Annotated in this window: 89 protein-coding genes, 5 tRNA genes and 2 pseudogenes; 63 read left to right on the top strand and 33 right to left on the bottom strand. The window is 52.1% G+C overall.

What is annotated here, in order from left to right:
• Window positions 1-28 precede the first annotated feature (28 nt).
• Window positions 29-104, top strand: a tRNA-Trp gene (locus D9597_RS16255).
• A 95-nt stretch (window positions 105-199) separates the two neighbouring features.
• Here D9597_RS16255 and hdfR read toward each other — a convergent pair.
• Window positions 200-1,039, bottom strand: a complete 840-nt coding sequence (gene hdfR, locus D9597_RS16250; protein WP_130219563.1) for an HTH-type transcriptional regulator HdfR — start codon at window positions 1,037-1,039, stop codon at window positions 200-202.
• 118 nt (window positions 1,040-1,157) lie between these two features.
• On the opposite strand from hdfR, the gene maoP reads away from it, so the two are divergent.
• The gene (gene maoP / locus D9597_RS16245; protein WP_000841001.1) at window positions 1,158-1,496 is read left to right on the top strand and encodes a macrodomain Ori organization protein MaoP; all 339 of its coding nucleotides are present in this window, start codon (window positions 1,158-1,160) and stop codon (window positions 1,494-1,496) included.
• Between the two features lie 24 nt (window positions 1,497-1,520).
• Here the strand turns inward: maoP and D9597_RS16240 are convergent, their stop codons facing one another.
• Window positions 1,521-3,041 carry a YifB family Mg chelatase-like AAA ATPase gene (locus tag D9597_RS16240; protein WP_130223425.1) on the bottom strand — a complete coding sequence of 507 codons (1,521 nt, stop codon included), beginning with the start codon at window positions 3,039-3,041 and terminating at the stop codon, window positions 1,521-1,523.
• A gap of 350 nt (window positions 3,042-3,391) precedes the next feature.
• Here D9597_RS16240 and ilvL point away from each other — a divergent pair, with 350 nt between their 5' ends.
• The 9 genes from ilvL to D9597_RS16195 all read left to right on the top strand — a co-directional run bounded on the left by ilvL (window position 3,392) and on the right by D9597_RS16195 (window position 10,908).
• Window positions 3,392-3,490 (top strand): ilv operon leader peptide, encoded by a 99-nt coding sequence (ilvL, locus tag D9597_RS16235; RefSeq protein WP_040090233.1) that lies wholly within the window; start codon window positions 3,392-3,394, stop codon window positions 3,488-3,490.
• Between the two features lie 86 nt (window positions 3,491-3,576).
• On the top strand, window positions 3,577-3,627 hold the full coding sequence (gene ilvX, locus D9597_RS16230) for a peptide IlvX (protein WP_106378965.1): 51 nt from the start codon (window positions 3,577-3,579) through the stop codon (window positions 3,625-3,627).
• A 2-nt stretch (window positions 3,628-3,629) separates the two neighbouring features.
• Entirely contained in the window at window positions 3,630-5,276 is a 1,647-nt protein-coding gene (gene ilvG, locus D9597_RS16225) for an acetolactate synthase 2 catalytic subunit (protein WP_130223423.1), read from the top strand.
• Complete coding sequence (gene ilvM, locus D9597_RS16220) at window positions 5,273-5,536, top strand: acetolactate synthase 2 small subunit (RefSeq protein WP_000983255.1); 264 nt, start codon at window positions 5,273-5,275, stop codon at window positions 5,534-5,536. Before ilvG ends, ilvM begins: the two co-directional genes overlap by 4 nt.
• Window positions 5,537-5,555: 19 nt before the next feature.
• On the top strand, window positions 5,556-6,485 hold the full coding sequence (gene ilvE / locus D9597_RS16215) for a branched-chain-amino-acid transaminase (protein ID WP_000208520.1): 930 nt from the start codon (window positions 5,556-5,558) through the stop codon (window positions 6,483-6,485).
• Window positions 6,486-6,549: 64 nt separating this feature from the next.
• Entirely contained in the window at window positions 6,550-8,400 is a 1,851-nt protein-coding gene (gene ilvD, locus D9597_RS16210) for a dihydroxy-acid dehydratase (protein ID WP_130223421.1), read from the top strand.
• Between the two features lie 2 nt (window positions 8,401-8,402).
• Window positions 8,403-9,947 (top strand): threonine ammonia-lyase, biosynthetic, encoded by a 1,545-nt coding sequence (gene ilvA / locus D9597_RS16205; protein WP_000785507.1) that lies wholly within the window; start codon window positions 8,403-8,405, stop codon window positions 9,945-9,947.
• Between the two features lie 305 nt (window positions 9,948-10,252).
• Window positions 10,253-10,570, top strand: coding sequence for a type II toxin-antitoxin system RelE/ParE family toxin (locus D9597_RS16200; protein WP_165383549.1), 318 nt, complete (start codon window positions 10,253-10,255; stop codon window positions 10,568-10,570).
• Entirely contained in the window at window positions 10,567-10,908 is a 342-nt protein-coding gene (locus D9597_RS16195; RefSeq protein ID WP_130223417.1) for a helix-turn-helix domain-containing protein, read from the top strand. Before D9597_RS16200 ends, D9597_RS16195 begins: the two co-directional genes overlap by 4 nt.
• Before the next feature lie 2 nt (window positions 10,909-10,910).
• Here the strand turns inward: D9597_RS16195 and ilvY are convergent, their stop codons facing one another.
• Window positions 10,911-11,798 (bottom strand): HTH-type transcriptional activator IlvY, encoded by an 888-nt coding sequence (gene ilvY, locus D9597_RS16190; RefSeq protein WP_130223415.1) that lies wholly within the window; start codon window positions 11,796-11,798, stop codon window positions 10,911-10,913.
• Between the two features lie 149 nt (window positions 11,799-11,947).
• On the opposite strand from ilvY, the gene ilvC reads away from it, so the two are divergent.
• Window positions 11,948-13,423 (top strand): ketol-acid reductoisomerase, encoded by a 1,476-nt coding sequence (gene ilvC, locus D9597_RS16185; protein ID WP_130219555.1) that lies wholly within the window; start codon window positions 11,948-11,950, stop codon window positions 13,421-13,423.
• A 45-nt stretch (window positions 13,424-13,468) separates the two neighbouring features.
• On the opposite strand, the gene ppiC is transcribed toward ilvC, so the two are convergent.
• The gene (ppiC, locus tag D9597_RS16180; protein WP_001140251.1) at window positions 13,469-13,750 is read right to left on the bottom strand and encodes a peptidylprolyl isomerase PpiC; all 282 of its coding nucleotides are present in this window, start codon (window positions 13,748-13,750) and stop codon (window positions 13,469-13,471) included.
• A gap of 86 nt (window positions 13,751-13,836) precedes the next feature.
• Between ppiC and rep the strand changes: the two genes are divergently transcribed.
• Window positions 13,837-15,858: a DNA helicase Rep gene (gene rep, locus D9597_RS16175; protein ID WP_130223413.1), complete on the top strand. Its 2,022-nt coding sequence runs from the start codon at window positions 13,837-13,839 to the stop codon at window positions 15,856-15,858.
• Window positions 15,859-15,915: 57 nt separating this feature from the next.
• Here rep and gppA read toward each other — a convergent pair whose 3' ends face one another.
• A complete protein-coding gene (gppA, locus tag D9597_RS16170; protein ID WP_130223411.1) occupies window positions 15,916-17,400 on the bottom strand; it encodes a guanosine-5'-triphosphate,3'-diphosphate diphosphatase in 1,485 nt (494 codons plus the stop codon).
• Between the two features lie 135 nt (window positions 17,401-17,535).
• Complete coding sequence (rhlB, locus tag D9597_RS16165) at window positions 17,536-18,801, bottom strand: ATP-dependent RNA helicase RhlB (protein ID WP_130209386.1); 1,266 nt, start codon at window positions 18,799-18,801, stop codon at window positions 17,536-17,538.
• A 130-nt stretch (window positions 18,802-18,931) separates the two neighbouring features.
• Between rhlB and trxA the strand changes: the two genes are divergently transcribed.
• From trxA to D9597_RS16070, 19 genes are all read left to right on the top strand, one after another.
• A complete protein-coding gene (gene trxA, locus D9597_RS16160) occupies window positions 18,932-19,261 on the top strand; it encodes a thioredoxin TrxA (RefSeq protein ID WP_064530526.1) in 330 nt (109 codons plus the stop codon).
• 139 nt (window positions 19,262-19,400) lie between these two features.
• Window positions 19,401-19,499 (top strand): rho operon leader peptide RhoL, encoded by a 99-nt coding sequence (rhoL, locus tag D9597_RS16155; protein WP_032145636.1) that lies wholly within the window; start codon window positions 19,401-19,403, stop codon window positions 19,497-19,499.
• 87 nt (window positions 19,500-19,586) lie between these two features.
• Complete coding sequence (gene rho / locus D9597_RS16150) at window positions 19,587-20,846, top strand: transcription termination factor Rho (RefSeq protein ID WP_001054527.1); 1,260 nt, start codon at window positions 19,587-19,589, stop codon at window positions 20,844-20,846.
• 238 nt (window positions 20,847-21,084) lie between these two features.
• A complete protein-coding gene (gene wecA, locus D9597_RS16145; RefSeq protein ID WP_130219551.1) occupies window positions 21,085-22,188 on the top strand; it encodes a UDP-N-acetylglucosamine--undecaprenyl-phosphate N-acetylglucosaminephosphotransferase in 1,104 nt (367 codons plus the stop codon).
• 12 nt (window positions 22,189-22,200) lie between these two features.
• Window positions 22,201-23,247, top strand: a complete 1,047-nt coding sequence (gene wzzE, locus D9597_RS16140; RefSeq protein ID WP_130223409.1) for an ECA polysaccharide chain length modulation protein — start codon at window positions 22,201-22,203, stop codon at window positions 23,245-23,247.
• A 55-nt stretch (window positions 23,248-23,302) separates the two neighbouring features.
• Window positions 23,303-24,433 (top strand): UDP-N-acetylglucosamine 2-epimerase (non-hydrolyzing), encoded by a 1,131-nt coding sequence (gene wecB, locus D9597_RS16135; protein WP_064530529.1) that lies wholly within the window; start codon window positions 23,303-23,305, stop codon window positions 24,431-24,433.
• Window positions 24,430-25,692, top strand: a complete 1,263-nt coding sequence (gene wecC, locus D9597_RS16130; protein ID WP_130223407.1) for a UDP-N-acetyl-D-mannosamine dehydrogenase — start codon at window positions 24,430-24,432, stop codon at window positions 25,690-25,692. The genes wecB and wecC overlap by 4 nt, the downstream gene beginning before the upstream one ends.
• Before the next feature lie 40 nt (window positions 25,693-25,732).
• Window positions 25,733-26,407, top strand: coding sequence for a dTDP-4-amino-4,6-dideoxy-D-galactose acyltransferase (gene rffC, locus D9597_RS16125; RefSeq protein ID WP_130223405.1), 675 nt, complete (start codon window positions 25,733-25,735; stop codon window positions 26,405-26,407).
• Between the two features lie 4 nt (window positions 26,408-26,411).
• Window positions 26,412-27,542 carry a dTDP-4-amino-4,6-dideoxygalactose transaminase gene (gene rffA / locus D9597_RS16120; protein ID WP_130223403.1) on the top strand — a complete coding sequence of 377 codons (1,131 nt, stop codon included), beginning with the start codon at window positions 26,412-26,414 and terminating at the stop codon, window positions 27,540-27,542.
• A gap of 1 nt (window position 27,543) precedes the next feature.
• On the top strand, window positions 27,544-28,794 hold the full coding sequence (gene wzxE, locus D9597_RS16115) for a lipid III flippase WzxE (RefSeq protein ID WP_130223401.1): 1,251 nt from the start codon (window positions 27,544-27,546) through the stop codon (window positions 28,792-28,794).
• Window positions 28,791-29,870 (top strand): TDP-N-acetylfucosamine:lipid II N-acetylfucosaminyltransferase, encoded by a 1,080-nt coding sequence (gene rffT / locus D9597_RS16110; protein ID WP_130223399.1) that lies wholly within the window; start codon window positions 28,791-28,793, stop codon window positions 29,868-29,870. The genes wzxE and rffT overlap by 4 nt, the downstream gene beginning before the upstream one ends.
• Window positions 29,867-31,219, top strand: a complete 1,353-nt coding sequence (wzyE, locus tag D9597_RS16105; RefSeq protein WP_130219536.1) for an ECA oligosaccharide polymerase — start codon at window positions 29,867-29,869, stop codon at window positions 31,217-31,219. The genes rffT and wzyE overlap by 4 nt, the downstream gene beginning before the upstream one ends.
• Window positions 31,220-31,221: 2 nt before the next feature.
• Window positions 31,222-31,962: a lipopolysaccharide N-acetylmannosaminouronosyltransferase gene (gene wecG, locus D9597_RS16100; RefSeq protein ID WP_130223397.1), complete on the top strand. Its 741-nt coding sequence runs from the start codon at window positions 31,222-31,224 to the stop codon at window positions 31,960-31,962.
• A 190-nt stretch (window positions 31,963-32,152) separates the two neighbouring features.
• Window positions 32,153-33,538, top strand: coding sequence for an amino acid permease (locus tag D9597_RS16095; protein WP_130223395.1), 1,386 nt, complete (start codon window positions 32,153-32,155; stop codon window positions 33,536-33,538).
• A 102-nt stretch (window positions 33,539-33,640) separates the two neighbouring features.
• Window positions 33,641-33,717, top strand: a tRNA-Arg gene (locus tag D9597_RS16090).
• Between the two features lie 58 nt (window positions 33,718-33,775).
• Window positions 33,776-33,851 (top strand) — tRNA-His (locus D9597_RS16085).
• A 20-nt stretch (window positions 33,852-33,871) separates the two neighbouring features.
• A tRNA-Leu gene (locus D9597_RS16080) sits at window positions 33,872-33,958 on the top strand.
• A gap of 42 nt (window positions 33,959-34,000) precedes the next feature.
• A tRNA-Pro gene (locus tag D9597_RS16075) sits at window positions 34,001-34,077 on the top strand.
• 146 nt (window positions 34,078-34,223) lie between these two features.
• Window positions 34,224-35,459: an anaerobic sulfatase maturase gene (locus tag D9597_RS16070; protein WP_130223393.1), complete on the top strand. Its 1,236-nt coding sequence runs from the start codon at window positions 34,224-34,226 to the stop codon at window positions 35,457-35,459.
• 166 nt (window positions 35,460-35,625) lie between these two features.
• On the opposite strand, the pseudogene aslA reads toward D9597_RS16070, so the two are convergent.
• The 5 genes and pseudogenes from aslA to hemC all read right to left on the bottom strand — a co-directional run bounded on the left by aslA (window position 35,626) and on the right by hemC (window position 42,085).
• Window positions 35,626-37,270, bottom strand: a pseudogene (gene aslA, locus D9597_RS16065) (arylsulfatase AslA).
• A gap of 680 nt (window positions 37,271-37,950) precedes the next feature.
• Window positions 37,951-39,147, bottom strand: coding sequence for a protoheme IX biogenesis protein HemY (hemY, locus tag D9597_RS16060; RefSeq protein ID WP_130223391.1), 1,197 nt, complete (start codon window positions 39,145-39,147; stop codon window positions 37,951-37,953).
• A 2-nt stretch (window positions 39,148-39,149) separates the two neighbouring features.
• Window positions 39,150-40,385 carry a uroporphyrinogen-III C-methyltransferase gene (gene hemX / locus D9597_RS16055; protein WP_130223389.1) on the bottom strand — a complete coding sequence of 412 codons (1,236 nt, stop codon included), beginning with the start codon at window positions 40,383-40,385 and terminating at the stop codon, window positions 39,150-39,152.
• A gap of 21 nt (window positions 40,386-40,406) precedes the next feature.
• A complete protein-coding gene (hemD, locus tag D9597_RS16050; protein WP_130223387.1) occupies window positions 40,407-41,147 on the bottom strand; it encodes a uroporphyrinogen-III synthase in 741 nt (246 codons plus the stop codon).
• Window positions 41,144-42,085: a hydroxymethylbilane synthase gene (hemC, locus tag D9597_RS16045; protein WP_130209422.1), complete on the bottom strand. Its 942-nt coding sequence runs from the start codon at window positions 42,083-42,085 to the stop codon at window positions 41,144-41,146. The genes hemD and hemC overlap by 4 nt, the downstream gene beginning before the upstream one ends.
• A 373-nt stretch (window positions 42,086-42,458) precedes the next feature.
• Between hemC and cyaA the strand changes: the two genes are divergently transcribed.
• Window positions 42,459-45,005 (top strand): class I adenylate cyclase, encoded by a 2,547-nt coding sequence (gene cyaA, locus D9597_RS16040; RefSeq protein WP_130223385.1) that lies wholly within the window; start codon window positions 42,459-42,461, stop codon window positions 45,003-45,005.
• A 39-nt stretch (window positions 45,006-45,044) separates the two neighbouring features.
• Here the strand turns inward: cyaA and cyaY are convergent, their stop codons facing one another.
• Window positions 45,045-45,365, bottom strand: coding sequence for an iron donor protein CyaY (gene cyaY, locus D9597_RS16035; protein ID WP_130223383.1), 321 nt, complete (start codon window positions 45,363-45,365; stop codon window positions 45,045-45,047).
• Between the two features lie 125 nt (window positions 45,366-45,490).
• Window positions 45,491-45,669, bottom strand: a pseudogene (locus D9597_RS23195) (DKNYY family protein); the annotation flags it as partial.
• Between the two features lie 158 nt (window positions 45,670-45,827).
• Here D9597_RS23195 and D9597_RS16025 point away from each other — a divergent pair.
• From D9597_RS16025 to uvrD, 6 genes are all read left to right on the top strand, one after another.
• Window positions 45,828-46,031, top strand: a complete 204-nt coding sequence (locus D9597_RS16025) for a lipoprotein (RefSeq protein WP_000799889.1) — start codon at window positions 45,828-45,830, stop codon at window positions 46,029-46,031.
• A 36-nt stretch (window positions 46,032-46,067) separates the two neighbouring features.
• Entirely contained in the window at window positions 46,068-46,892 is an 825-nt protein-coding gene (gene dapF, locus D9597_RS16020) for a diaminopimelate epimerase (protein WP_001160654.1), read from the top strand.
• Entirely contained in the window at window positions 46,889-47,596 is a 708-nt protein-coding gene (locus tag D9597_RS16015; protein WP_130219517.1) for a DUF484 domain-containing protein, read from the top strand. Before dapF ends, D9597_RS16015 begins: the two co-directional genes overlap by 4 nt.
• Window positions 47,593-48,489: a tyrosine recombinase XerC gene (xerC, locus tag D9597_RS16010; protein ID WP_130209428.1), complete on the top strand. Its 897-nt coding sequence runs from the start codon at window positions 47,593-47,595 to the stop codon at window positions 48,487-48,489. Before D9597_RS16015 ends, xerC begins: the two co-directional genes overlap by 4 nt.
• Window positions 48,489-49,205, top strand: coding sequence for a 5-amino-6-(5-phospho-D-ribitylamino)uracil phosphatase YigB (gene yigB / locus D9597_RS16005; RefSeq protein WP_130223381.1), 717 nt, complete (start codon window positions 48,489-48,491; stop codon window positions 49,203-49,205). The genes xerC and yigB overlap by 1 nt, the downstream gene beginning before the upstream one ends.
• An 83-nt stretch (window positions 49,206-49,288) precedes the next feature.
• Window positions 49,289-51,451 (top strand): DNA helicase II, encoded by a 2,163-nt coding sequence (uvrD, locus tag D9597_RS16000; RefSeq protein WP_130219513.1) that lies wholly within the window; start codon window positions 49,289-49,291, stop codon window positions 51,449-51,451.
• A gap of 106 nt (window positions 51,452-51,557) precedes the next feature.
• Here uvrD and D9597_RS15995 read toward each other — a convergent pair whose 3' ends face one another.
• Complete coding sequence (locus D9597_RS15995; RefSeq protein ID WP_130223379.1) at window positions 51,558-52,460, bottom strand: S-adenosyl-l-methionine hydroxide adenosyltransferase family protein; 903 nt, start codon at window positions 52,458-52,460, stop codon at window positions 51,558-51,560.
• Window positions 52,461-52,542: 82 nt separating this feature from the next.
• Window positions 52,543-53,307 (bottom strand): phosphodiester glycosidase family protein, encoded by a 765-nt coding sequence (locus D9597_RS15990; protein WP_130223377.1) that lies wholly within the window; start codon window positions 53,305-53,307, stop codon window positions 52,543-52,545.
• Between the two features lie 161 nt (window positions 53,308-53,468).
• Between D9597_RS15990 and ysgD the strand changes: the two genes are divergently transcribed.
• Both ysgD and corA read left to right on the top strand, forming a co-directional pair.
• On the top strand, window positions 53,469-53,525 hold the full coding sequence (gene ysgD, locus D9597_RS23340) for a protein YsgD (RefSeq protein ID WP_211180520.1): 57 nt from the start codon (window positions 53,469-53,471) through the stop codon (window positions 53,523-53,525).
• 150 nt (window positions 53,526-53,675) lie between these two features.
• Complete coding sequence (gene corA / locus D9597_RS15985) at window positions 53,676-54,626, top strand: magnesium/cobalt transporter CorA (RefSeq protein WP_130209436.1); 951 nt, start codon at window positions 53,676-53,678, stop codon at window positions 54,624-54,626.
• Between the two features lie 40 nt (window positions 54,627-54,666).
• Here the strand turns inward: corA and D9597_RS15980 are convergent, their stop codons facing one another.
• From D9597_RS15980 to yigI, 4 genes are all read right to left on the bottom strand, one after another.
• A complete protein-coding gene (locus tag D9597_RS15980) occupies window positions 54,667-55,047 on the bottom strand; it encodes a DUF2628 domain-containing protein (protein ID WP_122224809.1) in 381 nt (126 codons plus the stop codon).
• 12 nt (window positions 55,048-55,059) lie between these two features.
• Window positions 55,060-55,440, bottom strand: coding sequence for a protein YigG (gene yigG, locus D9597_RS15975; protein WP_276320016.1), 381 nt, complete (start codon window positions 55,438-55,440; stop codon window positions 55,060-55,062).
• Window positions 55,441-55,534: 94 nt separating this feature from the next.
• Complete coding sequence (gene rarD, locus D9597_RS15970; RefSeq protein WP_000339104.1) at window positions 55,535-56,425, bottom strand: EamA family transporter RarD; 891 nt, start codon at window positions 56,423-56,425, stop codon at window positions 55,535-55,537.
• A gap of 217 nt (window positions 56,426-56,642) precedes the next feature.
• Window positions 56,643-57,110: an acyl-CoA thioesterase YigI gene (yigI, locus tag D9597_RS15965; RefSeq protein ID WP_001277142.1), complete on the bottom strand. Its 468-nt coding sequence runs from the start codon at window positions 57,108-57,110 to the stop codon at window positions 56,643-56,645.
• A 165-nt stretch (window positions 57,111-57,275) separates the two neighbouring features.
• On the opposite strand from yigI, the gene pldA reads away from it, so the two are divergent.
• From pldA to rhtC, 3 genes are all read left to right on the top strand, one after another.
• Window positions 57,276-58,145 carry a phospholipase A gene (gene pldA / locus D9597_RS15960; protein WP_130223375.1) on the top strand — a complete coding sequence of 290 codons (870 nt, stop codon included), beginning with the start codon at window positions 57,276-57,278 and terminating at the stop codon, window positions 58,143-58,145.
• Between the two features lie 131 nt (window positions 58,146-58,276).
• Window positions 58,277-60,106 carry an ATP-dependent DNA helicase RecQ gene (gene recQ / locus D9597_RS15955; protein WP_000035580.1) on the top strand — a complete coding sequence of 610 codons (1,830 nt, stop codon included), beginning with the start codon at window positions 58,277-58,279 and terminating at the stop codon, window positions 60,104-60,106.
• A gap of 63 nt (window positions 60,107-60,169) precedes the next feature.
• Window positions 60,170-60,790, top strand: a complete 621-nt coding sequence (gene rhtC / locus D9597_RS15950; protein WP_000928845.1) for a threonine export protein RhtC — start codon at window positions 60,170-60,172, stop codon at window positions 60,788-60,790.
• A 61-nt stretch (window positions 60,791-60,851) separates the two neighbouring features.
• Here rhtC and rhtB read toward each other — a convergent pair whose 3' ends face one another.
• Window positions 60,852-61,472, bottom strand: a complete 621-nt coding sequence (gene rhtB, locus D9597_RS15945; protein WP_130219502.1) for a homoserine/homoserine lactone efflux protein — start codon at window positions 61,470-61,472, stop codon at window positions 60,852-60,854.
• 110 nt (window positions 61,473-61,582) lie between these two features.
• On the opposite strand from rhtB, the gene pldB reads away from it, so the two are divergent.
• The 3 genes from pldB to bioP all read left to right on the top strand — a co-directional run bounded on the left by pldB (window position 61,583) and on the right by bioP (window position 64,388).
• Window positions 61,583-62,605, top strand: coding sequence for a lysophospholipase L2 (gene pldB, locus D9597_RS15940; protein WP_130223373.1), 1,023 nt, complete (start codon window positions 61,583-61,585; stop codon window positions 62,603-62,605).
• Between the two features lie 7 nt (window positions 62,606-62,612).
• On the top strand, window positions 62,613-63,413 hold the full coding sequence (gene yigL / locus D9597_RS15935; RefSeq protein WP_130223371.1) for a sugar/pyridoxal phosphate phosphatase YigL: 801 nt from the start codon (window positions 62,613-62,615) through the stop codon (window positions 63,411-63,413).
• 75 nt (window positions 63,414-63,488) lie between these two features.
• Complete coding sequence (bioP, locus tag D9597_RS15930; RefSeq protein ID WP_001196233.1) at window positions 63,489-64,388, top strand: biotin transporter; 900 nt, start codon at window positions 63,489-63,491, stop codon at window positions 64,386-64,388.
• Here bioP and metR read toward each other — a convergent pair.
• A complete protein-coding gene (metR, locus tag D9597_RS15925; protein WP_000573618.1) occupies window positions 64,276-65,229 on the bottom strand; it encodes an HTH-type transcriptional regulator MetR in 954 nt (317 codons plus the stop codon). The genes bioP and metR overlap by 113 nt on opposite strands.
• Before the next feature lie 117 nt (window positions 65,230-65,346).
• Between metR and metE the strand changes: the two genes are divergently transcribed.
• Window positions 65,347-67,608 carry a 5-methyltetrahydropteroyltriglutamate--homocysteine S-methyltransferase gene (gene metE, locus D9597_RS15920; RefSeq protein WP_130223369.1) on the top strand — a complete coding sequence of 754 codons (2,262 nt, stop codon included), beginning with the start codon at window positions 65,347-65,349 and terminating at the stop codon, window positions 67,606-67,608.
• A 167-nt stretch (window positions 67,609-67,775) separates the two neighbouring features.
• On the opposite strand, the gene D9597_RS15915 is transcribed toward metE, so the two are convergent.
• From D9597_RS15915 to D9597_RS15905, 3 genes are all read right to left on the bottom strand, one after another.
• The gene (locus D9597_RS15915; protein WP_130223367.1) at window positions 67,776-68,021 is read right to left on the bottom strand and encodes a MarR family transcriptional regulator; all 246 of its coding nucleotides are present in this window, start codon (window positions 68,019-68,021) and stop codon (window positions 67,776-67,778) included.
• Complete coding sequence (gene tssD, locus D9597_RS15910) at window positions 68,011-69,159, bottom strand: type VI secretion system tube protein TssD (protein WP_130223365.1); 1,149 nt, start codon at window positions 69,157-69,159, stop codon at window positions 68,011-68,013. Before tssD ends, D9597_RS15915 begins: the two co-directional genes overlap by 11 nt.
• A 366-nt stretch (window positions 69,160-69,525) precedes the next feature.
• Window positions 69,526-70,338: a dienelactone hydrolase family protein gene (locus tag D9597_RS15905; RefSeq protein ID WP_130223363.1), complete on the bottom strand. Its 813-nt coding sequence runs from the start codon at window positions 70,336-70,338 to the stop codon at window positions 69,526-69,528.
• A gap of 261 nt (window positions 70,339-70,599) precedes the next feature.
• On the opposite strand from D9597_RS15905, the gene udp reads away from it, so the two are divergent.
• Complete coding sequence (gene udp, locus D9597_RS15900; protein WP_130209452.1) at window positions 70,600-71,364, top strand: uridine phosphorylase; 765 nt, start codon at window positions 70,600-70,602, stop codon at window positions 71,362-71,364.
• 212 nt (window positions 71,365-71,576) lie between these two features.
• Here the strand turns inward: udp and D9597_RS15895 are convergent, their stop codons facing one another.
• Genes D9597_RS15895 through D9597_RS15870 form a run of 6 tightly spaced genes read right to left on the bottom strand, consistent with a single transcriptional unit; the run spans window position 71,577 to window position 77,015 of the window.
• Window positions 71,577-73,067, bottom strand: coding sequence for a tripartite tricarboxylate transporter permease (locus D9597_RS15895; RefSeq protein ID WP_130223361.1), 1,491 nt, complete (start codon window positions 73,065-73,067; stop codon window positions 71,577-71,579).
• A 12-nt stretch (window positions 73,068-73,079) separates the two neighbouring features.
• Entirely contained in the window at window positions 73,080-73,586 is a 507-nt protein-coding gene (locus tag D9597_RS15890) for a tripartite tricarboxylate transporter TctB family protein (RefSeq protein ID WP_130223359.1), read from the bottom strand.
• A gap of 16 nt (window positions 73,587-73,602) precedes the next feature.
• Window positions 73,603-74,577 (bottom strand): tripartite tricarboxylate transporter substrate binding protein, encoded by a 975-nt coding sequence (locus D9597_RS15885; protein ID WP_130223357.1) that lies wholly within the window; start codon window positions 74,575-74,577, stop codon window positions 73,603-73,605.
• Window positions 74,578-74,600: 23 nt separating this feature from the next.
• Window positions 74,601-75,230, bottom strand: coding sequence for a 2-dehydro-3-deoxy-6-phosphogalactonate aldolase (locus D9597_RS15880; RefSeq protein WP_130223355.1), 630 nt, complete (start codon window positions 75,228-75,230; stop codon window positions 74,601-74,603).
• A complete protein-coding gene (locus tag D9597_RS15875) occupies window positions 75,220-76,224 on the bottom strand; it encodes a 2-dehydro-3-deoxygalactonokinase (protein WP_130223353.1) in 1,005 nt (334 codons plus the stop codon). Before D9597_RS15875 ends, D9597_RS15880 begins: the two co-directional genes overlap by 11 nt.
• A gap of 23 nt (window positions 76,225-76,247) precedes the next feature.
• The gene (locus D9597_RS15870; RefSeq protein ID WP_130219485.1) at window positions 76,248-77,015 is read right to left on the bottom strand and encodes an IclR family transcriptional regulator; all 768 of its coding nucleotides are present in this window, start codon (window positions 77,013-77,015) and stop codon (window positions 76,248-76,250) included.
• A gap of 215 nt (window positions 77,016-77,230) precedes the next feature.
• Between D9597_RS15870 and rmuC the strand changes: the two genes are divergently transcribed.
• From rmuC to tatD, 8 genes are all read left to right on the top strand, one after another.
• Window positions 77,231-78,658, top strand: coding sequence for a DNA recombination protein RmuC (rmuC, locus tag D9597_RS15865; protein ID WP_130223351.1), 1,428 nt, complete (start codon window positions 77,231-77,233; stop codon window positions 78,656-78,658).
• Window positions 78,659-78,752: 94 nt separating this feature from the next.
• The gene (gene ubiE, locus D9597_RS15860) at window positions 78,753-79,508 is read left to right on the top strand and encodes a bifunctional demethylmenaquinone methyltransferase/2-methoxy-6-polyprenyl-1,4-benzoquinol methylase UbiE (RefSeq protein WP_000227958.1); all 756 of its coding nucleotides are present in this window, start codon (window positions 78,753-78,755) and stop codon (window positions 79,506-79,508) included.
• Window positions 79,509-79,521: 13 nt separating this feature from the next.
• Window positions 79,522-80,127, top strand: coding sequence for a ubiquinone biosynthesis protein UbiJ (ubiJ, locus tag D9597_RS15855; protein WP_130223349.1), 606 nt, complete (start codon window positions 79,522-79,524; stop codon window positions 80,125-80,127).
• Window positions 80,124-81,764, top strand: a complete 1,641-nt coding sequence (gene ubiB, locus D9597_RS15850; protein ID WP_130223347.1) for a ubiquinone biosynthesis regulatory protein kinase UbiB — start codon at window positions 80,124-80,126, stop codon at window positions 81,762-81,764. Before ubiJ ends, ubiB begins: the two co-directional genes overlap by 4 nt.
• 78 nt (window positions 81,765-81,842) lie before the next feature.
• Entirely contained in the window at window positions 81,843-82,112 is a 270-nt protein-coding gene (tatA, locus tag D9597_RS15845; RefSeq protein ID WP_130209472.1) for a Sec-independent protein translocase subunit TatA, read from the top strand.
• A 3-nt stretch (window positions 82,113-82,115) separates the two neighbouring features.
• Window positions 82,116-82,631: a Sec-independent protein translocase protein TatB gene (gene tatB / locus D9597_RS15840; RefSeq protein ID WP_000459600.1), complete on the top strand. Its 516-nt coding sequence runs from the start codon at window positions 82,116-82,118 to the stop codon at window positions 82,629-82,631.
• A gap of 2 nt (window positions 82,632-82,633) precedes the next feature.
• Window positions 82,634-83,410: a Sec-independent protein translocase subunit TatC gene (gene tatC, locus D9597_RS15835; RefSeq protein WP_000109937.1), complete on the top strand. Its 777-nt coding sequence runs from the start codon at window positions 82,634-82,636 to the stop codon at window positions 83,408-83,410.
• Between the two features lie 41 nt (window positions 83,411-83,451).
• A complete protein-coding gene (gene tatD, locus D9597_RS15830) occupies window positions 83,452-84,234 on the top strand; it encodes a 3'-5' ssDNA/RNA exonuclease TatD (protein WP_130223345.1) in 783 nt (260 codons plus the stop codon).
• Here tatD and rfaH read toward each other — a convergent pair.
• Window positions 84,231-84,719, bottom strand: coding sequence for a transcription/translation regulatory transformer protein RfaH (rfaH, locus tag D9597_RS15825; protein WP_130223343.1), 489 nt, complete (start codon window positions 84,717-84,719; stop codon window positions 84,231-84,233). The genes tatD and rfaH overlap by 4 nt on opposite strands.
• 166 nt (window positions 84,720-84,885) lie before the next feature.
• On the opposite strand from rfaH, the gene ubiD reads away from it, so the two are divergent.
• The gene (gene ubiD / locus D9597_RS15820; protein WP_000339804.1) at window positions 84,886-86,379 is read left to right on the top strand and encodes a 4-hydroxy-3-polyprenylbenzoate decarboxylase; all 1,494 of its coding nucleotides are present in this window, start codon (window positions 84,886-84,888) and stop codon (window positions 86,377-86,379) included.
• A gap of 45 nt (window positions 86,380-86,424) precedes the next feature.
• A complete protein-coding gene (fre, locus tag D9597_RS15815) occupies window positions 86,425-87,126 on the top strand; it encodes an NAD(P)H-flavin reductase (protein ID WP_130209480.1) in 702 nt (233 codons plus the stop codon).
• Between the two features lie 182 nt (window positions 87,127-87,308).
• On the opposite strand, the gene fadA is transcribed toward fre, so the two are convergent.
• The gene (gene fadA, locus D9597_RS15810) at window positions 87,309-88,472 is read right to left on the bottom strand and encodes an acetyl-CoA C-acyltransferase FadA (protein ID WP_130223341.1); all 1,164 of its coding nucleotides are present in this window, start codon (window positions 88,470-88,472) and stop codon (window positions 87,309-87,311) included.
• 9 nt (window positions 88,473-88,481) lie between these two features.
• Window positions 88,482-90,671, bottom strand: coding sequence for a fatty acid oxidation complex subunit alpha FadB (gene fadB / locus D9597_RS15805; RefSeq protein ID WP_130223339.1), 2,190 nt, complete (start codon window positions 90,669-90,671; stop codon window positions 88,482-88,484).
• Between the two features lie 189 nt (window positions 90,672-90,860).
• Here fadB and pepQ point away from each other — a divergent pair, with 189 nt between their 5' ends.
• Genes pepQ through hemG form a run of 4 tightly spaced genes read left to right on the top strand, consistent with a single transcriptional unit; the run spans window position 90,861 to window position 94,853 of the window.
• Window positions 90,861-92,192 (top strand): Xaa-Pro dipeptidase, encoded by a 1,332-nt coding sequence (pepQ, locus tag D9597_RS15800; RefSeq protein WP_130223337.1) that lies wholly within the window; start codon window positions 90,861-90,863, stop codon window positions 92,190-92,192.
• Window positions 92,192-92,806 carry an IMPACT family protein gene (locus D9597_RS15795; protein WP_130223335.1) on the top strand — a complete coding sequence of 205 codons (615 nt, stop codon included), beginning with the start codon at window positions 92,192-92,194 and terminating at the stop codon, window positions 92,804-92,806. The genes pepQ and D9597_RS15795 overlap by 1 nt, the downstream gene beginning before the upstream one ends.
• 38 nt (window positions 92,807-92,844) lie before the next feature.
• Complete coding sequence (trkH, locus tag D9597_RS15790; protein ID WP_000545680.1) at window positions 92,845-94,296, top strand: Trk system potassium transporter TrkH; 1,452 nt, start codon at window positions 92,845-92,847, stop codon at window positions 94,294-94,296.
• 11 nt (window positions 94,297-94,307) lie between these two features.
• Window positions 94,308-94,853 (top strand): menaquinone-dependent protoporphyrinogen IX dehydrogenase, encoded by a 546-nt coding sequence (hemG, locus tag D9597_RS15785; RefSeq protein WP_130209490.1) that lies wholly within the window; start codon window positions 94,308-94,310, stop codon window positions 94,851-94,853.
• The last annotated feature ends 39 nt before the right edge of the window (window positions 94,854-94,892 follow it).

The following is a 94,892-nucleotide window of genomic DNA, read 5'->3' as shown; positions in this document are numbered from 1 at the left end:
GAGTCCCGTCCGTTCCGCCACCCTAATTAGGGGCGTAGTTCAATTGGTAGAGCACCGGTCTCCAAAACCGGGTGTTGGGAGTTCGAGTCTCTCCGCCCCTGCCAGAAATCATCCTTAGCGAAAGCTAAGGATTTTTTTTATCTAAAATAACCCTCTCCGAAGTAAATCCTTCCACCGGCGTCCTTGCCAGCCATTCAGATTAATACACTTCATCCAGTACGTTAATTTTCAATAGATCTCGAATCAGCGCGTGTTTGTCGCTATTTTGCAGCCATATGGCATAGAGCGGCCGTGAAAGTGTTGTACTGTCGACAACAGTATGCAAACCGCCTTTTTTGCGCGCCCAACTTACCGGTAGCCAGGTGCAGCCATTAAGCATTTCAATCTGTTGTTGTGCCAGTTCAGCAGAACTGGTTGTCAGGATAGGAACTTCATCAGCACCGATCAAACCTGCCTCATGCTGTTGAAAATCCGGTCCCCATTCCAGACGCAGATAGTTAAGATCACCCTTTAACTTAGAGGGGGCGCTGGCATAGAGCGCTAAAGTGAAATGTCCCAATAACTGGCTACTAAATTCGTCCATTTTGGGCGCTTCAGTGGTAATAAGAAGATCAAGTTGACGTTCATGTAGCTGTTTTACCAGAGACTGTCGTTGGGCAATCCGCGCTTCAAATTGCAGGCCTGTGTGGGCATCCTGATTCTGATACAAGCGCCCCAGCCACTGATTAAGCATACACTCCCACAGCGAGGCGCTGGCACCAATAGAAAACTCATTATGTCGTGAGGTATGCGCCACCTCCTTGCGGGCGGCCTGCCAGGTGCTCATTAGCGTTTCTGCATAAGGCAGAAGCTTTTCTCCGGCAGCGGTTAAACGGATATTGTTTCTGTGGCGGGTGAAAAGATTCACACCCAGTTGATTTTCCAGTTGTCTGATTCGAAAGCTCACGGCTGATTGGGTCAGATAGAGCGATTCAGCAGCTCGACCAAAGTGACGCGTTCGGCTAACTTCTAGGAAAGTTTTTAACAATTCCGTATCCACAGTGCTCTCCGCAAAATTATTTGTCGTTATGATTTAAATGTTTTGTTTTACACTCTGTCAAGCGTAACTAATACTCCGCGCCATAACTAGCTCGGTAAAAGAATTAGGAGCGTGCAGGATGGCGGAAAGCTTTACGACGACTAATCGATATTTCGACAATAAACATTATCCACGTGGATTCTCTCGTCATGGTGATTTCACCATCAAAGAGGCACAACTGCTTGAACGTCATGGTTATGCCTTCAATGAGCTGGATCTCGGCAAACGCGAGCCGGTTACCGAGGAAGAGAAACTCTTCGTAGCAGTATGCCGTGGCGAACGTGAGCCAGTGACAGAAGCAGAACGCGTGTGGTCCAAGTATATGACGCGTATTAAGCGTCCAAAACGTTTTCATACCCTTTCCGGCGGTAAACCGCAGGTTGAAGGTGCTGAAGACTACACCGATTCCGACGATTAATAAAAAGGGCGAAATGCCCTTTTTTTATGTCAGTAGTTTTTGCAAATGGATGAGCAAGCGGTCAATCGCACGATAGCTAACCGCCTCCTGCAAATGCTGGCGTGTGATGATGTCAGACTGATCAATATCAGCAATGGTTCGTGCAACTTTCAGTAACCGCTGCCAGGCACGAATCGATAATCCCAGATGGATCAGCGTTTCTTCCAGCCACTGCGCATCTGCGCTCTCAAGCTTGCAGAATTGGCGTATTTCCGGGCTATCCAGCCAGGCATTCAGTTTATTCTGCCGCTTAAATTGGCGCTCTCTGGCGGCCATTACACGTTGTTTAACGGTGGCGCTGCTTTCTCCCGGTACTACCGTTTTACTCAAAATGCCGGGGGGCGGTAGTGGGATCTCCAGTGAGAGGTCAAAGCGGTCGAGAAAGGGCCCCGAGAGCCGGTTGAGATAACGTAATGTTTGTTCTGGTGTGCAGCGGTTATGGTTTCCCTGATAATGTCCGGTAGGGCTGGGGTTCATCGCCGCGACAAGCTGGAAACGGGCCGGATAGGTTATTTTGGCCCGCGTGCGTGAAAGATGGATCTGTCCAGACTCAATGGGTTCCCGCAAGGCATCCAGTGTACGCCGTTCAAATTCAGGTAGCTCATCCAGAAAAAGCACGCCGTTATGCGCCAGCGAAATTTCACCTGACCCTGGAATTGCACCACCGCCCACCATCGCAGTTAACGACGCACTGTGATGCGGTGAGCGGAACGGGCGCTGCCGCCATTGTTTTTGCACTGACTCGGCATTCACCAGGCTTAATATTGCGGCACTCTCCAGAGCTTCTTCATTACTTAAATCTGGCAATAAGCCATTAATACGGCTGGCGAGCATTGTTTTACCTGTTCCTGGTGGCCCAATCAGTAAAAGGTTGTGGCCCCCTGCGGCGGTAATTTCCAGCCCTCGCTTTCCTTGCTCCTGACCGACAACATCACTGAGATCATGTTGTAGCGTGCGGGATACTGCATCAGTTGGTTTCGGGCGTTCGAGAGCGTGCTTACCTTCCAGAAACGCACAGACAGCCTGCAGATGATCGGCTATCAGGCATCCTTCACCGTTAATTAGCCCCACTTCATCTTCGTTGTCTTTCGCGACGATAATTTTTCTGCCCGACTTAATGGCTTCAGTTGCACTGGAGATTGCGCCAGGAACGCCGCGCAGAGCGCCTGTAAGCGCCAGTTCCCCGACTAATTCATATTCATGCAACTTATTGGCTGTAAGCTGTTCAGAGGCTGCCAGCAAAGCAATAGCGATAGGTAAATCATATCGCCCTCCTTCTTTCGGCAGGTCGGCTGGTGCAAGGTTAATGGTGATTTTTTTCGCCGGATATTCATATCCGCTATTGATAATGGCGCTGCGCACGCGATCGCGTGCTTCTTTTACCGTTGTTTCTGGTAAGCCCACCATCGTTAATCCTGGTAGACCTTTACTGATATGAACCTCAACAGTGATCGGGGGAGCGTTTACCCCCAGAGCCGCACGAGTATGAACAATTGACAGTGACATAAGCCCTCCTTGAGCCACTATTATGTGCATAAGAGATCGCTGCTGTAGTCTGCCAGATTGCGTTAATTAGCGGCTGATTCCCGTTTATTTATGCAACGTGAACTGAGTTGTATGAGTGATGGAATAACTCTCGCAAAAATGAGAAGTAAAAAAATTAGCCTCTGGGCGAGGGTAAGAAACATACGGAAATTGAATTTTTTTCACTCACCTTTTTTTATATAAAAAACAATGATTTTTATCGAAATGATTGGGAATACAACAAAACGTGATTAAAAAATATCTTGTGCCATTCGCAAAATCTATGGTAACTCTTTAGGCATTCCTTCGAACAAGATGCAAGAAAAGACAAAATGACAACCCTTCTACGAGTGATTAGCCTGGTCGTGATTAGCGTGGTGGTGATTATTATCCCACCGTGCGGGGCTGCACTTGGACGAGGAAAGGCTTAGAGATCAAGCCTTAACGAACTAAGACCCCCGCACCGAAAGGTCCGGGGGTTTTTTTTGACCTTAAAAACATAACCGAGGAGCAGACAATGAATAACAGCACAAAATTCTGTTTCTCAAGATTCAGGGCGGGGAACTAACTATGAATGGCGCACAGTGGGTGGTACATGCGTTGCGGGCACAGGGTGTGAATACCGTTTTCGGTTATCCGGGGGGCGCAATTATGCCGGTTTACGATGCATTGTATGACGGCTGCGTGGAGCACTTGCTGTGCCGACATGAGCAGGGTGCGGCAATGGCGGCTATCGGCTATGCCCGTGCTACTGGCAAAACTGGCGTATGTATCGCCACGTCTGGTCCGGGCGCAACCAACCTGATAACCGGGCTTGCGGACGCACTGTTAGATTCCATCCCTGTCGTTGCCATCACCGGTCAGGTGTCCGCACCGTTCATCGGTACCGACGCATTTCAGGAAGTGGATGTCCTGGGATTGTCATTAGCCTGTACCAAACACAGCTTCCTGGTACAGTCGCTGGAAGAGTTGCCGCGCATCATGGCCGAAGCGTTTGAGGTTGCCAGCTCAGGTCGTCCTGGTCCGGTTCTGGTCGATATTCCAAAAGATATCCAGTTAGCCAGCGGCGATCTGGAACCGTGGTTCACCACCGTTGAAAACGAAGTGACTTTCCCACATGCCGAAGTCGAGCAAGCGCGCCAGATGCTGGCAAAAGCGCAAAAACCGATGCTGTACGTTGGCGGTGGCGTGGGCATGGCGCAGGCAGTTCCCGCTTTGCGTGAATTTCTCACTGCCACAAAAATGCCTGCCACCTGTACGTTGAAAGGGCTGGGTGCAGTTGAAGCGGATTATCCGTACTATCTGGGGATGCTGGGGATGCACGGCACCAAAGCGGCAAACTTCGCGGTGCAGGAGTGCGATTTGCTGATCGCCGTGGGCGCACGTTTTGATGACCGGGTGACCGGCAAGCTGAACACCTTCGCACCGCACGCCAGTGTTATCCATATGGATATCGACCCGGCAGAAATGAACAAGCTGCGTCAGGTGCATGTGGCATTACAGGGTGATTTAAATGCTCTGTTACCAGCATTACAGCAGCCGTTAAATATCAATGACTGGCAGCAATACTGCGCGCAGCTGCGTGATGAACATGCCTGGCGTTACGACCATCCCGGTGATGCTATCTACGCGCCGTTGTTGCTAAAACAACTGTCGGATCGTAAACCTGTAGATTGCGTTGTGACCACAGATGTGGGGCAGCATCAGATGTGGGCTGCGCAGCACATCGCCCACTCTCGCCCGGAAAATTTCATCACCTCCAGCGGCTTAGGCACTATGGGATTCGGTTTACCGGCAGCGGTTGGCGCGCAAGTCGCACGACCGAACGATACCGTCGTCTGTATCTCCGGTGACGGCTCTTTCATGATGAATGTGCAAGAGCTGGGCACCGTAAAACGCAAGCAGTTACCGTTGAAAATCGTCTTACTCGATAACCAACGGTTAGGGATGGTTCGACAATGGCAGCAACTGTTTTTCCAGGAGCGATACAGCGAAACCACCCTTACCGATAACCCCGATTTCCTCATGTTAGCCAGCGCCTTCGGCATCCCTGGCCAACACATCACCCGTAAAGACCAGGTTGAAGCGGCACTCGACACCATGCTGAACAGTGATGGGCCATACCTGCTTCATGTCTCAATCGACGAACTTGAGAACGTCTGGCCGCTGGTGCCGCCTGGCGCCAGTAATTCAGAAATGTTGGAGAAATTATCATGATGCAACATCAGGTCAATGTATCGGCTCGCTTCAATCCGGAAACCTTAGAACGTGTTTTACGCGTGGTGCGTCATCGTGGTTTCCACGTCTGCTCAATGAATATGGCCGCCGCCAGCGATGCACAAAATATAAATATCGAATTGACCGTTGCCAGCCCACGGTCGGTCGACTTACTGTTTAGTCAGTTAAATAAACTGGTGGACGTCGCACACGTTGCCATCTGCCAGAGCACAACCACATCACAACAAATCCGCGCCTGAGCGCAAAAGGAATATAAAAATGACCACGAAGAAAGCTGATTACATTTGGTTCAATGGGGAGATGGTTCGCTGGGAAGACGCGAAGGTGCATGTGATGTCGCACGCGCTGCACTATGGCACCTCGGTTTTTGAAGGCATCCGTTGCTACGACTCGCACAAAGGACCGGTTGTATTCCGCCATCGTGAGCATATGCAGCGTCTGCATGACTCCGCCAAAATCTATCGCTTCCCGGTTTCGCAGAGTATTGATGAGCTGATGGAAGCTTGTCGTGACGTGATCCGCAAAAACAATCTCACCAGCGCCTATATCCGTCCGCTGATCTTCGTCGGTGATGTTGGCATGGGCGTAAACCCGCCAGCGGGATACTCAACCGATGTGATTATCGCTGCTTTCCCGTGGGGAGCGTATCTGGGCGCAGAAGCGCTGGAGCAGGGGATCGATGCGATGGTTTCCTCCTGGAACCGCGCAGCACCAAACACCATCCCAACCGCGGCAAAAGCCGGTGGTAACTACCTCTCTTCCCTGCTGGTGGGTAGCGAAGCGCGCCGCCACGGTTATCAGGAAGGTATCGCGTTGGATGTGAATGGTTACATCTCTGAAGGCGCAGGCGAAAACCTGTTTGAAGTGAAAGACGGTGTGCTGTTCACCCCACCGTTCACCTCATCCGCACTGCCGGGGATTACCCGTGATGCCATCATCAAACTGGCGAAAGAGCTGGGAATTGAAGTGCGTGAGCAGGTGCTGTCGCGCGAATCCCTGTACCTGGCGGATGAAGTGTTTATGTCCGGTACGGCGGCAGAAATCACGCCAGTGCGCAGCGTAGACGGTATTCAGGTTGGCGAAGGCCGTTGTGGCCCGGTCACCAAACGCATCCAGCAAGCCTTCTTCGGCCTCTTCACTGGCGAAACCGAAGATAAATGGGGCTGGTTAGATCAAGTTAATCAATAAATACAAAAAATGGGACGGCACGCACCGTCCCATTTACGAGACAGACACTGGGAGTAAATAAAGTATGCCTAAGTACCGTTCCGCCACCACCACTCATGGTCGTAATATGGCGGGTGCTCGTGCGCTGTGGCGCGCCACCGGAATGACCGACGCCGATTTCGGTAAGCCGATTATCGCGGTTGTGAACTCGTTCACCCAATTTGTACCGGGTCACGTCCATCTGCGCGATCTCGGTAAACTGGTCGCCGAACAAATTGAAGCGGCTGGCGGCGTTGCCAAAGAGTTCAACACCATTGCGGTGGATGATGGGATTGCCATGGGCCACGGGGGGATGCTTTATTCACTGCCATCTCGCGAACTGATCGCTGATTCCGTTGAGTATATGGTCAACGCCCACTGCGCCGACGCCATGGTCTGCATCTCTAACTGTGACAAAATCACCCCGGGGATGCTGATGGCCTCCCTGCGATTAAACATTCCGGTGATCTTTGTTTCCGGCGGCCCGATGGAAGCCGGGAAAACCAAACTGTCCGATCAGATCATCAAGCTCGATCTGGTTGATGCGATGATCCAGGGCGCAGATCCGAAAGTCTCTGACTCCCAGAGCGATCAGGTTGAACGTTCCGCTTGCCCAACCTGCGGTTCCTGCTCCGGGATGTTCACCGCTAACTCGATGAATTGCCTGACCGAAGCGCTGGGCCTGTCGCAGCCGGGTAATGGCTCGCTGCTGGCAACCCACGCCGACCGTAAGCAACTGTTCCTCAACGCTGGTAAACGCATTGTTGAGCTGACCAAACGTTACTACGAGCAGGATGATGAAAGCGCCCTGCCGCGTAACATCGCCAGCAAAGCGGCGTTTGAAAATGCCATGACGCTGGATATCGCGATGGGCGGCTCTACCAACACGGTACTTCACCTGCTGGCGGCGGCGCAGGAAGCGGAAATCGACTTCACCATGAGTGATATCGACAAGCTTTCGCGTAAAGTCCCGCAGTTATGCAAAGTTGCGCCGAGTACCCAAAAATACCATATGGAAGATGTTCACCGGGCTGGTGGGGTTATCGGCATTCTCGGCGAACTGGATCGCGCGGGATTACTGAACCGTGATGTGAAAAACGTACTTGGCCTGACGTTGCCGCAAACGCTGGAACAATACGACGTTATGCTGACCCAGGATGACGCGGTAAAAAATATGTTCCGCGCTGGCCCAGCGGGCATTCGTACTACACAGGCATTCTCGCAGGATTGCCGTTGGGATTCTCTCGATGACGATCGCGCAAACGGCTGTATCCGCTCGCTGGAACACGCCTACAGCAAAGACGGTGGTCTGGCGGTGCTCTACGGTAATTTCGCAGAAAACGGCTGCATCGTTAAAACCGCAGGCGTGGATGACAGCATCCTCAAATTCATCGGCCCGGCGAAAGTATACGAAAGCCAGGACGACGCGGTAGAAGCGATTCTCGGCGGCAAAGTTGTCGCGGGCGATGTTGTGGTGATCCGCTACGAAGGTCCGAAAGGCGGGCCGGGTATGCAGGAGATGCTCTATCCGACCACCTTCCTGAAATCGATGGGCCTCGGTAAAGCCTGTGCACTGATCACCGACGGTCGCTTCTCTGGCGGCACCTCTGGCCTTTCCATCGGTCACGTCTCACCGGAAGCGGCAAGTGGCGGCAGCATTGGCCTGATTGAAGACGGTGACCTGATCGCCATCGACATTCCGAACCGCAGCATTCAGTTACAAGTAAGTGATGCAGAACTGGCGGCACGTCGTGAAGCGCAGGAAGCCCGTGGTGATAAAGCCTGGACGCCGAAAAACCGTGAACGTCAGGTCTCCTTTGCTCTGCGCGCTTACGCCAGCCTGGCGACCAGTGCCGACAAAGGTGCGGTACGCGATAAATCGAAACTGGGGGGTTAATAATGGCAGACTCACTACCCCTGTCTGGCGCACCGGAAGGCGCTGAGTATTTACGGGCGGTGCTACGCGCGCCGGTCTATGAAGCGGCGCAGGTCACGCCGCTGCAGAAAATGGAAAAACTCTCGTCGCGTCTTGATAACGTCATTCTGGTAAAGCGCGAAGACCGCCAGCCAGTGCACAGCTTTAAGCTGCGCGGCGCATACGCCATGATGGCGGGCCTGACGGAAGAACAAAAAGCGCACGGCGTGATCACTGCTTCTGCGGGTAACCACGCGCAGGGCGTTGCGTTCTCCTCCGCACGATTAGGCGTGAAGGCGCTAATCGTCATGCCAACCGCCACCGCTGATATCAAAGTTGATGCGGTACGCGGCTTCGGCGGCGAAGTGTTGCTTCACGGTGCGAACTTTGATGAAGCAAAAGCCAAAGCGATTGAACTGTCGCAGCAGCAGGGCTTCACCTGGGTTCCGCCATTTGATCATCCGATGGTGATTGCCGGACAGGGCACGCTGGCGCTGGAATTGCTCCAGCAGGACGCCCATCTTGATCGCGTATTTGTGCCAGTCGGCGGCGGCGGTCTGGCGGCGGGGGTGGCGGTGCTGATCAAACAACTGATGCCGCAAATCAAAGTGATAGCCGTGGAAGCGGAAGATTCAGCCTGCCTGAAAGCGGCGCTGGATGCGGGTCATCCGGTTGATCTGCCACGCGTGGGGCTGTTCGCTGAAGGCGTTGCGGTAAAACGCATTGGCGATGAAACGTTCCGTCTGTGTCAGGAGTATCTCGACGACATCATCACCGTTGATAGCGATGCCATCTGTGCGGCGATGAAAGACCTGTTCGAAGATGTGCGCGCGGTGGCGGAGCCGTCTGGCGCGTTGGCGCTGGCGGGAATGAAAAAATATATCGCCCAGCACAACATTCGTGGTGAGCGCCTGGCGCATGTGCTCTCGGGAGCTAACGTCAATTTCCACGGCCTGCGCTACGTCTCGGAACGTTGCGAACTGGGTGAACAGCGCGAAGCATTGCTGGCGGTGACCATTCCGGAAGAAAAAGGCAGTTTCCTTAAATTTTGCCAGCTACTCGGTGGGCGCTCGGTCACAGAGTTCAACTATCGCTTTGCAGATGCCAAAAATGCCTGCATTTTTGTCGGCGTGCGCTTAAGCCGCGGCCTTGAGGAGCGCAAAGAAATTTTGCAGATGCTCAACGAAGGCGGCTACAGCGTGGTTGATCTCTCCGATGACGAAATGGCGAAGCTGCATGTGCGCTATATGGTCGGCGGGCGTCCATCGCATCCGTTGCAGGAACGCCTCTACAGCTTCGAATTCCCGGAATCACCGGGCGCGCTGCTGCGCTTCCTCAACACGCTGGGTACGCACTGGAACATTTCTCTGTTCCATTATCGCAGCCACGGTACCGACTACGGGCGCGTACTGGCGGCGTTCGAACTTGGCGACCATGAACCGGATTTCGAAACCCGGCTAAATGAGCTGGGCTACGATTGCCACGACGAAACCAATAACCCGGCGTTCAGGTTCTTTTTGGCGGGTTAACTCAGCTTTTCGGTTTTCAGGCCCACAAAGTAAAGTGGGCCTAATATCCAGATATGATCTTCCCTCAGTTATTGGGCTTTTCTGCCAGTCCGAAGCATCCACTCATTCAATTTTGCGAGACGTTTTCCAGAAGGCGCTCAATCTGCTTGTGGTGAAACTCGGCTCACCATATCGTTAGCATCGCCATTTTGGTTATTTGTGCACCGCTATCACTTGCGCCTGTTAAAAGTAATGTATAAAATTTTATACACAAAGATGTTATGTTACTCACCCGAGCTCTCCCCAATGAAAAAGAAATTCGATGGGTGGGATCTTCTCTGGAGGATCTCCTGGCTTTTCCCATAACGGTACGTAAAGCAGTTGGTTATCAGCTTCACAAAATTCAGTATGGAATTGAACCTGATGACTGGAAACCGTTTTCAGAAATTGGGGCTGGGGTAAATGAAATTCGTATTCGTGACAACAATGGCATCTATCGCGTTATGTATGTTGCGAAGTTCGTAGAAGCGCTCTACGTTTTGCATAGTTTCCAGAAACAGACGCAACAAACCAGTCAGCACGATAAAAACATCGCCAGAACGCGTTATAACCGGGTGGTGCAACAACGGAGAAACAGCCAGTGATTGCCAAAACTGATAGTGATATTCGCCATGTGACGCCATCTGGCGGTAATGTTTTTGCTGATTTGGGGTTTGATAAGCAGGAAGCAGAAAAGCTTTACGCTGATTCCCTGAGTGAAATCGAAAATACATTAGCCATCAAAGAACAGCTCATGGAAGAAATTACCCTCTGGATTAAGCAAAACCAGATGAAGCAAGCCGAGGTGGCAACCGTTTTACATATATCACGGCCGCGCGTCTCTGATGTCGTCAACAAGAAATGCAGCAAATTCACCATAGATGCTTTGGTGAATATGCTAAGTCGTATTGGGAAGCCCGTTCGGGTAATGGTGGGGCCGTAAAACTAATTCGGCAAAATCTTCCAGAACGCCTCAATCAGCGGCTCATGCAGCCGCTTTTTTTGTGCACACACGCCCAGTTCAAACGGCGTTTTCTCATCGCTGCGCTCTAAAATCATCACGCGGTTACGCACCGGTTCCGGGCTGTTTTCCAGCACCACTTCCGGCAACAAGGCCACGCCGCAACCGAGCGCCACCATCGATACCATCGCTTCATGTCCGCCAACCGTGGCGTAAATCATCGGGTTGCTGATTTTATTGCGTCGAAACCACAGTTCAATGCGGCGGCGTACCGGTCCCTGATCGGCCATGATAAACGGTACCGTTGACCAGTCTGGCTTCTCTACCGAAACCTGATTACGCACCGGGCATGGTAGGGCAGGCGCGATCAGCACCACCGTCAGATTCTCCAGCATCGAAAACGCCACCGCGCCTGGTAGCGTCTCCGGCTTCCCGGCAATCGCCAGATCCGCTTCTCCCGTGACCACTTTTTCCATTGCATCTGCCGCATCACCGGTAGTGAGTTTGATCTCCACCGACGGGTGTTCCGCGCGGAAGCGATCCAGAATCGGCGGCAGATGGCTGTAGGCAGCGGTGACCGAGCAGAAGATATGCAGCTCGCCGGAGAGTGACGGACCTTGCTGATCGATGGTGTGGCGCAATTGCTGATACTGCAACAGTGTTTGCTGGGCGAAAACGCGCAGTTCTTCGCCCGCTTCCGTCAGCGTTACCGTGCGGTTATCGCGCACAAACAGCGGCTGACCGAGATCTTCTTCCAGGCGCTGAATCTGCCGTGAGAGCGTGGATGGGCTAACGTGCATCGCCCGCGCGCTGCGGCCAAAATGGCGGCTTTCCGCCAGATACAGGAAGGTTTTCAGATCGCGTAAATCCAATGGCGCAGCCCTCAATGTTGACGTTGCAGAAATTGCAATGTGACGTTGTGAATATATCAATTTCCGCAATAAATTTCCTGTCATATAGTGAATTCAATCTCGCAAACGCGAACCGAACAATAAGAAGCACAACATCACGAGGAATCACCATGGCTAACTACTTCAATACACTGAACCTGCGCCAGCAGCTGGCACAGTTGGGCAAATGTCGCTTTATGGGGCGCGACGAATTCGCCGATGGCGCGAGCTACCTTCAGGGTAAAAAAGTGGTCATCGTCGGCTGCGGCGCACAGGGTCTGAACCAGGGCCTGAACATGCGTGATTCAGGTCTGGATATCTCTTACGCCCTGCGTAAAGAAGCGATTGCCGAAAAGCGCGCATCCTGGCGTAAAGCGACCGAAAACGGTTTTAAAGTTGGCACTTACGAAGAACTGATCCCGCAGGCGGATCTGGTTGTTAACCTGACGCCAGACAAGCAGCACTCTGATGTAGTGCGCACCGTACAGCCGCTGATGAAAGACGGCGCGGCGCTGGGTTACTCGCACGGTTTCAACATCGTCGAAGTGGGCGAGCAAATTCGCAAAGACATCACCGTAGTAATGGTTGCGCCGAAATGCCCTGGCACCGAAGTACGTGAAGAGTACAAACGTGGCTTCGGCGTACCGACGCTGATTGCCGTTCACCCGGAAAACGATCCGAAAGGCGAAGGCATGGCGATCGCTAAAGCATGGGCGGCAGCAACCGGTGGTCACCGTGCGGGCGTGCTGGAATCGTCCTTCGTTGCGGAAGTGAAATCTGACCTGATGGGTGAGCAAACCATCCTGTGCGGTATGTTGCAGGCTGGCTCTCTGCTGTGCTTCGACAAGCTGGTGGAAGAAGGCACCGATCCGGCATACGCAGAAAAACTGATTCAGTTCGGTTGGGAAACCATCACCGAAGCGCTGAAACAGGGCGGCATCACCCTGATGATGGACCGTCTGTCTAATCCAGCGAAACTGCGAGCTTACGCGTTGTCTGAACAGCTGAAAGAGATCATGGCACCGCTGTTCCAGAAACATATGGACGACATCATCTCTGGCGAATTCTCCTCCGGCATGATGGCGGACTGGGCCAACGACGATAAGAAACTGCTGACCTGGCGTGAAGAGACCGGCAAAACCGCGTTTGAAACCGCGCCGCAGTATGAAGGTAAAATCGGCGAGCAGGAGTACTTCGATAAAGGCGTACTGATGATCGCAATGGTGAAAGCGGGCGTTGAACTGGCGTTCGAAACCATGGTTGATTCCGGCATCATTGAAGAGTCTGCTTACTATGAATCACTGCACGAACTGCCGCTGATTGCCAACACCATCGCCCGTAAGCGTCTGTACGAAATGAACGTGGTTATCTCTGATACCGCCGAGTACGGTAACTATCTGTTCTCTTACGCCTGTGTGCCGCTGCTGAAACCGTTTATGGCAGAGCTGCAACCGGGCGATTTGGGTAAAGCTATTCCGGAAGGCGCGGTAGATAACGCGCAGCTGCGTGATGTGAATGAAGCCATTCGCGGTCATGCGATTGAGCAGGTAGGTAAGAAACTGCGCGGCTATATGACGGATATGAAACGTATTGCTGTTGCGGGATAATAGCGATTCAGAGTTCAAGGCCTTCTCCCGGAGAAGGCCTTGCTATTAGTTACGGTACAGCACCTTAATGATGTGGTAACCGAACTGGGTGTGCAGCGGGCCGGTTGGCTCCAGTACCGGACAAGAGAACACCACTTTATCGAACGCCGGAACCATCTGACCCTGGCGGAATTCACCTAAATCACCGCCGCGTTTGCCTGACGGGCAAATGGAGTGTTTCTTCGCCAGCTTGCCGAAATCGGCACCGTTCTTAATCTGCTCGAGAAGATCCAGAGCCAGTTTCTCTTCTTTTACAAGGATATGCAGTGCTGCTGCTGTTTTTGCCATGATCGTGCCTTGAGTGGTAAGGATGAGGCTGGCTATACTACCACGCTGTTATTTTCCCCTCCCGACTTTCATTGAGCGATTTTCCTATGCGTCTAAACCCCGGCCAACAACAAGCTGTCGAATTCGTTACCGGCCCTTGCCTGGTGCTGGCGGGCGCGGGTTCCGGTAAAACTCGTGTTATCACCAATAAAATCGCCCATCTGATCCGCGGTTGCGGTTATCAGGCGCGACATATCGCGGCGGTGACCTTTACCAATAAGGCGGCGCGCGAGATGAAAGAGCGTGTCGGGCAGACGCTGGGGCGTAAAGAGGCGCGCGGGCTGATGATCTCCACCTTCCACACGCTGGGGCTGGATATCATCAAACGCGAGTATGCAGCATTGGGGATGAAGGCGAACTTCTCGTTGTTTGACGATACCGATCAGCTTGCTTTGCTTAAAGAGTTGACCGAAGGGCTGATCGAAGATGACAAAGTTCTCTTGCAACAGCTAATTTCGACCATCTCCAACTGGAAGAACGATCTCAAAACACCGGCGCAGGCGGCGGCAGAGGCAAAGGGCGAGCGGGATCGAATTTTTGCCCATTGTTATGGACTGTATGATGCGCACCTGAAAGCGTGCAATGTTCTCGACTTCGACGATCTGATTTTATTGCCGACGCTACTTCTGCAACGCAATGAAGAAGTACGCGAGCGCTGGCAGAACAAAATTCGCTACCTGCTGGTGGATGAGTATCAGGACACCAACACCAGCCAGTATGAACTGGTGAAACTGCTGGTGGGCAGCCGCGCGCGCTTTACCGTGGTGGGTGACGATGACCAGTCGATCTACTCCTGGCGCGGTGCACGTCCGCAAAACCTGGTGCTGTTGAGCCAGGATTTCCCGGCGTTGAAGGTGATTAAGCTTGAGCAGAACTACCGCTCTTCCGGGCGTATTCTGAAAGCGGCGAATATTCTGATCGCCAATAACCCGCACGTCTTTGAAAAGCGTCTGTTCTCCGAACTAGGCTACGGCGCGGAGCTAAAAGTTTTAAGCGCGAATAATGAAGAACATGAAGCCGAGCGCGTCACCGGTGAACTGATTGCGCATCACTTCGTCAATAAAACGCAGTACAAAGATTACGCCATTCTCTATCGCGGCAACCATCAGTCGCGGGTGTTTGAAAAATTCCTGATGCAAAACCGCATCCCGTACAAAATATCCGGTGGTACGTCGTTTTTCTCTCGTCCTGAAATCAAGGACTTGCTGGCTTATCTGCGCGTGCTGACTAACCCGGACGATGACAGCGCATTTCTGCGTATCGTCAACACGCCGAAGCGAGAGATTGGCCCGGCGACGCTGAAAAAGCTGGGTGAGTGGGCGATGACGCGCAATAAAAGCATGTTTACCGCCAGCTTTGATATGGGCCTGAGTCAGACGCTTAGCGGACGTGGTTATGAAGCATTGACCCGCTTCACTCACTGGTTGGCAGAAATCCAGCTTCTGGCGGAGCGGGAGCCGATTGCCGCGGTGCGTGATCTGATCCACGGCATGGATTATGAATCTTGGCTGTACGAAACATCGCCCAGCCCGAAAGCCGCCGAAATGCGCATGAAGAACGTTAACCAGTTATTTAGCTGGATGACGGAGATGCTGGAAGGCAGCGAACTGGATGAGCCGATGACGTTAACCCAGGTGGTGACGCGCTTTACTCTGCGCGACATGATGGAGCGGGGGGAAAGCGAGGAAGAGCTGGATCAGGTGCAACTGATGACTCTGCACGCGTCGAAAGGGCTGGAGTTTCCCTATGTCTACATGGTCGGTATGGAAGAAGGATTTTTGCCGCACCAGAGCAGCATCGATGAAGACAATATCGATGAGGAGCGGCGGCTGGCCTATGTCGGCATCACCCGCGCCCAGAAGGAATTGACCTTTACGCTGTGTAAAGAACGCCGTCAGTACGGCGAACTGGTGCGCCCGGAGCCGAGCCGCTTTTTGCTGGAGCTGCCGCAGGATGATCTGATTTGGGAACAAGAGCGTAAAGTGGTCAGCGCCGAAGAACGGATGCAGAAAGGGCAAAGCCATCTGGCGAATCTCAAAGCGATGATGGCGGCAAAACGAGGGAAATAATCACTCCCTGGGGAAGCCGGAAAAGATGCGTCAGCATCGCATCCAGCACCTTGCACGTTAATGCACTTCCAGCGGCCAGTGGACATAGCTCTGCCACTGGCTTTCCTGATCGATAACCTCTGTACCCAGCGGATGCTGGGTCAGCCAACCTTGTGGCAGCGTTAAGGTCAACTGCTCATGATCGGCCTGTAATTTAATATCTGGTACTAAATCATCACGACGACGGCTGGCAAAAATGATGGCGAGGCGCAGTAAACGACAGAGTTGTTCTGCGACGCGCGGCGGTACGGCATTTTGCTGATGCAGCGATGAGAGATCGACCGGATTCGTCTGGTTGAGTAATAACGTCGCCAGCAGCTTTTTCTGCGCGGGGGTAAAACCAGGAAGATCCAGGTTACGCACCAGATAAGCGGCATGTTGCGGCGCTTGTTTGAAGTCAACGCTAAGGCCAATTTCATGAAGCTGACAGGCGCTGATCAGTAAATCGCGGCTAATCGCTTCAAGATGCCAGGTATTTTCGACCTGATCGAACAAGTTAGCGGCAAGTTTAGCCACACGCTGTGCTTGATCGGTATCAATCATAAAGCGACGTTGAATATTACGCAGTGTTCGGCTGCGAATATCCTGCTCGACCGCCAGATGTAACATGCCGTAAACCAGGCCTTCACGCAGTGCGCCGCCGGCCAGCGTCATACACTGGATATTCAGCTCGGTAAAAATGGCTATCAGGATCGCCAGACCACTTGGGAATACTAACGCGCGTTCCAGCGTCAGCCCTTCGATTTCCAGCTCTTCCAGCCTGCCACAGTGAATAGCGCGCTGTTTCAGTTGCTGCAATTTCGCCAGGGTAATGCGTTCATCCATACCCTGCGCCATCATGATTTCCTGCAAAGCCTGCACGGTGCCGGAAGCACCAACGCACACCTTCCAGCCGTGATAGCGCAATTCATCGGCAACTGGACGTAGCACTTCGCGCGCGGCTTGTTCGGCTGCGACAAAGTTTTCTTGCCCCAGATTACGATCGGCAAAATAGCGCTCAAGCCAGGTAACGCAGCCCATAGACAGGCTGAACAAGGACGTCGTTTGTGCGCCAGTGCCGGTTACCAGTTCAGTACTGGCGCCGCCGATATCTACCACCAGGCGCTGATCTGCACCGCCAGTGGTGTGAGCAACGCCCTGATAAATCAGGCGTGCTTCCTCTTCACCGCTAATGACCTGTACCGGACAGCCAAGGATTTCCTGCGCTTTTGCGATGAAATCACCAGCATTGACGGCAAGACGTAACGTCGCCGTGGCGACAACGCGAATTTGCGAGGGAGGGATATCTTGCAAACGTTCAGCAAACAGACGCAGGCATTGCCAGCCGCGCTCCATTGCTTCATTAGAAAGGGCATTTTCGCTGTTCAGGCCAGCAGCCAGACGCACTTTGCGTTTAATTCGCGTCAGCGTCTGGATACTGCCAGCCACCTCGCGCACAACCAGCATATGAAAACTATTCGAACCGAGATCAATAGCGGCATAAAGCGACGAGGTGGAACCCATACTCTTCATCCTTCAATCTGTCTCTGCGTTGGCTGCGTTCTTTCACCTGAATCACTTACTACAGTAAGCTCGTCGGGATTCATTCTCTTGCCATCTTGATACAGTTTGAATGATTTTGAGTATGACATTTTTTATTTAACCTGAACGACGACGATTACGCGGAGCGCCAGTACGACGCGGACCATTGCCTGTACGTGGGCGCGTGAGGCGCAGCGGTTTTGGCAGATCGGTCATCAATGCGTCCGGATTGTATTTGCTTACCGGAATTGAGTGACCAATATAGGTCTCAATAGCAGGCAAATTCAATGCATACTCTTCACATGCCAGGCTGATGGAATGACCACTTGCGCCAGCGCGACCTGTACGACCAATACGGTGAACGTAATCTTCACAGTCATCGGGTAAATCGTAGTTAAAGACGTGCGTCACAGCCGGGATATGCAGGCCACGCGCGGCAACATCGGTGGCAACCAGAATATCCAAATCACCACGGGTAAATTCATCAAGAATACGCAGACGTTTTTTCTGCGCTACATCACCCGTTAACAGGCCAACACGATGACCATCTGCCGCCAGGTGACCCCAGATCTCTTCACAACGATGTTTGGTGTTGGCGAAAATAATCGCTCTGTCTGGCCACTCTTCTTCGATCAGCGTTTGCAATAAACGCATCTTTTCTTCGTTAGAAGGGTAGAAAAGTTCTTCTTTAATGCGGTGGCCCGTTTTCTGTTCCGGTTCCACTTCAATATATTCGGCATTGTTCATCTGCTCGAACGCCAGTTCACGTACCCGGTACGAAAGCGTGGCGGAGAACAGCATGTTGAGACGCTGGTTTGCAGGCGGCATACGGCGGAACAGCCAGCGGATATCTTTAATAAAGCCCAGATCGTACATACGATCGGCTTCGTCCAGCACCACTACCTGAATGGCGCCGAGGTTGATGTGGTTCTGTTTGGCGTAGTCGATCAAACGACCCGTGGTGCCAATCAAAATGTCAACGCCGCTTTCCAGCACTTTCAGCTGTTTGTCGTAGCCGTCGCCACCGTAAGCCAGACCCAATTTCAGGCCAGTAGCTTGCGCCAGTGGTTCCGCATCGGCGTGGATCTGCACGGCAAGTTCACGCGTCGGTGCCATAATTAAGGCACGCGGTTGATTCACCTTGCGATCGGCAATCGCGGGATGAGAGAGAAGATAATGAAACGTTGACGTAAGAAACGCCATCGTTTTTCCGGTACCGGTTTGCGCCTGCCCGGCTACGTCACGACCCACCAGCGTTAGCGGAAGGGCCAGTGCCTGAATGGGCGTACAGTTATGAAACCCTTTTTTTTCAAGGGCTTCTACAACTTTCGGATGCAGGGCGAAGTCGGAAAACTTCTGTTCTGTTAAATGTGTTTTGCTCATAGTGTGGTAGAATATCAGCTTACTATTGCTTTACGAAAGCGTATCCGGTGAAATAAAGTCAACCTTTAGTTGGTTAATGTTACACCAACAACGAAACCAACACGCCAGGCTTATTCCTGTGGAGTTATATATGAGCGATAAAATTATTCACCTGACTGACGACAGTTTTGACACGGATGTACTCAAAGCGGACGGGGCGATCCTCGTTGATTTCTGGGCAGAGTGGTGCGGTCCGTGCAAAATGATCGCCCCGATTCTGGATGAAATCGCTGACGAATATCAGGGCAAACTGACTGTTGCAAAACTGAACATCGATCAAAACCCCGGCACTGCGCCGAAATATGGCATCCGTGGTATCCCGACTCTGCTGCTGTTCAAAAACGGCGAATTGGCCGCAACCAAAGTGGGCGCACTGTCTAAAGGTCAGTTGAAAGAGTTCCTCGACGCTAACCTGGCGTAAGGGAATTTCATGTTCGGGTGCCCCGTCGCTAAAAACTGGACGCCCGGCGTGAGTCATGCTAACTTAATGTTGACTTCGTATTAAACATACCTTATTAAGTTTGAATCTTGTAATATCCAACGCTTCCTGTTTTTCTTAAATGCGAAGTGAACAGATTTCTGGCTCGTCACTCAATCCGTCTTGTCGTTTCAGTTCTGCGTACTCTCCTGTGACCAGACAGCGAAAAGACATGAGTTGATGACCGTAAACAGGCATGGATGATCCTGCCATACCATTCACAACATTAAGTTCGAGATTTACCCCAAGTTTAAGAACTCACACCACTATGAATCTTACCGAATTAAAGAATACGCCGGTTTCTGAGCTGATCACTCTCGGCGAAAATATGGGGCTGGAAAACCTGGCTCGTATGCGTAAGCAGGACATTATTTTTGCCATCCTGAAGCAGCACGCAAAGAGTGGCGAAGATATCTTTGGTGATGGCGTACTGGAGATATTGCAGGATGGATTTGGTTTCCTCCGTTCCGCAGACAGCTCCTACCTCGCCGGCCCTGATGACATCTACGTTTCTCCTAGCCAAATCCGCCGTTTCAACCTCCGCACTGGTGATACCATCTCTGGTAAGATTCGCCCGCCGAAAGAAGGTGAACGCTATTTTGCGCTGCTGAAGGTTAACGAAGTTAACTTCGACAAACCAGAAAACGCCCGTAACAAAATCCTCTTTGAGAACTTAACGCCGCTGCACGCAAATTCTCGTCTGCGTATGGAACGTGGTAACGGTTCTACCGAAGATTTAACCGCACGCGTACTGGATCTGGCATCGCCTATCGGTCGTGGGCAACGTGGTCTGATTGTGGCACCGCCAAAAGCGGGTAAAACCATGCTGCTGCAGAACATTGCTCAGAGCATCGCTTACAACCATCCAGACTGCGTACTGATGGTTCTGCTGATTGACGAACGCCCGGAAGAAGTGACCGAGATGCAGCGTCTGGTTAAAGGTGAAGTTGTTGCTTCTACCTTCGACGAACCAGCATCTCGCCACGTTCAGGTTGCGGAAATGGTGATCGAGAAGGCAAAACGCCTCGTTGAGCATAAGAAAGACGTTATTATTCTGCTCGACTCCATCACTCGTCTGGCTCGCGCCTACAACACCGTCGTACCGGCATCCGGTAAAGTGTTGACCGGTGGTGTGGACGCCAACGCCCTGCATCGTCCGAAACGCTTCTTCGGTGCAGCACGTAATGTGGAAGAGGGCGGCAGCCTGACCATCATTGCAACGGCGCTAATCGATACCGGCTCCAAAATGGACGAAGTTATCTACGAAGAGTTTAAAGGTACAGGTAACATGGAACTGCACCTCTCTCGTAAAATCGCTGAAAAACGCGTCTTCCCGGCAATCGACTACAACCGTTCTGGTACTCGTAAAGAAGAGTTGCTTACCACTCAGGAAGAGCTGCAAAAAATGTGGATCCTGCGCAAAATCATTCACCCGATGGGCGAAATCGACGCAATGGAATTCCTCATTAATAAGCTTGCGATGACCAAGACCAATGATGATTTCTTCGAGATGATGAAACGCTCATAAGTTAGTGTTACAGCAAAACGCCACGTGTTTACGTGGCGTTTTGCTTTTATATCTGTAATCTTAGCGGTATACCTGTGATGGTGTGAAAATTCCTGGTTTTTGCGGGTGTTTTATGCGATTTACATATCAATTGGTTGATTTTTGCTCATTTCTGAGAGATTCAGAAAGTAGTTTCCCTTCTGAATAAAGGTCTTCGTGGGTATACTTCAGCTAATAATTTTCTCTGAGAGCATGCATTGTGAATTTACTGACAGTGAGTACTGATCTCATCAGTATTTTTTTATTCACGACACTGTTTCTGTTTTTTGCCCGCAAGGTGGCAAAAAAAGTCGGTTTAGTGGATAAACCTAACTTCCGCAAACGTCACCAGGGATTGATACCGCTCGTTGGGGGTATTTCGGTTTACGCAGGGATTTGCTTCACGTTCGGAATTGTCGATTACTATATTCCACATGCAGCTCTCTACCTGGCTTGTGCCGGTGTCCTTGTGTTCATCGGCGCGCTGGATGACCGTTTTGATATCAGCGTAAAAATCCGCGCTACCATACAAGCTATCATTGGCGTCGTTATGATGGTGTTCGGGAAGCTTTATCTCAGTAGCCTTGGATATATCTTTGGCTCCTGGGAGATGGTGCTCGGACCGTTTGGTTACTTCCTGACTCTGTTTGCTGTCTGGGCTGCGATTAATGCCTTCAACATGGTCGATGGTATTGATGGCTTGCTGGGCGGGTTATCCTGTGTCTCGTTTGCGGCAATCGGTATGATTTTGTGGTTCGACGGGCAAACCAGCCTCGCTATCTGGTGCTTTGCCATGATCGCCGCCATCCTGCCTTATATCATGCTAAACCTTGGTATTCTGGGGCGTCGCTACAAAGTCTTTATGGGCGATGCGGGTAGTACGCTGATTGGTTTTACTGTTATCTGGATCCTGTTGGAAACTACCCAGGGAGCCACACATCCAATCAGCCCGGTGACCGCCTTATGGATCATTGCTATCCCGCTGATGGACATGGTGGCGATTATGTATCGTCGTTTGCGTAAAGGCATGAGTCCATTCTCACCTGACCGACAGCACATTCATCATTTGATCATGCGCGCTGGATTTACTTCTCGTCAGGCGTTTGTGTTGATTACCCTTGCTGCAGCGCTACTCGCTTCTATTGGCGTACTGGCAGAATATTCTCATTTTGTCCCGGAATGGGTCATGCTGGTGCTCTTTTTGCTAGCATTCTTCCTCTATGGCTATTGCATTAAGCGTGCCTGGAAGGTTGCTCGCTTCATCAAACGCGTGAAACGTCGACTGCGCAGAAACCGTGATGGCAGCCCTAATTTAACCAAATAAAATGAGGATGTAATGACGCAACCAATGCCTGGGAAACCAGCCGAAGACGCTGAAAATGAACTGGATATTCGTGGGTTGTTTCGTACCTTGTGGGCTGGGAAGCTGTGGATTATTGGCATGGGGCTGGCGTTTGCCTTAATCGCGTTGGCGTATACTTTTTTTGCGCGTCAGGAGTGGAGTGCGACGGCGATTACCGATCGTCCAACCGTGAATATGCTGGGCGGGTACTACTCGCAGCAGCAATTTTTGCGTAACCTGGATGTTCGTTCAAATATGGCCCCTGCCGACCAACAATCGGTTATGGATGAAGCCTATAAAGAGTTTGTTATGCAACTGGCATCGTGGGATACCCGCCGCGATTTCTGGTTGCAGACTGACTATTACAAACAGCGGATGGTCGGTAACAGTAAAGCCGATGCGGCTCTGCTGGATGAAATGATCAACAACATCCTGTTTATTCCTGGTGATTTCGCCCGCGCGGTCAATGACAGCGTTAAGCTGGTTGCCGAAACCGCCCCCGATGCTAATAACCTGCTTCGTCAATATGTTGCTTTTGCCAGCCAGCGTGCAGCCAGCCATCTGAATGATGAGCTGAAAGGCGCATGGGCGGCGCGCACTATTCAGATGAAGGCTCAGGTGAAGCGTCAGGAAGAAGTGGCTAAGTCCATCTACGACCGCCGGATGAACAGTATTGAACAGGCACTTAAAATCGCCGAGCAACACAATATTTCTCGCAGTGCGACAGACGTGCCAGCCGAGGAATTACCTGATTCAGAAATGTTCCTGTTAGGGCGCCCGATGCTCCAGGCGCGACTGGAAAATTTACAGGCTGTCGGCCCAGCCTTTGATCTCGACTATGATCAGAATCGGGCCATGTTAAACACCCTTAATGTTGGTCCAACCCTGGATCCGCGTTTTCAGACCTATCGCTATTTGCGTACACCGGAAGAACCGGTAAAACGCGATAGCCCACGTCGTGCCTTCCTGATGATTATGTGGGGCATTGTCGGGGGGCTGATCGGGGCTGGTGTCGCATTAACCCGCCGTTGCTCGAAATAGCAACACAGCTGTGGTGAGCGCAAAGGCGCTCGCCGCTTATTCGAAGAGAATCGATGTGAAAGTACTGACTGTATTTGGTACGCGCCCGGAAGCCATCAAGATGGCGCCGTTGGTGCATGCGTTGGCAAAAGATCCTTTTTTTGAGGCTAAAGTTTGCGTCACTGCGCAGCATCGGGAGATGCTCGATCAGGTGCTGAAACTCTTTTCCATTGTACCTGACTACGATCTCAACATAATGCAGCCAGGACAGGGCCTGACAGAGATAACCTGTCGGATTCTGGAAGGACTAAAACCTATTCTTGCCGAGTTCAAACCAGACGTTGTGCTGGTTCACGGTGATACTACCACCACACTGGCAACCAGCCTGGCAGCGTTTTATCAGCGAATTCCTGTTGGTCACGTTGAGGCCGGACTGCGCACGGGCGATCTCTATTCGCCATGGCCGGAAGAGGCTAACCGTACATTGACCGGGCATCTGGCGATGTACCATTTCTCACCAACTGAAACTTCCCGGCAAAATTTGCTGCGTGAAAACGTCGCTGACAGCCGAATATTTATTACCGGTAATACAGTAATTGATGCACTGCTGTGGGTGCGCGACCAGGTAATGAGCAGCGATACGCTGCGTTCAGAACTGGCGGCAAATTACCCGTTTATCGACCCCGATAAAAAGATGATTCTGGTGACCGGTCACAGGCGTGAGAGCTTTGGTCGTGGCTTTGAAGAAATCTGCCATGCGCTGGCTGAAATTGCTACCACTCATCAGGACATCCAGATTGTTTATCCGGTACACCTTAACCCGAATGTCAGAGAGCCGGTCAATCGCATTCTGGGACATGTGAAAAATGTCATTTTGATTGATCCTCAGGAGTATTTACCGTTTGTCTGGTTGATGAACCACGCCTGGTTGATTTTGACTGACTCTGGCGGCATTCAGGAAGAAGCACCTTCTCTGGGTAAACCGGTGCTGGTGATGCGCGATACCACCGAACGCCCAGAAGCGGTGACCGCAGGTACGGTACGTCTGGTGGGGACGGATAAGCAACGGATCGTCGAGGAAGTGACGCGTCTTTTAGAAGACGAAGATGAATATCAAACTATGAGCCGAGCCCATAACCCGTATGGTGATGGTCAGGCATGCTCTCGCATTTTGGAAGCGTTAAAAAATAATCGGATATCACTATGAGTTTTGCGACCATTTCTGTTATCGGACTAGGTTATATCGGGCTGCCAACGGCGGCTGCGTTTGCCTCACGGCAAAAACAGGTGATTGGTGTTGATATCAACCAACAAGCGGTTGATACCATCAATCGTGGCGAAATCCATATCGTCGAACCTGATTTAGCGAGCGTGGTAAAAACTGCCGTAGAAGGTGGTTTTTTACGAGCGAGTACGACGCCGGTTGAGGCTGATGCCTGGCTGATTGCTGTCCCAACGCCATTTAAAGGCGATCATGAGCCGGATATGGCCTACGTCGAATCGGCTGCCCGCTCCATTGCGCCGGTGCTGAAAAAAGGCGCGTTGGTGATCCTTGAATCCACCTCGCCAGTGGGCTCAACCGAGAAGATGGCAGAATGGTTAGCAGAGATGCGTCCGGACCTGACTTTCCCGCAGCAGGTGGGTGAGCAGGCGGACGTCAATATTGCTTATTGCCCGGAACGCGTGTTGCCGGGCCAGGTGATGGTCGAGCTGATTAAAAATGATCGCGTCATTGGCGGCATGACGCCAGTTTGCTCGGCGCGCGCCAGCGAACTGTACAAAATTTTCCTCGAAGGTGAGTGTGTCGTCACTAACTCGCGGACGGCGGAAATGTGTAAGCTCACCGAAAACAGCTTCCGCGACGTGAATATTGCTTTTGCTAACGAACTGTCGCTGATTTGTGTCGAGCAAGGAATTAACGTCTGGGAACTGATTCGTCTGGCGAATCGCCATCCACGAGTCAATATTCTCCAGCCTGGTCCGGGCGTGGGCGGTCACTGTATCGCTGTTGATCCGTGGTTTATCGTGGCACAGAACCCGCAGCAGGCGCGGCTTATCCGTACCGCGCGCGAAGTGAATGATTACAAGCCTTTCTGGGTTATCGATCAGGTGAAAGCGGCGGTCGCTGATTGTCTGGCTGCCACTGATAAACGCGCCAGCGAGCTGAAAATTGCCTGCTTTGGTCTGGCGTTTAAACCGAATATTGATGACCTGCGCGAAAGCCCGGCGATGGAAATCGCTGAACTGATCGCCCAGTGGCACAGCGGCGAAACGCTGGTTGTTGAGCCTAACATCCACCAGTTGCCGAAAAAACTGACCGGGCTTTGCACGCTGGCGCAGCTTGACGAGGCGCTGGCGACGGCAGATGTGCTGGTGATGCTGGTAGATCACAGCCAGTTTAAAGCCATTAGCGGCGATGATGTACAGCAGCTGTATGTGGTGGATACCAAAGGAGTCTGGCGCTGATACTGATTACAGTAAAAGACTGTGTTGAGGGAGATAGAGAATGCCCGTCCGCGCCAGTATTGAACCACTAACCTGGGAAAACGCCTTCTTTGGCGTTAACAGCGCCATCGTGCGCATTAGTCCTGATGCACCGCTCCTGACACCAGACGTTTTGGTGCCGTGGTCACGGGTGCAGGCCAAAATTGCCGCATCCAATACCGATGAACTGGATGCTCTGCAACAGCTGGGATTCTCACTGGTAGAAGGGGAAGTGGATTTGGCTCTCCCCGTGATCAACGTCAGTGAAAGCCATGCGGAAGTGGCTCAGGAATCAGATATTCCAGTACTACGCCAGTTAGCCCGTGAAGCATTCGCGCAAAGCCGTTTTCGTGCGCCGTGGTATGCGCCTGACGCCAGCGGTCGCTTTTATGCGCAGTGGATTGAAAATGCCGTGCGCGGCACCTTTGATCATCAATGCCTGGTTTTACGCGCGGCTTCTGGCGAGATTCGCGGCTATGTTTCTCTGCGAGAGTTGAATACCACTGACGCGCGCATTGGTTTACTGGCAGGACGCGGAGCAGGTGCACACCTGATGCAAGCAGCGCTAAACTGGGCGTATGCTCGCGGTAAAATAACATTGCGGGTGGCGACCCAGATGGGCAACACCGCCGCGCTTAAACGATACATACAAAGTGGTGCGAATATAGAAAGCACCGCGTACTGGTTATACAGGTGATCACATGATTCCATTTAACGCACCGCCGGTGGTGGGAACCGAACTCGACTATATGCAGTCGGCAATGGGTAGCGGCAAACTGTGTGGCGATGGCGGTTTTACCCGTCGCTGCCAGCAGTGGCTGGAGCAACGTTTTGGCAGCGCCAAAGTGTTACTGACGCCGTCCTGCACCGCTTCGCTGGAGATGGCGGCGTTGCTGCTCGATATCCAGCCTGGCGATGAAGTGATCATGCCGAGCTACACCTTTGTCTCCACCGCCAATGCCTTTGTGTTACGTGGAGCAAAAATTGTTTTTGTTGATGTTCGCCCGGACACCATGAACATCGACGAAACGCTGATTGAAGCGGCGATCACCGACAAAACACGCGTTATCGTTCCGGTCCATTACGCGGGCGTGGCCTGTGAAATGGACACCATTATGGCGTTGGCGAAAAAGCATAACTTGTTTGTGGTGGAAGATGCCGCTCAGGGCGTGATGTCCACTTACAAAGGGCGTGCGCTGGGAACCATTGGCCATATTGGCTGCTTTAGCTTCCATGAAACCAAAAATTACACGGCGGGTGGTGAAGGCGGGGCGACGCTGATTAACGATAAAGCGTTGATTGAACGTGCCGAGATCATTCGCGAAAAAGGGACTAACCGCAGCCAGTTCTTCCGTGGTCAGGTTGATAAATATACCTGGCGCGATATCGGCTCCAGCTATTTGATGTCCGATCTGCAAGCTGCGTATCTGTGGGCGCAACTGGAAGCAGCCGAACGCATCAACCAGCAACGTCTGGCGCTGTGGCAAAACTACTTCGATGCGTTAGCACCTCTGGCGGAAGCCGGGCGTATCGAGCTGCCGTCGATTCCGGATGACTGCGTGCAGAACGCGCATATGTTCTACATCAAGCTGCGGGATATTGATGACCGGAGCGCGTTGATTAGCTTCCTGAAGGAAGCGGAAATCATGGCGGTGTTCCATTACATTCCGCTGCACGCAAGCCCTGCGGGGGAACGCTTTGGTGAGTTTCATGGTGAAGATCGCTACACCACCAAAGAGAGCGAGCGCCTGCTGCGCCTGCCGCTGTTCTACAACCTGTCGTCCGTCAATCAGCGCACGGTAATTGCGACCTTGTTGAACTACTTCTCCTGATATGTCACTGGCAAAAGCGTCCTTGTGGACGGCGGCCAGTACACTGGTCAAGATTGGCGCTGGGTTACTGGTTGGTAAATTACTGGCGGTGTCATTTGGTCCGGCAGGACTAGGGCTGGCGGCAAATTTCCGCCAGTTGATTACCGTGCTCGGCGTGCTTGCCGGGGCGGGTATCTTTAATGGTGTAACCAAATACGTTGCCCAGTACCATGATAATCCGCAGCAGCTGCGCCGTGTGGTCGGCACTTCATCAGCGATGGTGCTTGGCTTCTCCACGCTGATGGCGCTGGTCTTTGTGCTGGCGGCTGCGCCAATCAGCCAGGGATTGTTTGGTAATACCGACTATCAGAGGCTGGTGCGTTTAGTGGCGCTGGTGCAAATGGGGATCGCCTGGGGCAACCTGTTGCTGGCGCTAATGAAAGGCTTTCGCGATGCCGCGGGTAATGCGTTATCGCTGATTGTCGGCAGCCTGATTGGCGTTATCGCTTATTATGTCAGTTACCGTTTTGGCGGTTATGAAGGCGCGTTGCTTGGTCTGGCGCTGATTCCCGCGCTGGTGGTAATGCCTGCCGCTGTCATGTTAATTAAGCGTGGCGCTGTCCCGTTAAGCTATCTAAAACCCAGCTGGGATAACGGTCTGGCAGGGCAGTTGAGCAAATTTACGCTCATGGCGTTGATTACGTCGGTGACCTTGCCCGTTGCGTACATCATGATGCGTAAACTGCTGGCGGCGCAGTATAGCTGGGATGAAGTGGGGATCTGGCAAGGGGTGAGCAGTATTTCCGACGCCTACCTGCAATTTATTACCGCATCGTTCAGTGTATATTTACTGCCCACGTTGTCGCGGCTAACGGAAAAACGCGATATCACCCGGGAAGTGGTGAAGTCGCTGAAATTTGTTTTACCGGCCGTGGCAGCAGCGAGTTTCACCGTCTGGCTACTGCGTGATTTTGCCATCTGGCTACTGTTGTCGAATAAATTTACCGCCATGCGGGATCTCTTTGCCTGGCAGTTGGTCGGCGATGTGTTGAAAGTGGGCGCCTATGTCTTTGGTTATCTGGTGATCGCCAAAGCGTCGCTGCGGTTTTATATTCTGGCGGAAGTCAGCCAGTTCACTTTATTGATGGTATTTGCCCACTGGTTGATCCCCGCGCATGGTGCCCTGGGTGCGGCGCAGGCCTACATGGCAACTTATATCGTCTATTTTTCTCTTTGTTGTGGCGTGTTTTTACTCTGGCGTAGGCGGGCATGACTGTACTGATTCACGTACTGGGATCGGATATCCCTCACCATAACCAAACCGTTCTGCGGTTTTTCAATGACGCGCTGGCCGCGACGAGCGAGCACGCGCGCGAGTTTATGGTTGCTGGCAAGGACGACGGCTTAAGTGATAGCTGTCCGGCGCTTTCTGTGCAATTTTTCCCTGGGAAAAAATCGCTGGCGGAAGCGGTCATCGCGAAAGCAAAAGCTAACCGTCAGCAGCGGTTTTTCTTCCACGGTCAGTTCAATCCAAAGCTGTGGCTGGCGCTGCTTAGTGGCGGAATCAAGCCCAGCCAGTTTTACTGGCATATCTGGGGGGCAGATCTGTATGAGCTTTCCAGTGGCTTGAGATATAAACTCTTTTATCCTCTGCGCCGACTGGCACAAAAGCGTGTGGGCTGTGTGTTTGCCACTCGGGGAGACTTGAGCTTTTTTGCCAAAACGCATCCAAAGGTGCGGGGCGAACTGATTTACTTCCCAACCCGGATGGACCCTTCTCTCAATACAATGGCGAACGATCGGCAACGTGAAGGGAAAATGACCATTTTGGTAGGGAACTCCGGCGATCGCAGCAATAAGCATATCGCCGCTTTGCGTGCTGTTCATCAGCAGTTTGGCGATACGGTAAAAGTGGTTGTACCGATGGGCTATCCGCCTAATAACGAAGCGTATATCGACGAGGTTCGTCAGGCGGGGCTCGAGTTATTCAGCGAAGAAAATCTGCAAGTTCTGAGCGAAAAACTGGAATTTGACGCCTATCTGGCGCTACTTCGCCAGTGCGATCTCGGCTACTTTATTTTTGCCCGCCAGCAGGGCATTGGTACGCTGTGCTTGCTGATTCAGGCGGGCATTCCTTGTGTGCTTAACCGGGAAAATCCGTTCTGGCAGGATATGACAGAACAGCATTTGCCGGTGCTGTTTACCACTGACGATCTCAATGAAGATATTGTGCGTGAAGCGCAGCGCCAGTTGGCGTCGGTGGATAAAAACAACATTGCCTTCTTTAGTCCGAACTATCTGCAAGGCTGGCAGCGGGCGCTGGCTATTGCCACCGGGGAGGTCGCATGAGCCTGCTGCAATTCAGCGGTCTTTTTGTTGTCTGGCTGCTCTGCACGCTGTTTATCGCCACGCTGACATGGTTTGAGTTTCGCCGCGTGCGCTTTAACTTCAATGTCTTCTTTTCATTGCTGTTTTTGCTGACCTTTTTCTTCGGCTTCCCGCTGACCAGCTTGCTGGTGTTTCGCTTTGATGTTGCCGTGGTGCCGCCAGAGATCTTGTTGCAGGCGTTACTTTCTGCGGGGGGATTTTACGCAGTTTACTACGTCACTTACAAAACACGTTTACGCAAACGCGTTGCCGATGCACCGCGCCGTCCAGTGTTTACCATGAACCGCGTAGAAACCAATCTCACGTGGGTGATTCTGATGGGCATCGCGCTGGTGAGCGTTGGCATCTTTTTCATGCATAACGGTTTTTTGCTGTTCCGGCTTAACTCCTACAGCCAGATCTTCTCCAGCGAAGTCTCCGGCGTGGCGTTAAAGCGTTTCTTTTACTTTTTCATCCCGGCAATGTTAGTGGTCTACTTTCTGCGCCAGGACAGCAAAGCGTGGTTGTTTTTCCTCGTCAGCACGGTTGCCTTCGGTTTGCTGACTTACATGATTGTCGGCGGCACTCGCGCCAATATCATTATCGCGTTTGCTATCTTCCTGTTTATCGGCATTATTCGCGGCTGGATTTCGTTGTGGATGCTGGCGGCGGCGGGCGTGCTGGGGATTGTTGGCATGTTCTGGCTGGCGCTAAAACGCTATGGAATGAGCGTCAGCGGCGATGAGGCGTTCTATACGTTTCTCTATCTCACCCGCGACACCTTCTCGCCGTGGGAGAATCTGGCGCTGCTGTTGCAGAACTACGACAACATTGACTTCCAGGGCCTGGCTCCAATTGTCCGCGATTTCTATGTCTTTATCCCTTCCTGGCTGTGGCCGGGGCGTCCGAGTATGGTGCTGAACTCCGCCAACTACTTTACCTGGGAAGTGCTGAATAACCACTCCGGACTGGCGATCTCGCCTACGCTTATAGGCTCACTGGTTGTTATGGGCGGTGCGTTGTTCATCCCGCTTGGGGCGATTGTGGTTGGTCTGATCATCAAGTGGTTCGACTGGTTGTATGAGCTGGGCAACCGCGAAACTAATCGCTATAAGGCTGCGATTCTCCACAGTTTCTGCTTCGGGGCGATCTTCAATATGATCGTGCTGGCGCGCGAAGGGTTGGATTCGTTTGTCTCGCGTGTCGTCTTTTTTATCGTGGTCTTCGGCGCAAGCCTGATGATTGCAAAACTGCTGTACTGGCTTTTTGATAGCGCCGGACTCGTTCATAAACGAATAAAATCATCGCTCCGGACGCAGGTTGAAGGATAACAATGAATAACAACACCACGGCACCGACCTATACGCTGCGTGGCTTACAGTTGATCGGTTGGCGTGATATGCAGCATGCCCTCGATTATCTGTTCGCTGACGGGCAGCTTAAGCAGGGAACGCTGGTTGCCATTAATGCCGAAAAAATGCTGACCATTGAAGATAACGCCGAGGTCAGGGAGTTAATTAACGCTGCCGAATTTAAATATGCCGATGGCATTAGCGTTGTGCGGTCGGTGCGTAAAAAGTACCCGCAGGCACAGGTTTCCCGCGTTGCCGGTGCCGATCTCTGGGAAGAAGTAATGGCGCGCGCTGGCAAGGAAGGGACGCCGGTATTTCTTGTGGGCGGTAAACCTGATGTGCTGGCGCAGACCGAAGCTAAACTGCGCGACCAGTGGAATGTGAATATCGTTGGCAGCCAGGACGGTTATTTCAAGCCTGAGCAGCGTCAGGCGCTGTTTGAGCGTATTCACGCCAGTGGTGCGCAAATCGTCACTGTCGCAATGGGGTCACCAAAGCAGGAGATCTTCATGCGCGACTGCCGCCTGGTGCATCCAGATGCGCTGTATATGGGCGTTGGCGGGACTTATGATGTTTTCACCGGTCACGTAAAACGCGCGCCGAAAATCTGGCAAACGCTGGGACTGGAGTGGCTTTATAGACTGCTTTCGCAGCCGAGTCGCATTAAGCGCCAGCTTCGTTTGCTGCGTTATTTACGCTGGCATTACACCGGCGATCTCTGATTTTCCTCTCTCTGTAAAGCGACGGAGTGGTCACTTCGTCGCCTGCCTGTCTTTTTATTACACAAAGCATTCAAATTTTTAATGCTTTATTTGCCATTTCTCCTGAATTACGAAAACATTCGCAACACTCGATGTACCCATAACGATAACCGGTAACACCGGAAAGCATGCAAACACAACACGAGGATTTATGGCAGATAACAAACCAGAGCTACAGCGTGGGCTGGAAGCTCGACATATCGAACTCATCGCCCTGGGGGGCACCATTGGCGTCGGCCTGTTTATGGGGGCCGCCAGTACCCTGAAATGGGCCGGGCCATCCGTATTGTTGGCCTATATCATCGCCGGGCTGTTCGTCTTTTTCATCATGCGTTCAATGGGCGAAATGTTGTTCCTCGAACCGGTTACCGGTTCGTTCGCCGTTTATGCGCATCGTTACATGAGCCCGTTCTTTGGCTATCTCACTGCCTGGTCTTACTGGTTTATGTGGATGGCTGTGGGGATCTCAGAAATCACCGCCATTGGCGTTTATGTCCAGTTCTGGTTCCCGGAGATGGCGCAGTGGATACCCGCATTGATCGCGGTGGCGCTGGTGGCACTGGCGAATCTGGCAGCGGTGCGGTTGTACGGTGAAATCGAGTTCTGGTTCGCGATGATCAAAGTCACCACGATTATCGTGATGATTGTCATTGGCCTGGGCGTGATTTTCTTTGGCTTTGGCAATGGTGGGCAGTCGATTGGTTTTAGCAATCTCACAGAGCATGGCGGTTTCTTTGCGGGTGGCTGGAAAGGGTTCCTGACCGCTCTGTGTATTGTGGTGGCGTCCTACCAGGGTGTGGAGCTGATTGGCATCACCGCTGGTGAAGCGAAGAATCCGCAGGTGACGCTGCGCAGTGCCGTAGGCAAGGTGCTGTGGCGAATCCTGATTTTCTACGTAGGCGCGATTTTCGTTATCGTCACCATCTTCCCGTGGAATGAAATTGGCAGCAACGGCAGCCCGTTCGTACTGACTTTCGCCAAAATCGGCATTACCGCAGCGGCGGGCATTATCAACTTTGTGGTGCTGACGGCTGCGCTCTCTGGCTGTAACAGCGGCATGTACAGTTGCGGACGTATGCTCTACGCGCTGGCGAAAAACCGTCAGTTACCGGCGGTGATGGCGAAAGTTTCCCGTCACGGTGTGCCGGTTGCAGGCGTGGCGGTATCTATTGCTATCCTGCTAATTGGCTCATGCCTGAACTATATCATCCCTAACCCACAGCGCGTGTTTGTCTACGTCTACAGTGCCAGCGTGCTTCCGGGCATGGTGCCGTGGTTTGTGATTTTGATAAGCCAGCTGCGTTTTCGTCGTGCACACAAAGCGGCGATTGCCAGCCATCCGTTCCGCTCAATCCTGTTCCCGTGGGCTAACTACGTAACAATGGCATTCCTGATTTGCGTTTTGATCGGTATGTACTTTAATGAAGATACCCGTATGTCGCTGTTTGTCGGCATCATCTTCATGCTGGCGGTGACGGCGATTTATAAAGTTTTTGGCCTTAATCGCCACGGTAAAGCGCATAAACTGGAGAAATAATCAGCAAAGCGCGCAAACCGTAACCAAACGCGCATTTTATTTAAAAAGGGACTAGACAGAGGGGTGGGAAGTCCGTATTATCCACCCCCGCAACGGCGCTAAGCGCCCGTAGCTCAGCTGGATAGAGCGCTGCCCTCCGGAGGCAGAGGTCTCAGGTTCGAATCCTGTCGGGCGCGCCATTTAGTCCCGGCGCTTGAGCTGCGGTGGTAGTAATACCGCGTAACAAGATTTGTAGTGGTGGCTATAGCTCAGTTGGTAGAGCCCTGGATTGTGATTCCAGTTGTCGTGGGTTCGAATCCCATTAGCCACCCCATTATTAGAAGTTGTGACAATGCGAAGGTGGCGGAATTGGTAGACGCGCTAGCTTCAGGTGTTAGTGTTCTTACGGACGTGGGGGTTCAAGTCCCCCCCCTCGCACCACGACTTTAAAGAATTGAACTAAAAATTCAAAAAGCAGTATTTCGGCGAGTAGCGCAGCTTGGTAGCGCAACTGGTTTGGGACCAGTGGGTCGGAGGTTCGAATCCTCTCTCGCCGACCAATTTTGAACCCCGCTTCGGCGGGGTTTTTTGTTTTCTGTGCATTTCGTCACTCTCCCTTCGCAATAAACGCCCGTGGTAACTCATTGCCCCACGGTATGATTTCGCCCTTAACGTATTGAAGGATGACTTCAGGCAAGGAGCGACCATGCTGCAACAGGTTCCAACGCGTGCGTTTCACGTGATGGCGAAACCGAGCGGTTCCGATTGTAATCTGAACTGTGACTACTGTTTTTATCTCGAAAAACAATCCCTTTATCGCGAAAAGCCAGTCACGCATATGGACGATGACACGCTGGAAGCGTATATCCGTCACTATATTGCCGCCAGCGAACCGCAAAACGAAGTCGCTTTTACCTGGCAGGGCGGTGAGCCAACGCTGTTGGGGCTGGAGTTTTACCGCCGTGCCGTGGCGCTGCAGGCAAAATATGGTGCGGGAAGGCAGGTCAGTAACAGCTTCCAGACCAACGGCGTGCTGCTGGATGATGAATGGTGCGCGTTTTTGGCAGAAAATCATTTTCTTGTTGGGTTATCGCTGGATGGTCCGGCTGAGATCCACAATCAATATCGCGTGACCAAAGGCGGCAGACCAACGCATAAGCTGGTGATGCGTGCCCTGACGCTGCTGCAAAAGCATCATGTCGACTATAACGTGCTGGTCTGCGTTAACCGCACCAGCGCGTTACAACCTTTGCAGGTCTATGATTTTCTGCGTGATGCGGGCGTGGAGTTCATCCAGTTTATTCCGGTAGTGGAGCGTCTGGCTGATGAAATAGCTGCCCGCGATGGACTGAAACTACATGCTCCCGGCGATATTCAGGGCTACCTGACGGAATGGTCGGTGCGCCCCGATGAATTTGGTGAATTTCTGGTGGCGATATTCGACCGCTGGATCAAACGCGACGTCGGCAAGATTTTCGTGATGAATATCGAATGGGCGTTTGCCAATTTTGTTGGTGCGCCGGGTGCGGTTTGCCATCATCAGCCAACCTGTGGGCGCTCGGTGGTTGTTGAGCACAACGGCGACGTTTACGCCTGCGATCACTATGTTTATCCGCAATATCGGCTGGGGAATATGCATCAGCAGACCATCGCAGAAATGGTAGATTCTCCGCAGCAGCAGGCTTTTGGTGAAAATAAATTTAAGCAGTTACCGGCGCAGTGTCGCAGTTGTAACGTGTTAAAAGCATGTTGGGGAGGCTGCCCGAAACACCGCTTCATGCTCGATGCCAGCGGCAAACCGGGACTGAATTATTTGTGTGCCGGATATCAGCGTTATTTCCGCCATCTACCGCCATATCTTAAAGCAATGGCTGATTTGCTGGCGCACGGTCGCCCGGCCAGCGACATTATGCAGGCACATTTGCTGGTGGTGAGTAAGTAGAAATCGGCGGCCGCCTGCGGTTGATTGCCGGATGCGATGCTGACCGCATCTTATCCGGCCTACAGAACGTTACAATTTATTGAATTTGCAAGGCTTGTAGGCCGGATAAGGCGTTCACGCCGCATCCGGCAAGGTCAGTATGGCCCGATGTAGCGATATCGCCGGCTTAATCAGATTTAATCTGCGCGCGTGGTGGATATTTTTTCAGGATCTCCATATACGCGTGCATTTCGGTTTGCAGTGGTACACCCATCGGAATATGGCGCACGCCGATGGAGTCGCTTTCCTGCGGATCGGTGTAGAGGTTAAACACCGACGATCCGGCCGTTTGCATTACTGTGCCGGTGAACCCACCCTGATACCCGCTCTGGGTATAAGCGTATGGCTGCTGAATCAGCACATGGTATTTGAACTCATCCATACGTACAGAAGAGAGTTTGCCGTTGAGGAAGTAGTGCTCGGCCTTACGGTTAGACTGGCCGTTTGTTCCCAGGAAGAAAGATGTCTGGTCTACACCATCGATAAAGGTGGTTTTCGGCACTAAATTCGCCACTTTCGCCCCAGGATGCCCCGCCAGATCCAGTGCTGTTGGGAAGAGATCTGCCAGATCGACAATACCGTCAGATTTACGCGGTTGGATCATGCCTTTCCAGTACACGAAAGTCGGAACGCGAACGCCGCCTTCCCAGGTAGATCCTTTCGCACCACGGAACGGTGTGCGGCCGTGCGGAGGCACTTCGGCTTCCGGACCGTTATCGGAGGTGAAGACAATAAGCGTGTTATCCAGCTGACCGTTTTTCTCCAGCGTTTTGTAGAGATTAGCGAACACATCGTTCATCTCTACCATGCAGTCACCATACGAGGTGCGTGCCGGAGAGCTACCCGCATATTTGGCGTTCGGGTAGTTATCGAAGTGGCAGCCGCGAGTGCCATAATAGAGGAAGAAAGGTTTATCACTCTTCGCCATCTTGTTGAGGAACTTAACGCCATATTCCATCCAGCGTTGATCCAGGTCTTCCATATATTTCGGCGTAATGTCAGCAATGGCCTCCTGTTCGCCGCCGCGTACAGCATGAACATCATCTTTGCTAAATGGTAATTGCTTGATGTATTCAGAACGGTCCGGGCTCAGGGCGACTTCCGGGTTAACGTGAACATCGCGCCATTCGGTATACATATCGGACACTGAGTTGAAGCCACGGAAATCATCAAAGCCGACGTTCTGCGGCTGCGACTCTTTATTTTCCCCCATATGCCATTTCCCGATAGCCTGGGTGACGTAACCTTGGTCGTGCAGCAATTGCGGCAGGGTGGTTAACCCTTGCAGCCCGCCTGGTTGCCCGTACATCGGCGGCATTAGAATGCCGTGGTGGATGGAGTATTGCCCGGTGAGAATGGTGGCGCGGGTAGGGGAAGAACTCGGTTGAGAATACGCAGAGGTTAAAATCAGCCCCTGGCTGGCAACGGCGTCAATATCTGGCGTTGGGTTACCTACCGCCACGCCACCGCCATTAAAGCCGACATCCATCCAGCCCACGTCATCCAGTAAGAAAACAACCACGTTCGGCTTCTTACCGGTCTTTTTCTCTAATTCCGCCAGCTTCTGCTGAGTTTCTTTATCCTGTGCCGGATGCTGCATCACAGGCATCATATTATCGTGCAGGTTTAACCAAGTACTGGTTAGGGTGATCATACCCGGCGTAGCCTTCGCGCGCGGTAGCGGTTGACGGGGTATCTGCAGCACTGGCCAGCAAAGGAATAGCGGTGGCGACTGCGACCACCAGTAGTTTGGGTGAAAACGAAATTTCCATGCAAAACGCTCCGGTTTCATGTCATTAAATGGATGACATAATTAAGCATTGATAATTGAGGTCCCTCTCCCTGATAAAATGGGGTTATAAATAATTATGATGAAAATATATTATTTATTTGCCATGAGGATGAATCGAAAGATCAGGAGAGCGTTTTCAATCCTACCCTTGGTGCGGGGCATATGTAAGGCAGGTTTATTGTATGGTGTTGATTATTGATGCTGTTTTTGATTAGAAGTGTAATTAATATATATTGGTTATTGAATATTTTTAACAATTCACAGTATTTATAATTAAAGAGAGTAAGGTTCTGGATGATATTTTCTCAGGTAATTATTGCGAACGAAAGAAACCTGGATTGCAGAATTTTCTCATAACAAGTATTAAAGGATGTTATTTCCCGGGCCTGTGTGGCATAATAATTGGGTAGATGCTCATTCCATCTCTTATGTTCGCCTTAGTGCCTCATAAACTTAGGAATGACGCAGAGCCGTTTACGGTGCTTATCGTCCACTGACAGATGTCGCTTATGCCTCATCAGATACCATGGACACAACGTTGAGTGAAGCACCCACTTGTTGTCATACAGACCTGTTTTAACGCCTGCTCCGTAATAAGAGCAGGTGTTTTTTTATGTATCAGAAAGGCCCCGGAGGTGCTTGCCTCCGGGTTAGAAAGAACTATTGCGGCGGGTTGTTCTGCAACGTCAACATCAAACCGTCGCGGCGCATCGATGCGGCTTCTTCCGGTTTGTGCAGTCTGTCCAGCGCGTCGGCAAGCCATGCGTAATCGTAGGCGTCCGGGCGTTGTTTCAGTGCCGCGCGGAAGGCGAGGGATGCTTCCTGCCATTCGCCGTGCTTCATCAGTGACTGGCCCAATGTGCTCCACAACAGCGGGCGATCGCCGACGTTTTTGATTTGCTGGCGTAGCACTTTTTCAAGCTGTTCCGGATTGTTGGTTTTCAGTCGTGGAATAGGCAGCAGTAGGCGATCGTCATACTGGCGTTTCAGGCCGTCGATGATGATTTGCTGGGCAGTATCATGATCGTCACACTCAATAAGATGTTCCGCCATTGCCACCTGCAACGCCACTTGATGACGCGTTTTCCGGCTTTGGTTTTTCCACCAGTTACGCAGACCTTCGCTGCCGTCATCGGCCCGTGCCTGATTCATCAGGCCAATCCATGCCTGTTGTTCGAGCATTGCGCGATGTTCTTCGTCACCAACGTGGGCTTTCGCCATTGACGGGATGATGTCCAGTAATGAGCTCCACGCGCCGGTACGGATATACGCCTGTTCCGCCAGACGCAGCACTTCCGGATGGCGTGGTGTGACTTCGAGTAACTTATCCACGCCGTGGCGTGCAGCATGGTTTTCATTACGCGCCAGTTGCAGGCGAACGCGGGCGATTTCCACCGGAATGGTGTCGTTACCCGCCAGTTCCGCTGCGCGTTCCAGATGCTGATTGGCGCGCGCTTCATCCCCTCGTTGCTGTGCGGCTTCGGCAGCCAGCAGGTAGTTCACCACCGGCTGTTCAGCGTGATCGGCATTTTTTGACATCAGCTTTTCAACTTGCTGATAATCGCCTTCCGCCAGTTTTAGCAGCGCTTGTTCTGTCTGCTTACGTGCGCGGCGACGCTTACGTCCGATAAACCAACCCCGGGTGTGCGCGCCGGTGCGGAAGATCCGCCGCAGTAGCCACTCAATGGCAAACAGCACGACCATCGCCAGAATCAAAATGATCGCCAGGCCAGTCACGCTGGTTTCGATATTGTAGTTGTCGGTCTGGATCAGTACGTAACCCTGATGACCGGCAATCATCGGGCCGACCACGATCCCCGCAATCAGCAACACAAAGAGCAATAACACTTTTAGCATGGTTATTCTCCTTGCGGCGCGGCTGCCGGGGCATCAGCTTGCGGTGCAGGTGCAGGTGCAGGTGCAGGTGCAGGTGCAGGTGCAGGTGCAGGTGCAGGTGCAGGTGCAGGTTTAGCTTCTGTTGTCCCTGCTGCCGGTTGCGCCAGCAGGTTACGCACGCGAGTCTGCATCAGTTTTTCTAGCATCGCCTGGCTTTGCAGTGTTTCCGGGAGATCCATCGAGATATTTTGCTGGCTTAACTGGTCCACCTCGTCGAGAAACGCTTTGGTGGTGGCATCTTCAGTATCGTAATAAGCACGAACCCAGGTGGAGACGTTCTCCAGCGCCTGGCGGTACGTCTCTTCCTGATGACGCGGCACAGCTTGCGCGGCGACCAGCAGACGGGAACGAATATTTTCGCGCAGATAGATATCCTGATTCGGCGCTAACAGCGGTACGGCAGTGTCATCACGACGGCGAATCGTAATGAAGTTGTCCATAAAATTCTGCCAGCTTTTTTGCAGATTGATGCGCCATTCGCTGATGGAGCTGGAAAGCTCTTCACCATCGGAATCCATTGGCGAACCGTCGCTATCATTGTCGGCCAGACGCAGGTTATCCACTTGATTAGAGAGCTGATTCAACTTGAGGATAATACCGTCATAATCCACCTGTGATACCGCAGAAAGGCTGGCGATATCATCGGTAATTGCCCGACGAACAGCAATCAGGCTGGGGTCATTCATATCTGCCAGGCTGGCATCAGCGCTTTTCAGTAACGCTGCTGCGGTGGTAACGTCCTGATCGCTCCAGAGTTTACGTCCGGCAAGTTTTACCAGAAAGTCCGCCTGTGCCAGAAGCCAGGTTTTGGCATCGCTACCAGAGATGGTAGCGACCTTTTGTTGGACTTCATCCAGCTGTTTTGCCAGCGTTTCTTGCTGTCGATTCGCCTGCTCTAACTGTACAGCCTGTTGCTTAATAATGCCTTCCAGCTCCGCTTTTTGGCTTTCCTGGGCTTTTTGCAGTGCCGTGAGTTGGCTCGCCAGGGCATCGCTGGTGGCAGTCTGACTGACGGCCTGTTGTTTACCCCAGCCATACAAACCGACGCCTGCTGCCAGAGCAATGGCGATAGCCACCGCACTGAGAATCAGAGCGGTACTGTTCTTACTCTTCTTTTCTGCAACGACAGGTTGTGGCGTGGTGTCCACGGCCTCCCTGGTATCTTCAACCACGGCGGAGGTTTTTTCTTGTTCCGTCATTATGGCTTCCTGTTATGAGAGTTATTGTAATGCCCGTAATAGCGCATCGTTGTCAGCGTTATCGGCGACCTTAATGTCATTCCAGCCCAGTTCCTGGGCGAGTTTCGCCAAACGCTCACTGACGACCAAAAGCCGACAGCGTAGTAACCAGTGCTCACGATACCATTGTGGGATCAATGACCAGAGTTGATGCAACATTTCACCGCTGGTAACAACGACGGTCGTCACCTCGCGGGATTGCCAACGCATCGCCTCTTCTGCACCGTCATAATGAATGGCGCACCGTTGATAACATTCACAAAAAGTGACTTCAGCACCGCGTGCCGTCAGAGTTTCTCCAATCAGCTCACGACCGCCGTTGCCACGTAATATCAGCGCACGTTTGCCCGCAATACTTTGTAATTCCGGTAATTGTAGCAAGACTTCACTGATTTCCCGATCCTGCGGATAACGAACCTGGTGCCCGCTCACGGTATGCAGCGCCAGCGCAGTGGTGCGGCCGATGGCGAAATAACCAGCAAGTAATGGCCATTTAAGAGCTTGTTGATGCAGTTGTGATTGGGCAAAAGCAACGGCGTGTTGCGAAAGGGCAAACAACAGATCGCCTTCACCAAGTGCTGATAGCTGGTCGGCAAGTTGTGGCAATTGCCGACCCGGGGAAAACTCTATCAGCGGAAAATGCCAGGCCACCTGCCCCAGTGTGCGCAGACGGCTCACTAACTCTTCTCCAGCTGGAGATGGGCGGGTGACCAGGATACTCATGCTGGCGCGTCTCCGTTGTAGACTTCAGCGAGAATCTCCCGAGCGCCGTTATTCAGTAGCTCTTCCGCCAGTGAAATCCCCATTTGCTCGGCATCCTGCGGCGCACCGCGGCGTTCACCACGAATAATCTGCGAACCGTCCGGCGCACCGACCAGCGCACGCAACCAGATTTTGCCGTCGACAAGTTCGGCATAGCTGCCAATCGGCACCTGACAACCCCCTTCCAGACGGGTATTCATCGCACGTTCAGCGGTGACGCGTAGCGCGGTTTCATGGTGATTAAGCGCGGCAAGAAGCTCGCGGGTACGCGTATCATCAAGGCGGCATTCAATACCTACGGCACCCTGTCCGACTGCCGGAAGAGAAATTTCTGGGGGCAGCGCAGCGCGAATGCGGGACTCCAGCCCTAAACGTTTTAATCCAGCCACGGCAAGAATAATGGCATCGTATTCGCCGTTATCCAGCTTGCTAAGGCGTGTTCCAACGTTCCCACGCAGAGAGCGGATAATCAGGTCCGGGCGGCGTTCCGCCAGTTGGCACTGGCGACGTAAGCTGGAAGTCCCGACGATACTGCCAGCCGGTAACGCATCCAGATTGTCATAATTATTGGACACAAAGGCATCACGCGGATCCTCGCGTTCGCAAATGGTGACCAGCCCCAGACCTTGCGGGAATTCAACCGGCACATCTTTCATCGAATGTACGGCGATATCGGCGCGGTTTTCCAGAAGCGCGACTTCCAGCTCTTTAACAAATAAGCCTTTTCCGCCTACTTTCGCCAGCGGCGTATCAAGAATTACATCGCCGCGCGTCACCATCGGTACTAGTTCAACGACTAATCCCGGATGGCTCGCCATCAACTTGTCTTTGACATAGTGTGCCTGCCAGAGTGCAAGTGGGCTTTGGCGTGTGGCAATTCTTAAAACATTGTCTAACATGCTTGTTACCGTCATTATCATCCGTGGTCCATCCTAACATCCTTGCTGGAGCGATGTCAGTGTTGTGGTGAAACGTTGACGTTAATGCAAAACGTAAATGGAATCCTGACAGGCGTTTCAAGCCGTCGTAATAAGGAATTTACAGAGAATAAACGGTGCTACACTTGTATGTAGCGCATCTTTCTTTACGGTCAATCAGCAAGGTGTTAAATTGATCACGTTTTAGACCATTTTTTCGTCGTGAAACTAAAAAAACCAGGCGCGGAAAGTGGTAACAGTTACCTTTGACATACGAAATATCCCGAATGCCGCGTGTTTCCGTTGATGTTGCCGGAATCACAGACATGACGGGTAGCAAATCAGGCGATACGTCTTGTACCTCTATATTGAGACTCTGAAACAGAGACTGGATGCCATAAATCAATTGCGCGTGGATCGCGCGCTTGCTGCCATGGGGCCTGCATTCCAACAGGTTTACAGTCTGCTGCCGACATTGTTGCACTATCACCATCCGCTAATGCCGGGTTACCTTGATGGTAACGTTCCCAAAGGCATTTGCCTTTACACGCCTGATGAAACCCAACGCCACTACCTGAACGAACTTGAACTGTATCGTGGAATGTCAGTACAGGACCCGCCGAAAGGCGAGCTTCCGATTACTGGTGTATACACCATGGGCAGTACTTCGTCCGTAGGGCAAAGTTGTTCCTCTGACCTGGATATCTGGGTCTGTCATCAATCCTGGCTCGATAGCGAAGAGCGCCAATTACTACAACGTAAATGTAGCCTGCTGGAAAGCTGGGCCGCCTCGCTCGGGGTGGAAGTTAGCTTCTTCCTGATTGATGAAAACCGTTTCCGCCACAACGAGAGTGGCAGTCTGGGGGGAGAGGATTGCGGCTCCACCCAGCATATACTGCTACTTGATGAATTTTACCGTACCGCCGTGCGTCTCGCCGGTAAGCGTATTCTGTGGAATATGGTGCCTTGCGACGAAGAAGAGCATTACGATGACTATGTAATGACGCTCTACGCGCAGGGCGTGCTGACGCCAAATGAATGGCTGGATCTCGGCGGCTTAAGCTCGCTTTCCGCTGAAGAGTACTTTGGTGCCAGCCTTTGGCAACTCTACAAAAGTATCGATTCCCCGTACAAAGCGGTGCTGAAGACACTGCTGCTGGAAGCCTATTCCTGGGAATACCCGAACCCACGCCTGCTGGCGAAAGATATCAAACAGCGTTTGCACGACGGCGAGATTGTGTCGTTTGGCCTCGATCCGTACTGCATGATGCTGGAGCGTGTTACTGAATACCTGACGGCGATTGAAGATTTCACCCGTCTGGATTTAGTACGCCGCTGCTTCTATTTAAAAGTGTGCGAAAAACTCAGCCGTGAACGCGCCTGCGTAGGCTGGCGTCGTGAAGTGTTAAGCCAGCTGGTGAAAGAGTGGGAATGGGACGATGCTCGTCTGGCAATGCTCGATAACCGCGCTAACTGGAAGATAGATCAGGTGCGTGAGGCGCACAACGAGCTGCTCGACGCAATGATGCAGAGCTACCGTAATCTGATCCGCTTTGCGCGCCGCAATAACCTTAGCGTCTCCGCCAGCCCGCAGGATATCGGCGTGCTGACGCGTAAACTGTACGCGGCGTTTGAAGCATTACCGGGTAAAGTGACGCTGGTAAACCCGCAGATTTCACCTGATCTCTCGGAACCGAATCTGACCTTTATTTATGTACCGCCGGGCCGTGCTAACCGTTCAGGTTGGTATCTGTATAACCGCGCGCCAAATATTGAGTCGATCATCAGCCATCAGCCGCTGGAATATAACCGTTACCTGAATAAGCTGGTGGCGTGGGCATGGTTTAACGGCCTGCTGACCTCGCGCACCCGTTTGTACATTAAAGGCAACGGCGTTGTCGACTTGCCGAAGTTGCAGGAGATGGTCGCCGACGTGTCGCACCATTTCCCGCTGCGCTTACCAGCACCGACACCGAAGGCGCTCTACAGCCCGTGTGAGATCCGCCATCTGGCGATTATCGTTAACCTGGAATATGACCCGACAGCGGCGTTCCGCAATCAGGTGGTGCATTTTGATTTCCGTAAGCTGGATGTCTTCAGCTTTGGCGAGAATCAAAATTGCCTGGTAGGTAGCGTTGACCTGCTGTATCGCAACTCGTGGAACGAAGTGCGTACGCTGCACTTCAACGGTGAGCAGTCGATGATTGAAGCCCTGAAAACCATTCTCGGCAAAATGCATCAGGACGCCGCACCGCCCGATAGCGTGGAAGTCTTCTGCTACAGCCAGCATCTGCGCGGCTTAATCCGTACTCGCGTGCAGCAACTGGTTTCTGAGTGTATTGAACTGCGTCTTTCCAGCACCCGTCAGGAAACCGGACGCTTCAAGGCGTTGCGCGTTTCTGGTCAAACCTGGGGCTTGTTCTTCGAACGCCTGAATGTATCGGTACAGAAACTGGAGAACGCCATCGAGTTTTATGGCGCTATTTCGCATAACAAACTGCACGGCCTGTCAGTGCAGGTTGAAACCAATCACATCAAATTACCGGCGGTGGTGGACGGCTTTGCCAGCGAAGGGATCATCCAGTTTTTCTTCGAAGAAACGCAAGACGAGAATGGCTTTAATATCTACATTCTCGACGAAAGCAACCGGGTTGAGGTGTATCACCACTGCGAAGGTAGCAAAGAGGAACTGGTGCGTGACGTCAGTCGCTTCTACTCGTCATCGCACGACCGCTTCACCTACGGCTCAAGCTTCATCAACTTCAACCTGCCGCAGTTCTATCAGATTGTGAAGGTTGATGGTCGCGAACAGGTGATTCCGTTCCGCACCAAATCTATTGGCAACATGCCGCCTGCCAACCAGGATCACGATACGCCGCTATTACAGCAGTATTTTTCGTGATGAGCGTGCCGGAAAGCGAGGCTTATCCGGCATGCAATCTTAGCGAAAACTGACGGTTTCACCCGCCTGCTGCGTTGCCGCCTGTTCCAGCAAATCCCAGAAGGTTTCACCGCTACGGTCGCAAATCCACTCATCGCCTTTCAGGTCAAAATGGTAGCCGCCCTGTTTGGTCGCCAGCCACACCTGGTGCAGCGGTTCCTGACGATTAATAATGATTTTGCTGCCGTTTTCAAAGGTAATGGTCAGCACGCCACCGCTGATTTCGCAGTCGATATCGCTGTCGCCATCCCAGTCGTCCAGATGCTCTTCAATGGTTAGCCACAGTTGGTCAGCCAGGCGATGAAATTCACTGTCGTTCATTGTTGTATCCTGTTTTTAAGTGATGGCGGCAGTATAGCGGCATGGGGTCAGGGCTTCAAAGTTTGCACCTCTGCGGCTGCGTTCCGGCACGATTCATCCGTCACCGGAATAATAATGTCTCTGTATAGCGAAAGATTTGTCTCTTCATTAGGGCGCAGGTACACCACGCCTTTCCCTGTTTCTGGTAAACATTATGATCAGGTTCACCGAGCGAGCATCCCCACGCTGACGGAACTAAAAAAGACAACAAACAAACAACATTGCGATAGTGCATAAAGCCATCCTGGCGCGAGGTGCCGATCACGAAACTACCAGCAAAACATAAATCCCCACGTGTAAGCGTTATACTCGCAGCATTTCCTCACTTTTCAGACTTCATAAAGAGTCGCTAAACGCTTGCTTTTACGCCTTCTCCTGCGATGATAGAAAGCAGAAAGCGATGAACTTTACAGGCAATCCATAATGAAAAACGTGTTTAAGGCACTCACTGTATTACTTACTCTCTTCAGCCTGACGGGCTGCGGTCTGAAAGGTCCGCTCTATTTCCCGCCTGCAGATAAAAATGCACCGCCGCCGACCAAACCGGTAGAGACGCAAACGCAATCCACGGTGCCGGATAAAAACGACCGCGCCACTGGCGATGGTCCATCCCAGGTGAATTACTAAAAGTCAGTTTCTGTACCCGCGTGATTGGAGTAAATGATGCAGTTCTCGAAAATGCATGGCCTTGGCAACGATTTTATGGTCGTCGACGCGGTAACGCAGAATGTCTTTTTTTCACCGGAACTGATTCGTCGCCTGGCGGATCGGCACCTGGGGGTAGGGTTTGACCAGTTGCTGGTGGTTGAGCCGCCGTATGATCCTGAACTGGATTTTCACTATCGCATTTTTAATGCTGATGGCAGTGAAGTGGCGCAGTGCGGCAACGGCGCGCGCTGCTTTGCCCGTTTTGTGCGTCTGAAAGGGCTGACCAATAAGCGCGATATCCGCGTCAGCACCGCCAACGGGCGGATGGTTCTGACCGTCACCGATGATGATCTGGTCCGCGTAAATATGGGCGAGCCCAACTTCGAACCTTCCGCTGTGCCGTTTCGCGCTAACAAAGCGGAAAAGACCTATATTATGCGCGCCGCCGAGCAGACAATCTTATGTGGCGTGGTGTCGATGGGAAATCCGCACTGCGTGATTCAGGTCGATGATGTCGATACTGCGGCGGTAGAAACACTGGGGCCTGTTCTGGAAAGCCACGAACGTTTTCCGGAGCGCGCCAATATCGGTTTTATGCAAGTGGTTAAGCGCGAGCATATTCGTTTACGCGTTTATGAGCGTGGGGCAGGAGAAACCCAGGCCTGCGGCAGCGGCGCGTGTGCGGCGGTTGCGGTAGGGATTCAACAAGGTTTGCTGGCCGAAGAAGTACGTGTGGAACTCCCTGGTGGTCGTCTTGATATCGCCTGGAAAGGTCCGGGTCATCCGTTATATATGACGGGTCCGGCAGTACATGTTTACGACGGATTTATTCATCTATGAAGCAACCAGGGGAAGAACTACAGGAAACTCTCACGGAGCTTGATGACCGGGCGGTTGTCGATTATCTGATTAAAAATCCTGAGTTTTTTATCCGCAATGCGCGCGCAGTAGAAGCGATACGTGTGCCACATCCGGTACGCGGTACCGTTTCGTTGGTCGAATGGCATATGGCTCGCGCGCGTAACCATATTCATGTTCTGGAAGAGAACATGTCGCTGTTGATGGAACAGGCTATCGCCAACGAAGGCCTGTTTTATCGCTTACTCTACCTGCAGCGCAGTCTCACCGCCGCCAGCAGTCTCGACGATATGCTGATGCGTTTTCACCGCTGGGCGCGCGATCTCGGTCTGGCGGGCGCGAGTGTGCGTCTGTTTCCGGATCGCTGGCGCTTAGGTGCGCCGTCGAACCATACTCATCTGGCATTAAACCGTCAGGCTTTCGAACCGCTGCGTATTCAGCGTCTGGGCCAGGAGCAGCATTATCTGGGGCCGCTTAACGGGCCGGAGTTGCTGGTGGTGCTACCGGAAGCGAAAGCGGTGGGATCGGTGGCGATGTCGATGCTGGGAAGCGATGCTGATTTAGGCGTGGTGCTGTTCACCAGCCGCGATGCTAATCACTATCAACAAGGGCAGGGAACGCAGTTACTTGATGAAATTGCGCTGATGTTGCCGGAGCTTCTGGAGCGTTGGATTGAACGCGTATGACCAATTTACATACCGATGTAGAACGCTATCTACGTTATCTGAGCGTGGAGCGTCAGCTTAGCCCGATAACCCTGCTTAACTACCAGCGCCAGCTTGAGGCGATCATCAATTTTGCCAGCGAAAACGGCCTGCAAAGCTGGCAGCAATGTGATGTGACGATGGTGCGCAATTTTGCTGTACGCAGTCGCCGTAAAGGGCTGGGCGCGGCAAGCCTCGCATTACGCCTCTCTGCGCTACGTAGCTTTTTTGACTGGCTGGTCAGCCAGAACGAACTCAAAGCTAACCCGGCAAAAGGTGTTTCGGCACCGAAAGCGCCACGTCATCTGCCGAAGAATATCGACGTCGACGATATGAATCGGCTGCTGGATATTGATATCAACGATCCCCTCGCCGTGCGCGACCGGGCAATGCTGGAAGTGATGTACGGCGCGGGTCTGCGTCTTTCCGAACTGGTGGGGCTGGATATCAAACACCTCGACCTGGAGTCCGGCGAAGTGTGGGTGATGGGGAAAGGCAGCAAAGAGCGCCGCCTGCCGATTGGTCGCAACGCCGTGGCGTGGATTGAGCACTGGCTTGATTTGCGCGATCTGTTTGGCAGCGAAGACGACGCGCTTTTCCTGTCGAAACTGGGCAAGCGTATCTCCGCGCGTAATGTGCAGAAACGCTTTGCCGAATGGGGCATAAAACAAGGGCTGAATAACCACGTTCACCCGCATAAATTACGTCACTCGTTCGCTACGCATATGCTGGAGTCGAGCGGCGATCTTCGTGGTGTGCAGGAGCTGCTGGGTCATGCCAACCTCTCCACCACGCAAATCTATACTCATCTTGATTTTCAACACCTTGCCTCGGTGTACGATGCGGCGCATCCACGCGCCAAACGGGGGAAATAATGCGTTTTTACCGGCCTTTGGGGCGCATCTCGGCGCTCACCTTTGACCTGGATGATACCCTTTACGATAACCGTCCGGTGATCCAACGTACTGAGCAAGAAGCACTTATCTTTGTGCAAAATTATCATCCGGCGCTGCGCAGCTTCCAGAATGAAGATCTGCAACGCCTGCGCCAGGCGGTACGGGAAGCGGAACCCGAGATTTATCACGACGTGACGCGCTGGCGTTTTCGTTCGATTGAACAAGCGATGCTCGACGCCGGGCTGAGTGCCGAAGAAGCCAGTGCAGGCGCACACGCAGCAATGATCAACTTTGCCAAATGGCGCAGCCGGATCGATGTTCCGCAGCAAACGCACGACACCTTAAAACAGCTGGCGAAGAAATGGCCGCTGGTGGCGATCACCAACGGTAACGCCCAGCCGGAGCTGTTTGGTTTGGGAGATTATTTTGAGTTTGTGCTGCGCGCTGGCCCGCACGGGCGCTCGAAACCGTTCAGCGATATGTACTTCCTGGCGGCGGAAAAACTCAACGTGCCGATCGGCGAGATCTTACATGTCGGGGACGATCTCACCACTGATGTGGGTGGGGCAATTCGCAGCGGAATGCAGGCCTGTTGGATCAGACCGGAAAATGGCGATCTGATGCAAACCTGGGACAGCCGTTTACTCCCGCATCTGGAAATTTCCCGGTTGGCATCTCTGACCTCGCTGATATAATCAGCAAATCTGTATATATACCCAGCTTTTTGGCGGAGGGCGTTGCGCTTCTCCGCCCAACCTATTTTTACGCGGCGGTGCCAATGGACGTTTCTTACCTGCTCGATAGCCTTAATGACAAACAGCGCGAAGCGGTGGCCGCGCCACGCAGCAACCTTCTGGTGCTGGCGGGCGCGGGCAGTGGTAAGACGCGCGTACTGGTGCATCGTATCGCCTGGCTGATGAGCGTGGAAAACTGCTCGCCATACTCGATTATGGCGGTGACGTTTACCAACAAAGCGGCGGCGGAAATGCGTCATCGTATCGGGCAACTGATGGGCACCAGCCAGGGCGGCATGTGGGTCGGCACCTTCCACGGGCTGGCGCATCGCCTGCTGCGTGCGCACCACATGGACGCCAACCTGCCGCAGGATTTCCAGATCCTCGACAGTGAAGACCAGCTGCGCCTGCTTAAGCGTTTGATCAAGGCGATGAACCTCGACGAGAAGCAGTGGCCGCCGCGCCAGGCAATGTGGTACATCAACAGCCAGAAAGATGAAGGCCTGCGTCCGCATCATATTCAAAGCTACGGTAATCCGGTGGAGCAGACCTGGCAGAAGGTGTATCAGGCGTATCAGGAAGCGTGTGACCGCGCGGGCCTGGTGGACTTCGCCGAGCTGCTGCTGCGCGCCCACGAACTGTGGCTTAACAAGCCGCATATCCTGCAACACTACCGCGAACGTTTTACCAACATCCTGGTGGACGAATTCCAGGATACCAACAACATTCAGTACGCGTGGATCCGCCTGCTGGCGGGCGATACCGGCAAAGTGATGATCGTTGGCGATGACGATCAGTCAATCTACGGCTGGCGCGGGGCGCAGGTCGAGAATATTCAGCGTTTCCTCAATGATTTCCCCGGTGCTGAAACTATCCGTCTGGAGCAGAACTACCGCTCTACCAGCAATATTCTGAGCGCCGCTAACGCCCTGATTGAAAACAACAACGGGCGTTTGGGTAAAAAATTGTGGACCGATGGCGCGGACGGTGAGCCGATTTCCCTCTATTGCGCTTTTAACGAACTCGACGAAGCGCGTTTTGTGGTTAACCGCATCAAGACCTGGCAGGACAACGGCGGGGCGCTTGCCGAGTGCGCGATTCTCTACCGCAGTAACGCCCAGTCGCGCGTGCTGGAAGAGGCGTTATTGCAGGCGAGTATGCCGTACCGTATTTACGGCGGGATGCGCTTCTTCGAACGCCAGGAAATCAAAGATGCGCTCTCGTATCTGCGCCTGATTGCCAACCGCAACGACGACGCGGCCTTTGAGCGCGTGGTCAATACGCCAACGCGGGGTATTGGTGACCGGACGCTGGACGTGGTGCGTCAAACATCGCGCGATCGCCAGTTAACACTCTGGCAAGCGTGTCGTGAACTGTTGCAGGAAAAAGCCCTCGCCGGACGTGCTGCCAGCGCCTTACAGCGGTTTATGGAACTGATCGACGCCTTAGCGCAGGAAACTGCCGATATGCCGCTACATGTACAGACTGACCGGGTAATTAAAGACTCCGGCCTGCGCACCATGTACGAGCAGGAGAAGGGCGAAAAAGGCCAGACGCGTATCGAAAACTTAGAGGAGCTGGTGACGGCAACGCGCCAGTTCAGCTACAACGAAGAAGACGAAGATTTAATGCCGCTGCAGGCATTCCTCTCCCATGCGGCGCTGGAAGCGGGCGAGGGGCAGGCGGATACATGGCAGGATGCGGTGCAGTTGATGACGCTACACTCGGCGAAAGGTCTGGAGTTTCCGCAGGTGTTTATCGTTGGTATGGAAGAGGGCATGTTCCCAAGCCAAATGTCGCTGGATGAAGGCGGGCGTCTGGAAGAAGAACGGCGTCTGGCCTACGTTGGCGTAACCCGCGCGATGCAGAAACTGACGCTGACCTACGCGGAAACTCGCCGTCTGTATGGCAAAGAGGTTTACCATCGCCCCTCGCGCTTTATTGGCGAGCTGCCGGAAGAGTGTGTGGAAGAGGTGCGCCTGCGCGCCACGGTAAGCCGCCCGGTTAGCCATCAGCGGATGGGTACACCGATGGTCGAGAACGACAGCGGCTACAAACTCGGCCAGCGCGTGCGCCACGCTAAGTTTGGTGAAGGCACTATCGTCAATATGGAAGGCAGCGGCGAACATAGCCGTTTGCAGGTGGCATTCCAGGGCCAGGGAATCAAATGGCTGGTGGCGGCTTACGCCCGGCTGGAGGCGGTGTAATTTACGATCACGTTGCCGGATGCGGTGCTGCGCACCTTATCCGGCCTACGAGAATTGCACCCGCCAGGCCGGATAAGGCGTTTACGCCGCATCCGGCATCAGCACCTTACTTAGCGCACTTCTTCACATCAATATTCCAGTCAGCACCAGACGCAACCTGATGTTTCTGCGCAAAATTATCCATATTCAGCGCCACGGAAACATTCAATAAGCTGTTCAGATACACCATTGGCTGGCCTTCCGGCACATCGCCGAAGCTGGCGACATACGGCATTTTCCCTTCGTATTTTTTCTCGGAACCTTCGGAAATGGTCACACATAACGTATCGTTGAGTTTGATCCCCGCCTGATTCAATAACTCGTCGCTGATATTGCTCCAGACGTTACCGTACTGAATATCGAGAATCGGGATATTGCCCTTCACTTCACCTTTTGTCGCTTTCGCTTTCTGATAAGGCAGTTCGACAACTTTTGCCGGAAGCTCAGGCCCCACCTGCTCAAAGGAAATCGCGCCGGATGCCAGACGCGCACCGGTGTAGGCATACACGTCACGACCGTGGAAGGTATATGACTTTTCGGAACCTTTCAGGCGGTTGGTTTTTTCATCGATTTGCCGGACGCTCTCAATACCCAGCGATTCCGCCACCAAAGTGAGCGTACCGTTATCCGGTGAAACGAAGTATTGACCGTTTTTGGTTTTCAGCACTACCGATTTACGGTCAGTGCCTACGCCCGGATCGACCACACTGACAAACACCGAACCTTGCGGCCAATAACTGGCAGTCTGATACAGGCGATAAGCACCTTCCCAGATGTTATACGGTGGAATTTCGTGGGTTAAATCAAAGATTTTAAGATTATGGTCAACGCCGAAAGCGACGCCTTTCATCGCCGAGACGGCCCCATCTTTCAGGCTAAAATCAGTTTGTAAAATCAAAGCGTTATCCGCATAAGCGGACGATGATCCCAGACACGTTAATAAAAATAACGTTGCGAGCGTTTTTTTCATTTTTGTTTCCCTTCATTTATCTGATGATTTTCCAGCTGTGTAGCCAGCCCCAGTTTGTCTGGCCTCCTCGAGTGTACAATGCTTAACCTTTCCGCTCGACGGAAATCATGGTGACAAAAGGATAGCGTTGCCACGGGATTGCCCCGCCTTTCATATACATATGTGAAATCGTGCCATCAAGATAAAGCAGCTGCTCGACGTCCAGTTTCGCTTTGGCATAACAGGCAAAATCATAAAAATTTGTCCCCTGCTGGCTCAACAAAAACACGGCGTTCCCTTGTTTATTAATCCCCACACCGTTACGAATTTTGCGTGAGGCGACGTTGGGATGAATGCGCGGATTAATTACGCCATTTTCCATCAACATTGGCCCTGACTGCACCGCAAACTGAATCTCTTTACTGGTTTTAAAGGCATCCAGACGAACGATGCCGACTTTATTTCCCGCAACATAAAAAACGCCGCCAGGACGGATAAAGAAATTACCTTCCCCCGAAGCGAGATTTAGCGCCACTTTCTGCTGACCGTTTTCGATGTACAAACCGAGCGGCGCATAGTTTTCATCATAGATGCCGCCGTTCATCACCATCTGCACCTGACCCTGACTATTCATATCCGCCAGCAGTGCATGTAACGTTTCCCACGCTTCGCCATTGGCTTTTTGCCAGTACATTTTCACCCGTTCGGTTTGAGGATTAACGGTATACGCCTGCACAGTCAGCGTTGGGTCAGAGAGCGCACAGTCATCAGCAGCAACAGCAAACAAGGGAAGCAAGGTGAGGGCGAGAAAAATCCGTTTGAGATTCAAGGTGATCATTCCTTTACCAATGAGTAGCCGATGCGCCATTATAGGTCCTGGATGTGGGATTTTTTTATCCTGTTAATGACCTTGACGAGTACCAAAAAGCGCGAAGTTCAACTATTGTTCTGTGGTGTTCCGTTGCGTGTTGACGGCAAAATTTTGCTGGCGTAACATGCGCGCACGATCACTCTAAGAGGACATTCGCCTTGGACACACCCAGTAGATACTGGCTCACTATCCTGTCATCCAGGATCAACTCCTAAGGCTATCCCCTTTTGCTGATAGCCTTAGCGGTTGTCAGCGACCTCAATTTTCCCGTCGCGCTGAGTCAGGCTGTTTAATGGTCTGAAACTCAATTTGTTTCTGTGTGCCCACCGAACTGTCCGATATTTTAAGCATTGGGAGTCCCGGTCATGCTGAGCGCATTTCAACTGGAAAATAACCGACTGACCCGGCTGGAAGTCGAAGAGTCACAACCCCTTGTAAATGCAGTATGGATTGATCTTGTCGAACCGGATGACGACGAGCGACTGCGCGTACAATCTGAACTTGGCCAGAGCCTGGCAACCCGCCCGGAACTGGAAGACATCGAAGCATCGGCGCGTTTCTTTGAAGACGATGACGGCCTGCATATTCACTCCTTCTTCTTCTTTGAAGATGCGGAAGATCACGCCGGTAACTCTACTGTAGCATTTACCATCCGCGATGGTCGTCTGTTTACACTGCGTGAACGCGAGCTGCCTGCATTCCGTCTGTATCGTATGCGCGCCCGCAGCCAGTCGATGGTAGACGGTAACGCTTACGAGCTGCTGCTGGATCTGTTCGAAACCAAAATCGAACAGTTAGCGGATGAAATTGAAAACATCTACAGCGATCTGGAGCAACTGAGCCGGGTGATTATGGAAGGGCGTCAGGGCGATGAGTACGACGAGGCACTCTCCACATTGGCAGAATTGGAAGATATCGGCTGGAAAGTTCGCCTGTGTCTGATGGATACCCAGCGCGCGCTCAACTTCCTGGTGCGTAAAGCACGCTTACCGGGTGGGCAACTGGAGCAGGCGCGTGAAATCCTGCGAGATATCGAGTCCCTGCTGCCGCATAACGAATCCTTGTTCCAGAAGGTGAACTTCCTGATGCAGGCGGCGATGGGCTTTATCAACATCGAGCAGAACCGCATCATCAAGATCTTCTCGGTGGTATCCGTCGTGTTCCTGCCGCCAACGCTGGTCGCTTCCAGCTACGGGATGAACTTTGAGTTTATGCCAGAGTTGAAGTGGAGCTTCGGCTACCCGGCAGCGATTATCTTTATGATCCTCGCGGGCCTGGCACCGTATCTGTACTTTAAGCGCAAGAACTGGTTGTAAAAAGAAGGCGGTGGCTTAGCCTGGCTAAGCCATCTCTTATTCAAAGACTCCAGGTATTTAACCCTTTTACTTCTTTCTCATAGAACCATTTGTTCGTGTTAACAGCAACATAGGCTGCTACGGCAATTCCCAGAATGTTAACGCTAATTAGTGCACCAACAAATAGAGATAGAATACCAAGTAATAGAACTATAATTGCTTTTTTCCATAATCCCAGGACAAATAAATATATCCAGGAACAGAAGAAAGCAATGAAATTCATTTGAATAGTTAAGCGTTGTCTTACTTTTAATGCTTTAAATGCTGCTTTATATTCTGGTGTTGCCCCCCAGAATCCAGGAAAACCATGTTGATCATAAAAATTAAATCGATATTTCCATTTTTCACTTAATGAACCATCGTTCATATATTCCTTACTCATAAATACTCCGTACTATTGTTTTGATGAATCAGTAGGTGCAAGCATTAGCATACTGAAAGTGGAAAAGTAGCAAATTAAAAAAATCATCGAACCATTGCCTGAACAGGCAAAATCTTCGGCTATCATTGTGATGATAGAGATAATATATACTGCCAATGTACCAAAAACATAAGTTTTTATATATATGAAACCACTATCACGGAGTCGTTGGCAATTCATGTTGATGACGAGATAATGGAGTGCGATGGTAGAGACTATAACAAGAAAACCAGCTTCCCCATCGTTAAAAAAAACAATAAGAAAGGCAAAAATGAAATTTATTAAAATAAAGGAAAATATATATCGGCGTCTGGAAATCTTACCGTTCGATGTTGGGATAAACATACGTAACATAAATTTTACATCCTTGTGTGAGTCTCCTGTCAGCATGGCAATATGCCCACTCTCATGCAAGAGCAGGCATATTTTTTCAGAATATATTTATTTTTTATTTGGACGTTCTACGCTGCGTATAAATCGCATCCATCACAAAAATTGCCAGCGCCACCCAAATAAAGGCGAAAGTCACCATCTTATCGGCACCTGGTTTTTCACCATAAAACGTCACAGCCAGCAGGAACATCAGCGTCGGGCCAATGTACTGGAAAAAGCCTAACGTTGAGAGACGCAGGCGCGTGGCTGCGGCGGTAAAACACAACAGCGGTACGGTAGTGACAATACCGGCGGCGATCAGCAGTAAATTCAGCGACATAGGATTTTGCCCCATATGGCTGGTTGAGCTGTCGGCAATAGCAAACAGGTAAATCGCCGCCACGGGCAGTAGCCACATAGTTTCGATTAACATGCCGGTTTGCGCTTCAACGGCAATCTTCTTGCGTACCAGGCCGTAGAAGGCAAAACTAAACGCCAGCCCCAGCGCGATGATTGGCAGCGAACCAAAAGTCCACAGCTGGACCAACACGCCACATATCGCCAGAATCACCGCCAGCCATTGCATCCGGCGGAATCGCTCGCCGAGGAAAATCATCCCCAGCACAATGTTCACCAGCGGGTTAATAAAGTAACCAAGGCTCGCTTCCAGCATATGGTGATTGTTCACTGCCCAGATAAACAGTAGCCAGTTGCCGCCAATCAGCACGGCAGAGACTGCCAGCATAAAAATTTTCTGTGGCGTCTGAATCAGCGTTTTTAAATAGGACCACTGGCGGCAGATGCTCATCAGCACCACCATAAAGAAAAACGACCAGATCACGCGATGCGTCAGGATCTCATCGGCGGGCACGTAGTAAATCAGCTTGAAGTACGCTGGGGCGATACCCCAAATAAAATAAGCGGCAAGAGCGAGTAATACGCCCTGCCGCGTTTGTTTTGCATCCATTGGAAAACTCATTTTTTGTTGTTGATAGCAGTTGACCTGCTCAGTTTGCTGACAAAGTGTGCTTTGTTCATGCTGGATGCGGCGTTAACGCCATATTCAGCCTACAAAACTATGCAAATTCAATATATTGCATTTCTCTGGTAGGCCTGATAAGCGTAGCGCATCAGGCAATTTTGCGTTTGTCATAAGTCTCAGCAGTTTACCTGCTTTTATGTATTCAACCTACCATATAGGTGGCGGTAGCACTGGCAATATAAAGCTGTTCTTCATTATGCAGTTCAACGCGGGCGACGGCGACTTTATTACCCGCACGCAGCAGGCTACTGGTAGCTGTAAAACGCTCGCCTCTGCCTGGACGTAGATAATCGACGCGAAGATCAATTGTCCCCATCCGCGATAGCCGCTGGCGCAGTTCATCCTCACTGATGGTTTCGTGGCGGGTTAAGGTACTTCCCACGCACACCAGACCTGCGGCGACATCCAGCGCCGACGCAATGACCCCACCGTGCAAAATGCTTTGCGCCCAGTTACCAACCATCATCGGCTGATTTTTAAAGGCCAGCTGTGCAAATTCTTTTTCGTAACGCTCCAGCTCCATCCCCAATGCGCGGTTAAATGGCATGTGATAAACAAACATTTCACCCACTAATTTCAGGGCTTGTTCGGCGGTCAGTACGGCAGACATATCATCCTTACACTTCATTGGTTAATGAAATGTTGATTTTATGCTTCTTTGTTGTTGGTTTCTACTTTAGGAAGGGATAACTAACGGCAATTGAGTTAAGTATGTAAAATAGCCCGCAGAAAAAATATTCATCTAATCAATAATTCGTTACGGAGAACACGAGCGATGCGGACTCTACTGGGCTGCTTGTTGCCGATGTGTATGCTGCCGATAGTGGCAAATGCGCAAGAGGCAACGGTGAAAGATGTGCATGACGCGCCAGCAGTACGTGGCAGCATTATCGCCAATATGTTGCAGGAGCATGACAATCCTTTCACCCTTTATCCTTATGACACCAACTACATCATCTATACCCAAACAAGTGATCTCAATAAAGAAGCGATAGCCAGTTACGACTGGGCAGAAAACGCGCGTAAGGATGAAGTAAAGTTCCAGTTGAGCCTGGCGTTTCCGCTGTGGCGGGGGATTTTGGGGCCAAACTCTGTACTGGGCGCTTCCTACACCCAGAAATCCTGGTGGCAGCTTTCTAATAGCGATGAGTCATCACCGTTTCGTGAAACTAACTACGAACCGCAATTGTTCCTCGGTTTTGCCACCGATTATAGTTTTGCAGGCTGGACGCTGCGCGATGTGGAAATGGGCTACAACCACGACTCAAACGGACGTTCAGACCCAACTTCCCGTAGCTGGAACCGTATCTACACTCGCCTGATGGCAGAGAACGGCAACTGGCTGGTAGAAGTGAAGCCGTGGTATGTCGTCGGTAATACGGACGATAACCCGGACATCACCAAATATATGGGTTACTACCAGCTTAAAATTGGTTATCACCTCGGTGATGCTGTGCTGAGCGCGAAAGGGCAGTACAACTGGAACACCGGTTATGGTGGTGCGGAGTTAGGCTTAAGCTACCCGATCACCAAACATGTGCGTCTTTATACCCAAGTCTACAGCGGCTATGGCGAATCGCTCATCGACTATAACTTTAACCAGACCCGCGTCGGTGTGGGAGTTATGCTAAACGACCTGTTCTGATGTGAGTTGATTGAAAGGCAAATCTGGAATCCAGCATCCAGGATTACCCTCTCAGAGACTAAAAGCATTGCAGTTTCTCGCGCAGGCGCTGAAAATAGCGCCTGTTTTTATTTCAGGCAATCGGGGTGAATGTGGCGCAGGCGGAAGTGTTGAATCTGGAGTCCGGAGCTAAGCAGGTTTTACAAGAAACCTTTGGCTACCAACAGTTTCGCCCTGGTCAGGAAGAGATTATCGACACCGTACTTTCCGGTCGCGATTGCCTGGTCGTCATGCCCACTGGTGGCGGAAAATCCCTTTGCTATCAAATTCCTGCCTTATTGCTAAACGGCCTTACCGTGGTTGTTTCACCGCTGATTTCGTTGATGAAAGATCAGGTGGATCAACTACAGGCCAACGGCGTGGCGGCGGCGTGCCTTAACTCGACGCAAACCCGCGAGCAGCAACTTGAAGTGATGACAGGCTGCCGCACCGGGCAAATTCGTCTGCTCTATATCGCCCCGGAACGCCTGATGCTGGATAACTTCCTTGAGCATCTGGCGCACTGGAATCCGGTGTTATTAGCCGTTGATGAAGCGCACTGTATCTCCCAATGGGGCCACGATTTCCGCCCGGAATATGCCGCGCTCGGTCAGCTGCGTCAGCGTTTTCCGACGCTGCCGTTTATGGCGCTAACCGCCACCGCCGACGACACCACGCGCCAGGATATTGTGCGTCTGCTGGGGCTGAACGATCCGCTAATTCAAATCAGCAGTTTTGACCGTCCGAATATTCGCTACATGCTGATGGAGAAGTTCAAACCGCTCGATCAATTGATGCGTTACGTGCAGGAACAGCGGGGAAAGTCGGGCATTATCTATTGCAACAGTCGGGCGAAAGTAGAAGACACCGCCGCGCGTCTGCAAAGTAAAGGGATTAGTGCAGCGGCGTATCATGCTGGCCTGGAAAACGATGTCCGCGCCGACGTGCAGGAAAAATTTCAGCGAGATGACCTGCAAATTGTGGTGGCGACGGTGGCGTTTGGCATGGGCATCAACAAGCCGAACGTCCGCTTCGTGGTGCATTTTGATATCCCGCGCAATATCGAATCCTATTATCAGGAAACCGGTCGCGCCGGGCGTGATGGCCTGCCCGCGGAAGCGATGCTGTTTTACGATCCGGCTGATATGGCGTGGCTGCGCCGTTGCCTGGAAGAGAAGCCGCAAGGGCAATTGCAGGATATCGAGCGCCATAAACTCAATGCGATGGGCGCATTTGCCGAAGCGCAAACTTGCCGTCGTCTGGTGTTGCTGAACTATTTTGGCGAAGGTCGTCAGGAACCATGTGGTAACTGCGATATCTGCCTCGATCCGCCGAAACAGTACGATGGTTCAACCGATGCACAGATTGCCCTTTCCACCATTGGTCGTGTGAATCAGCGGTTTGGTATGGGCTATGTGGTGGAAGTGATTCGCGGCGCCAATAACCAGCGTATCCGCGACTATGGTCATGACAAACTGAAAGTCTACGGCATGGGCCGTGATAAAAGTCATGAGCACTGGGTGAGCGTGATCCGCCAGCTGATTCACCTCGGCCTGGTGACGCAAAATATTGCCCAGCACTCCGCGTTACAGCTGACAGAAGCCGCGCGCCCGGTACTGCGCGGCGAATCTTCTTTGCAACTCGCCGTGCCGCGTATTGTGGCGCTTAAACCGAAGGCAATGCAGAAATCGTTCGGCGGCAACTATGACCGTAAACTGTTCGCTAAATTACGCAAACTGCGTAAATCGATTGCCGATGAAAGCAATGTCCCGCCGTACGTGGTGTTTAACGACGCAACCTTGATTGAAATGGCTGAACAAATGCCGATCACCGCCAGCGAAATGCTCAGCGTTAACGGCGTTGGGATGCGTAAACTGGAACGCTTTGGTAAACCGTTTATGGCGCTTATCCGCGCGCATGTTGACGGCGACGACGAAGAGTAGTCAGCGGCATAAAAAAGTGCCAGGATGAACATTCCGTAAACGTTTTCCCCGCGAGTCAATTGTATGTTGATGTTATTCCTCACCGTTGCCATGGTGCACATCGTGGCGCTTATGAGCCCCGGTCCCGATTTCTTTTTTGTCTCTCAGACCGCTGTCAGTCGTTCCCGTAAAGAAGCGATGATGGGTGTGCTGGGCATTACCTGCGGCGTAATGGTTTGGGCTGGGATTGCGCTGCTTGGCCTGCATCTGATTATCGAAAAAATGGCCTGGCTGCATACGCTGATTATGGTAGGCGGTGGCCTGTATCTCTGCTGGATGGGTTATCAGATGCTGCGTAGCGCACTGAAAAAAGAGGTTGTTTCTGCACCTGCGCCACAGGTAGAACTGGCGAAAAGTGGGCGCAGTTTCCTGAAAGGTTTACTGACCAATCTCGCCAATCCGAAAGCGATTATCTACTTTGGTTCGGTGTTCTCGCTGTTTGTCGGCGATAACGTCGGCACCACCGAGCGCTGGGGCATTTTCGCGCTGATTATTGTCGAAACGCTGGCATGGTTTACCGTCGTTGCCAGCCTGTTTGCCCTGCCGCAAATGCGCCGTGGTTATCAACGTCTGGCGAAGTGGATTGATGGTTTTGCCGGGGCGTTATTTGCTGGATTTGGCATTCATTTGATTATTTCGCGTTGATGCCAGACGCGTCATCAGAGTAAGTCGGATAAGGCGTTTACGCCGCATCCGACATTATTTTTCACGCATGCCTTGCCGATGCCAACAGCGCTCCCACCAGCATAAACAGCGAGCCGAAAATCTTATTCAATGCCTTCATTTGTTTCGGCCCTTTTATCCATAACGCGATTCGTTGGGCGAGCGTGGCGTAACCGATCATCACAATAATATCGACCACAATGGTGGTGACGCCGAGCACGATATACTGCATAACTTGCGGCTGCTGCGGCATGATGAATTGCGGAAATAGCGCTGCCAGAAACACAATACTTTTAGGATTGGTGAGATTCACAAACACGGCCCGTTGGTACAGATGACGCCGTGATTGGGTCGGAGTCAGCGACTTAAGGTCAATTGCACCAGCGGCGCGCCACTGCTGGATCCCCAGCCAAATCAGGTAAGCCGCGCCTGCCCACTTCAACACTTCAAAAGCAATCACCGAGCGGGAAAACAGCGTCCCTAATCCCACGCCAACCAGCACAATATGAATCGCCAGCCCGGTTTGTAAACCAGCAATAGACGCCACTGCGCCACGATAACCGTGGTTAAGGGAAGTGGTCATGGTGTTGATTGCGCCAGAGCCTGGCGACAAGCTTAAAATGATCGATGTCAGCAGGTAGGCAAACCACCATTCTAAAGTCATGATGAACTCCCGGTGTGTCTATTTTTGTGCCACAATACGCTACTGTCGCAGCGTTGTGTCAGGCACGCTTAAAAAAACGATTTTACGTGGTTTAAGAGGCAGATTACCCGATGTTTCAGCAGCAAAAAGACTGGGAAACAAGAGAAAAAGCGTTTGCTGCTTTTACCATGGGACCGCTGACTGATTTCTGGCGTCAGCGTGATGAAGCAGAGTTTACTGGTGTGGATGACATTCCGGTGCGCTTTGTCCGTTTTCGCGCACAGCACCATGACCGGGTGATTGTCATTTGCCCAGGGCGCATTGAGAGCTACGTAAAATATGCGGAACTGGCCTACGACCTGTTTCACCTGGGGTTTGACGTATTAATCATCGACCATCGCGGGCAAGGGCGTTCTGGTCGTCTGTTAGCCGATCCGCATCTCGGCCATGTTAATCGCTTTGATGATTATGTTGATGATCTGGCGGCGTTCTGGCAACAAGAGGTCCAGCCAGGTCCGTGGCGTAAACGCTATATACTGGCCCACTCGATGGGCGGCGCAATCTCCACTCTGTTCCTGCAACGCCATCCTGGCGTGTGCGATGCCATTGCACTGACCGCGCCAATGTTCGGCATTGTGATTCGCATGCCGTCATTTATGGCGCGGCAGATTCTAAACTGGGCCGAAGCGCACCCACGTTTTCGCGATGGCTATGCGATAGGCACCGGGCGCTGGCGCGCCTTGCCGTTTACCATCAACGTGCTTACCCACAGCAGGCAGCGATATCGGCGCAATCTACGCTTCTATGCTGATGACCCAACGATTCGTGTCGGCGGGCCGACCTACCATTGGGTACGTGAAAGTATTCTGGCCGGAGAACAGGTGTTAGCCGGAGCAGGTGATGACGCCACGCCAACGCTTCTCTTGCAGGCTGAAGAAGAGCGCGTGGTGGATAACCGCATGCACGACCGTTTTTGTGAACTTCGCGCCGCCGCGGGCCACCCTGTAGAAGGAGGTCGACCGTTGGTAATTAAAGGTGCGTACCACGAGATCCTTTTTGAAAAGGACGCAATGCGCTCAGTCGCGCTCCACGCCATCGTTGATTTTTTCAACAGGCATAACTCACCCAGCGGAAACCGCTCTACAGAGGTTTAAATTTCTTATGTACCAGGTTGTTGCGTCTGATTTAGATGGCACGTTACTTTCTCCCGACCATACGTTATCCCCTTACGCCAAAGAAACTCTGAAGCTGCTCACCGCGCGCGGCATCAACTTTGTGTTTGCGACTGGTCGCCACCACGTTGATGTGGGGCAAATTCGCGATAATCTGGAGATTAAGTCTTACATGATTACCTCCAATGGCGCGCGCGTTCACGATCTGGATGGCAATCTGATTTTTGCTCATAACCTGGATCGCGACATTGCCAGTGACCTGTTTGGCGTAGTCAACGACAATCCGGACATCATTACTAACGTTTATCGCGACGACGAATGGTTTATGAATCGCCACCGCCCGGAAGAGATGCGCTTTTTTAAAGAAGCGGTATTCAAATATGCGCTATATGAGCCGGGGGTGCTGGAACCAGAAGGTGTCAGCAAAGTGTTCTTCACCAGTGATTCCCATGAAAAACTTCTGCCACTGGAGCAAGCGATTAACGCTCGCTGGGGCGATCGCGTCAATGTCAGTTTCTCTACCTTAACCTGCCTGGAAGTCATGGCTGGCGGCGTTTCAAAAGGCCATGCCCTGGAAGCGGTAGCGAAGAAACTGGGCTACAGCCTGCAAGATTGTATTGCCTTTGGCGATGGAATGAACGATGCCGAAATGCTGTCGATGGCGGGTAAAGGCTGCATTATGGGCAGCGCGCATCAGCGCCTGAAAGATCTGCATCCAGAACTGGAAGTGATTGGTACTAACGCCGAAGACGCAGTGCCGCATTATCTGCGTAAACTCTATTTATCGTAATCGTTCTTTATTTAGTCAGTTGTCAACCTGATACTTCGCTACAATGGATACTCGTTAATCAAAGAGTTTTCCATTGTGGCGCTACTTATCATCACCACGATTCTGTGGGCCTTCTCCTTTAGCTTTTATGGCGAGTACCTTGCGGGGCACGTCGATAGCTATTTTGCGGTGCTGGTGCGCGTTGGCCTGGCGGCACTCGTTTTTCTGCCGTTTCTGCGTACCCGTGGCAATAGCCTGAAAACGGTCGGCCTGTATATGCTGGTGGGCGCGATGCAGCTTGGCGTGATGTATATGCTGAGTTTCCGTGCTTATCTCTACCTGACGGTTTCCGAGTTGTTGTTATTTACCGTGCTGACGCCGCTCTACATCACGCTGATTTATGACATCATGAGTAAGCGCCGTCTGCGCTGGGGCTATGCCTTTAGCGCCTTGCTGGCGGTGATTGGTGCCGGGATTATTCGCTATGATCAGGTTACCGACCACTTCTGGACCGGCCTGTTGCTGGTGCAGCTCTCCAACATCACTTTCGCCATCGGCATGGTGGGTTACAAACGCCTGATGGAAACTCGCCCGATGCCACAGCATAACGCCTTTGCGTGGTTCTATCTCGGCGCGTTCCTGGTGGCGGTGATTGCATGGTTCTTGCTGGGAAATGCGCAGAAAATGCCGCAAACCTCGCTGCAATGGGGCATTCTGGTGTTTCTTGGCGTGGTGGCTTCCGGGATTGGCTACTTTATGTGGAACTACGGCGCAACCCAAGTAGACGCCGGAACGCTGGGCATTATGAATAATATGCACGTTCCGGCAGGGCTGCTGGTAAACCTGGCTATCTGGCACCAACAGCCGCACTGGCCAACGTTTATTACAGGCGCGCTGGTGATCCTGGCCTCACTGTGGGTGCATCGTAAGTGGGTCGCTCCGCGCTCTTCACAAACGGCAGATGATCGCAGGCGTGATTGCGCGCTGAGCGAATAAACGCTTCCGTAATCGGCTGACGCTGCTCGCCATCGCGCACTGCGGCGTACAGTCGGCTCCACAAGCCTTCGCCCAGGGTTTTGGTGACCACCAGACCCTGGCGCTCAAAACTCTCTACTACCCAATGCGGCAGGGCGGCAATGCCCATCCGCGCAGCAACCATTTGAATCAACAATAAGGTGTTATCGACGCTTTTCAGTGACGGGCTGACGCCTGCCGGCTGAAGAAAATGGCGCCAGACATCCAATCGGCTACGCTGCACCGGATAAATCAATAGCGTCTCGCTGGCGAGATCTTCCGGCGTGATACGCGTTTTTGCCGCCAGTGGATGGTCAGGTGCTAACACCAGACGCACTTCATAATCGAACATCGGCGAATAATGCAGTCCACTGCGCGGCAGAATATCGGACGTCATCACCAGATCCAGCTCGCCCTGTTGCAACGCGGGCTGCGGGTCAAACGTCACGCCCGATTTAAAGTCCATCTCGACCTGCGGCCAGTTCTTATGGAAATTTTCTAACGCGGGCGTCAGCCACTGAATACAGCTATGGCACTCAATGGCGATGCGCAGGCGTGTCTGCTGCGGTTCATTGCAGGCTTGCAGCGCCTGGCTGATTTGCGGCAGTACCTGGTTTGCCAGTTGTAGCAGGATTTCTCCCTGCGGTGTAAAGCGAAGCGGCTGGCTTTTACGCACAAATAGCCGGAAGCCAAGACGTTGTTCCAGATCGCTAAACTGGTGAGACAGGGCGGATTGCGTCTGATGCAACGTCGCCGCAGCGGCTGCGAGCGAGCCGCAGTTCCGCAACGCTTGTAGCGTTTTCAGGTGTTTTACTTCGATCATGAAAGTCCTTCACTTCGGCATGAATAATTTGCGCTTGAGGAATATACAGTAACTGGCAAATATGGATGTGTAAACATCTGGACGTCTAAATACTAAAAATTCCACAAGGGGCATATAATGACAATTCTTAATCACACCCTCGGTTTTCCTCGCGTTGGCCTGCGTCGCGAGCTGAAAAAAGCGCAAGAGAGTTATTGGGCGGGGAACTCCACGCGTGAAGAACTGCTGGCAGTAGGGCGTGAATTACGTGCTCGTCACTGGGATCAACAAAAGCAAGCGGGTATCGACCTGCTGCCGGTGGGCGATTTTGCCTGGTACGATCATGTACTGACCACCAGCCTGCTGCTGGGTAATGTTCCGGCGCGTCACCAGAACAAAGAGGGTTCGGTAGATATCGACACCCTGTTCCGTATTGGTCGTGGACGTGCACCGACTGGCGAACCTGCGGCAGCGGCGGAAATGACCAAATGGTTTAACACCAACTATCACTACATGGTGCCGGAGTTCGTTAAAGGCCAACAGTTCAAACTGACCTGGACGCAACTGCTGGAGGAAGTGGACGAGGCGCTGGCGCTGGGCCACAAGGTGAAACCTGTGCTGCTGGGGCCGATTACCTACCTGTGGCTGGGTAAAGTGAAAGGTGAGCAATTTGACCGCCTGAGCCTGCTGAACGACATTCTGCCGGTTTATCAGCAAGTGCTGGCAGAACTGGCAAAACGCGGCATTGAGTGGGTACAGATCGACGAACCCGCGCTGGTACTGGAACTGCCGCAGGCGTGGCTGGATGCATACAAACCCGCTTACGACGCGCTCCAGGGCCAGGTGAAACTGCTGCTGACCACCTATTTTGAAGGCGTAACGCCAAACCTCGACACGATTACTGCGCTGCCTGTTCAGGGTCTGCATGTCGATCTCGTGCATGGCAAAGATGACGTTGTTGAACTGCACAAGCGTTTGCCTTCTGACTGGCTGCTGTCTGCGGGACTTATCAATGGTCGTAACGTCTGGCGCGCCGATCTTACCGAGAAATATGCGCAAATTAAGGACATTGTCGGCAAACGTGATTTGTGGGTGGCATCTTCCTGCTCACTGCTGCACAGCCCCATCGACCTGAGCGTGGAAACGCGTCTTGATGCAGAAGTGAAAAGCTGGTTTGCCTTCGCCCTACAAAAATGTCATGAACTGGCACTGCTGCGCGATGCGCTGAACAGTGGTGACACGGCTGCTCTGGCAGAGTGGAGCGCCCCGATTCAGGCGCGCCGCCACTCTACCCGCGTCCATAATCCGGCGGTAGAAAAGCGTCTGGCGGCGATCACCGCGCAGGACAGTCAGCGTGCGAATGTCTATGAAGTGCGTGCTGAAGCCCAGCGTGCGCGTTTTAAACTGCCAGCGTGGCCGACCACCACGATTGGTTCCTTCCCGCAAACCACGGAAATTCGTACCCTGCGTCTGGATTTCAAAAAGGGCAATCTTGACGCCAATAACTACCGCACGGGCATTGCGGAACATATCAAGCAGGCCATTGTTGAGCAGGAACGTTTGGGACTGGATGTGCTGGTCCATGGCGAGGCTGAGCGTAACGACATGGTGGAATACTTTGGCGAGCACCTCGACGGTTTTGTCTTTACGCAAAACGGTTGGGTACAGAGCTACGGTTCCCGCTGCGTGAAGCCACCGATTGTTATTGGTGACGTTAGCCGCCCGGCACCGATCACCGTAGAGTGGGCGAAGTATGCACAATCGCTGACCGACAAACCGGTGAAAGGGATGCTGACTGGCCCGGTGACGATTCTCTGCTGGTCGTTCCCGCGTGAAGATGTCAGCCGTGAAACCATCGCCAAACAAATTGCGCTGGCGCTGCGTGATGAAGTGGCGGACCTGGAAGCCGCTGGAATTGGCATCATCCAGATTGATGAACCGGCACTGCGCGAAGGTTTACCGTTGCGTCGCAGCGACTGGGATGCCTATCTCCAGTGGGGCGTGGAGGCTTTCCGCATCAATGCCGCTGTAGCGAAAGATGACACGCAAATCCACACCCACATGTGTTATTGCGAGTTCAACGACATCATGGATTCTATTGCGGCGCTGGATGCAGACGTCATCACCATCGAAACCTCGCGTTCCGACATGGAGTTACTGGAGTCGTTTGAAGAGTTTGATTATCCGAATGAAATTGGCCCAGGCGTCTATGACATTCACTCGCCAAACGTACCGAGTGTGGATTGGATTGAAGCCTTGCTGAAGAAAGCGGCAAAACGCATTCCGGCAGAGCGTCTGTGGGTCAACCCGGACTGCGGCCTGAAAACGCGTGGCTGGCCAGAAACCCGCGCCGCGCTGGCGAACATGGTACAGGCGGCGCAGAATTTGCGTCGGGGATGATGAGTATTAACGAGTCACTGTAAATTACAGCACGATAATGGCTTCCAGCACTGGAAGCCATTTTGCATGAGTGCCAGATTGAAGCAGATCTTCAGGAGCAGAAATAACCGAATCGTTTTTTCGCAAAACACAGTTTTGAGTGATTCCGTTCAGTAATCAACGCTACGTTATTTATTCTCACGTTGCACGAGATTGTATCCCTTTTCAGTAACGTGGTAGTGAGGCATAGACTTATGTCCGCTATCCTCAATAATAACCAAACCCTCGTTAGCTAATTTGTTAACAATGTTAACAACATTACCGAATCCTGGAATTTGCCTTATGGATAGTGTGCGATCGAGATTCATCCAGTTCCAGTTTATATCTTTCTCAGTCATAACTTTTAGTACGTTAATTTCAGTTTCAGTTATCATAGTCAAGTGCATCCTGGTGGTATAAGTCATTAAGTTCTCCCTTAAGTTTATAATCTTCTAGAGTAGCAGTATGCGTATGATTCCAGAGTGCATAACCTGCGTCACCATCAGGTTGTCCTGTTTCCCAACCAAGATTACAGTAACGCTGATATTCCCGACACTCATGAGTATAGAAGTTAAGATCTACTTGTTCTGGGGGGATTTTTCCTTTCTCAATGTCTTTCAGTCTATTGATCATCACTTCATTTACAGGATCATGCCCAAATCTGGCTATATGTTTTTCAACAATAGCTATACCTTCCCTATTGATTGTTACGCCATTTGTCGTCAGGTTTTCTATTGGACCACCCGCAAGGTCGGGATTAAATGGTCTTCCTGATACTGCACCTCTGGCTCCGAAATGCGCAAGTGATTCCAAATCAGGGAATCTCATTCTTCCCAGAACAACTCCAGCAACTATTGAAGCACCAGCGATGAGTAACCCTTTGTTATCCATAACTTGATCGTAACCAGCAGGTGCATCTCCCCCCAACTTGTTTGCTGTTTCCCTGAATCCTTCGATATTCCCATTGTATATGCCGCCAGCAGCAAGCAGTCTGCCAACCGCTTTACTATTGAGTGTTTTGAGGCCATTATCATCTTTAGTTTTTGGCCGTGGTATAAACAGACGGTTGTAGTTATCGGGAAATGCCAAATAACTAAATTCAGTATTAGCAATCAGATGCCTGGAGAGTATATATTCATAACTGACTGTGATGGTTTCTGTATCCAGATTGTTTTCAGTAATCAGATAATTTATTGCTGATAAGAACGCGCCGCGGAGTTGAATGTTGTAATATTTCTCCCATCGACCAAATCTATTGATCCGATAGAAGTCAAACTCCATGAACAACTGCTCGTTATTGTTAATAGCGTTAATAAGTAACGGGGAGCTTTTATCAATCAACTTACAGAAACTAAGGCCATGCAATTGTGACCCTTTGCCTGTATTCGTAATACTATTAGAGAGCGAGAACGCGAAGATTTCATCTTCATGGCCAATCTGCCAGCGATTACCTATTGATGCGCTCGTTCCACAACGAGAGGAAATACATCCTTGTTGTTCTCCGGTTATGGTCAGGTAAATAATATCACTCATCCTTGAGAAACCTTTTGTTAATTCTTTTGTGAAAGAGAAATAGTATTGTTGTTTTTACCTTTATTTACGCCTAAAAGTGATGAACTAAAATGTGAAAAACAAAATGTTTCACTTTAATATCTTTTTATCAGGAAGGTCTGAGATGATTTATAATTAATGTTTGTTTGTGAATGGGAGTTGATGGTAAATCTCTAAGGTGTCTGCCATTGAAGAGACTCATTTATGACTATGACTTGCCGACTTTCTTAAGGTCAAATAGCGGAGTCGTAATCTCCAATCAATTCATACTGATTATTTTTTGGGGGACAGAGATGGCAGCAAAACGCACTCGTTCACTCACCATCTCAAATATAGACTAAGAGGAAACTAACTCCGCTTCCCACTATACTGCTTAAACCACTCCAGCATACGCTGCCAGCCGTCTTTCGCTGACTCGGCATGATAGCTCGGACGATAATCGGCGTTGAACGCATGCCCGGCATCCGGGTAAACGATAATCTCTGCTTTCGCGTTTGCTGCCCGCAGCGCCTGGCGCATCGTTTCCACGCTCTCCTGCGGAATGCTGTTATCCTGGCCGCCATATAAGCCGAGAACCGGAGCGTTAAGATCGGTTGCGATATCAACAGGTTGTTTCGGTGAATTCAGTGACTTATCGCCCGTCAGTTTGCCGTACCACGCCACTGCGGCTTTTAACTGTGGATTATGCGCGGCATACAGCCAGGTGATGCGTCCGCCCCAGCAAAATCCGGTGATCATTAAACGATGGACATCGCCACCGTTGCGTGACGCCCAACTGGCGACATGATCGAGATCGGCCAATACCTGTGAGTCAGGTACTTTTGCCACCAGACCACTTAGCAGCGTTGGGATATCGGCGAAATCATTCGGATCGCCTTCGCGGAAATAGAGTTCTGGTGCGATAGCCAGATACCCCTCCAGCGCCAGACGGCGACAAATATCGCGGATATGTTCATGCACGCCAAAAATTTCTTGCACTACAATGACCACTGGCAGTGGGCCATCGCTCTGCTTTGGGCGAGCATGGTAAGCAGGCATGTTATCCCCTTGCGAAGGGATAGAGGTGAACCCTGCCACAATCGCATCTTCCGGAGTCTGAACGATGGTCGAGGCGAGGGGCGATGCAGCAGGTGCAAATCCAGATTGTTGTGTTGTTGCCATGGTATTCTCCGTACCCTTATAAAAATTTTGCGCAATGTTAACTATAGTCAGCATGCAACAAATCACATTGCCTGAATCGGCTCATCTTTTATGCAACAACACACGGTAAAGAGTTATTTATGTGATTTAAATCACTTTTATCGGGTAAATGCATGCAACACATTTGCGTCATGGTGATGGGTGTCACGAAAAAATGTTAAATCCTTCGGTAAAGTGTCTTTTTGCTTCTTCTGACTAAACCGATTCACAGAGGAGTTGTATATGTCCAAGTCTGATGTTTTTCATCTCGGCCTCACTAAAAACGATTTACAAGGGGCTACGCTTGCCATCGTCCCTGGCGACCCGGATCGTGTGGAAAAGATCGCCGCGCTGATGGATAAGCCGGTTAAGCTGGCATCTCACCGCGAATTCACCACCTGGCGCGCAGAGCTGGATGGTAAACCTGTTATTGTCTGCTCTACCGGTATCGGCGGTCCGTCTACTTCTATAGCTGTTGAAGAGCTGGCACAGCTGGGCATTCGCACCTTCCTGCGTATCGGTACGACGGGTGCTATTCAGCCGCATATTAATGTTGGTGATGTATTGGTTACCACGGCGTCTGTTCGTCTGGATGGCGCGAGCCTGCACTTCGCTCCGCTGGAGTTCCCGGCTGTCGCTGATTTCGAATGTACTACTGCACTGGTAGAAGCCGCGAAATCCATTGGCGCGACCACCCACATTGGTGTGACTGCTTCTTCTGACACCTTCTACCCGGGCCAGGAACGTTATGACACATACTCTGGTCGCGTAGTCCGTCACTTTAAAGGTTCTATGGAAGAGTGGCAGGCGATGGGCGTGATGAACTATGAAATGGAATCTGCAACGTTGCTAACCATGTGCGCAAGCCAGGGCCTGCGTGCGGGTATGGTGGCGGGCGTTATCGTTAACCGCACCCAGCAAGAGATCCCGAATGCTGAGACGATGAAACAAACTGAAAGCCATGCGGTGAAAATCGTGGTGGAAGCGGCGCGTCGTCTGCTGAAATAAAAAAATGCTCCCCAACTTCGGGGAGCATTCCGATTGTTGTTAACGTGTGCTTTGTTCATGCCGGATGCGGCGTGAACGCCTTATCCGGGCCTACAAAAGCATGCAAATTCAATATATTGCATTTCTGTGGTAGGCCTGATAAGCGCAGCGCATCAGGCAATTTAGCGTTTGTCATCAGTCTCATACTCCCCAACTTCGGAGAGCGATATCTGTTACTGACGCCGTAAGCGCATAATTTTGCGGATTATTGGCGTCAGCAGCGTAAAGGCTGCCAGAGTCAGCAATGCCAGGGTGATCGGTCGGGTATACAGAAAGTCGAGTGACCCACCCGAAAGCGACAGCGCCCGGCGAAAATTACTTTCTGCCATTGGCCCCATAATCAATGCCAGGACCACTGGCGACGCCGGATATCCCCCTTTCTGCATGAAATAGCCCACTACGCCCGCAATCAGCATAATGCCGACATCAAACAGGCTATTGTTCAGCGCATAAGTCCCAACAACACAAAGCGCGAGGATCATCGGCGTGAGAATATTGCCGGGGATTTTCACCACGTTGCCGATGACTTTCAAAGAGAGCAGCCCAAGCACTAGCAGCATGAAGTAACAGAAGATCATGCCGACAAACAGCGTATAAACCATATCGCCGTGGTCGGTAAACATCAGTGGGCCTGGCTGCATCCCTTGTAACGTTAACGCGCCCAGCATGATGGCGGTTACCGCATCGCCAGGGATCCCTAGCGTCAGCATAGGTAACAAGGCGCCACCGGTGCAGCCATTCGCGCCTGCCTCACAGGAGGCCACCGCCTTAATCTCACCCTTACCAAAGTTTTCAGGCGTCTTACTGAAACGACGAGTTTCGTTATAGGCAACAAAAGCTGCAATATCCGCTCCCGCACCGGGGATCATGCCGATAAAAACCCCTAATCCTGATGAGCGCAAAATGGTTAATGCGATGCGACGTAGCGTTTGCCAGGGCAGTAACAGACTGCCGATAGCCACCTTCGCGCCCTGACGAATTTGCTGGTTTTGCTCCATAGAGCGGAATGCTTCTGAAGCAGCAAATAAACCAATCATCACCGGGATAAATGGCACATTCATCAGCTCCACAAATCCACCTGTAAACCGTGGAAAACCGCCCATTGGATCCAGGCCTATCGTTGCGATCAGCAATCCGCCAACTCCGGCAATCAGTCCTTTAATCAACGACTCACCGGAAATACTGGCAATAATGCTCAGCCCGAAAGTTGCCAGGGCAAAGGACTCTGAAGCACTAAATTTCAACGCCCAACTGGCAAGTACCGGAGAGAGAAACATCAGTACGATAATGCTGATCGTTCCGCCACTAAAGGAAGAAAACGTGGCGGCACTCAACGCCAGCCCGGCTTTTCCCTGCTTCGTCAGCTCATAACCGTCAATGGCGGTGGCAGCGGCGGCAGGCGTTCCGGGAATTTTGAGCAAAATTGCGGTGATAGAGCCGCCATAGACGCCGCCAAAAAAGACGCCGCAAATCATCAACAAGCCAGAAACAGGCTCCATGCCGTAGGTGAAAGGTAGTAAAATTGCCACCCCCATGGTCGCTGTTAAACCGGGCAGGGCGCCAATCACAATACCCAGCATCACCCCAAACGTGGCAAACAGCAGCGCCTGAGGATTACTGAGTAATGTCGAAAAACCCTGAGTTAAAAGTTCACTTTCAAACATTGCTGGCCCCTGTTATTCGAAAAATGTGCCGACAGGCAATGGCACCTGTAACGCTTCGACGAACAGCAACCAGAGGATTGCCGTTAACAACAGCGCAATACCCGGTGTGAGTACCCATCGCCTGTAGCCCATCAACGTCATAATGACGATGAGGAAAACAGGAGTAGTAATGAGATAACCGCAGTAGCTCATTGCCACAATATAAAACGCGGTTGCCGCAATTCCCGTTGCCGTTTTCCTGAATGCCGGTTTTTCCTGTGCGTTGGCGCAAGATTCTGCTTTTGCCTGCAAAAGATCGCGTATCACCAGCAAGACAGCGAGCACAATCAGGGCGCAGGCATAGAAGGTAGGGAAGGCACTTGCACCGGGATCTGTTTCAATGGCAGTTGCTGGAAAATCAGCGGCATTAATCATCACCGCGCCAGCAACCACACAAAGTAACAGCGCCACCACCACAGTGGATGAAAGGCGCTTGCGGTGCGGTACGGCGAGCTGAGCAACAGACTGTTTTGTGTTCATCGACCGTACCTCAGGTTTATTTTTTCAGGCCCAGGCGAGTTAGCAGCTCGTCAAAATACTGTTCCTGCTCGCTGATTTGTGTCTGGAAGCTGGCGCCATCAAGCCATGCATAGTTGAGATTCAACTTTTGCAGAGCATCCTGAAATACAGGCTCTTCAGCCGTCTCTTTTGCTGCCTTCGCCAGAACATCCACCACATCCTGCGGCGTTTTTTGCGACACAATCAGACCGCGCCAAGTGCCGATGGAGAGATCAACGCTTTTCTCTTTTAATGTCGGTACGTCAGGCATGGCTTTCACACGTTCATCCGCCATCACCACCAGTGTCTTCAGCTTGCCGCCTTTCACATGGTTGATAACTTCACCTGGGCTTACAGAAACCGCTTCAATGTGCCCGCCTAACAGGCCTGTAATGGCAGGGGCTGCGCCGTCATAAGGGACATGAGAAAACTTCGCGCCCGTTTTGTCTTCCAGTGCAGCCGCCGCCAGATGCCAGATAGCCCCGGTGCCTGAGTTACCAATGCGTACTTTTCCGGGATTCGCTTTGGCGTAAGTCATAAATTCGTCATAGCTATTCCACGGCGCATCAGCACGGACGGTGATAGCCGCCGGATCCGCATTCAGACGGGCGATGGGTTTGAAGTCGCTGGTTTTAAAACGCACCATTCCGAGGCTGGGAAGGGTGGTCAGTTCAACCGTGCCTAAACCGATTTTGTAACCGTTAGGGCGGGCAGCGGCGATTTCACTCAGGCCGATTGCGCCGCCACCGCCAGGTTTATTGATAACCCCGATGCTGACGGGTAAATGGTTTTTGGCGGCATCAGCAAAGGCTCGGGCAACCAGGTCCGTACCGCCTCCTGCCGCGTAGGGTACGACTAACTCGATCTGTTTGGTTGGGTAGGAAGCCGCCTGTACAGGCGCAGTGCTGAGGGCAGCACCTGCAAGAAGTACCATCGCAGCCATTTTTTTCGGTAAGGTAAGATGTTTTATCATTTTTTTATATCCTTATTTATCAGTTAGTTGCTATTTAAATTGTTCCATGCGTTCATAAACAGCACTGCATTTTCATAGACCTGCTCTGGCGTCATGCCGGGGCGATATAGCGCAGAACCGAGGCCAAAACCGTTTGCGCCGTGGCTCAGATAACGCGCCATTGTTTCCGGTGTGATACCGCCAACCGGTAACATCGGAACGGATTGCGGAATAACCGCACGCCAGGCTTTGGTGACTTCTGGTGTAATTTGTTCGGCCGGAAACAGCTTGATGGCATTGGCGCCATGTTCAATGGCAGCAAAGGCTTCGGTGGGCGTAGCGACGCCAGGCGCACAATACATACCCAGCGCACGGGCGCGACGGATCACCGCAGTATCGCAATGCGGCATCACGATAATCTGGCCTCCAGCCTCTTTAACCGCGACCACCTGCTCTACTGAAAGCACAGTTCCGGCTCCGACCAGGCAGTCCTTAGGCAGGGCGTCGCGCAGTAGACTGATACTTTGCAACGGCTCCGGCGAGTTCATGGGAATCTCAATCAAGCGGAATCCGGCGGCGTACAGCTTTTCACCGATGGCGACAATCTCATCCGGTTTCACGCCGCGTAAAATGGCGACTAACCCGGTTTTTTGCAAAAGAGTATTAAATGGCATGAGTACATTCCCTGGCGTTGGTGGAGAGTAACCCGGCAGCGTGGGCGATTCGCCATAGTCCCTGTTCAGTGGCATTAGGAATGGCGTGAAGCTGTCTGTCGGGAAAAACGTGGCTGAACGCCCGTGAATAGCGGCTGTTCAGGGTGGCGCTACCGATTAAGGCGATCGGCGTTGTGGCGGGTAAATCACGCAGCAAGCTGGATGCCAGACCACATAATTCATGGCCTATCAGTAATCCGGAAAGATAATCGCCCTGTGAGGACGGCGTAAGATTATCGGTCAGCAAGCGCGAACGGGTCGAAAACAGCGTCGATAATAATCCGGTCCGATGATGCTCCAGTGCCGCTGTCAGTCCTTGGGCGAAGGCATCCCAGTGAGGTTCATCTCCCGAACGCATGGTGGCGCCAAGAATAGAATGGCGGGATAAAACATCAAATAACTCGCCCGTCATAAAGGTTCGGAAATCGGTAATGGTGTTGTTTTCAACCACCGCCCATTTCGCATGAGTGCCAGGTAAGCCAATCAGCACCGGCACACCCTTACGGATTGCGTCTTGCAGGGCAGGTTCCATTGCGATGGCACCGAAGATTTGTGTCTCTTCGCCACGCATCACTTCGGGCATTTCACCTTCTTTAATCACGCCGGGAATGATGTGCAGCATTGTCTGCTGCTGGTGGATAACCGGCGTCAGTTGCTTCGCCAGTCCATCGAGAGTGACCGGGCAAGGTAAATAAGCTGCTGGTTGCCACCCTTGCGCACTGCCGATCATGCCGCAAGCCAGAACCGGGCATGAGGTTTGTGCCAGCCAGTCGCCACAGACACGCAAAAATGTATCGTGGAAAGCGTCCTCACGTGTTGCTGCCTGGGAGGGTAATTTCATGATCCCCCAGGGGAATTCACGTTTTTCTTGTGGATCTGGTGAGTCACCAAAACGCCATGCCCGAAGCGATGACGTTCCCCAGTCCAGGGCAATAAATGAGGTATTTCCCGACATTAGCCGTTTCCTTTAATCATGGTTTAATTATCTTTGCGGACATGCTTACCCCAGCCCAGTTCAGCGGAGATCTCTTCTGCACAGGATTTGACGTAAGGTGCCAGTTCTTCCAGGCGCGCCAGCGACATATACGTGGTGGTACTGGCGACAGAAATGGCCGCCACAATTTCATTCCGGGCGTTGTAAATCGGCGCTGCAATGCAACGGATAGTGGGCTCGTTCTCTTCCAGATCAAAAGCAAAACCACTGGCGGCATAACGGCGCATGTTTTGTATAAATGCGCCCAGTTTTGTTTCATCACCACAAGTCAAAAATAGTGTGCGCCACTCTTCTTCTGTTCGGTTGAGGATCAACGCCTTACCGATTCCCGTAATTGCCAGAGGCATGCGATGCCCAGGACGTGAGCGCATCTCCAGCCCGCGCTGACCGTTGATTTTCTCCAGATACAGCACTTCGTTGCTTTCAACGATACCCAGATGCACGGTGTCCAGGGTGTAACGGGCCAGACGCTGCAAAACGGGCTGTGCAACTTCATACAATGAAGTGCTTTCCAGCGCTCTGGCACCGAGTTCGATCAGTTTGGCGCCCAGTTGGTAGCCCTGAGTTGGGACATGGCGCAGATAGCGTTGCTCCACCAAAACAGAGACTAAACGATGGGTTGTACTCCGCGTCGTGCCGGTGAACTCGCCGATACTTTTCAGGTCATGGCAACCGTTATAAACAGCATTAATAACCGCCAGTCCGCGTAATAACGTTTGTGCGCCAGCGGTGGTTGAAGAGGTTTCTGCCATAGGTGTCTCCTGATGATATTGCCGAGTGTTTCACAGAATAAAGTGGGGAAAAGGTGATGCGTCCCACAATATAAACTTGGTCTCATATTGTGGGATAAAATAAGCAAAATAAACGATCGTTTTGCGTAGCGCCTCGCAGGAAATACCTTTCAAACTGGACGTTTGTACAGCACAATTCTATTTTGTGCGGGTAAGTTGTTGCGTCAGGAGGCTTTGTGGATTTCTCAATCATTGTTTATGCCATTATTGCGCTGGTCAGTGTGGCCATCGGTTGGCTGTTTGCCAGTTATCAACATGCGCAGCAAAAAGCCGAGCAATTAGCCGAACGTGAAGAGATGGTTGCGGAGTTAAGTGCGGCAAAACAACAAATTACCCAAAGTGAGCACTGGCGTGCAGAGTGTGAATTGCTCAATAACGAAGTGCGTAGTCTGCAAAGTATTAACACCTCGCTGGAGGCAGATCTGCGTGAAGTAACCACGCGGATGGAAGCTGCACAGCAACATGCTGACGATAAAATTCGCCAGATGATTAACAGCGAGCAGCGTTTGAGCGAGCAGTTTGAAAACCTCGCCAACCGTATTTTTGAGCACAGTAATCGCCGTGTAGATGAACAAAATCGCCAGAGTCTGAACAACCTGCTATCGCCGCTGCGTGAACAACTGGATGGTTTTCGCCGACAGGTACAGGACAGCTTTGGTAAAGAAGCACAAGAACGCCATACCCTGACCCACGAAATTCGTAATCTACAGCAACTCAACGCGCAAATGGCCCAGGAAGCGATCAACCTGACGCGCGCGCTGAAAGGCGATAACAAAACCCAGGGGAACTGGGGTGAAGTGGTACTGACGCGGGTGCTGGAGGCTTCCGGACTGCGTGAAGGGTATGAATACGAAACCCAGGTAAGCATTGAAAATGACGCTCGCTCGCGGATGCAGCCGGATGTCATCGTGCGGCTACCGCAGGGGAAAGATGTGGTGATCGATGCAAAAATGACGCTGGTCGCCTATGAACGCTACTTCAACGCGGAAGACGACTACACACGTGAAAGCGCATTGCAGGAGCATATTGCTTCGGTACGTAATCACATCCGCTTGCTTGGGCGCAAAGACTATCAACAGCTGCCGGGGCTACGAACGCTGGATTACGTGCTGATGTTTATTCCCGTTGAGCCAGCGTTTTTACTGGCGCTTGATCGCCAGCCGGAGCTGATCACCGAAGCGTTAAAGAACAACATCATGCTGGTTAGCCCCACCACGCTGCTGGTGGCGTTGCGTACTATCGCCAACCTGTGGCGTTATGAGCATCAAAGCCGTAACGCCCAGCAGATCGCCGATCGTGCCAGCAAGCTGTACGACAAGATGCGTATGTTTATTGATGATATGTCCGCGATTGGTCAAAGTCTGGACAAAGCGCAGGATAACTATCGCCAGGCGATGAAAAAACTCTCTTCAGGTCGCGGAAATGTGCTGGCGCAGGCAGAAGCGTTTCGCGGTTTAGGGGTAGAAATTAAACGCGAGATTAATCCGGACTTGGCTGAACAGGCGGTGAGCCAGGATGAAGAGTATCGACTGCGGTCGGTTCCGGGGCAGCCGAATGATGAAGCTTATCAACGCGATGATGAATATAATCAGCAGTCGCGCTAGCCCATTAGGGGTAGTTAAGCCGGGTAGAAATCTAGGGCATCGACGCCCAATCTGTTACACTTCTGGAACAATTTTTTGATGAGCAGGCATTGAGATGGTGGATAAGTCACAAGAAACGACGCACTTTGGTTTTCAGACCGTCGCGAAAGAACAAAAAGCGGATATGGTCGCCCACGTTTTCCATTCCGTGGCATCGAAATATGATGTCATGAATGATTTGATGTCATTTGGTATTCATCGTTTGTGGAAGCGATTCACGATCGATTGCAGCGGCGTACGCCGTGGGCAGACCGTGCTGGATCTGGCTGGCGGCACCGGCGACCTGACGGCAAAATTCTCCCGCCTGGTCGGTGAGACTGGCAAAGTGGTCCTCGCCGATATCAATGAATCCATGCTCAAAATGGGCCGCGAGAAGTTGCGTAATATCGGTGTGATTGGCAACGTTGAGTATGTTCAGGCGAACGCAGAGGCGCTGCCGTTCCCGGATAACACCTTTGATTGCATCACCATTTCGTTTGGTCTGCGTAACGTTACCGACAAAGATAAAGCACTGCGTTCGATGTATCGCGTGCTGAAACCGGGCGGCCGCCTGCTGGTGCTTGAGTTCTCGAAGCCGATTATCGAACCGTTAAGCAAAGCCTATGACGCTTACTCCTTCCATGTGCTGCCACGTATTGGTTCGCTGGTGGCGAACGATGCCGACAGCTACCGCTATCTGGCCGAATCCATCCGTATGCATCCCGATCAGGATACGCTGAAAGCCATGATGCAGGATGCCGGATTCGAAAGTGTCGATTATTACAACCTGACGGCTGGCGTTGTGGCGCTGCATCGTGGTTATAAATTCTGACAGGAGTACGACTATGCCTTTTAAACCTTTAGTGACGGCAGGAATTGAAAGTCTGCTCAACACTTTCCTGTATCGCTCACCCGCGCTGAAAACAGCCCGCTCGCGTCTGCTGGGTAAAGTATTGCGCGTGGAGGTAAAAGGCTTTTCGACGTCATTGATTCTGGTGTTCAGCGAACGCCAGGTCGATGTGCTGGGCGAATGGTCTGGCGATGCTGATTGCACCGTTATCGCCTACGCCAGCGTGTTGCCGAAACTTCGTGACCGCCAGCAGCTTGCTGCACTAATTCGTAGCGGTGAGCTGGAAGTGCAGGGCGATATTCAGGTGGTACAGAATTTCGTTGCGCTGGCAGATCTGGCAGAGTTCGACCCTGCGGAACTGCTGGCCCCTTATACCGGTGATATCGCCGCTGAAGGAATCAGCAAAGCCCTGCGCGGCGGTGCGAAATTCCTGCATCATGGTATTAAACGCCAGCAACGTTACGTGGCGGAAGCTATCACCGAAGAGTGGCGTATGGCGCCAGGTCCGCTTGAAGTGGCCTGGTTTGCGGAAGAGACGGCTGCCGTCGAGCGTGCTGTTGATGCCCTGACCAAACGGCTGGAAAAACTGGAGGCTAAATGACGCCAGGTGAAGTACGGCGCCTATATTTCATCATTCGCACCTTTCTAAGCTACGGACTTGATGAACTGATCCCAAAAATGCGTATCACCCTGCCGCTGCGGCTATGGCGATACACGCTCTTCTGGATGCCGAACCGGCATAAAGAAAAACCGTTAGGTGAGCGACTGCGACTGGCGCTGCAAGAGCTGGGGCCAGTATGGATCAAGTTCGGGCAGATGTTGTCTACCCGTCGCGACCTTTTCCCACCGCATATTGCCGATCAGCTGGCGTTATTGCAGGACAAAGTCGCACCGTTTGATGGCAGACTGGCAAAGCAGCAGATTGAAGCTGCAATGGGCGGCTTGCCGGTGGAGGCGTGGTTTGACGATTTTGAAATCGAGCCGCTGGCGTCGGCCTCTATCGCCCAGGTTCATACCGCGCGATTGAAATCGAATGGCAAAGATGTGGTAATTAAAGTCATCCGTCCGGACATTTTGCCGGTGATTAAAGCGGACCTGAAACTTATCTACCGTCTGGCTCGTTGGGTGCCGCGTTTGCTGCCGGATGGCCGCCGTCTGCGCCCAACTGAAGTGGTGCGTGAGTACGAAAAGACCTTGATTGATGAACTGAATTTGCTGCGGGAATCTGCCAACGCCATTCAGTTACGACGCAATTTTGAAGACAGCCCGATGCTCTACATCCCGGAAGTTTACCCTGACTATTGCAGCGAGGGGATGATGGTGATGGAGCGCATTTACGGCATTCCCGTTTCTGATGTTGCGGCGCTGGAGAAAAACGGCACTAACATGAAATTGCTGGCGGAACGCGGTGTGCAGGTGTTCTTCACCCAGGTTTTCCGTGACAGCTTTTTCCATGCCGATATGCATCCAGGCAACATCTTCGTAAGCTATGAACACCCGGAAAACCCGAAATATATCGGCATTGATTGCGGGATAGTCGGCTCGCTAAACAAGGAAGATAAACGTTATCTGGCGGAAAACTTTATCGCCTTCTTTAACCGCGACTATCGCAAAGTGGCAGAGCTGCATGTCGATTCAGGCTGGGTACCGCCAGATACCAACGTTGAAGAGTTCGAATTTGCCATTCGTACCGTTTGCGAACCTATCTTTGAGAAACCGCTGGCCGAAATTTCGTTTGGACATGTGCTGTTAAATCTGTTTAATACGGCGCGTCGCTTCAATATGGAAGTGCAGCCGCAACTGGTGTTACTTCAGAAAACCTTGCTCTATATCGAAGGGGTAGGACGGCAGCTTTATCCGCAGCTCGATTTATGGAAAACTGCAAAACCTTTCCTTGAATCGTGGATTAAAGATCAGGTCGGTATTCCCGCGCTGGTGAGAGCATTTAAGGAAAAAGCGCCGTTCTGGATCGAAAAAATGCCAGAACTGCCTGAATTGGTTTATGACAGTTTGCGCCAGGGCAAGTATTTACAGCATAGTGTTGATAAGATTGCGCGCGAGTTACAGTCGAATCATGTGCGTCAGGGACAATCTCGTTACTTATTGGGGATTGGTGCGACGTTAGTATTAAGCGGCACATTCTTGTTGGTCAGCCGACCGGAATGGGGGCTGATGCCCGGCTGGTTAATGGCGGCCGGCCTGATCGCCTGGTTTGTCGGTTGGTGCAAAACACGCTGATTTTTTCATCGCTCAAGGCGGGCCGTGTAACGTATAATGCGGCCTTGTTTAATCATCATCTACCACAGAGGAACATGTATGGGTGGTATCAGTATTTGGCAGTTATTGATTATTGCCGTCATCGTTGTACTGCTTTTTGGCACCAAAAAGCTCGGCTCCATCGGTTCCGATCTTGGTGCGTCGATCAAAGGCTTTAAAAAAGCAATGAGCGATGATGAACCAAAGCAGGATAAAACCAGTCAGGATGCTGATTTTACTGCGAAAACCATCGCCGATAAGCAGGCGGATGCGAATCAGGAACAGGCTAAAACAGAAGACGCAAAGCGCCACGATAAAGAGCAGGTGTAATCCGTGTTTGATATCGGTTTTAGCGAACTGCTATTGGTGTTCATCATCGGCCTCGTCGTTCTGGGGCCGCAACGACTGCCTGTGGCGGTAAAAACGGTAGCGGGCTGGATTCGTGCGTTGCGTTCACTGGCAACAACGGTGCAGAACGAACTGACCCAGGAGTTAAAACTCCAGGAGTTTCAGGACAGCCTGAAAAAGGTTGAAAAGGCGAGTCTCACCAACCTGACGCCTGAACTGAAAGCGTCAATGGATGAACTGCGCCAGGCCGCGGAGTCGATGAAGCGTTCCTACGTTGCGAATGACCCTGAAAAGGCGAGCGATGAAGCGCACACCATTCATAACCCGGTGGTGAAAGACAATGAAACTGCGCATGAAGGCGTCACGCCTGCCGCTGCACAAACGCAGGCCAGTTCGCCGGAACAGAAGCCAGAAACCACGCCAGAGCCGGTGGTAAAACCTGCTGCGGACGCTGAACCGAAAACCGCTGCACCTTCCCCTTCGTCGAGTGATAAACCGTAAACATGTCTGTAGAAGATACTCAACCGCTTATCACGCATCTGATTGAGCTGCGTAAGCGTCTGCTGAACTGCATTATCGCGGTGATCGTGATATTCCTGTGTCTGGTCTATTTCGCCAATGACATCTATCACCTGGTATCCGCGCCATTGATCAAGCAGTTGCCGCAAGGTTCAACGATGATCGCCACCGATGTGGCCTCGCCGTTCTTTACGCCAATCAAGCTGACCTTTATGGTGTCGCTGATTCTGTCAGCGCCGGTGATTCTCTATCAGGTGTGGGCATTTATCGCTCCTGCACTCTATAAGCACGAACGTCGCCTGGTGGTGCCGCTGCTGGTTTCCAGCTCTCTGCTGTTTTATATCGGCATGGCGTTCGCTTATTTCGTGGTCTTCCCGCTGGCGTTTGGTTTCCTTGCCAATACCGCGCCTGAAGGGGTGCAGGTATCCACCGACATTGCCAGCTATTTGAGCTTCGTGATGGCGCTGTTTATGGCGTTTGGTATCTCCTTTGAAGTACCTGTGGCGATTGTGCTGCTGTGCTGGATGGGGATTACCTCGCCAGAAGACTTACGCAAAAAACGTCCGTATGTGCTGGTTGGTGCATTCGTCGTCGGGATGCTGCTGACGCCGCCGGATGTCTTCTCGCAAACGCTGTTGGCGATCCCGATGTACTGTCTGTTTGAAATCGGTGTCTTCTTCTCACGCTTTTACGTTGGTAAAGGGCGAAATCGGGAAGAGGAAAACGACGCTGAAGCAGAAAGCGAAAAAACTGAAGAATAAATTCAACCGCCCGTCAGGGCGGTTGTCATATGGAGTGCAGGATGTTTGATATCGGCGTTAATTTGACCAGTTCGCAATTTGCGAAAGACCGTGATGATGTTGTAGCGCACGCTTTTGACGCGGGAGTTAATGGGCTACTCATCACCGGTACTAACCTGCGTGAAAGCCAGCAGGCGCAAAAGCTGGCGCGTCAGTATTCGTCCTGTTGGTCAACGGCGGGCGTACATCCTCATGACAGTAGCCAGTGGCAAGATGCAACAGAAGAAATGATTGTGGCGCTGGCCTCGCAGCCAGAAGTGGTGGCGATTGGTGAGTGTGGCCTCGACTTTAACCGCAACTTTTCGACGCCGGAAGAGCAGGAACGCGCTTTTGTTGCCCAGCTACGTATTGCCGCAAAGTTAAACATGCCGGTATTTATGCACTGCCGTGATGCCCACGAGCGGTTTATGATATTGCTGGAGCCGTGGCTGGATAAACTGCCTGGCGCGGTGTTGCACTGTTTTACCGGCACACGCGAAGAGATGCAGGCGTGCGTGGCGCGCGGAATTTATATCGGCATTACTGGTTGGGTTTGCGATGAACGACGCGGACTGGAGCTGCGAGAACTGTTGCCATTTATTCCGGCGGAGCAATTGCTGGTTGAGACAGACGCACCGTATTTGCTTCCGCGCGATCTCACGCCGAAGCCATCGTCACGGCGTAATGAGCCAGCCTATCTGCCCCATATTTTGCAACGTATTGCATACTGGCGTGGGGAAGATGCCGCATGGCTGGCTGCCACCACGGATGCCAATGTCAAAAAGTTATTTAGGATTGCGTTCTAGAGTTTGCGGAACTCGGTGTTCTTCACACTGTGCTTAATTTCTTTATTGATAAGATTAAGCAATAGCATAGAGCGAGCCTCGCCGTCGGGTTCGGTGAAAATGGCCTGAAAACCTTCGAAAGCACCTTCGGTGATAATCACCTTATCACCAGGATAGGGCGTCGCCGGATCAACAATGTCTTCCGGTTTATACACCGACAGTTGATGAATAACCGCAGATGGGACTATCGCCGGCGATGCGCCAAAGCGCACAAAGTGGCTGACGCCGCGGGTAGCACTGATGGTTGTGGTATGAATTACTTCCGGATCAAATTCCACAAACAGGTAGTTGGGGAACAATGGTTCACTGACTGCGGTACGTTTGCCTCGCAAGATTTTTTCCAGGGTGATCATCGGCGCCAGGCAATTCACCGCCTGTCTTTCGAGGTGTTCCTGGGCACGTTGAAGTTGCCCGCGCTTGCAGTACAGTAAATACCAGGATTGCATAATGACTCTTATCCGTTTAATCGGGGCGCAAGGATAGCAAAAGCTTTACGCTAAGTTAATTATATTCCCCGGTTTGCGTTATGCCGTCAGAGTTCACGCTAATTTAACAAATTTACAGCATCGCGAAGATGAACGCCGTATAATGGGCGAAGATTAAGAGGCTACAATGGACGCCATGAAATATAACGATTTACGCGACTTCCTGACGCTGCTTGAACAGCAGGGTGAGCTAAAACGTATCACGCTCCCGGTGGATCCGCATCTGGAAATCACTGAAATTGCTGACCGCACTTTGCGTGCCGGTGGGCCTGCGCTGTTGTTCGAAAACCCTAAAGGCTACTCAATGCCGGTGCTGTGCAACCTGTTCGGTACGCCAAAGCGCGTGGCGATGGGCATGGGGCAGGAAGATGTTTCGGCGCTGCGTGAAGTCGGTAAATTATTGGCGTTTCTGAAAGAGCCGGAGCCGCCAAAAGGTTTCCGCGACCTGTTTGATAAACTGCCGCAGTTTAAGCAGGTGTTAAACATGCCGACAAAGCGATTGCGAGGTGCGCCTTGCCAACAAAAAATCGTCTCTGGTGATGACGTCGATCTTAACCGCATTCCCATTATGACCTGCTGGCCGGAAGACGCCGCTCCGCTGATTACCTGGGGGCTGACCGTAACGCGCGGCCCGCATAAAGAGCGGCAGAATCTGGGTATTTATCGCCAGCAGCTGATTGGTAAAAACAAACTGATTATGCGCTGGTTGTCGCATCGTGGCGGTGCACTGGATTATCAGGAGTGGTGCGCGGCGCATCCGGGCGAACGTTTCCCGGTTTCTGTGGCGCTGGGTGCCGATCCCGCTACGATTCTCGGTGCAGTGACGCCAGTCCCGGATACATTGTCGGAATACGCCTTTGCCGGATTGCTGCGCGGCACCAAGACCGAAGTGGTGAAGTGTATCTCCAATGACCTTGAAGTGCCCGCCAGTGCGGAGATTGTGCTGGAAGGGTATATCGAACAAGGCGAAACGGCGCCGGAAGGGCCGTATGGCGACCACACCGGTTACTATAACGAAGTCGATAGTTTCCCGGTATTTACCGTGACGCATATTACCCAGCGTGAAGATGCGATTTACCATTCCACCTATACCGGGCGTCCGCCAGATGAACCCGCGGTACTGGGCGTGGCGTTGAACGAAGTGTTCGTGCCGATTCTGCAAAAACAGTTCCCGGAAATTGTCGATTTTTACCTGCCGCCGGAAGGCTGTTCTTATCGCCTGGCGGTAGTGACAATCAAAAAACAGTACGCCGGACATGCGAAGCGCGTCATGATGGGGGTCTGGTCATTCTTACGCCAGTTTATGTACACTAAGTTCGTGATCGTCTGCGATGATGATGTCAACGCACGCGACTGGAACGATGTGATTTGGGCAATTACCACTCGTATGGACCCTGCGCGGGATACGGTGTTGGTAGAAAATACGCCCATTGATTATCTGGATTTTGCCTCGCCCGTCTCCGGGCTGGGTTCAAAAATGGGGCTGGATGCCACGAATAAATGGCCAGGGGAAACCCAGCGTGAATGGGGGCGTCCCATCAAAAAAGATCCAGATGTTGTCGCGCATATTGACGCTATCTGGGATGAACTGGCTATTTTTAACAACGGTAAAAGCGCCTGATGCGCGTTTGTTTTGCCCTATTTATCGATCCGACAGAGAAAGCGCATGACAACCTTAAGCTGTAAAGTGACCTCGGTAGAAGCTATCACGGATACCGTATATCGTGTCCGCATCGTGCCAGACGCGGCCTTTTCTTTTCGTGCTGGTCAGTATTTGATGGTGGTGATGGACGAGCGCGACAAACGCCCGTTTTCAATGGCTTCGACGCCGAATGAACAAGGTTTCATTGAGTTGCACATTGGCGCTTCTGAAATCAACCTTTACGCGAAAGCCGTTATGGATCGCATCCTTAAAGATCATCAAATCGTGGTGGATATTCCCCACGGTGAAGCATGGCTGCGCGATGATGAAGAACGTCCGATGATTCTGATTGCGGGCGGCACGGGATTCTCTTATGCGCGCTCGATTTTGCTGACAGCGCTGGCACGTAATCCCAATCGTGATATCACCATTTACTGGGGCGGGCGTGAAGAGCAACATCTTTATGATCTGTCCGAGCTTGAGGCGCTTTCTCTGAAGCATCCTGGTTTGCGTGTGGTACCGGTGGTTGAACAACCAGAAGCGGGTTGGCGTGGACGTACTGGCACCGTGTTAACAGCGGTATTGCAGGATCACGGTACGCTGGCGGAGCATGATATCTATATCGCTGGCCGCTTTGAGATGGCGAAAATCGCCCGTGACCTGTTCTGCAATGAGCGTAATGCACGGGAAGATCGCCTGTTTGGCGATGCGTTTGCGTTTATCTAAGCCATAAAAAACCCGCCCCTGACAGGCGGGAAGAACGGCAACTAAAACTTTATACAGTGGCATTTGGATCTATGTCGCATCCGGCAAACAATGCCCGATGCGACGTTTGCGCGTCTTATCGTGCCTACAATAGTCCTGGACCGTAGGCCGGATAAGGCGTTTACACCGCATCCGGCAAGTGTTTAAACCCGCTCAAACACCGTTGCAATACCCTGACCCAGACCGATACACATTGTCGCCAGACCAAACTGGACGTCTTTGCGCTCCATCAGATTCAGCAGCGTGGTACTGATACGAGCACCTGAACAGCCCAGCGGATGACCCAGCGCGATCGCGCCACCGTTGAGGTTGATCTTCTCATCAATCTGCTCCATTAACCCGAGATCTTTAATGCACGGCAGGATCTGCGCGGCAAAGGCTTCGTTCATTTCAAACACGCCGATATCGCTGGCAGAAAGTCCCGCTTTTTTCAGCGCCAGCTTCGAGGCCGGAACCGGGCCGTAACCCATAATCGACGGATCACAACCAACGACCGCCATCGAACGTACGCGGACGCGCGGCTTAAGACCTAATTCATGGGCGCGGCTTTCACTCATCACCAGCATGGCCGCGGCACCATCGGAAAGTGCAGAAGATGTGCCCGCCGTTACCGTACCGTTTACTGGATCAAACGCCGGACGCAGCGTGGCGAGGGCTGCCACGGTGGTTTCCGGGCGAATCACTTCGTCGTAATTAAACTGCTTCAGGACGCCGTCGGCATCGTGACCACCGGTTGGGATGATTTCATTTTTAAATGCGCCCGACTGCGTGGCGGCCCAGGCGCGGGCGTGTGACCGCGCGGCAAAGGCATCCTGCATTTCACGGCTGATACCGTGCATACGCGCCAGCATTTCTGCCGTTAAGCCCATCATGCCCGCTGCTTTGGCGACATTGCGGCTCAGGCCGGGGTGAAAATCGACGCCGTGACTCATCGGCACATGGCCCATATGCTCCACGCCGCCAACCAGACATGCCTGCGCATCGCCGGTCATGATCATTCGTGCTGCGTCATGCAGTGCCTGCATGGATGAACCACACAAGCGATTGACGGTAACCGCCGGGACAGAGTGTGGTACTTCAGCCAACAGCGCCGCGTTACGGGCGATGTTAAAACCTTGCTCCAGCGTCTGCTGCACACAGCCCCAGTAAATATCGTCGAGAGCCGCCGCTTCCAGCGCCGGGTTACGCGCCAGCAAGCTACGCATTAAATGAGCGGAGAGATCTTCCGCACGCACGTTACGAAAAGCACCGCCCTTCGAACGGCCCATCGGGGTGCGAATTGCATCGACAATGACAACCTGTTCCATTGTGACTCCTTAAGCCGTTTTCAGGTCGCCAACCGGACGGGCTGGCTCAACCGGGGGATAGTACGGTTCGTTATGACGCGCTTTATTACGCAGACCTTCCGGCACTTCATACAGCGGGCCGAGGTGCTGATATTGCTGTGCCATATCGAGGTATTTTGCGCTACCGAGGGTGTCCAGCCAGCGGAACGCGCCGCCGTGGAACGGAGGAAAGCCCAGGCCGTAGACCAGCGCCATATCCGCTTCAGCCGGAGTGGCGATAATGCCCTCTTCCAGACAGCGCACCACTTCGTTGACCATCGGGATCATCATGCGGGCGATAATCTCTTCCTCGCTGAAATCGCGCTTCGGCTGGCTGACTTCTGCCAACAGATCGTCAACGACAGCGTCTTCTTCTTTCTTCGGCTTACCTTTGCTGTCTTCTTTATAACGCCAGAAACCGAGGCCGTTCTTCTGACCAAAACGGTTGGCATCAAACAGCGCATCGATGGCATCGCGATAATCTTTCTGCATCCGCTGCGGGAAGCCTGCTGCCATGACAGCCTGGGCATGATGCGCGGTATCAATCCCCACGACATCTAGCAGGTATGCCGGACCCATCGGCCAGCCAAACTGTTTTTCCATCACTTTGTCGATCTTGCGGAAATCCGCGCCGTCGCGCAGCAGCTGGCTGAAACCGGCGAAATACGGGAACAGCACGCGGTTAACAAAGAAGCCGGGGCAGTCGTTAACCACAATCGGCGTTTTACCCATCTTGCTCGCCCATGCGACGACTTTCGCAATGGTTTCGTCGGAGCTTTTCTCGCCGCGAATAATTTCCACCAACGGCATTCGGTGCACCGGGTTAAAGAAGTGCATCCCGCAGAAGTTTTCCGGACGTTCCAGCGCGTTGGCCAGTTCGCTGATAGGAATGGTTGAAGTGTTAGACGCCAGCACGGTATCCGGGCGTACTTTTTGTTCGGTTTCTGCCAGTACGGCTTTTTTCACTTTCGGGTTTTCGACAACCGCTTCTACCACAATATCCACGCGGTCAAACCCGGCGTAGTCGAGCGTTGGGTGGATCGTGGAGATCACGCCAGCCAGTTTCAGACCATCGATCTTGCCGCGCTCAAGCTGCTTGTTCAGCAGTTTCGCGGCTTCAGTCATGCCGAGGGCTAACGACTTGTCGTTAATATCTTTCATGACAACCGGCACGCCTTTCCACGCAGACTGGTAAGCGATGCCGCCGCCCATAATGCCTGCGCCCAGCACAGCGGCCTGTTTCGGGGTTTCAACGTCTTTGGTGAGTTTCTTCGCTTTGCCTTTTACATATTGATCGTTAAGGAAAATGCCGACCAGTGCGCGGGCTTCGTTGGTATGCGCCAGCGGGACAAAACTTTTGTTTTCCAGATTTAAGGCTTCTTCACGACCAAAACGGGCCGCAGCTTCAATGGTTTTTACTGCGGTGATGGGGGCCGGATAATGTTTCCCTGCTGTTTGTGCGACCATCCCTTTAGCGATGGTGAAGCTCATGGTGGCTTCAATCTTGCTCAGTTTTAGCGGTTCCAGCTTCGGCTGACGTTTCGCTTTCCAGTCGAGGTCGCCGTTAATGGCCTGGCGTAAAATCGCCATCGCCCCTTCAATCAGTTTTTCTGTTTTGACTACGCCATCCACCAGACCGATTTTCAGCGCCTGATCCGCGCCGACATCTTTACCGGCGGCAATGATTTCCAGCGCACTGTCAGCGCCCAGCATACGTGGCATACGTACAGAACCGCCAAAGCCCGGCATGATGCCCAGTTTGGTTTCCGGCAGACCGATGCGCAAATCCGGCGTCGCCAGACGATAATCGGTCGCCAGCACGCATTCGCAGCCACCGCCCAGCGCATAGCCGTTGACGGCAGCAATGGTCGGCACCGGCAGATCTTCCAGGCGATTAAACACGCTATTGGCAAAATGCAGCCACTGGCTTAACTGTTCTTCAGGAACGAGGAACAGGGACAAAAATTCGGTGATATCAGCACCGACGATAAAGGCTGCTTTGTTCGAACGCAGCAGCAGCCCTTTTAGATCTGATTGCTGTTCCAGCACGCCGATGGCCTCGCCGAGGCTGGCGACGGTCGCAGTGTCGAGTTTATTAACTGAACCTGGGGCATCAAATACCAGTTCGGCAATGCCATCTTCCAGCCAGTCAAGGTACAGGGTGTCGCCTTTGTAAAGCATGTCAGTCTCCTGAATCCGCAAGGTGATCTGGTCGTACCAGATGCATCGAAGTGTGTATTTTGTGTTAAAAATATGCAAACAAAAGATTAAAGAAATGCCGATCTGATCACGCTCGGCAGAAATCACGCTCTGGATGAACGATGTGCTAAGATGCGGAGACTTAAGGTCAAAAAAACAGAAGGGTAAAAAATGGAATCACTGGCCTCGCTCTATAAAAATCATATAGCTACCTTACAAGAACGGACTCGCGATGCGCTGGCGCGCTTCAAGCTGGATGCGTTACTTATTCACTCCGGCGAGCTGTTCAATGTTTTTCTCGACGATCATCCCTACCCGTTTAAAGTGAACCCACAATTCAAAGCGTGGGTGCCGGTAACTCAGGTGCCAAACTGCTGGTTGCTTGTGGATGGCGTGAACAAGCCGAAACTGTGGTTCTATCTGCCGGTTGATTACTGGCACAACGTCGAACCGCTGCCGACCTCCTTCTGGACTGAAGATGTGGAAGTGATCGCGCTGCCGAAAGCCGATGGCATTGGTAGCCTGCTGCCTGCTGCGCGCGGCAATATCGGTTATATCGGTCCGGTGCCGGAACGTGCGCTGCAACTGGGTATTGAGGCCAGCAACATCAACCCGAAAGGGGTGATCGACTACCTGCATTACTACCGCTCCTTCAAAACCGAGTACGAACTGGCCTGTATGCGTGAAGCGCAGAAAATGGCGGTTAACGGTCATCGCGCGGCAGAAGAAGCGTTCCGTTCTGGCATGAGCGAGTTCGATATCAACATTGCCTATCTGACCGCGACCGGTCATCGTGATACCGACGTACCTTACAGCAACATTGTGGCGCTTAACGAACACGCTTCGGTGCTGCATTACACCAAACTGGATCATCAGGCACCGGAAGAGATGCGCAGCTTCCTGCTGGATGCCGGGGCAGAATATAACGGTTATGCGGCTGACCTGACTCGTACCTGGTCGGCAAAAAGCGACAACGACTACGCACAGCTGGTGAAAGATCTCAATGATGAACAACTGGCGCTGATCGCTACCATGAAAGCAGGCGTCAGCTATGTGGATTACCACATCCAGTTCCATCAGCGCATTGCCAAACTGCTGCGTAAACATCAAATCATCACCGATATGAGTGAAGAAGCGATGGTCGAAAACGATCTCACCGGACCGTTTATGCCGCACGGTATCGGCCATCCGCTGGGCCTGCAGGTGCATGACGTAGCAGGTTTTATGCAGGATGATAGCGGTACGCACCTCGCGGCACCGGCAAAATATCCGTACCTGCGCTGCACCCGTATTCTCCAGCCAGGCATGGTGTTAACCATCGAACCGGGTATCTACTTCATCGAATCGCTACTGGCACCGTGGCGTGAAGGGCAGTTCAGCAAGCACTTCAACTGGCAGAAAATTGAAGCACTGAAACCGTTCGGCGGCATTCGTATCGAAGACAACGTGGTGATCCACGAAAACAGCGTGGAAAACATGACCCGGGATCTGAAACTGGCGTGATGGAAAGCTGGTTAATTCCTGCGGCACCGGTCACGGTCGTTGAAGAGATCAAAAAGAGCCGCTTCATAACGATGTTGGCGCATACCGATGGCGTTGAGGCGGCGAAAGCGTTTGTTGAATCGGTGCGGGCAGAACACCCCGATGCCCGCCACCATTGCGTGGCGTGGGTGGCGGGTGCGCCGGACGATTCTCAACAGCTGGGTTTCTCTGACGACGGGGAGCCGGCGGGAACGGCAGGTAAACCGATGCTCGCCCAGCTAATGGGCAGCGGCGTCGGGGAAATTACCGCTGTGGTGGTGCGCTACTACGGCGGCATATTGCTTGGCACTGGTGGGTTAGTGAAAGCGTATGGCGGCGGCGTGAATCAGGCGCTGCGCCAGCTAACGACCCAACGCAAGACGCCATTAACCGAATATACTTTGCAATGTGAATATAGTCAGTTAACCGGCATTGAAGCGTTGCTGGAGCAGTGTGACGGCAAAATTATCAACAGTGATTATCAGGCATTCGTTTTGCTGCGGGTGGCGCTTCCGGCAGCGAAAGTGGCTGAATTTTCCGCAAAGCTGGCGGATTTTAGCCGTGGTTCATTGCAATTGTTAGCGATTGAAGAATAATCCCCACTTCGTTTTGCAGAACTAAGGAAGCGGCAGAGATGCATTTTCGCGCCATTACCCGAATCGTTGGACTACTGGTCATCTTATTTTCAGGGACGATGATTATTCCTGGACTGGTAGCACTTATCTACCGGGATGGAGCGGGCCGCGCTTTTACCCAGACCTTTTTTGTCGCCCTCGCCATTGGCTCTATGCTGTGGTGGCCGAACCGTAAAGAGAAGGGCGAACTGAAATCCCGTGAGGGGTTTCTGATAGTGGTGCTGTTCTGGACCGTGCTGGGTAGCGTCGGTGCGCTCCCTTTTATCTTTTCGGAAAGCCCGAACCTCACGATTACCGATGCGTTTTTTGAATCTTTCTCTGGCCTGACCACTACGGGCGCCACTACGCTGGTGGGGCTGGATTCACTCCCTCATGCCATCCTCTTTTATCGCCAGATGCTGCAATGGTTTGGCGGGATGGGGATCATCGTGTTGGCGGTTGCGATACTGCCTATCCTCGGCGTGGGTGGGATGCAGCTTTATCGCGCGGAAATGCCCGGCCCGCTGAAAGATAACAAAATGCGCCCGCGAATTGCGGAAACGGCGAAAACCCTGTGGTTGATTTATGTCTTGCTGACCGTCGCCTGTGCATTGGCGCTGTGGTTTGCTGGAATGGATGCCTTTGATGCCATCGGTCATAGCTTTGCGACCATCGCTATTGGCGGCTTCTCGACTCATGATGCCAGCGTTGGCTATTTCGATAGCCCGACCATTAACACCATCATTGCTATCTTCCTGCTGATCTCCGGCTGTAACTACGGTCTGCACTTTTCGCTGTTAAGTGGGCGGAGTCTGAAGGTTTATTGGCGCGATCCGGAATTTCGCATGTTTATCGGCGTACAGTTTACGCTGGTGGTTATTTGTACCCTCGTGCTGTGGTTTCATAATGTCTACAGTTCAGCGCTGATGACAATTAACCAGGCGTTTTTCCAGGTGGTGTCGATGGCGACAACCGCCGGGTTTACGACTGACAGCATTGCCCGCTGGCCGCTCTTTTTGCCGGTACTGCTTTTATGTTCAGCTTTTATCGGCGGTTGTGCCGGGTCAACGGGCGGTGGCCTGAAAGTGATCCGCATCCTGCTGCTGTTTAAGCAGGGGAACCGTGAGCTGAAACGACTGGTGCATCCGAACGCCGTCTACAGCATTAAGCTGGGGAACCGTGCACTGCCGGAACGTATCCTCGAAGCCGTTTGGGGATTTTTCTCCGCCTATGCATTAGTGTTTATTGTCAGTATGCTGGCGATAATCGCCACGGGCGTGGATGACTTTTCTGCCTTTGCCTCGGTTGTTGCGACATTGAATAACCTGGGGCCTGGGCTTGGCGTGGTTGCTGATAACTTTACCAGCATGAACCCGGTGGCTAAATGGATCCTGATTGCCAACATGCTGTTTGGTCGTCTTGAGGTCTTTACATTGCTGGTGCTCTTTACCCCGACTTTCTGGCGTGAATGATGGAGTAATACGTGAAAACATTAATTCTTTTCTCAACAAGGGACGGACAAACGCGCGAGATTGCCTCCTACCTGGCTTCGGAACTGAAAGAACTGGGGATCCAGGCGGATGTCGCTAATGTGCACCGCATTGAAGAACCACAATGGGAAAACTACGATCGCGTGGTGATTGGCGCTTCTATTCGCTACGGTCATTACCATTCTGCGTTCCAGGCATTTGTCAAAAAGCATGCCACCCGGCTGAACTCAATGCCGAGCGCCTTTTACTCCGTCAACCTGGTGGCACGCAAGCCGGAGAAGCGGACTGTGCAGACCAACAGCTACGCACGAAAGTTTCTGATGAGTTCACAATGGCGCCCCGATCGCTGTGCCGTTATTGCCGGGGCGCTGCGTTATCCACGCTATCGTTGGTACGACCGCTTTATGATCAAGCTGATTATGAAGATGTCAGGCGGAGAAACTGATACGCGCAAAGAGGTTGTCTATACCGATTGGGAGCAGGTCGCTAATTTTGCCCGAGAAATAGCTCAATTAACCAACAGATCGGCGTCGAAATAAGCATAAAGAATAAAAAACGCGCATTCGGAAAATTATTTT

Source organism: Escherichia sp. E13S3 (assembly GCF_004212325.1).
Classification (GTDB): Bacteria; Pseudomonadota; Gammaproteobacteria; order Enterobacterales; family Enterobacteriaceae; genus Escherichia.
Note: the sequence above shows the minus strand (reverse complement) of the source record. Positions and strands in the feature narration are given on the sequence as shown.

Bases quoted from the DNA above. Each gene is read 5' to 3' on its own strand.
- maoP (WP_000841001.1), top strand. From the start codon at position 1,158: ATGGCGGAAAGCTTTACGACGACTAATCGATATTTCGACAATAAACAT.
- D9597_RS16240 (WP_130223425.1), bottom strand. From the start codon at position 3,041: ATGTCACTGTCAATTGTTCATACTCGTGCGGCTCTGGGGGTAAACGCT.
- ilvL (WP_040090233.1), top strand. From the start codon at position 3,392: ATGACAACCCTTCTACGAGTGATTAGCCTGGTCGTGATTAGCGTGGTG.
- ilvG (WP_130223423.1), top strand. From the start codon at position 3,630: ATGAATGGCGCACAGTGGGTGGTACATGCGTTGCGGGCACAGGGTGTG.
- ilvM (WP_000983255.1), top strand. From the start codon at position 5,273: ATGATGCAACATCAGGTCAATGTATCGGCTCGCTTCAATCCGGAAACC.
- ilvE (WP_000208520.1), top strand. From the start codon at position 5,556: ATGACCACGAAGAAAGCTGATTACATTTGGTTCAATGGGGAGATGGTT.
- ilvD (WP_130223421.1), top strand. From the start codon at position 6,550: ATGCCTAAGTACCGTTCCGCCACCACCACTCATGGTCGTAATATGGCG.
- ilvA (WP_000785507.1), top strand. From the start codon at position 8,403: ATGGCAGACTCACTACCCCTGTCTGGCGCACCGGAAGGCGCTGAGTAT.
- ilvC (WP_130219555.1), top strand. From the start codon at position 11,948: ATGGCTAACTACTTCAATACACTGAACCTGCGCCAGCAGCTGGCACAG.
- ppiC (WP_001140251.1), bottom strand. From the start codon at position 13,750: ATGGCAAAAACAGCAGCAGCACTGCATATCCTTGTAAAAGAAGAGAAA.
- rep (WP_130223413.1), top strand. From the start codon at position 13,837: ATGCGTCTAAACCCCGGCCAACAACAAGCTGTCGAATTCGTTACCGGC.
- gppA (WP_130223411.1), bottom strand. From the start codon at position 17,400: ATGGGTTCCACCTCGTCGCTTTATGCCGCTATTGATCTCGGTTCGAAT.
- rhlB (WP_130209386.1), bottom strand. From the start codon at position 18,801: ATGAGCAAAACACATTTAACAGAACAGAAGTTTTCCGACTTCGCCCTG.
- trxA (WP_064530526.1), top strand. From the start codon at position 18,932: ATGAGCGATAAAATTATTCACCTGACTGACGACAGTTTTGACACGGAT.
- rhoL (WP_032145636.1), top strand. From the start codon at position 19,401: ATGCGAAGTGAACAGATTTCTGGCTCGTCACTCAATCCGTCTTGTCGT.
- rho (WP_001054527.1), top strand. From the start codon at position 19,587: ATGAATCTTACCGAATTAAAGAATACGCCGGTTTCTGAGCTGATCACT.
- wzzE (WP_130223409.1), top strand. From the start codon at position 22,201: ATGACGCAACCAATGCCTGGGAAACCAGCCGAAGACGCTGAAAATGAA.
- wecC (WP_130223407.1), top strand. From the start codon at position 24,430: ATGAGTTTTGCGACCATTTCTGTTATCGGACTAGGTTATATCGGGCTG.
- rffC (WP_130223405.1), top strand. From the start codon at position 25,733: ATGCCCGTCCGCGCCAGTATTGAACCACTAACCTGGGAAAACGCCTTC.
- rffA (WP_130223403.1), top strand. From the start codon at position 26,412: ATGATTCCATTTAACGCACCGCCGGTGGTGGGAACCGAACTCGACTAT.
- wzxE (WP_130223401.1), top strand. From the start codon at position 27,544: ATGTCACTGGCAAAAGCGTCCTTGTGGACGGCGGCCAGTACACTGGTC.
- rffT (WP_130223399.1), top strand. From the start codon at position 28,791: ATGACTGTACTGATTCACGTACTGGGATCGGATATCCCTCACCATAAC.
- wzyE (WP_130219536.1), top strand. From the start codon at position 29,867: ATGAGCCTGCTGCAATTCAGCGGTCTTTTTGTTGTCTGGCTGCTCTGC.
- wecG (WP_130223397.1), top strand. From the start codon at position 31,222: ATGAATAACAACACCACGGCACCGACCTATACGCTGCGTGGCTTACAG.
- D9597_RS16095 (WP_130223395.1), top strand. From the start codon at position 32,153: ATGGCAGATAACAAACCAGAGCTACAGCGTGGGCTGGAAGCTCGACAT.
- D9597_RS16070 (WP_130223393.1), top strand. From the start codon at position 34,224: ATGCTGCAACAGGTTCCAACGCGTGCGTTTCACGTGATGGCGAAACCG.
- hemY (WP_130223391.1), bottom strand. From the start codon at position 39,147: ATGCTAAAAGTGTTATTGCTCTTTGTGTTGCTGATTGCGGGGATCGTG.
- hemX (WP_130223389.1), bottom strand. From the start codon at position 40,385: ATGACGGAACAAGAAAAAACCTCCGCCGTGGTTGAAGATACCAGGGAG.
- hemD (WP_130223387.1), bottom strand. From the start codon at position 41,147: ATGAGTATCCTGGTCACCCGCCCATCTCCAGCTGGAGAAGAGTTAGTG.
- hemC (WP_130209422.1), bottom strand. From the start codon at position 42,085: ATGTTAGACAATGTTTTAAGAATTGCCACACGCCAAAGCCCACTTGCA.
- cyaY (WP_130223383.1), bottom strand. From the start codon at position 45,365: ATGAACGACAGTGAATTTCATCGCCTGGCTGACCAACTGTGGCTAACC.
- D9597_RS16025 (WP_000799889.1), top strand. From the start codon at position 45,828: ATGAAAAACGTGTTTAAGGCACTCACTGTATTACTTACTCTCTTCAGC.
- dapF (WP_001160654.1), top strand. From the start codon at position 46,068: ATGCAGTTCTCGAAAATGCATGGCCTTGGCAACGATTTTATGGTCGTC.
- D9597_RS16015 (WP_130219517.1), top strand. From the start codon at position 46,889: ATGAAGCAACCAGGGGAAGAACTACAGGAAACTCTCACGGAGCTTGAT.
- xerC (WP_130209428.1), top strand. From the start codon at position 47,593: ATGACCAATTTACATACCGATGTAGAACGCTATCTACGTTATCTGAGC.
- yigB (WP_130223381.1), top strand. From the start codon at position 48,489: ATGCGTTTTTACCGGCCTTTGGGGCGCATCTCGGCGCTCACCTTTGAC.
- uvrD (WP_130219513.1), top strand. From the start codon at position 49,289: ATGGACGTTTCTTACCTGCTCGATAGCCTTAATGACAAACAGCGCGAA.
- D9597_RS15995 (WP_130223379.1), bottom strand. From the start codon at position 52,460: ATGAAAAAAACGCTCGCAACGTTATTTTTATTAACGTGTCTGGGATCA.
- D9597_RS15990 (WP_130223377.1), bottom strand. From the start codon at position 53,307: ATGGCGCATCGGCTACTCATTGGTAAAGGAATGATCACCTTGAATCTC.
- corA (WP_130209436.1), top strand. From the start codon at position 53,676: ATGCTGAGCGCATTTCAACTGGAAAATAACCGACTGACCCGGCTGGAA.
- D9597_RS15980 (WP_122224809.1), bottom strand. From the start codon at position 55,047: ATGAGTAAGGAATATATGAACGATGGTTCATTAAGTGAAAAATGGAAA.
- yigG (WP_276320016.1), bottom strand. From the start codon at position 55,440: ATGTTACGTATGTTTATCCCAACATCGAACGGTAAGATTTCCAGACGC.
- rarD (WP_000339104.1), bottom strand. From the start codon at position 56,425: ATGGATGCAAAACAAACGCGGCAGGGCGTATTACTCGCTCTTGCCGCT.
- yigI (WP_001277142.1), bottom strand. From the start codon at position 57,110: ATGTCTGCCGTACTGACCGCCGAACAAGCCCTGAAATTAGTGGGTGAA.
- pldA (WP_130223375.1), top strand. From the start codon at position 57,276: ATGCGGACTCTACTGGGCTGCTTGTTGCCGATGTGTATGCTGCCGATA.
- rhtC (WP_000928845.1), top strand. From the start codon at position 60,170: ATGTTGATGTTATTCCTCACCGTTGCCATGGTGCACATCGTGGCGCTT.
- rhtB (WP_130219502.1), bottom strand. From the start codon at position 61,472: ATGACTTTAGAATGGTGGTTTGCCTACCTGCTGACATCGATCATTTTA.
- pldB (WP_130223373.1), top strand. From the start codon at position 61,583: ATGTTTCAGCAGCAAAAAGACTGGGAAACAAGAGAAAAAGCGTTTGCT.
- yigL (WP_130223371.1), top strand. From the start codon at position 62,613: ATGTACCAGGTTGTTGCGTCTGATTTAGATGGCACGTTACTTTCTCCC.
- metR (WP_000573618.1), bottom strand. From the start codon at position 65,229: ATGATCGAAGTAAAACACCTGAAAACGCTACAAGCGTTGCGGAACTGC.
- metE (WP_130223369.1), top strand. From the start codon at position 65,347: ATGACAATTCTTAATCACACCCTCGGTTTTCCTCGCGTTGGCCTGCGT.
- D9597_RS15915 (WP_130223367.1), bottom strand. From the start codon at position 68,021: ATGATAACTGAAACTGAAATTAACGTACTAAAAGTTATGACTGAGAAA.
- tssD (WP_130223365.1), bottom strand. From the start codon at position 69,159: ATGAGTGATATTATTTACCTGACCATAACCGGAGAACAACAAGGATGT.
- D9597_RS15905 (WP_130223363.1), bottom strand. From the start codon at position 70,338: ATGGCAACAACACAACAATCTGGATTTGCACCTGCTGCATCGCCCCTC.
- udp (WP_130209452.1), top strand. From the start codon at position 70,600: ATGTCCAAGTCTGATGTTTTTCATCTCGGCCTCACTAAAAACGATTTA.
- D9597_RS15895 (WP_130223361.1), bottom strand. From the start codon at position 73,067: ATGTTTGAAAGTGAACTTTTAACTCAGGGTTTTTCGACATTACTCAGT.
- D9597_RS15890 (WP_130223359.1), bottom strand. From the start codon at position 73,586: ATGAACACAAAACAGTCTGTTGCTCAGCTCGCCGTACCGCACCGCAAG.
- D9597_RS15885 (WP_130223357.1), bottom strand. From the start codon at position 74,577: ATGATAAAACATCTTACCTTACCGAAAAAAATGGCTGCGATGGTACTT.
- D9597_RS15880 (WP_130223355.1), bottom strand. From the start codon at position 75,230: ATGCCATTTAATACTCTTTTGCAAAAAACCGGGTTAGTCGCCATTTTA.
- D9597_RS15875 (WP_130223353.1), bottom strand. From the start codon at position 76,224: ATGTCGGGAAATACCTCATTTATTGCCCTGGACTGGGGAACGTCATCG.
- D9597_RS15870 (WP_130219485.1), bottom strand. From the start codon at position 77,015: ATGGCAGAAACCTCTTCAACCACCGCTGGCGCACAAACGTTATTACGC.
- ubiE (WP_000227958.1), top strand. From the start codon at position 78,753: ATGGTGGATAAGTCACAAGAAACGACGCACTTTGGTTTTCAGACCGTC.
- ubiJ (WP_130223349.1), top strand. From the start codon at position 79,522: ATGCCTTTTAAACCTTTAGTGACGGCAGGAATTGAAAGTCTGCTCAAC.
- ubiB (WP_130223347.1), top strand. From the start codon at position 80,124: ATGACGCCAGGTGAAGTACGGCGCCTATATTTCATCATTCGCACCTTT.
- tatA (WP_130209472.1), top strand. From the start codon at position 81,843: ATGGGTGGTATCAGTATTTGGCAGTTATTGATTATTGCCGTCATCGTT.
- tatC (WP_000109937.1), top strand. From the start codon at position 82,634: ATGTCTGTAGAAGATACTCAACCGCTTATCACGCATCTGATTGAGCTG.
- tatD (WP_130223345.1), top strand. From the start codon at position 83,452: ATGTTTGATATCGGCGTTAATTTGACCAGTTCGCAATTTGCGAAAGAC.
- rfaH (WP_130223343.1), bottom strand. From the start codon at position 84,719: ATGCAATCCTGGTATTTACTGTACTGCAAGCGCGGGCAACTTCAACGT.
- ubiD (WP_000339804.1), top strand. From the start codon at position 84,886: ATGGACGCCATGAAATATAACGATTTACGCGACTTCCTGACGCTGCTT.
- fre (WP_130209480.1), top strand. From the start codon at position 86,425: ATGACAACCTTAAGCTGTAAAGTGACCTCGGTAGAAGCTATCACGGAT.
- fadA (WP_130223341.1), bottom strand. From the start codon at position 88,472: ATGGAACAGGTTGTCATTGTCGATGCAATTCGCACCCCGATGGGCCGT.
- fadB (WP_130223339.1), bottom strand. From the start codon at position 90,671: ATGCTTTACAAAGGCGACACCCTGTACCTTGACTGGCTGGAAGATGGC.
- pepQ (WP_130223337.1), top strand. From the start codon at position 90,861: ATGGAATCACTGGCCTCGCTCTATAAAAATCATATAGCTACCTTACAA.
- D9597_RS15795 (WP_130223335.1), top strand. From the start codon at position 92,192: ATGGAAAGCTGGTTAATTCCTGCGGCACCGGTCACGGTCGTTGAAGAG.
- trkH (WP_000545680.1), top strand. From the start codon at position 92,845: ATGCATTTTCGCGCCATTACCCGAATCGTTGGACTACTGGTCATCTTA.